The 109665-nt window shown below is 72.9% G+C and carries 111 protein-coding genes and 5 pseudogenes (1 of these 116 only partly in view); 59 read left to right on the top strand and 57 right to left on the bottom strand.

Annotated elements, in window-relative coordinates:
* Positions 1-121: 121 nt before the first annotated feature.
* Together ACZ6Z8_RS04675 and def are read right to left on the bottom strand one after the other, a co-directional pair.
* On the bottom strand, positions 122-640 hold the full coding sequence (locus tag ACZ6Z8_RS04675) for a hypothetical protein (RefSeq protein ID WP_465606352.1): 519 nt from the start codon (positions 638-640) through the stop codon (positions 122-124).
* A gap of 131 nt (positions 641-771) precedes the next feature.
* Positions 772-1356, bottom strand: coding sequence for a peptide deformylase (gene def, locus ACZ6Z8_RS04680; RefSeq protein ID WP_465606354.1), 585 nt, complete (start codon positions 1354-1356; stop codon positions 772-774).
* Between the two features lie 89 nt (positions 1357-1445).
* Between def and ACZ6Z8_RS04685 the strand changes: the two genes are divergently transcribed.
* Positions 1446-1964, top strand: coding sequence for a winged helix-turn-helix domain-containing protein (locus ACZ6Z8_RS04685; RefSeq protein WP_465606356.1), 519 nt, complete (start codon positions 1446-1448; stop codon positions 1962-1964).
* Here ACZ6Z8_RS04685 and ACZ6Z8_RS04690 read toward each other — a convergent pair whose 3' ends face one another.
* The 5 genes from ACZ6Z8_RS04690 to ACZ6Z8_RS04710 form a co-directional block, all read right to left on the bottom strand.
* On the bottom strand, positions 1965-2510 hold the full coding sequence (locus ACZ6Z8_RS04690; RefSeq protein ID WP_465606358.1) for a hypothetical protein: 546 nt from the start codon (positions 2508-2510) through the stop codon (positions 1965-1967).
* Positions 2511-2569: 59 nt separating this feature from the next.
* Positions 2570-4435 (bottom strand): serine/threonine protein kinase, encoded by a 1866-nt coding sequence (locus ACZ6Z8_RS04695; RefSeq protein WP_465606360.1) that lies wholly within the window; start codon positions 4433-4435, stop codon positions 2570-2572.
* Between the two features lie 162 nt (positions 4436-4597).
* Entirely contained in the window at positions 4598-5533 is a 936-nt protein-coding gene (gene hemC, locus ACZ6Z8_RS04700; protein ID WP_465606361.1) for a hydroxymethylbilane synthase, read from the bottom strand.
* A 106-nt stretch (positions 5534-5639) separates the two neighbouring features.
* Positions 5640-7949 carry an ABC transporter permease gene (locus ACZ6Z8_RS04705; RefSeq protein WP_465606363.1) on the bottom strand — a complete coding sequence of 770 codons (2310 nt, stop codon included), beginning with the start codon at positions 7947-7949 and terminating at the stop codon, positions 5640-5642.
* Positions 7950-8022: 73 nt separating this feature from the next.
* Positions 8023-8748 (bottom strand): ABC transporter ATP-binding protein, encoded by a 726-nt coding sequence (locus tag ACZ6Z8_RS04710; RefSeq protein WP_465606365.1) that lies wholly within the window; start codon positions 8746-8748, stop codon positions 8023-8025.
* Between the two features lie 139 nt (positions 8749-8887).
* Here ACZ6Z8_RS04710 and ACZ6Z8_RS04715 point away from each other — a divergent pair, with 139 nt between their 5' ends.
* The 6 genes from ACZ6Z8_RS04715 to ACZ6Z8_RS04740 all read left to right on the top strand — a co-directional run bounded on the left by ACZ6Z8_RS04715 (position 8888) and on the right by ACZ6Z8_RS04740 (position 14175).
* Positions 8888-9724, top strand: coding sequence for a sensor histidine kinase (locus ACZ6Z8_RS04715; RefSeq protein WP_465606367.1), 837 nt, complete (start codon positions 8888-8890; stop codon positions 9722-9724).
* Positions 9725-9735: 11 nt separating this feature from the next.
* Entirely contained in the window at positions 9736-10437 is a 702-nt protein-coding gene (locus ACZ6Z8_RS04720; RefSeq protein ID WP_465606368.1) for a response regulator, read from the top strand.
* A 187-nt stretch (positions 10438-10624) separates the two neighbouring features.
* The gene (locus ACZ6Z8_RS04725; protein ID WP_465606370.1) at positions 10625-11833 is read left to right on the top strand and encodes a cytochrome P450; all 1209 of its coding nucleotides are present in this window, start codon (positions 10625-10627) and stop codon (positions 11831-11833) included.
* A 45-nt stretch (positions 11834-11878) separates the two neighbouring features.
* Positions 11879-13036: a type III polyketide synthase gene (locus ACZ6Z8_RS04730; protein WP_465606372.1), complete on the top strand. Its 1158-nt coding sequence runs from the start codon at positions 11879-11881 to the stop codon at positions 13034-13036.
* Positions 13033-13617, top strand: a complete 585-nt coding sequence (locus tag ACZ6Z8_RS04735; protein WP_465606374.1) for an NUDIX hydrolase — start codon at positions 13033-13035, stop codon at positions 13615-13617. Before ACZ6Z8_RS04730 ends, ACZ6Z8_RS04735 begins: the two co-directional genes overlap by 4 nt.
* A gap of 87 nt (positions 13618-13704) precedes the next feature.
* Entirely contained in the window at positions 13705-14175 is a 471-nt protein-coding gene (locus tag ACZ6Z8_RS04740; protein ID WP_465606376.1) for an SHOCT domain-containing protein, read from the top strand.
* A 76-nt stretch (positions 14176-14251) separates the two neighbouring features.
* Here the strand turns inward: ACZ6Z8_RS04740 and ACZ6Z8_RS04745 are convergent, their stop codons facing one another.
* Entirely contained in the window at positions 14252-16747 is a 2496-nt protein-coding gene (locus ACZ6Z8_RS04745) for a Tex family protein (RefSeq protein WP_465606378.1), read from the bottom strand.
* Positions 16748-17001: 254 nt separating this feature from the next.
* Here ACZ6Z8_RS04745 and ACZ6Z8_RS04750 point away from each other — a divergent pair, with 254 nt between their 5' ends.
* Entirely contained in the window at positions 17002-17901 is a 900-nt protein-coding gene (locus tag ACZ6Z8_RS04750; RefSeq protein ID WP_465606379.1) for an aminoglycoside phosphotransferase family protein, read from the top strand.
* Here ACZ6Z8_RS04750 and ACZ6Z8_RS04755 read toward each other — a convergent pair.
* The gene (locus tag ACZ6Z8_RS04755; protein ID WP_465606381.1) at positions 17898-18791 is read right to left on the bottom strand and encodes a LysR family transcriptional regulator; all 894 of its coding nucleotides are present in this window, start codon (positions 18789-18791) and stop codon (positions 17898-17900) included. The genes ACZ6Z8_RS04750 and ACZ6Z8_RS04755 overlap by 4 nt on opposite strands.
* A gap of 72 nt (positions 18792-18863) precedes the next feature.
* Between ACZ6Z8_RS04755 and ACZ6Z8_RS04760 the strand changes: the two genes are divergently transcribed.
* From ACZ6Z8_RS04760 to ACZ6Z8_RS04780, 5 genes are all read left to right on the top strand, one after another.
* Positions 18864-19265 (top strand): RidA family protein, encoded by a 402-nt coding sequence (locus ACZ6Z8_RS04760; RefSeq protein WP_465606383.1) that lies wholly within the window; start codon positions 18864-18866, stop codon positions 19263-19265.
* A 73-nt stretch (positions 19266-19338) separates the two neighbouring features.
* Positions 19339-19851 (top strand): DUF6232 family protein, encoded by a 513-nt coding sequence (locus tag ACZ6Z8_RS04765; RefSeq protein ID WP_465606384.1) that lies wholly within the window; start codon positions 19339-19341, stop codon positions 19849-19851.
* Positions 19848-20171, top strand: a complete 324-nt coding sequence (locus tag ACZ6Z8_RS04770) for a hypothetical protein (RefSeq protein WP_465606386.1) — start codon at positions 19848-19850, stop codon at positions 20169-20171. Before ACZ6Z8_RS04765 ends, ACZ6Z8_RS04770 begins: the two co-directional genes overlap by 4 nt.
* Before the next feature lie 134 nt (positions 20172-20305).
* Positions 20306-20947: a TetR/AcrR family transcriptional regulator gene (locus ACZ6Z8_RS04775; RefSeq protein WP_465606388.1), complete on the top strand. Its 642-nt coding sequence runs from the start codon at positions 20306-20308 to the stop codon at positions 20945-20947.
* A 10-nt stretch (positions 20948-20957) separates the two neighbouring features.
* A complete protein-coding gene (locus tag ACZ6Z8_RS04780; protein ID WP_465606390.1) occupies positions 20958-21689 on the top strand; it encodes a tyrosine-protein phosphatase in 732 nt (243 codons plus the stop codon).
* 107 nt (positions 21690-21796) lie between these two features.
* Here ACZ6Z8_RS04780 and ACZ6Z8_RS04785 read toward each other — a convergent pair whose 3' ends face one another.
* Positions 21797-22729, bottom strand: a complete 933-nt coding sequence (locus ACZ6Z8_RS04785; RefSeq protein WP_465606392.1) for a pentapeptide repeat-containing protein — start codon at positions 22727-22729, stop codon at positions 21797-21799.
* Between the two features lie 114 nt (positions 22730-22843).
* Between ACZ6Z8_RS04785 and ACZ6Z8_RS04790 the strand changes: the two genes are divergently transcribed.
* Positions 22844-23512 (top strand): GNAT family N-acetyltransferase, encoded by a 669-nt coding sequence (locus ACZ6Z8_RS04790; protein WP_465606394.1) that lies wholly within the window; start codon positions 22844-22846, stop codon positions 23510-23512.
* Between the two features lie 57 nt (positions 23513-23569).
* Here the strand turns inward: ACZ6Z8_RS04790 and ACZ6Z8_RS04795 are convergent, their stop codons facing one another.
* Both ACZ6Z8_RS04795 and ACZ6Z8_RS04800 read right to left on the bottom strand, forming a co-directional pair.
* Positions 23570-24352: an SGNH/GDSL hydrolase family protein gene (locus tag ACZ6Z8_RS04795; RefSeq protein WP_465606396.1), complete on the bottom strand. Its 783-nt coding sequence runs from the start codon at positions 24350-24352 to the stop codon at positions 23570-23572.
* A 270-nt stretch (positions 24353-24622) separates the two neighbouring features.
* Positions 24623-24985, bottom strand: a pseudogene (locus tag ACZ6Z8_RS04800) (winged helix-turn-helix transcriptional regulator); the annotation flags it as partial.
* 97 nt (positions 24986-25082) lie between these two features.
* On the opposite strand from ACZ6Z8_RS04800, the gene ACZ6Z8_RS04805 reads away from it, so the two are divergent.
* Positions 25083-26297 carry a pyridoxal phosphate-dependent aminotransferase gene (locus tag ACZ6Z8_RS04805; protein ID WP_465606398.1) on the top strand — a complete coding sequence of 405 codons (1215 nt, stop codon included), beginning with the start codon at positions 25083-25085 and terminating at the stop codon, positions 26295-26297.
* Positions 26298-26340: 43 nt separating this feature from the next.
* Complete coding sequence (locus ACZ6Z8_RS04810; RefSeq protein ID WP_465606399.1) at positions 26341-26673, top strand: YnfA family protein; 333 nt, start codon at positions 26341-26343, stop codon at positions 26671-26673.
* 36 nt (positions 26674-26709) lie between these two features.
* On the opposite strand, the gene ACZ6Z8_RS04815 is transcribed toward ACZ6Z8_RS04810, so the two are convergent.
* The 3 genes from ACZ6Z8_RS04815 to ACZ6Z8_RS04825 all read right to left on the bottom strand — a co-directional run bounded on the left by ACZ6Z8_RS04815 (position 26710) and on the right by ACZ6Z8_RS04825 (position 29382).
* Positions 26710-28377, bottom strand: a complete 1668-nt coding sequence (locus ACZ6Z8_RS04815) for a purple acid phosphatase family protein (protein WP_465606401.1) — start codon at positions 28375-28377, stop codon at positions 26710-26712.
* A 171-nt stretch (positions 28378-28548) separates the two neighbouring features.
* Complete coding sequence (locus ACZ6Z8_RS04820) at positions 28549-28803, bottom strand: hypothetical protein (RefSeq protein ID WP_465606402.1); 255 nt, start codon at positions 28801-28803, stop codon at positions 28549-28551.
* 126 nt (positions 28804-28929) lie between these two features.
* Positions 28930-29382: a (2Fe-2S) ferredoxin domain-containing protein gene (locus tag ACZ6Z8_RS04825; RefSeq protein ID WP_465606404.1), complete on the bottom strand. Its 453-nt coding sequence runs from the start codon at positions 29380-29382 to the stop codon at positions 28930-28932.
* A gap of 167 nt (positions 29383-29549) precedes the next feature.
* Here ACZ6Z8_RS04825 and lepB point away from each other — a divergent pair, with 167 nt between their 5' ends.
* Positions 29550-30221 carry a signal peptidase I gene (gene lepB, locus ACZ6Z8_RS04830; protein WP_465606406.1) on the top strand — a complete coding sequence of 224 codons (672 nt, stop codon included), beginning with the start codon at positions 29550-29552 and terminating at the stop codon, positions 30219-30221.
* Between the two features lie 244 nt (positions 30222-30465).
* A complete protein-coding gene (locus ACZ6Z8_RS04835; protein WP_465606407.1) occupies positions 30466-31404 on the top strand; it encodes an SGNH/GDSL hydrolase family protein in 939 nt (312 codons plus the stop codon).
* 190 nt (positions 31405-31594) lie between these two features.
* Here the strand turns inward: ACZ6Z8_RS04835 and nicT are convergent, their stop codons facing one another.
* Entirely contained in the window at positions 31595-32731 is a 1137-nt protein-coding gene (gene nicT, locus ACZ6Z8_RS04840) for a Nickel transporter NicT (RefSeq protein ID WP_465606408.1), read from the bottom strand.
* Between the two features lie 239 nt (positions 32732-32970).
* On the opposite strand from nicT, the gene ACZ6Z8_RS04845 reads away from it, so the two are divergent.
* Together ACZ6Z8_RS04845 and ACZ6Z8_RS04850 are read left to right on the top strand one after the other, a co-directional pair.
* Entirely contained in the window at positions 32971-34821 is a 1851-nt protein-coding gene (locus tag ACZ6Z8_RS04845) for a CocE/NonD family hydrolase (protein ID WP_465606410.1), read from the top strand.
* 105 nt (positions 34822-34926) lie between these two features.
* Positions 34927-35622, top strand: a complete 696-nt coding sequence (locus ACZ6Z8_RS04850) for an aspartate/glutamate racemase family protein (RefSeq protein ID WP_465606412.1) — start codon at positions 34927-34929, stop codon at positions 35620-35622.
* A 1-nt stretch (position 35623) separates the two neighbouring features.
* On the opposite strand, the gene ACZ6Z8_RS04855 is transcribed toward ACZ6Z8_RS04850, so the two are convergent.
* Positions 35624-36265: an SMI1/KNR4 family protein gene (locus ACZ6Z8_RS04855; RefSeq protein ID WP_465606414.1), complete on the bottom strand. Its 642-nt coding sequence runs from the start codon at positions 36263-36265 to the stop codon at positions 35624-35626.
* On the opposite strand from ACZ6Z8_RS04855, the gene ACZ6Z8_RS04860 reads away from it, so the two are divergent.
* Positions 36254-36847 carry a class I SAM-dependent methyltransferase gene (locus ACZ6Z8_RS04860; RefSeq protein ID WP_465606415.1) on the top strand — a complete coding sequence of 198 codons (594 nt, stop codon included), beginning with the start codon at positions 36254-36256 and terminating at the stop codon, positions 36845-36847. The two genes, ACZ6Z8_RS04855 and ACZ6Z8_RS04860, sit on opposite strands and share 12 nt — an antisense overlap.
* Positions 36848-36934: 87 nt before the next feature.
* Here ACZ6Z8_RS04860 and ACZ6Z8_RS04865 read toward each other — a convergent pair whose 3' ends face one another.
* The 4 genes from ACZ6Z8_RS04865 to ACZ6Z8_RS04880 all read right to left on the bottom strand — a co-directional run bounded on the left by ACZ6Z8_RS04865 (position 36935) and on the right by ACZ6Z8_RS04880 (position 40184).
* Positions 36935-37504 (bottom strand): hypothetical protein, encoded by a 570-nt coding sequence (locus ACZ6Z8_RS04865; protein WP_465606416.1) that lies wholly within the window; start codon positions 37502-37504, stop codon positions 36935-36937.
* A 53-nt stretch (positions 37505-37557) separates the two neighbouring features.
* Entirely contained in the window at positions 37558-38700 is a 1143-nt protein-coding gene (locus ACZ6Z8_RS04870) for a hypothetical protein (RefSeq protein ID WP_465606418.1), read from the bottom strand.
* A gap of 178 nt (positions 38701-38878) precedes the next feature.
* A complete protein-coding gene (locus tag ACZ6Z8_RS04875) occupies positions 38879-39382 on the bottom strand; it encodes a hypothetical protein (RefSeq protein ID WP_465606419.1) in 504 nt (167 codons plus the stop codon).
* Between the two features lie 100 nt (positions 39383-39482).
* Positions 39483-40184, bottom strand: a complete 702-nt coding sequence (locus ACZ6Z8_RS04880) for a DUF4328 domain-containing protein (protein ID WP_465606421.1) — start codon at positions 40182-40184, stop codon at positions 39483-39485.
* A gap of 249 nt (positions 40185-40433) precedes the next feature.
* On the opposite strand from ACZ6Z8_RS04880, the gene ACZ6Z8_RS04885 reads away from it, so the two are divergent.
* Positions 40434-40862, top strand: a complete 429-nt coding sequence (locus tag ACZ6Z8_RS04885; protein WP_465606422.1) for a DUF6210 family protein — start codon at positions 40434-40436, stop codon at positions 40860-40862.
* A 131-nt stretch (positions 40863-40993) separates the two neighbouring features.
* On the opposite strand, the gene ACZ6Z8_RS04890 is transcribed toward ACZ6Z8_RS04885, so the two are convergent.
* From ACZ6Z8_RS04890 to ACZ6Z8_RS04925, 8 genes are all read right to left on the bottom strand, one after another.
* Complete coding sequence (locus tag ACZ6Z8_RS04890) at positions 40994-42247, bottom strand: tetratricopeptide repeat protein (protein ID WP_465606424.1); 1254 nt, start codon at positions 42245-42247, stop codon at positions 40994-40996.
* A 31-nt stretch (positions 42248-42278) separates the two neighbouring features.
* Positions 42279-43205, bottom strand: a complete 927-nt coding sequence (locus ACZ6Z8_RS04895; RefSeq protein ID WP_465606426.1) for a hypothetical protein — start codon at positions 43203-43205, stop codon at positions 42279-42281.
* Positions 43206-43320: 115 nt separating this feature from the next.
* The gene (locus ACZ6Z8_RS04900) at positions 43321-43497 is read right to left on the bottom strand and encodes a hypothetical protein (protein ID WP_465606427.1); all 177 of its coding nucleotides are present in this window, start codon (positions 43495-43497) and stop codon (positions 43321-43323) included.
* Between the two features lie 139 nt (positions 43498-43636).
* Positions 43637-43783 carry a hypothetical protein gene (locus ACZ6Z8_RS04905; RefSeq protein ID WP_465606429.1) on the bottom strand — a complete coding sequence of 49 codons (147 nt, stop codon included), beginning with the start codon at positions 43781-43783 and terminating at the stop codon, positions 43637-43639.
* A gap of 7 nt (positions 43784-43790) precedes the next feature.
* Positions 43791-43994 (bottom strand): hypothetical protein, encoded by a 204-nt coding sequence (locus ACZ6Z8_RS04910; RefSeq protein ID WP_465606431.1) that lies wholly within the window; start codon positions 43992-43994, stop codon positions 43791-43793.
* Positions 43995-44081: 87 nt separating this feature from the next.
* A complete protein-coding gene (locus ACZ6Z8_RS04915; RefSeq protein WP_465606433.1) occupies positions 44082-44240 on the bottom strand; it encodes a hypothetical protein in 159 nt (52 codons plus the stop codon).
* Entirely contained in the window at positions 44228-44524 is a 297-nt protein-coding gene (locus ACZ6Z8_RS04920) for a hypothetical protein (protein WP_465606435.1), read from the bottom strand. Before ACZ6Z8_RS04920 ends, ACZ6Z8_RS04915 begins: the two co-directional genes overlap by 13 nt.
* Entirely contained in the window at positions 44521-44889 is a 369-nt protein-coding gene (locus ACZ6Z8_RS04925; RefSeq protein WP_465606437.1) for an ATP-binding protein, read from the bottom strand. Before ACZ6Z8_RS04925 ends, ACZ6Z8_RS04920 begins: the two co-directional genes overlap by 4 nt.
* A gap of 294 nt (positions 44890-45183) precedes the next feature.
* Here ACZ6Z8_RS04925 and ACZ6Z8_RS04930 point away from each other — a divergent pair, with 294 nt between their 5' ends.
* Together ACZ6Z8_RS04930 and ACZ6Z8_RS04935 are read left to right on the top strand one after the other, a co-directional pair.
* Entirely contained in the window at positions 45184-46047 is an 864-nt protein-coding gene (locus ACZ6Z8_RS04930) for a helix-turn-helix domain-containing protein (protein WP_465606438.1), read from the top strand.
* Complete coding sequence (locus ACZ6Z8_RS04935; protein ID WP_465606440.1) at positions 46044-46268, top strand: DUF397 domain-containing protein; 225 nt, start codon at positions 46044-46046, stop codon at positions 46266-46268. The genes ACZ6Z8_RS04930 and ACZ6Z8_RS04935 overlap by 4 nt, the downstream gene beginning before the upstream one ends.
* Positions 46269-46318: 50 nt before the next feature.
* Here the strand turns inward: ACZ6Z8_RS04935 and ACZ6Z8_RS04940 are convergent, their stop codons facing one another.
* On the bottom strand, positions 46319-46627 hold the full coding sequence (locus ACZ6Z8_RS04940) for a cupin domain-containing protein (RefSeq protein WP_465606442.1): 309 nt from the start codon (positions 46625-46627) through the stop codon (positions 46319-46321).
* 71 nt (positions 46628-46698) lie between these two features.
* On the opposite strand from ACZ6Z8_RS04940, the gene ACZ6Z8_RS04945 reads away from it, so the two are divergent.
* The 3 genes and pseudogenes from ACZ6Z8_RS04945 to ACZ6Z8_RS04955 form a co-directional block, all read left to right on the top strand.
* On the top strand, positions 46699-47535 hold the full coding sequence (locus ACZ6Z8_RS04945; protein ID WP_465606443.1) for a hypothetical protein: 837 nt from the start codon (positions 46699-46701) through the stop codon (positions 47533-47535).
* Between the two features lie 165 nt (positions 47536-47700).
* On the top strand, positions 47701-48891 hold the full coding sequence (locus ACZ6Z8_RS04950) for an alpha/beta hydrolase family protein (RefSeq protein WP_465606445.1): 1191 nt from the start codon (positions 47701-47703) through the stop codon (positions 48889-48891).
* A 3-nt stretch (positions 48892-48894) separates the two neighbouring features.
* Positions 48895-49317, top strand: a pseudogene (locus ACZ6Z8_RS04955) (transposase); the annotation flags it as partial.
* An 11-nt stretch (positions 49318-49328) separates the two neighbouring features.
* Here the strand turns inward: ACZ6Z8_RS04955 and ACZ6Z8_RS04960 are convergent.
* Complete coding sequence (locus tag ACZ6Z8_RS04960; protein ID WP_465606447.1) at positions 49329-49697, bottom strand: 5-carboxymethyl-2-hydroxymuconate Delta-isomerase; 369 nt, start codon at positions 49695-49697, stop codon at positions 49329-49331.
* A gap of 350 nt (positions 49698-50047) precedes the next feature.
* On the opposite strand from ACZ6Z8_RS04960, the gene ACZ6Z8_RS04965 reads away from it, so the two are divergent.
* Positions 50048-50284 (top strand): winged helix-turn-helix transcriptional regulator, encoded by a 237-nt coding sequence (locus ACZ6Z8_RS04965; RefSeq protein ID WP_465606448.1) that lies wholly within the window; start codon positions 50048-50050, stop codon positions 50282-50284.
* A 13-nt stretch (positions 50285-50297) separates the two neighbouring features.
* Here ACZ6Z8_RS04965 and ACZ6Z8_RS04970 read toward each other — a convergent pair.
* The 3 genes and pseudogenes from ACZ6Z8_RS04970 to ACZ6Z8_RS04980 form a co-directional block, all read right to left on the bottom strand.
* Positions 50298-50456, bottom strand: a pseudogene (locus tag ACZ6Z8_RS04970) (IS982 family transposase); the annotation flags it as partial.
* Positions 50457-50472: 16 nt separating this feature from the next.
* The gene (locus ACZ6Z8_RS04975) at positions 50473-51387 is read right to left on the bottom strand and encodes an aminoglycoside phosphotransferase family protein (RefSeq protein WP_465606450.1); all 915 of its coding nucleotides are present in this window, start codon (positions 51385-51387) and stop codon (positions 50473-50475) included.
* A 42-nt stretch (positions 51388-51429) separates the two neighbouring features.
* Entirely contained in the window at positions 51430-51585 is a 156-nt protein-coding gene (locus tag ACZ6Z8_RS04980; protein ID WP_465606452.1) for a hypothetical protein, read from the bottom strand.
* 179 nt (positions 51586-51764) lie between these two features.
* Between ACZ6Z8_RS04980 and ACZ6Z8_RS04985 the strand changes: the two genes are divergently transcribed.
* Entirely contained in the window at positions 51765-51950 is a 186-nt protein-coding gene (locus tag ACZ6Z8_RS04985; RefSeq protein ID WP_465606453.1) for a hypothetical protein, read from the top strand.
* On the opposite strand, the gene ACZ6Z8_RS04990 is transcribed toward ACZ6Z8_RS04985, so the two are convergent.
* Positions 51926-52780, bottom strand: a complete 855-nt coding sequence (locus ACZ6Z8_RS04990; RefSeq protein ID WP_465606455.1) for a helix-turn-helix transcriptional regulator — start codon at positions 52778-52780, stop codon at positions 51926-51928. The genes ACZ6Z8_RS04985 and ACZ6Z8_RS04990 overlap by 25 nt on opposite strands.
* Positions 52781-52884: 104 nt before the next feature.
* Here ACZ6Z8_RS04990 and ACZ6Z8_RS04995 point away from each other — a divergent pair, with 104 nt between their 5' ends.
* Complete coding sequence (locus ACZ6Z8_RS04995) at positions 52885-53676, top strand: SDR family oxidoreductase (RefSeq protein WP_465606457.1); 792 nt, start codon at positions 52885-52887, stop codon at positions 53674-53676.
* Here ACZ6Z8_RS04995 and ACZ6Z8_RS05000 read toward each other — a convergent pair.
* The 7 genes and pseudogenes from ACZ6Z8_RS05000 to ACZ6Z8_RS05030 all read right to left on the bottom strand — a co-directional run bounded on the left by ACZ6Z8_RS05000 (position 53664) and on the right by ACZ6Z8_RS05030 (position 60560).
* Positions 53664-54329: an HAD family hydrolase gene (locus ACZ6Z8_RS05000; protein WP_465606459.1), complete on the bottom strand. Its 666-nt coding sequence runs from the start codon at positions 54327-54329 to the stop codon at positions 53664-53666. The two genes, ACZ6Z8_RS04995 and ACZ6Z8_RS05000, sit on opposite strands and share 13 nt — an antisense overlap.
* Positions 54330-54358: 29 nt before the next feature.
* Positions 54359-55003 carry a hypothetical protein gene (locus ACZ6Z8_RS05005; RefSeq protein ID WP_465606461.1) on the bottom strand — a complete coding sequence of 215 codons (645 nt, stop codon included), beginning with the start codon at positions 55001-55003 and terminating at the stop codon, positions 54359-54361.
* Positions 54996-57242 (bottom strand): hypothetical protein, encoded by a 2247-nt coding sequence (locus tag ACZ6Z8_RS05010; protein WP_465606462.1) that lies wholly within the window; start codon positions 57240-57242, stop codon positions 54996-54998. Before ACZ6Z8_RS05010 ends, ACZ6Z8_RS05005 begins: the two co-directional genes overlap by 8 nt.
* Before the next feature lie 10 nt (positions 57243-57252).
* On the bottom strand, positions 57253-57717 hold the full coding sequence (locus ACZ6Z8_RS05015) for a WXG100 family type VII secretion target (protein WP_465606464.1): 465 nt from the start codon (positions 57715-57717) through the stop codon (positions 57253-57255).
* 182 nt (positions 57718-57899) lie between these two features.
* A pseudogene (locus tag ACZ6Z8_RS05020) lies at positions 57900-58613 on the bottom strand (Ig domain-containing protein); the annotation flags it as partial.
* Between the two features lie 216 nt (positions 58614-58829).
* A pseudogene (locus ACZ6Z8_RS05025) lies at positions 58830-59447 on the bottom strand (trypsin-like peptidase domain-containing protein); the annotation flags it as partial.
* Positions 59448-59633: 186 nt separating this feature from the next.
* On the bottom strand, positions 59634-60560 hold the full coding sequence (locus tag ACZ6Z8_RS05030) for a hypothetical protein (protein ID WP_465606465.1): 927 nt from the start codon (positions 60558-60560) through the stop codon (positions 59634-59636).
* A gap of 146 nt (positions 60561-60706) precedes the next feature.
* Between ACZ6Z8_RS05030 and ACZ6Z8_RS05035 the strand changes: the two genes are divergently transcribed.
* Positions 60707-61828, top strand: a complete 1122-nt coding sequence (locus ACZ6Z8_RS05035; RefSeq protein ID WP_465606467.1) for an alpha/beta hydrolase — start codon at positions 60707-60709, stop codon at positions 61826-61828.
* 70 nt (positions 61829-61898) lie between these two features.
* Positions 61899-64274 (top strand): glycosyltransferase family 39 protein, encoded by a 2376-nt coding sequence (locus ACZ6Z8_RS05040; protein WP_465606469.1) that lies wholly within the window; start codon positions 61899-61901, stop codon positions 64272-64274.
* Between the two features lie 176 nt (positions 64275-64450).
* Here the strand turns inward: ACZ6Z8_RS05040 and ACZ6Z8_RS05045 are convergent, their stop codons facing one another.
* Both ACZ6Z8_RS05045 and moaA read right to left on the bottom strand, forming a co-directional pair.
* On the bottom strand, positions 64451-66052 hold the full coding sequence (locus tag ACZ6Z8_RS05045) for an alpha/beta hydrolase (protein WP_465606471.1): 1602 nt from the start codon (positions 66050-66052) through the stop codon (positions 64451-64453).
* A gap of 193 nt (positions 66053-66245) precedes the next feature.
* Positions 66246-67241, bottom strand: coding sequence for a GTP 3',8-cyclase MoaA (gene moaA, locus ACZ6Z8_RS05050; RefSeq protein WP_465606473.1), 996 nt, complete (start codon positions 67239-67241; stop codon positions 66246-66248).
* Positions 67242-67382: 141 nt separating this feature from the next.
* Here moaA and ACZ6Z8_RS05055 point away from each other — a divergent pair, with 141 nt between their 5' ends.
* From ACZ6Z8_RS05055 to ACZ6Z8_RS05075, 5 genes are all read left to right on the top strand, one after another.
* The gene (locus ACZ6Z8_RS05055; protein ID WP_465606475.1) at positions 67383-67988 is read left to right on the top strand and encodes a nucleotidyltransferase family protein; all 606 of its coding nucleotides are present in this window, start codon (positions 67383-67385) and stop codon (positions 67986-67988) included.
* Positions 67989-68150: 162 nt separating this feature from the next.
* On the top strand, positions 68151-69011 hold the full coding sequence (locus ACZ6Z8_RS05060; RefSeq protein ID WP_402822557.1) for a hypothetical protein: 861 nt from the start codon (positions 68151-68153) through the stop codon (positions 69009-69011).
* A gap of 202 nt (positions 69012-69213) precedes the next feature.
* Positions 69214-70071, top strand: coding sequence for a hypothetical protein (locus ACZ6Z8_RS05065; protein ID WP_465606477.1), 858 nt, complete (start codon positions 69214-69216; stop codon positions 70069-70071).
* Positions 70072-70227: 156 nt separating this feature from the next.
* A complete protein-coding gene (locus tag ACZ6Z8_RS05070; RefSeq protein ID WP_465606479.1) occupies positions 70228-71154 on the top strand; it encodes a (2Fe-2S)-binding protein in 927 nt (308 codons plus the stop codon).
* Positions 71155-71391: 237 nt separating this feature from the next.
* Positions 71392-72465 (top strand): DUF2637 domain-containing protein, encoded by a 1074-nt coding sequence (locus tag ACZ6Z8_RS05075; RefSeq protein WP_465606481.1) that lies wholly within the window; start codon positions 71392-71394, stop codon positions 72463-72465.
* A 51-nt stretch (positions 72466-72516) separates the two neighbouring features.
* On the opposite strand, the gene ACZ6Z8_RS05080 is transcribed toward ACZ6Z8_RS05075, so the two are convergent.
* The gene (locus ACZ6Z8_RS05080) at positions 72517-74769 is read right to left on the bottom strand and encodes a SpoIIE family protein phosphatase (protein WP_465606482.1); all 2253 of its coding nucleotides are present in this window, start codon (positions 74767-74769) and stop codon (positions 72517-72519) included.
* A 379-nt stretch (positions 74770-75148) separates the two neighbouring features.
* Positions 75149-75706: an ATP-binding protein gene (locus tag ACZ6Z8_RS05085; protein ID WP_465606484.1), complete on the bottom strand. Its 558-nt coding sequence runs from the start codon at positions 75704-75706 to the stop codon at positions 75149-75151.
* 502 nt (positions 75707-76208) lie between these two features.
* On the opposite strand from ACZ6Z8_RS05085, the gene ACZ6Z8_RS05090 reads away from it, so the two are divergent.
* The 4 genes from ACZ6Z8_RS05090 (at position 76209) to ACZ6Z8_RS05105 (ending at position 80406) form a co-directional block, all read left to right on the top strand.
* A complete protein-coding gene (locus tag ACZ6Z8_RS05090) occupies positions 76209-76919 on the top strand; it encodes an urease subunit gamma (protein ID WP_465606486.1) in 711 nt (236 codons plus the stop codon).
* Positions 76916-78637 (top strand): urease subunit alpha, encoded by a 1722-nt coding sequence (locus ACZ6Z8_RS05095; protein ID WP_465606488.1) that lies wholly within the window; start codon positions 76916-76918, stop codon positions 78635-78637. Before ACZ6Z8_RS05090 ends, ACZ6Z8_RS05095 begins: the two co-directional genes overlap by 4 nt.
* 40 nt (positions 78638-78677) lie before the next feature.
* A complete protein-coding gene (locus tag ACZ6Z8_RS05100; RefSeq protein ID WP_465606490.1) occupies positions 78678-79721 on the top strand; it encodes an agmatine deiminase family protein in 1044 nt (347 codons plus the stop codon).
* An 85-nt stretch (positions 79722-79806) separates the two neighbouring features.
* Positions 79807-80406, top strand: a complete 600-nt coding sequence (locus ACZ6Z8_RS05105; RefSeq protein ID WP_465606492.1) for a TetR/AcrR family transcriptional regulator — start codon at positions 79807-79809, stop codon at positions 80404-80406.
* A gap of 487 nt (positions 80407-80893) precedes the next feature.
* On the opposite strand, the gene ACZ6Z8_RS05110 is transcribed toward ACZ6Z8_RS05105, so the two are convergent.
* The gene (locus tag ACZ6Z8_RS05110) at positions 80894-82540 is read right to left on the bottom strand and encodes a PP2C family serine/threonine-protein phosphatase (RefSeq protein WP_465606493.1); all 1647 of its coding nucleotides are present in this window, start codon (positions 82538-82540) and stop codon (positions 80894-80896) included.
* A 328-nt stretch (positions 82541-82868) separates the two neighbouring features.
* On the opposite strand from ACZ6Z8_RS05110, the gene ACZ6Z8_RS05115 reads away from it, so the two are divergent.
* The 4 genes from ACZ6Z8_RS05115 to pth all read left to right on the top strand — a co-directional run bounded on the left by ACZ6Z8_RS05115 (position 82869) and on the right by pth (position 85628).
* Positions 82869-83387 carry a hypothetical protein gene (locus ACZ6Z8_RS05115; RefSeq protein WP_465606495.1) on the top strand — a complete coding sequence of 173 codons (519 nt, stop codon included), beginning with the start codon at positions 82869-82871 and terminating at the stop codon, positions 83385-83387.
* A gap of 103 nt (positions 83388-83490) precedes the next feature.
* Positions 83491-84153: a DUF3105 domain-containing protein gene (locus ACZ6Z8_RS05120; protein WP_465606497.1), complete on the top strand. Its 663-nt coding sequence runs from the start codon at positions 83491-83493 to the stop codon at positions 84151-84153.
* Positions 84154-84236: 83 nt separating this feature from the next.
* Positions 84237-84869 carry a DUF305 domain-containing protein gene (locus tag ACZ6Z8_RS05125; RefSeq protein WP_465607463.1) on the top strand — a complete coding sequence of 211 codons (633 nt, stop codon included), beginning with the start codon at positions 84237-84239 and terminating at the stop codon, positions 84867-84869.
* A gap of 174 nt (positions 84870-85043) precedes the next feature.
* Positions 85044-85628: an aminoacyl-tRNA hydrolase gene (pth, locus tag ACZ6Z8_RS05130; RefSeq protein WP_465606498.1), complete on the top strand. Its 585-nt coding sequence runs from the start codon at positions 85044-85046 to the stop codon at positions 85626-85628.
* Here pth and ACZ6Z8_RS05135 read toward each other — a convergent pair.
* Complete coding sequence (locus ACZ6Z8_RS05135; RefSeq protein ID WP_465606500.1) at positions 85618-87075, bottom strand: MFS transporter; 1458 nt, start codon at positions 87073-87075, stop codon at positions 85618-85620. The genes pth and ACZ6Z8_RS05135 overlap by 11 nt on opposite strands.
* A 144-nt stretch (positions 87076-87219) precedes the next feature.
* Between ACZ6Z8_RS05135 and ACZ6Z8_RS05140 the strand changes: the two genes are divergently transcribed.
* Both ACZ6Z8_RS05140 and ACZ6Z8_RS05145 read left to right on the top strand, forming a co-directional pair.
* Positions 87220-87735, top strand: a complete 516-nt coding sequence (locus tag ACZ6Z8_RS05140) for a MarR family winged helix-turn-helix transcriptional regulator (protein ID WP_465606502.1) — start codon at positions 87220-87222, stop codon at positions 87733-87735.
* Between the two features lie 136 nt (positions 87736-87871).
* Positions 87872-88381, top strand: a complete 510-nt coding sequence (locus ACZ6Z8_RS05145; RefSeq protein WP_465606504.1) for a GNAT family N-acetyltransferase — start codon at positions 87872-87874, stop codon at positions 88379-88381.
* A gap of 25 nt (positions 88382-88406) precedes the next feature.
* Here ACZ6Z8_RS05145 and ACZ6Z8_RS05150 read toward each other — a convergent pair whose 3' ends face one another.
* From ACZ6Z8_RS05150 to ACZ6Z8_RS05165, 4 genes are all read right to left on the bottom strand, one after another.
* Positions 88407-88916, bottom strand: coding sequence for a methylated-DNA--[protein]-cysteine S-methyltransferase (locus tag ACZ6Z8_RS05150; RefSeq protein WP_465606506.1), 510 nt, complete (start codon positions 88914-88916; stop codon positions 88407-88409).
* The gene (locus ACZ6Z8_RS05155; RefSeq protein ID WP_465606508.1) at positions 88913-90559 is read right to left on the bottom strand and encodes a DNA-3-methyladenine glycosylase 2 family protein; all 1647 of its coding nucleotides are present in this window, start codon (positions 90557-90559) and stop codon (positions 88913-88915) included. Before ACZ6Z8_RS05155 ends, ACZ6Z8_RS05150 begins: the two co-directional genes overlap by 4 nt.
* 440 nt (positions 90560-90999) lie before the next feature.
* Positions 91000-92163 carry a ribosome small subunit-dependent GTPase A gene (rsgA, locus tag ACZ6Z8_RS05160; protein ID WP_465606509.1) on the bottom strand — a complete coding sequence of 388 codons (1164 nt, stop codon included), beginning with the start codon at positions 92161-92163 and terminating at the stop codon, positions 91000-91002.
* Positions 92164-92426: 263 nt separating this feature from the next.
* Positions 92427-93482: a cytochrome c oxidase assembly protein gene (locus tag ACZ6Z8_RS05165; RefSeq protein ID WP_465606511.1), complete on the bottom strand. Its 1056-nt coding sequence runs from the start codon at positions 93480-93482 to the stop codon at positions 92427-92429.
* 301 nt (positions 93483-93783) lie between these two features.
* On the opposite strand from ACZ6Z8_RS05165, the gene ACZ6Z8_RS05170 reads away from it, so the two are divergent.
* Positions 93784-95610 (top strand): FtsW/RodA/SpoVE family cell cycle protein, encoded by a 1827-nt coding sequence (locus ACZ6Z8_RS05170; protein ID WP_465606513.1) that lies wholly within the window; start codon positions 93784-93786, stop codon positions 95608-95610.
* 153 nt (positions 95611-95763) lie between these two features.
* On the opposite strand, the gene ACZ6Z8_RS05175 is transcribed toward ACZ6Z8_RS05170, so the two are convergent.
* Positions 95764-97125, bottom strand: a complete 1362-nt coding sequence (locus tag ACZ6Z8_RS05175; RefSeq protein ID WP_465606515.1) for a YihY/virulence factor BrkB family protein — start codon at positions 97123-97125, stop codon at positions 95764-95766.
* A 189-nt stretch (positions 97126-97314) separates the two neighbouring features.
* Between ACZ6Z8_RS05175 and ACZ6Z8_RS05180 the strand changes: the two genes are divergently transcribed.
* From ACZ6Z8_RS05180 to ACZ6Z8_RS05230, 11 genes are all read left to right on the top strand, one after another.
* The gene (locus ACZ6Z8_RS05180; protein ID WP_310593185.1) at positions 97315-97398 is read left to right on the top strand and encodes a putative leader peptide; all 84 of its coding nucleotides are present in this window, start codon (positions 97315-97317) and stop codon (positions 97396-97398) included.
* A 200-nt stretch (positions 97399-97598) separates the two neighbouring features.
* Positions 97599-99323 (top strand): nitrite/sulfite reductase, encoded by a 1725-nt coding sequence (locus ACZ6Z8_RS05185; RefSeq protein ID WP_465606517.1) that lies wholly within the window; start codon positions 97599-97601, stop codon positions 99321-99323.
* 88 nt (positions 99324-99411) lie between these two features.
* Positions 99412-99591 carry a hypothetical protein gene (locus ACZ6Z8_RS05190; RefSeq protein WP_030281704.1) on the top strand — a complete coding sequence of 60 codons (180 nt, stop codon included), beginning with the start codon at positions 99412-99414 and terminating at the stop codon, positions 99589-99591.
* On the top strand, positions 99572-100273 hold the full coding sequence (locus tag ACZ6Z8_RS05195; RefSeq protein WP_465606519.1) for a phosphoadenylyl-sulfate reductase: 702 nt from the start codon (positions 99572-99574) through the stop codon (positions 100271-100273). The genes ACZ6Z8_RS05190 and ACZ6Z8_RS05195 overlap by 20 nt, the downstream gene beginning before the upstream one ends.
* A 47-nt stretch (positions 100274-100320) precedes the next feature.
* Positions 100321-100902 carry an adenylyl-sulfate kinase gene (gene cysC / locus ACZ6Z8_RS05200; RefSeq protein ID WP_465607465.1) on the top strand — a complete coding sequence of 194 codons (582 nt, stop codon included), beginning with the start codon at positions 100321-100323 and terminating at the stop codon, positions 100900-100902.
* The gene (gene cysD / locus ACZ6Z8_RS05205; RefSeq protein ID WP_465606521.1) at positions 100899-101855 is read left to right on the top strand and encodes a sulfate adenylyltransferase subunit CysD; all 957 of its coding nucleotides are present in this window, start codon (positions 100899-100901) and stop codon (positions 101853-101855) included. The genes cysC and cysD overlap by 4 nt, the downstream gene beginning before the upstream one ends.
* On the top strand, positions 101855-103183 hold the full coding sequence (locus ACZ6Z8_RS05210; protein ID WP_465606523.1) for a sulfate adenylyltransferase subunit 1: 1329 nt from the start codon (positions 101855-101857) through the stop codon (positions 103181-103183). Before cysD ends, ACZ6Z8_RS05210 begins: the two co-directional genes overlap by 1 nt.
* A gap of 246 nt (positions 103184-103429) precedes the next feature.
* The gene (locus ACZ6Z8_RS05215; protein ID WP_465606524.1) at positions 103430-104593 is read left to right on the top strand and encodes an aliphatic sulfonate ABC transporter substrate-binding protein; all 1164 of its coding nucleotides are present in this window, start codon (positions 103430-103432) and stop codon (positions 104591-104593) included.
* A gap of 223 nt (positions 104594-104816) precedes the next feature.
* The gene (locus ACZ6Z8_RS05220; RefSeq protein ID WP_465607467.1) at positions 104817-105620 is read left to right on the top strand and encodes an ABC transporter ATP-binding protein; all 804 of its coding nucleotides are present in this window, start codon (positions 104817-104819) and stop codon (positions 105618-105620) included.
* Complete coding sequence (locus tag ACZ6Z8_RS05225; protein ID WP_465606526.1) at positions 105607-106500, top strand: ABC transporter permease; 894 nt, start codon at positions 105607-105609, stop codon at positions 106498-106500. Before ACZ6Z8_RS05220 ends, ACZ6Z8_RS05225 begins: the two co-directional genes overlap by 14 nt.
* A gap of 7 nt (positions 106501-106507) precedes the next feature.
* Positions 106508-107248: a sirohydrochlorin chelatase gene (locus ACZ6Z8_RS05230; protein ID WP_465606528.1), complete on the top strand. Its 741-nt coding sequence runs from the start codon at positions 106508-106510 to the stop codon at positions 107246-107248.
* Positions 107249-107252: 4 nt separating this feature from the next.
* On the opposite strand, the gene ACZ6Z8_RS05235 is transcribed toward ACZ6Z8_RS05230, so the two are convergent.
* The 4 genes from ACZ6Z8_RS05235 to ACZ6Z8_RS05250 form a co-directional block, all read right to left on the bottom strand.
* Positions 107253-107663, bottom strand: coding sequence for a PIN domain-containing protein (locus ACZ6Z8_RS05235; RefSeq protein WP_465606530.1), 411 nt, complete (start codon positions 107661-107663; stop codon positions 107253-107255).
* Positions 107660-107881 (bottom strand): type II toxin-antitoxin system VapB family antitoxin, encoded by a 222-nt coding sequence (locus tag ACZ6Z8_RS05240; protein ID WP_465606532.1) that lies wholly within the window; start codon positions 107879-107881, stop codon positions 107660-107662. Before ACZ6Z8_RS05240 ends, ACZ6Z8_RS05235 begins: the two co-directional genes overlap by 4 nt.
* Positions 107882-108036: 155 nt before the next feature.
* A complete protein-coding gene (locus ACZ6Z8_RS05245; protein WP_465606534.1) occupies positions 108037-108795 on the bottom strand; it encodes a ricin-type beta-trefoil lectin domain protein in 759 nt (252 codons plus the stop codon).
* Positions 108796-109040: 245 nt separating this feature from the next.
* On the bottom strand, positions 109041-109665 hold the 3' portion of the coding sequence (locus tag ACZ6Z8_RS05250) for a hypothetical protein (protein ID WP_465606536.1). Its footprint extends 392 nt past the window's final position; 625 of the gene's 1017 nt are visible here — the last part of the coding sequence; its start codon lies beyond the right edge, outside the window — the gene reads right to left on this strand; it ends in the stop codon at positions 109041-109043.

Raw genomic sequence — 109665 nt, forward strand, 5'->3', positions numbered from 1 at the left:
CACAACCAACCCCCACAGACAGCCAACCCACCCAAACCAGCGGGCACTTACTGTCCCACAACCACCCCAACCGACTTCGCCAGCAGAGTCGCCGGACCGACTTCCTGCGCAGCGACCGGGTTCACGCGGTGCGGCGCCGGTAGTAGGCGATGCCGAGGGCGATGGTGATCGGACCCCAGAGCGCCGCGGGGCCGATGCACACCCGGGCCAGCGCCTCCCACCACCCGTTGCTGAAGCCCACCTCGTCCAGCACCCCGATCCAGGCGAGCGGCTGGAGCCCGAACAGTCCGAACAGCACCAGCCCGCCCAGCAGCGTCGCGACGAGCGGCCCGAGCGGCGGCACCCGGCGCCCGTGCAGCAACGGCACCCAGCGCGGGAACGCCTCGCCCCACCCGCTGACCAGCCCCAGGGTGAGCAGCGCCAGCCCCTCGGTGACGAGGCTCAGCGCGAAGACGTACGGGGTGGCCCACCAGGTGAGGGGCGGCCGGCCCGGCTCGACCGTGCCCATCGTGAAGTCGAAGGCGAACGGCAGCCGCCACAGACAGTGCGGCAGCAGGACGAACGGTAGGGCCTTGGCGAGGCGCAACGCCCAACGGGGGACGGGGCGTTCGGTGTCACCGACCGGGATGTTCTTCAACATGCCTCCACCCTCGCCGCGACCGCCCCGCCCCCACCTCGACCGCAGGGCCGAACCGCCTCCCCCGGCAGAGCCAGTCAGGCATGCGCCGGCAGGCTTACGTGCCCCCGCCCGGTCACCGCGTCATCCGGACGTCATCCGACCGTCTTCGCGGCCCGGGCGGCGCGCTCGGCGAACACCTGCTCGCGGCGGTCGGCGGTCTGCTTCATCATCCGCTTGCGGTCGCGGGCGGAGAGCCGGTCGATGTAGAGGCCCCCGTTCAGGTGGTCGGTCTCGTGCTGGAGGCAGCGGGCGAAGTAGCCGGTGCCCTCGATCGTCACGGGCTCGCCGTGCTGGTCGACACCGCGCACCACCGCGCGGGCCGGGCGGGCGAGCCGGGTGTTGGCTCCGGGTACGGACAGGCAGCCCTCGACGTCCTCGATCAGCGGGCGGCCGGGGTCCTGCTCCTCGACCACCGGGTTGAGCACGTGCCCGACGTGCCGGACGCCGTCGTCGTCGGGGCAGTCGTAGACGAACAGGCGCAGGTCCACGTCGACCTGGTTGGCGGCGAGTCCGCAGCCGTCGGCGACGTACATGGTGGCGAACATGTCGTCGATCAGCCGGGCCAGGCGATCGCTGCCGAAGTCCTCCTCGGTCGCCGTGCGGCAGGTGCGGCGGAGGATCTCCTCCCCCACCTCGGTGATCCGTAGGACGGTCGTACGTTCGCGCGACTCGGACACTGTCGCTCCCCCTCATCTCGATGGCCTTGCTCGACGGACTTTGCTCGCTGGACTTGCTGTCGACTTTGCAAAGTAGCAGACTTTGCAAAGTGACCGAAGACATCGTCAGAACCGGCGCCCTCCGCGAGCACGCCGTCCGCACCGCGCTGCTGGACCTGCTCGCCGAACGCGGCACCCTCACCTCCACCGAGGCCGCCGCCCGACTCGGGTACAGCTCCGGCCTGTGCTCCTTCCACCTGCGACAGCTCGCCCGGTACGGAGTGATCGAGGAGGCCCCGGCCACCGACGGCCGCGCCCGGCCGTGGCAACTGGCCCAGGCCCAACCGCCTGCGGCCGGCGACGAGTTCGGCGAGCTGGCCCGCGGCCTGGAGGACGAGAGCTACCGGCACTGGCTCGCCCGGCGCGCCGAAGCCCCGGCCGAGTGGCAGCAGGACGAGGCGTTCAGCGCCGTCGTCCACCTCACCCCCGAGGAGCTGACCGCCGTCGCGGACGCCGTGCGGCAGCTGCTCGCCCGCTACCGCGACCGGGACGCCGACCCGGGCGCGCGGCCCGCCGGGGCCCGTCCGGTCGCCGCCGTGGCCCGCCTGTTCCCCCTGCTCGACCGGTAGTCAGACCACCCGCGCCCTGGCCACCGCCCGGGCCGCCGGTCCCACCACCAGGCCCAGCGCCGCCCCCAGCACGACGCCCTGCACGCCGTCCCAGACGTCCTGCACGTCACAGGCCCGCCCGAGCGCCGGCACCGCGTACTGCAGCCCCGACACCGCGAACGGCAGCATCGCCGTACCCAGCAGCGCCACCGCCGCCCGCCGCCGGGTCCCGGCCAGGGCGGCCGCGAAGCCCACCGGCGCGTAGGTCGCCAGCTTGAGCTCGATGTGCCGCACGTGCAGCAGCTCGTACGGCGAACGCGGCCGGGCGCCCGCCACCGAGCAGTGCCGCGCGGCCTCCGCCGCGTGCCGGAGCACCGACGGCCGGAACGCCTCCGGCAGCAGCGTCGCCACGACCACCCCGCCGAGCCCGAGCAGCAGCAGGAAGCCCACCGCCCAGTGGGCCCGCAGCAGCCGCCCCACCGGCCGGTTGAGCAGGGCCGCCGGCACCAGCGAGAGCAGCAGCCCGGGCCAGAAGTTCGGCATCCCGCCGAGCACCGCACTGATCACGCCTCAACGGACGCCCCGAGCACCCGGTCGGTTCTACCCGACCGGAACGGGCGCCGGGTTCACTGGACGATCAGGTACCGCTGCTCGCTCCCCCCGCTCACGCAGGCCCCGGTGATCTGCGGCCCGCCGGAGCAGTCCCCCGGTCCCGAGGTGAAGACGGTCCAGATGTAGATGCCCGGCGTCTTCGGCGTGTAGGTCAGGTCCAGCCCGGCCTGCCAGGGGAGGTAGTCCCAGGTCGTGGCACCCGGGGCCAGCACGTTCACCGAGGAGTTGGTGCCGGCGCTCGCCCAGCTGAAGCTGACCGGCTGCCCGGCCCGGACCACCTGCTGGTCCTTCGGGAAGACCGGGATCGGGGCCGAGGGCGCGGACCTGACCGGGTTGACGCCCTGCTTGTCGTCGGCCTGGACGTTCAGGTAGCGGGTGGCGCTCCAGCCGCTGCCGATGCCGCCGTTGGAGGTGTTGGCGCCGACCACCGCCCACTGGTAGACCCCGGCCTCGGTCGGCTTGAAGGTGCAGTCGGCGGAGGTGAGCCAGCCGGAGGCCTGCCAGGGCTCGTTGCCGCGCTTGGTGAAGACCTTGGTCACCGCGCCGGTCCTGTCCCAGCTGAGCACCAGCGACCGGCCCAGCGTCAGGGTGTCCTTGTCGGCCGGGGTGAGCAGGCCGGGCGGGTGCGGGGTGCCGCCGGGTACGGCCGGTGGCGGGCCCTCGGTCGGGCCGGTGGCGGCGGCACCCGCACCGCCGGAGCCGCCCGCCGACCCGCCGGTCACGCAGTCCGGCGGGCTGCCGTCGTCCTTGGCGACCACGAAGCCGCCGGTGTCCAGTCCGGTGCTGCCGCCCCGGTCGCGCAGCAGGTACACCGGCACCATGACCGCCCCCGCGACCAGCGCCAGGGTGCTGGGCAGCAGCACCCACAGCCGTCGCGTCCGGCGCCGCCGGGCCGCCGCCCCCGCGGGTTCGGTCCGTGCCCAGCCGTCGGCCCCGTACGGACCGGCGCCCAGCAGGGTCGGCACCCGGGTGGAGGGGACGCGGCCGGGTGCCGCCGGCCCGGCCGCCGTCAGCAGCGGCGCCTCCGGCACCGCGGGCTTCACCCGCAGCGGCTCCGGCAGCCACGAGCCGGTCGGCCCGTCGTACCCGGGCGGCCCGAGCCGTTCCAGCAGCTGGGCGGGCGTGGGCCGGTCCTCGGGGCGGCGGGCCAGGCAGGCGGCGACGAGCGGGCGCAGCCCCTCGGGCACGCCGGTGAGGTCCGGCTCGGTGTGCATGATCCGGTAGAGCAGCACCTGCGGGTTGCCGCCGCCCCCGTAGGGGTCGGTTCCGGCGGCGTGGCAGAGCACCCGGCCCAGGCTGAACACGTCGCAGGCCGGACTGAGCGGTTCGCCGGCGATCTGTTCGGGGGCCATGTAACCGGGGGTGCCGATGACGGTCTGGGTGCGGGTGATCGAGGCGCCGTCGAGGGCGCGGGCGATGCCGAAGTCGATGACCCGCGGGCCGTCGTCGCCGAGCAGGACGTTGGAGGGCTTGAGGTCCCGGTGGACCAGCCCGACGGCGTGGATCGCCGCCAGGGCCTCGGCCAGCCCGGCGCCGAGCACCCGCAGCACCGGTTCGGGCAGCGGGCCGTGGGCGGCGACGGCCGCGTGCAGGGACGGGCCGGGGATGTAGGCGGTGACCAGCCAGGGCGGGTCGCCGTCCGGGTCGGCGTCGACCACCTGGGCGGTGTGGAAGCCGCCGACCCGCCGGGCGGCCTCCAGTTCCCGGGTGAAGCGCAGCCGGAACTCCGCGTCGGTGGCGAGGTCCCAGTGCACGCACTTGACCGCGACCAGCCGCCCGCCCGGCGAGCGCCCCAGGTACACGACCCCCATCCCACCGCTGCCGAGCCGGGCCAGCAGCCGGTAGCGGCCGCCGATCGTCGTCGGATCGGTGGGTCTCAACGCCTCCACGTCCACCCCCGGCGTGCGCGTTCCACGTTCCGCGGGGCACCCTCGTCGACCGACTGGGCGTCAACTGACCCGCCCCGCAGCCGGAATCATCTCAGCTGCGGGCGCGGCGGACCAGTTCACGAAGGCAAAAAGATCAGCGGGCCGTGGTCAACCTCAGTGCGGGATCGAGGAGATCAGCTCCTGGGCCCCCTGCCGCTTGAGCGCCAGGGCGACCGAGGTGCCGAGGTCCTCCGGGCTGAGCACGCCCGCCCACTCGTGGGCGTCCAGCACCCGCTTGCCGTCCGGGGTGAAGACCCGGCCGCGCAGCGAGAGCCGGCCGTCCGCCTCGGCCTTGGCGTAGCCGGAGATCGGGCTGTTGCAGTGGCCCTGCAGCACGTGCAGGAACATCCGCTCGGCCGCCGCCTCCCGCCAGGTGTCGTGGTGGCCGAGCCCGGTGACGGCCTCGATGGTGGCGGTGTCGTCCTCGCGGCACTGCAGGACGAGGATGCCGGCGCCGATCGGCGGGCACATCTCCTCGACGCCGAGGACCTCGGTGATCCGGGCCTGCTCGCCGATCCGCTCCAGGCCGGAGACGGCGAGCAGCAGCGCGTCGACGTCCCCGGCCGCCAGCTTGGCGAGCCGGCTGTTGGCGTTGCCGCGGATCGGGACGCACTCCAGCTGCGGGTGGGAGGCGGCGAGTTGGGCGACGCGGCGGACGGAGGAGGTGCCGATCCGGGTGCCGGGCGGGAGTTCGGCCAGGGTCAGGCCGCCGGGGTGGACGAGCGCGTCGCGGATGTCGTCGCGGCGCAGGTAGGCGGCGAAGACGGTGCCGGCGGGCAGCGGGCGGTCGGCGGGCACGTCCTTGAGGCAGTGCACGGCGACGTCGGCCTCCCCGGCGAGCAGCGCGGCGTCGACCTCCTTGGTGAACGCGCCCTTGCCGCCCAGCTGGGCGAGGTCGCCGGTCCAGCGGTCGCCCGAGGTGGTGACCGGCACCACCTCGGTGCGCAACCCCGGGTGCAGGGCGGCGAGTTCGGCGCGGACCCGGTCGACCTGGGCGAGCGCCATGGGTGACGAGCGGGAGACGATGCGGATCAGCTCAGCGGTGGCCATGGCGCGATGATAGGCGCTCGAACACCGGCGGTTGGCGGTGCGTCAGCCATGCGGCGGACGGCCGGGTGGCGAACCACCCGGCCGTCCCCGTCCTCCCGTGGCCGTCTCACTCGTTGTGCAGCACCTCGGCGATCGGCAGCCGGGCCGCCGAACGGGCCGGGACGAGCGCGCCGAGGACGGCGATCGCCACGCCGGCGAGGGCGAGTCCGGCGAGCAGCGGGGCGCCCCAGACGTCGATCATCGAGTCCGTGAAGGCGATGATCCGGACGTGCTCGACGATCAGCCGGTGCACCAGGATGCCGATCGGAATGCCGATGATCCCGCTGGCCGCGCCCTGCCAGGCCACCGAGGTGATCGTCATCGTGACGACCTGCCGGGGCGTCATCCCGATCGACTTCAGCATGCCGAGGTCGCGGCGGCGCTCCCGGACCGTGAGCAGCAGGGTGTTGAAGACGCCGAGCGCGGCGACCACGGAGAGCAGGACGGTGAAGGTCGTGCTGAAGGTCTTGATCGCGACGACGGGCCCTTCCGTGTCCGGCACCACCACCGAGGCCGACAGGCTGGGGTCGGCGTCCGTGACGGCCTTCCGGTAGGCCGCGGCATCGGCGCCCGCGGCGAGCTTCACGTCGTACTCGACCACGTGCGGATCGGGGGTGAGCAGGGCCCGGGTGGCGTCGTTGGAGGTGATCGCGTTGGCGTTGCCCTGGATCTCCTTGCCGACGATGGTGACGGTGGTCTGCCGCCCCTCCAGCACCAGGGTGACCCGGTCGCCGAGCTTGAGCCCGTGCTGGTCCAGGAAGGCCGGCCCGGCCTCGATCTCGTTCAGCCCGGTCGCCGGGCGGCCCTCGACCACGTTGAGCCGCCGGTGGTCGACCATGGCGTCGCCGCCGTAGAAGTCCGCGAAGACGAGTTGGGGCTGGCCGAGGATGCCGACCCGGACCAGGCCGCGGACGGACACCTGCTCGGCGCCGGGGGTGGTGTGCAGCATCGCCGTGGTCTGCTCCGGGGTCAGCCGGGGGGCGATCTTGTGATCCGAGAAGGCGCTGGTCTGCACGTCGATGTGGGTGCCGCGGTCGGGCGCGGCCATGGACTTGGCCAGGGTGCTGCTCACCCCGGTGGTCACGGTCACGGTGACCACGCCGAGCACGATCGCCGCCATGGTCAGCGCGGTGCGGGCCGGGCGGGCGAAGGGCTGGCCGAGGCCGAGGCTGACGGCGCGCGGCAGCCGGGTGCCGCTCAGCCGGCGCTGGATCTTGAGGCCACGCCCGGCGCGCGGGGCGCTGCCCGCCGAGATGGCCTGGGAGGCGGAGAGCCGGTGGGCGCGCGAGGCGGGGACGAGTGCGGCGAGGGCGACCAGCAGCGGGACGCTGACCAGGGTGGCCACGGGCAGCCAGCCCGCCGGTTCGATCACGGCGGTGCCGGTCGAGATGCCGGAGAACGCGGTTCGGAGGATCGGGGTCGCCGCCACCCAGCCGGCCGCCGTACCGAGGACGGTGCCGACGACCGCGGGCACCGACACCATGGTCAGGTAGACCGTGACCACCTGGCGAGGCGTGAAGCCGATCGACTTGAGCACCCCGATGTGCCGGTAGCCGGAGACCACCGCGCCGCTCACCACGTTGCCGACGATCAGCGCGGCGACGATCAGGCCGAGCACGCCGAAGACCGTCATCAGCGGCAAATAGGCGTCGGCGCCCGCCGAGAACGCCTGCTTGAGCACCAGGTAGGACTGCCCGCTCTCGACGGCGTCCTCGGGCAGGCCCTCGGTGGCGTGGGCGAGCGAGGCGGTGAGCTGCTGCTCCGTGGCCGCGTCGGTGAAGCGGTAGAGCATCTGCCGCCCGGTGGGATGCAGGGCGGCCGCCTGCTCGGGGGTGACCCAGCCGCCGGAGGACTGGCTCATGTCGGTCGCGAAGCCGACGACGGTGAGCTTCACCCCGGTGCTGGTGGTGAGCGGCGTGCCGACGAACCGGCTCGCGGCGCCGCCGCCCGGGTTGTCGATGACCACCTCGCCTGGCGCGGCGGCCCAGCGGCCGGCGAGGAGCCGCACCCGGTCCACCGGTCCGGCCGGGTCTGCCCGGCCGACCAGGGTCAGCGGGCCCGGCGGGCGGCCGATCCAGTCGGCGGGGATGGTCACCACGGCCTGGTCGAAGGGCCCGGCGGCCGCTTCCACGCCCGGCCGGTGGGCGGTGGCGGCCAGTTGCTCCGCCGAGGCCCTGGCCGGGTCGAACAGGGCGGTGATGTGCGCGCCGCGCTCGGCCTCGAAGGCGTCGTCGAACGGGGCCCGGGCGGCGCTGATCACCGCGAGGGCGAGCAGCACGGTCGCGGTGGAGCAGAAGACGACCAGGCCGATCACGATGGTCTGCACCCGGCGGCGCTTCACGGCCGCCCGCGAGGCCCGCCACACGGCACCGCTCATGCGCCCACCTCGCCGCGCTCGGCGGGCGCTGCGCGCAACCCGCACCTCTCGATGGTTCGCTCACTCCGCTCGCTCACGACGAGGCCTCCAGCATCCGCTCGCGCGCCACCCTGCCGTCCGCGACCTCGACCAGCCGGCTGGCGCAGCGGGTGGCCAGGTCGGGGTCGTGGGTGACGATCAGCAGGGTCTGCCCGATCTGGTTGAGGTCGATCAGCAGGTCCATCACCTGCTCGCCCGAGCGGCTGTCCAGCGCGCCGGTCGGCTCGTCGGCGAGCAGCAGCGCCGGGCGGTTCATCAGGGCGCGGGCCACCGCGACCCGCTGACGCTCGCCGCCGCTGAGCGTGGCCGGGTAGACGTCCTTGCGGTGTGCGACGCCGAGTTCGTCCAGCAGCTCCAGCGCCCGGCGGCGGGCCTGCTTGGCCGTGGTGCCGGTCAGCTGGGCCGCGAGGGCGACGTTGTCGAGGGCCGGGAGGTCGTCGATCAGGTTGAAGAACTGGAAGATCATGCCGATGTTGCGGCGGCGGAAGAGCGCCAGCCCGTTCTCGTTCAGCCCGCCGAGGTCCTGCCCCTGCACCCGGACGGTGCCGGAGGTGGGCCGGTCCAGCCCGGCCACCATGTTCAGCAGGGTGGACTTGCCGCACCCCGAGGGGCCCATCACGGCGACCGCCTCGCCCGCCCTGATCCGCAGGTCGACGCCGTCGAGCGCCTTGGCGTCGCCGAACTCCTTGTGCACCCCGGACAGCTCGACGACGAAGGGCGCGTCGTCGGGCCGGGTGGTCCCGTCGTGGTCGTTGCTCATGGTCGACGACGGTAGGCGCGCCGGCCGGGGCCGGTCGTCCCACCCGGGGTGTAACCGCAGGTCGCCGTAGTACCGGGGATGTACGGAGGCGGCACCCCCGGATGATGTCGATCAAGCTCCCGCCTGGGAAGCTGGCGCCGTGTGGGGAACAGGGACGGACTGGATCGCGGTGGCGGTGGCGGTGGCGGGCACGGCCTGCGCCGGCGCCGGCTGGCTGGGCGTCGCGCTGGTGCGGGCGCGCCGGCTGTACCGGGCGGCCATCGGCGAGCGCGGCTGGCTGCTGGAACGCGAGCGGGAGAGCGCCGCGAGCGCCGCCGTGGACGCCGAACGGGCGCGGATCGCCTCGGAGTTGCACGACATCGTGAGCCACAACGTGAGCCTGATGGTGGTGCAGGCCGGGGCCGCCCGCGAGGTGCTGGCCACCATGCCGGAGGAGGCGGCGGCCGCGATGGGCGCGGTCGAGGCGGCCGGGCGGGACGCGATGACCGAACTGCGGCACCTGCTCGGCCTGCTGGCCCCGGCGGCGGACGGCGGCGAGGAGCCGGAGCCGGAGGGCTTCGCCCCGCAGCCGAGCCTGAGCCGGCTGAGCCCGCTGATCGACCGCTTCGCCTTCGCCGGGCTGCCGGTGGAGGTGCGGATCTCCGGGGAGCCGCGGCCGTTGCCCGGCGGGATCGACGTGACGGCGTACCGGATCGTCCAGGAGGCGCTGACCAACGCCCTCAAGCACGGCGACGGGGTGACGGCGGAGGTGACGGTGCGGTACGCGGACCGCTCCCTGCGGGTGGAGGTGCTGAACAGCGGCCCCAGCGTGCTCTCCGGCTCGTCCGCCCCCGCGTCGAAGCAGGCGGACGGCGCCGGGCGCGGGCTGCTCGGCCTGCGCGAGCGGGTCGCGGTGTACGGCGGGGACTTCGACGCCCGGCGCCGGCTCGGCGGCGGCTACCGGGTGCGCGCCCGCATCCCGCTGGACCGACCGTGACGGAGGGGACCGTGGAAGAGACCGAACAGCGCCGCCCCCGGGTGGTGATCGCCGACGACCAGGAGCTGGTCCGCACCGGCTTCCGGATGATCCTCACCGCCCGCGGCATCGACGTGGTCGCCGAGGCGTCGGACGGCGCCGAGGCGGTGGCCGCCGCCGTCCTGCACCGGCCCGACGTGGCCCTGCTGGACATCCGGATGCCGACCATGGACGGCCTGGAGGCCGCCCGCCGGATCCTGGCCCAGGTGCCCGACTGCCGGGTGATCATGCTGACCACCTTCGACCTGGACCACTACGTGTACGCGGCCCTGTCCGCCGGGGCCAGTGGCTTCCTGCTCAAGGACGTCACCTCGGCCCACCTCGCCGCCGCCGTACGGCTGGTGGACACCGGTGACGCCCTGCTCGCCCCGTCGATCACCCGCCGGCTCGTCGAGCGCTTCGCGACCGGCGCCCCGCACCCGGCCGCCCGCCGCGCCGACTCGCCGCGGCTGCACCGGGACCTCGCCCCGCTCACCCCGCGCGAGGTGGAGGTGCTCGGACTGCTCGGACGGGGGCTCTCCAACACCGAGTTGGCGGTCGAACTGACTCTCAGCGAGTCGACGGTGAAGACCCACGTGGCCCGGATCTTCGCCAAGTTGAACCTGCGCGACCGGGCCCAGGCGGTGGTGCTCGCCTACGAGACGGGCCTGGTCGCACCGGGCGCCAACGGTTGACCGTCAACTTCGTGCACTGTCCAGTGAATTCAGCTGACAATCGCACCTCTCACTCGTTAGGGGGAAGCACTGCCGGACTTCACATTTTTGCCAGTTCATGGGGCAACATCTGGATGTCCTCGCCCGGACCACCGGATACCGGTTCGGGCGGCATCACCCCGCATGACGAAGACCATTGGACAGGCCCGTGACCACCACCGCCCCCGTGTGGGAGTGCCCCTTCCACCACACCGACGGCCTGGAGTTCGACCCCCTCCTCAAGCGGCTGCTCACGGAGGCCCCGATCGCCAGGATCCGACTGCCGTACGGCGAGGGCGAAGCCTGGCTGGCCACCCGCTACGAGGACGTCAAGCTGGTCACCACCGACCGCCGGTTCAGCCGCGCCGCCGGCATCGGCCGCGACCTGCCCCGGATGACGCCCGCCACCATCGCCCAGGCGGAGTCGATCAACCTGATGGACCCGCCCGAGCACAACCGGCTGCGCCGCCTGGTCGCCCAGGGCTTCACCAACCGCCAGGTCGAGCGGATGCGCCCGGCCACCCAGCGGATCGTGGACGGCTACTTCGACGAGATGGAGGAGCACGGCGCCCCGGCCGACCTGGCGCGGTTCCTCTCCGCCCGGCTCCCGCTCACCACCATCTGCGAGGTGCTGGAGATCCCCGAGCCGGACCGCGACCGGCTGCGCGGCTGGGCCGTCGCGATGATGCGGATGGGCCCGGGCAGCCGCGAGGGCCAGGAGGAGGCCAAGGCCGGGCTGCGCGCCTACTTCACCGCGCTCACCGCCGAACGCCGCGCCCACCCCGGCGAGGACCTGATCAGCGCGCTGGCCACCGCCCGCGACGGCGACGACCTGCTGGACGCCGACGAGCTCGCCGTGATGGCGATGGTCCTGCTGGTCACCGGCCACGACACCAGCACCTACCAGCTCAGCAACATCGCCTACACCCTGCTCACCCACCCCGAACAGCTCGCGAAGCTGCGCGCCCGGCCGGAGACGCTGCCGCAGGCCCTGGAGGAGCTGCTGCGCTTCATCCCGTTCCGCCAGGGCCCCGGCATCGCCCGGGTCGCCACCGAGGACGTCGAACTGGGCGGGGTGCTGATCCGGGCCGGCGACGCCGTGCACGTCTCCTACCTGACCGCCAACCGGGACCCAGCGGCCTACGAGCGCCCCGACGAGCTGGACCTCGACCGCGCCGCCGGGCCCGTCAACATGACCTTCGGCCACGGCCAGCACCGCTGCCTCGGCTCGCACCTCGCGCTGATGGAACTCCAGGTCGCCATCGGCACCCTGCTGCGGCGCTTCCCCCGACTGCGGCTCGCCGTCGACCCGTCCGAACTCGACTGGAACTCCGGCTCGATCTGGCGCTTCCCGCGCACCCTGCCGGTCGCCTGGTAGCCACTCCCCTCGACACACCGTTCCCGCACCGGGGAGACCCACGCCATGGCCACACTCTGCCGCCCCGCGATCGCCGTACCCGAGCACGTCATCACCCTCGACGAGACCCTCGAACTGGCTCGCACCCTGCACGCCGGACACCCACAACTCGGCCTGGCCCTGCGGCTGATCGAGAACACCGGGGTGCGGACCCGGCACCTGGTCCAGCCGATCGAGCAGACCCTCACCCACCCGGGCTTCACCGTCCGCAACCAGGTGTACGAGCGGGAGGCCAAGCTCCGCGTCCCCGAGGTGGTCGAACGCGCCCTCGCCCATGCCGACTTGGGCGCCCCGGACATCGACCTGATCATCTACGTGTCCTGCACCGGCTTCATGATGCCGTCGATGACCGCCTGGCTGATCAACACCATGGGCTTCCGCTCCGACACCCGCCAGGTGCCGATCGCCCAGCTCGGCTGCGCCGCCGGCGGCGCCGCCGTCAACCGCGCCCACGACTTCTGCCGCGCCTACCCGGGCGCCAACGTGCTGATCGTCGCCTGCGAGTTCTGCTCCCTCTGCTACCAGCCGACCGACCTCGAAGTCGGCTCGCTGCTCTCCAACGGCCTGTTCGGTGACGCCGTCGCCGCCGTGGTGATGCGCGGGCACGGCGGCAGCGGGGTGCACATCGAACGCAACGGCTCGCACCTCGTCCCGGACACCGAGGGCTGGATCTCGTACGGGGTCAAGGACACCGGCTTCCACTTCCAGCTGGACAAACGGGTGCCCGGCACCATGGAGATGCTCGCCCCCGCGCTGCGCACCCTGGCCCAGCAGCACGGCTGGGACGTCTCCGGGCTGGGCTTCTACATCGTGCACGCCGGCGGCCCGCGCATCCTGGACGACCTCTGCCGCTTCCTCAACCTGGAACCGGAGAAGTTCCGTTACAGCCGGGCCACCCTGACCGAGCGGGGCAACATCGCCAGCGCCGTCGTCTTCGACGCCCTCGCCCGGCTGTTCGCCGACGGCGGCGCCCCCGAGGGCACCCCAGGCCTGATCGCCGGCTTCGGACCGGGAATCACCGCCGAGATCTCCCTGGGCAGTTGGGTCGACGCCGCCCCCGACCCGGCGCTCCGGCGCCCGCGCTCCGTCTCCACCTCCGACATCGCCCTCGTCAACCAGGGCGTCCCCCACCGTTTCCCGGCCGGCACTACGATCACCGAATGACCGACACCACGGACCGTACCGACCCCTCGGCCAGAGCCGCCGAACTCGCCGTTCTGTTCCCGGCCTTGCACGCGCCGCAGTACTGGGCCTGGGGGCGCTACGACGCCCTGTTCTCCACCGAGCTGCCGCCGGACGAGCTGGTCACCAACATCCACCTGGTCGGGTTCGCGGACGGCGACGTGGTGCTGTGCCGCGACGACCGGGACCACTGGTTCCTGCCCGGCGGCACCCGGGAGCGGGACGAGTCCGTCGCGGCCTGCCTGGAGCGCGAGCTGCGGGAGGAGGCCGGCGCCCGGCTGCTCGGCGAGCCCGGCTGGCTCGGCGCGCACCGCTGCCACACCGAGGACGCGGTGCCGTACCGGCCGTGGCAGCCGCACCCGGACAAGGCCTGGCTGTGGGGCTGGGGCGAGGTCGAGCTGGACTCGACGCCGACCAACCCGGCGGACGGCGAGCAGGTGGTCGAGGTCCGGGCCGTCCCGGCGGCCGAGGCGCAGCGGCTGCTGCTCACCGGGCACGACGCCTGGTGGGGCGAGCTGATCGGGCTGGCGGTGGAGCTGCGGCGGCGGGCCGGGCTGGGGTAGTCCCGCGTATTCCGGCAGCCGCCAAAGATCACTGGAACGGCGGAACACCGAGGCGCATTGTCCGTTTTGCGGTGGTAGCACGGAACCATGAACCCCAAGCTGCTGGCCGTGGACTACCCGGTGCTCAACATCTTCTGGACGATGCTGGAGCTGTTCCTCTGGATCCTCTGGTTCTTCCTGCTCTTCAAGATCATCACGGACATCTTCCGCAGCCACGACCTGAGTGGCTGGGGCAAGGCCGGCTGGCTGGTCCTGGTGATCATCCTGCCGCTGATCGGTGTCCTCGCCTACCTCATCGCCCGCGGTCAGGGCATGGGCAAACGGGACCTCGAACAGGCCCGACAGGCCGACGAGGCGCTCCGGGCGTACATCCGGGACGCCGCCGGCCCGGCCGAGGGCGGTGGCGGGGGTGGTGGTGTCGCCGGAACCGGCAGTGGCGTCGGTGGCGTCGGTGGCCGCAGCCACGTCGAGGACCTGGCGAAACTGGCGGACCTGCGGGACCGGGGCGCCATCTCCGACGAGGAGTACCAGAAGGCCAAGGACCGACTGCTGGTGTGACCGGGCGGTACGGCACGGCCGGGGCCGGTGGGCAGCGCGCCCACCGGCCCCGGCCGTGCCGGTTCGGTCCGTCCGCTCAGCGGCGTCCGGAGCGCCGGTCCTTCGAGCCGCCGGAGCCGCCGCCGGCCAGGCCGGCCCGGCGCAGCGCGTCCGCCATGGCGCTGTTCGCCGGGGCGCCGCCGCCGAAGCCGACCCGGTCGCCGCGGTCGCCACCGCCACGCCGGTCCTCGCCGCCCTGGCCGCCCTGGCCGCCCTGGCCGCGGTCGCGCCGGTCCTGGCCGCCGCCGCGCCGCTCCTGGCGCGGCGGGCGGGCCTGCCGGTCCCCGCCACGGTCTCCCCCACGGTCGCCGCGCTCGCGGCCGACCTCGTCGTCCAGCCGCAGGGTGAGCCCGATCCGCTTGCGCGGCACGTCCACCGAGACCACCCGCACCTTGACGATGTCGCCGGGCTTGACCACCTCGCGCGGGTCCTTGACGAAGTTCCGCGACAGCGCCGAGACGTGCACCAGCCCGTCCTGGTGGACGCCCACGTCGACGAAGGCGCCGAACGCGGCGACGTTGGTGACCACGCCCTCCAGCACCATGCCGACCTCCAGGTCGCCGATCTTGTCGACGCCCTCCTTGAAGACGGCGGTGCGGAAGGCCGGGCGCGGGTCCCGGCCCGGCTTGTCGAGCTCGCCGAGGATGTCGGTGACGGTCGGGATGCCGAAGGTGTCGTCGGCGAAGTCGGCCGGGCGCAGCGCCCGCAGCCGCTCGCCGTTGCCGATCAGCTCGCGCAGCTCCCCGCCGGTCGAGGCGAGGATGCGGCGCACCACCGGGTAGGCCTCGGGGTGCACGCTGGAGGCGTCCAGCGGGTCGTCGCCGCCGGGGATGCGCAGGAAGCCGGCGCACTGCTCGAAGGCCTTCGGGCCGAGCCGGGAGACGTCCTTGAGCTGCTTGCGGGTGCGGAACGGGCCGTTGGCGTCGCGGTGGGCGACGATGTTGTCGGCCAGCGTCGCGGTGATGCCGGAGACCCGGGTAAGCAGCGGCGCCGAGGCGGTGTTGACGTCCACGCCGACGGCGTTGACGCAGTCCTCGACCACGGCGTCCAGCGAGCGGGAGAGCTTCACCTCGCTCAGGTCGTGCTGGTACTGGCCGACGCCGATCGACTTGGGGTCGATCTTGACGAGCTCGGCCAGCGGGTCCTGGAGGCGGCGGGCGATCGAGACCGCGCCGCGGATCGACACGTCCAGGTCCGGCAGTTCCTGCGAGGCGAACGCGGAGGCCGAGTAGACCGAGGCGCCGGCCTCGCTGACCATCGCCTTGGTGAGCTTCAGCTCGGGGTGGCGCTTGAGCAGGTCCTCGGCGAGCTTGTCGGTCTCCCGGGAGGCGGTGCCGTTGCCGATCGCCACCAGGTCGACGTCGTGCTTCTTCGCCAGCGCGGCCAGGGTGGCCAGGGCGGCGTCCCACTTGTTGGCGGGCTGGTGCGGGTAGATGGTCTCGTGCGCGACGACCTTGCCGGTGGCGTCGACCACGGCGACCTTCACCCCGGTGCGGAAGCCCGGGTCCAGGCCCATGGTGGCGCGGGTGCCGGCCGGGGCGGCGAGCAGCAGGTCGCGCAAATTGGCGGCGAAGACGCGCACCGCCTCGTCCTCGGCCTCGGCGCGCAGCCGGGCACGCAGGTCGATGCCGAGGCGCACCAGGATGCGGGTGCGCCAGGCCCAGCGGACGGTGTCGCCGAGCCACTTGTCGGCCGGGCGGCCGCGGTCGGCGATGCCGAAGCGGGCGGCGATGCGCTGCTCGTAGTCGTTCTCGCCGGGCAGGTCGCCCTCGGACTCACCGTCGTAGGGCGACAGTTCGAGGTCGAGCACCTCCTCCTTCTCGCCGCGCAGCATGGCCAGGATGCGGTGCGAGGGGAGCTTGGTGTACGGCTCGGCGAAGTCGAAGTAGTCGGCGAACTTGGCGCCGTCGCCCTCCTTGCCGTCGCGGACCTTCGCGACCAGGCGGCCGCGGGTCCACATCCGCTCGCGCAGCGAGCCGACCAGGTCGGCGTCCTCGCCGAAGCGCTCGACCAGGATCGCCCGGGCGCCCTCCAGGGCCGCCGCGCCGTCCGCGACCGACTCGTTGAGGTACCGGGCGGCGAGTGCGGCCGGGTCCTGGGTCGGGTCGGCGAGCAGGGTGTCGGCCAGCGGCTCCAGCCCGGCCTCGCGGGCGATCTGCGCCTTGGTGCGGCGCTTGGGCTTGAAGGGGAGGTAGATGTCCTCCAGCCGGGCCTTGGAGTCGGCGGCCAGCACCTGGGCGCGCAGCGCGTCGTCCAGCTTGCCCTGGGACTCGATCGACTCCAGGACGGCCGCCCGCCGTTCCTCCAGCTCGCGCAGGTAGCGCAGCCGCTCCTCCAGGGTGCGCAGCTGGGCGTCGTCCAGCGAGCCCGTGACCTCCTTGCGGTAGCGGGCCACGAACGGCACGGTCGAGCCGCCGTCGAGCAGTTCGACCGCAGCCTTCACCTGCCCCTCGCGGACGCCCAGTTCCTCGGCGATCTTGCGCTCGATCGCCTGCTGGGCCTGCCGGGCCACCTGTTCGACTGGCGTGGTCACGAAGCCGGTCACCTTCTCCTTCAGTGCTTTCGCCGTACGCCCTGCATTCTGGCAGGTGCCGGTGACGCCCACCGGTCGCACCCGGGGCGGCGGGCGTGGCGTGCTCTCCCCCGCCGACGACCGACGGGTGACGGGCGGGTGGCGCCGTGGTGGCCGGCGGCTGGAGCTCGGCCGGACCCCGTACCGATCGAAGTCGTGTGCGCAGTTCGCGAATCCGGGTGATCCCCGGCGATCCGCGCTGTACGCTGCCGGGCATGTGCGCTGCCGCCCGGATGCACCCCGATGAACCGGTCGTCGACGCGGCCCTGGTACGGCGGTTGATCTCCGCCCAGTTCCCGCAGTGGGTGGGCCTTCCGGTCACGCCCGTCGGGTCCGCCGGGACGGACAACGCGATGTTCCGGCTGGGGCCCGAACTCGCCGTCCGGCTGCCCCGGGTGGAGTGGGCCGCCGGGGACGTCCGCCGCGAACACCAGTGGCTGCCCCGGCTGGCACCGCGGTTGCCGCTGCCCGTGCCCGCCCCGCTGGCCGTCGGCCGCCCCGCCGCGAACTACCCGTGGGAGTGGTCGGTGGTGCGCTGGCTCGACGGCGTCAATCCGGCGGTCGGGGTGCTCGCCGCACCCGAGGCGCTGGCCCGCGACCTGGCCGGCTTCGTCAACGCCCTGCGCGCCCTCAACCCCGCCGGTGCCCCGGCCGGCCACCGCAGCGTGCCGCTCGCCTCCCGGGACGGCGCGACCCGCGCGGCGATCGCCCAGCTCGCCGGCACGATCGACACCGCGGCCGCAACCGCCCTGTGGGACAAGGCGCTCCGCCTCCCCGAGTACTCCGGGCCGCCGGTCTGGATGCACGGCGACCTCACCCCGGGCAACGTGCTGCTCAACAGATCCGGCCGGCTCGCCGCCGTCATCGACTTCGCCCTGATGGGCGTCGGCGACCCCACCGCCGACCTGATCCCCGCCTGGAACCTGCTCCCCGCCTCCGCCCGCCCCGCCTTCCGGGCCGCCCTGCGCGCCGACGACGCCATGTGGGCCCGTGGCCGGGCCTGGGCCTTCTCCATGGCCCTGGTGACGATCCCGTACTACCGCCACACCGACCCGGCGCTGACCGCCAACGCCCGCCACGTCGTCCGCGAGGTGCTCGCCGACCGCAGCGTCTAGGACGCCACCGCCAGCGCCAGCAGGTGGCCCACCAGGGGGCTCCGGTCGTCGGCGCGCCAGGCGAGGGCGGAGTGGGTGCGGGCGCTGCCGGGATCGACCGGGCGGAAGGCGACGCCCCGCAGCCGGATCCGGCGGATGCTCGCCGGGGCCAGCGAGACCCCGAGGCCGGCCCGGACCAGGGCGCACACCGTCTGCCACTCCACCGCGTGCTGCCCGATCCGCGGGGTGAAGCCCGCCCAGGCGCACAGGCCGGTGATCCGGTCGTACAGCGGCGGCCCCTCCTCCCGGGGCAGCAGCACGAACGGCTCGTCCGCCAACTGCCCCAGCCGGACGGTCCGTTGCGCCGCCAGCTGGTGGTGCGCGGGGAGGACGGCGACGAAGGGCTCGCTGAGCACCGTCCGGAAGCGCAACTCCGGCGCGTCGGCGGGCGGTTCGCGCAGCAGGCCGACGTCGATGCGGCCCTCGCGCAGGGCGGCGAGCTGCGGGGCGCCGGTCATCTCCCGTACGTCCAGCCGCACACCGGGGTGGCGGTCCCGGAAGCCGCGCAGCAGCCCGGGCAGGACGGTGAGGGCCAGCGAGGCGGAGAACCCGATCCGCAGCCGGCCCGCCTCGCCGCTGCCGACGGCCCGGGCCGCGGCCAGCCCCTCCGCGAGCTCCCCCAGGGCCCGGCGCGCGGCGGGTAGGAGTTCGCGCCCGGCCGGGGTCAGGGTGACGCCGCCGGGCGCCCGGCGGAACAGCGGGTGGCCGATCTTCTCCTCCAGCCGGCGGATCTGCTGGCTCAGCGGCGGCTGGGCGACGCCGAGGCGGGCGGCGGCCCGACCGAAGTGCAGCTCCTCGGCGAGCACGACGAAGGCGTGCAGCTGCGGCAGGGGGAGTTCGGGGCGTTCCATACCGCCAGGGATATCAGACGGGCGCCGAAGGAGTATTGGACGTATCCCCGCAGGCCACCTAGCGTTCGGCGCATGACGGAGCGACGCGCGGTACTCAGCGGTTCCACCTTCGAGGAGCAGATCGGCTACGCCCGTGCCGTGGTCGACGGCGACTGGGTGCACGTGTCCGGCACGACCGGCTTCGACTACACCACCATGACCATCGCCGAGGACGTGGTGGAGCAGGCCGAGCAGTGCCTGCGCAACATCGGGTCCGCACTGGCCGAGGCCGGCAGCGGCTTCGCCGACGTGGTGCGGGTGCGCTACCTGCTGCCCGAGCGCGCGGACTTCGAGCCCTGCTGGCCGGTCCTGCGCCGCTGCTTCGGCGACGTCCGCCCGGCCGCGACGATGCAGGTGTGCGGCCTCGCCGACCCCCGGATGCGGATCGAGATCGAGGTCACCGCCCGGCGTCCGGCGCCGGGGGATCCCAGCTGATCCACCGCCACCGAACCCGCCGTCCGCGCTCGTTGCTATGGTTCTCCCCGCCACTACGGGCAGGGGAGCGGACTTGGCACGGAGCGTCATCGACGTCAGGGTGAGCCGGCGGGTGCTGTGGATCGGCGGGGACGCGTACCCGCTGCAGCACATCGCCCGGGCGCGGCAGTTGGTGTGGTGGCCGCCCAAACGCTCGCGGACGGTCATCAGGTTCGTCCGTCAGGTGTTCGGGCTGCTGTTCGCCGTCAGCCTCCTCGGCGCGCTCACCCACAACTCGACGGACCAGGCACAGGCGGCCGCCGTCCCGGGCGTGCTGCTGCTGGCCGGCTTCGCGTTCTGCCTCTACCGGCTCGTCACCCGGCTGCGGCAGAAAGCGGTGTACAAGCTGGTCATCGAGACCTCGAACGCCGCGACGACCGCCGTGGTGAGCCACAACTCCTGGCAGATCACCAACCTGATCCAGCTGATCATGGAGGCGATCGACAACCCCCAGGCGGAGTTCGCGCTCCAGGTCGAGAACCTCCACGTCGGCGACAAGATCACCCAGTACGGCGACCACAACACCGGAAAGCGGGTCGGACTGTGAGCAACTCCTTCCACTTCGGCGACTCGGTCACCCAGCACGGCGACCACAACATCGGCATCATCAAGAACCAGGGCCCAGTCGACCCGAAGGCCGCCCTGGGCGAACTCGTCACCGCCGTCCGACAGTTGCGCGAGCAGGTCCCGGCCGAGGACCGGGAGGTGCTGGACGAGTCGCTGGAGGCCATCGGCGACGGCTCCGAAGCCTCGCCGTCCACCCTGCGGCGGGCGCTGCGCAACATCTCCGGGGTGGCCTCGCTGGTCCGGGCGGGCGCGCCGGTGGTGGAGTCGGTCCGGCGGATCCTGGACTCGCTCAACTCCTGATATTCATACCGGGTCAGAAACCTGGCCTGGTCAAGACCGGCTGTTAGCCTGGCGCCCATGAGCGAGCGAAGCGAGCGAATCAAGAGAAGGTGCGTGTCCCGCTCATCGGCTGCCGAGCACAGCGAGGCGGGCGCATGAGCGGTCTGCGGGAGCGCAAGAAGGAACGGACGCGACGGGCCATCTCCGAGGCGGCCATCGCGCTCTTCCTGGAGCACGGGTTCGACCAGGTCCCGGTGGCGGACGTCGCGGCCGCCGCCGAGGTCTCCAAGCCGACCCTGTTCAGCTACTTCGCCAGCAAGGAGGACCTGGTCGTCCACCGCTTCGCCGACCACCAGGAGCAGGCGGCGGACGTGGTCCGGAGCCGGGCCGACGGCGAGACGGCGCTCGACGCGCTGCGCCGGGACTTCCTGGACGGCCTCGCCCGGCACGACCCGGTCACCGGCCTCAACGACCACCCCCAGGTCCTGGCCTTCACCGCCCTGGTCCACGGCACCCCCAGCCTGACGGCCAGGGTCAGCGCCTACGTGGCCCGCGCCGAACAGTCCCTCGCCGACGCCCTGCGCGAGGCCGGCGACCTCACCCCGCCGCACGAGCTCACCGCCCAGCTGCTGGCCGCCCAGGTCACCGCCACCCAACGCGTCCTCGCCCTGCACAACTGGCGCCGCATCCACGAGGGCGGCCGCACCGCCGACGAGCTCCATCCCGAGGCCGCCGCCGAGGCCGACCGCGCTTTCGAGCTCCTCGCCCGGGGATACACGCCCGACGCCGGTGGCTAGAGTGCCGCACATGTCAACGCGTCACATCGAGTTCGAGGCCCTGCACAACTTCCGCGACCTGGGCGGCTGTTCGGCCGCCGACGGACGGACCGTCCGCCGGGGCCTGCTCTACCGCTCCGACTCGCTCGGCAAGTCCTCCCCCGCCGACCTGGAGAAGCTCCGGGCCCTCGGCGTGCGGACCGTGATCGACCTGCGCTACGACTGGGAGATCGCCGCCAAGGGCCGGGTCCCCGACTTCGAAGGGCTGGACTTCCACAACCTCTCGATCGAGCACCGCCCGTACGACCAGGCCTCGATCGACCCGGAGCTCGACCCCTGGCGCTACCTCGCCGACCGCTTCGCCGAGGTCGCCGAGGACGGTGTGAAGGAGATCCGGCAGACCCTGGAGGTGATCACCGACGCGAAGGCCCCGGTGGTCTTCCACTGCATGTCCGGCAAGGACCGCACCGGCCTGATCGCCGCCCTGGTGCTCACCCTGCTCGGCGTCGCCGAGGACGACATCGCCGCCGACTTCGCCCTCACCGAGCACGCCACCCCGCACCTCGTCGCCGACTGGCACGCCGCCCACCCCGGCCGGACCCTCCGCTGGCCCGGCTACGGCCGCGCGCCGGAAACCGTCATCCGCCTCGCCCTCGCCGACCTCGCCGCCCGCTACGGCTCCGTCGAGGCCTACCTCACCCGCACCGTGGGCTTCGACCGCACCCGGATCGACGCCCTGCGGTCACGGTTGCTGACCGACTGACCACGTGTGGCGGGTTGTCGGGGCCGGGCCCACGGCCCGGCAGCCGCGGCGCGCTCCTGCCGGCAGCGCGTTCCTACCGGCGGCGCCTTCCTGCCAACAGCGCGTTCCTACCGGCGGCGGGGGCGGCCGGGGCGGTTGCCGTCCTGCGGGCGGCGGGGGCCGCTGCGGGGCTTGCGCTCGCCGGCGGTGGCAGCCGGGGCGGATTCGGGCCAGTGGGCGGGGCGGGTGAGGCCGGCCGGGAGCCGGGTGGTGGCGTCGCCGCGGGCGGCGTCGAGCTGGGCCTGGGTGAGGAAGAGGGCTGTGGTGAGGTCGGCGCCGGCGAGGTCGGCGTCGCGCAGGTCGGCGCCGATGAGGTCGGCGAGGCGCAGGTCGGCGCCGGAGAGGTCGGCGGCGACGAGGAGGGCGCCGCGCAGGTTGGCGCCCTGGAGGTCGGCTCCGCGCAGGCGGGCGCCGAAGAGGTCGGCGCCGCGGTGTTCGCGGCGGCGGGGGACGGCGGCCCGGACGAGTTCACCGGCGCGCAGCAGCAGTTCGCTGATCCGCCGGCGGTGGGCCGCGACGTCGACGGCGAGGATCTCCTCGGGGGTGCCGCCGGCGAGGCGGTCGGTCTCCGCCAGGGCCTGCCGCAGCTCGGCGTGGACGGGGGCGGCGGGGGCGAAGGTGAGCGCCTCGGTGAGGTACCGGAGCAGTTCGTGGAGCTGCCGCACGATCGGGAACACGTCGAACATCGGCTTGGCGCTGTCGGGTTCCTCGCGCCAGCTGACCCCGCCGAAGGTGACCTGGGAGACCCGCTGTCCGGCGCCGAAGCAGTCGTAGACGGTGCAGCCCTGGAAGCCGCTGTCGCGCAGCCGGGCGTGGATGCCGCAGCTGAAGTCCGTCCGCAGGTTGCGGCAGGGGCTGCCGGCGGCCTTGTTGACGGCGAAGTCGGTGCCCGCGGCGAAGGGCAGGGCGACACAGCAGAGACCGAAGCAGTTGCCGCAGTCGGACCGGAGCGGGGTCGGCTCGGCCGCCGTGGGGTCCTGCGGCGGCACGGTCTCGCTCACGGTCCGGGTCCTCTCACCTGCTGGCTGCCTTGAACCGGAAATCCTACTGGGCAGGGCCACCCTCCCGCCGGTAAGGTCTGAACTGCAGAGGAGACCATTACTTACGGGGGTACCATGCCGCAGTCGAACGTCACCGAGCTGGTCCTGATGTGGATCAGCGGCTGGGTCGCCTCCCGGGGCGCCGCGGATCCGGTGGAGCGGCCCTGGGGCTGGACCATCGACGTCGGCGCGCCGGCCGGGGAGGTGGGGCGGCACGTGCTGCCCGAGCCGACCGAGGCCGAGGTCCGCAAGCTCGCCGAGGCGACCACCGCGCCGGCCACCTGGCTGAAGCTGTTCGCCGAGGACGACACCGTACGGCGCTGGCTGGGCCCGCAGTGGCGGCTGGACCAGCCGGGCTTCCTGATGACCGCCCCGCTCACCCCCGAACGGCCCGCCGTACCGGACGGCTACACCCTGACCACCTGGGCCCGCGGCGGCGTCCTGCGCGCCCTGGTGCGCGACGAGGAGGGGCGCCTCGCCGCCCGCGGCCAGGCCGGCCTGGCCGGCGCGGTGGCCGTGCCGGACCAGATCGTCACCGCGCCCGACCACCGCCGCCGGGGCCTGGGCTCGGTGGTGATGCGGGCCCTCCAGTCCGGCGCGCACGAGGCGGGCGCCCGCACCGGGGTGCTGGTCGGCACGGCGGCCGGCCAGGCGCTCTACACGGCGCTCGGCTGGACCACCCGCGCCCCGATGGCCAGTCTGGTCCTCGAAGCGGGGAACCCCGGGCAGAACTCCCTGGACTAGGGCCTGCCCGGCGGAACTCGGCGCGCCCGGCAAGAACCGCCGGACAGGCCGTACGGCCTACGGGTACGGCAGCAGTTCCGGCCGCTTCGGCGGGCGGCCGTCGCCGGAGGAGCGGCCGGTGAGGCGGCGGCCGATCCACGGGCCGAGGTGGGCACCCAGCCAGCGGGCGTCCGAGCGCAGCTTCTCGGCGCGGCCGGGCGGGGCGGCGGCGGGCAGCGGGGCGCGCCAGTCGGTGGCGGCGGGGCGGCCGAGTGCCTCCAGCACGCCCTCGGCGACCCGGCGGTGGCCCTCGGGCGACAGGTGCAGCCGATCCTCGGCCCAGAGCCGGCGGTCGTCGAAGCAGGGTGCGGAGAAGAGGTCGACGACGGCGAAGCCGTCCTGCTGCCCGAGTTCCTGCACGAAGGCCTTCATCCGCAGGATGGCGGGCAGCAGCCGGGCACTGCCGGCCAGCCGGCGGGTGGGGTCGGTGCTGGTGAACATCACGACGGTGGCGCCGGTGGCGCGCAGCTCGGCGGCGCAGCGGCCGAGCAGCCGCTCGACCCGGTCGACGTCGCAGCCGGGGCGCAGCACGTCGTTGAAGCCGCCGGCCAGGGTGACGAGTTCGGCGCCCATCCCGACGGCGGTGGGGAGCTGTTCGTCGTGGATCTGGCCGATGAGCTTGCCCCGGACGGCGAGGTTGGCGTACCGGAAGTCCGCAGCGCCTTCGGCCGCGAGCGCGGCGGCGACCCGGTCGGCCCAGCCCCGGTAGTGGCCGTCGGGATGGAGGTCGTCGCACATGCCCTCGGTGAAGGAGTCCCCGACGGCGACGTAGCTGGCGTAGCTGCGGCTGGTGGTGGGCACGGGCTGCCTCCGCTTTCCTGAGATGGCTCCGCGATCCGACGATCGTACGTGTGCACTTACCAACCAGTGCCGCGGGGGTCCGGTCGCTCATTCGCCGTCCACCGGACGTTTATCGGTCCGCGCCATCCTGGGACCACGGGGCGGCGGCCGGCGACGGGGGCCTTGCCGCCGCCCCACCACCGCCTTGCCGCGGCCCCACCACCGACCTGCCGCGGCCCCATCACCGCCTTCCGGCGGCTCCCGGAGGACTCAGCCCGGGACCACGGCCTTCGGCGCCGTGAACCAGTGCTCGCGCACCGCGTCGGTGGGCCGCTGCTCGCCCAGGGCGCCCAGCCCCCACTCCCCCAGCGCCTCGATCACCGGCCGCAGTTCGCGTCCGCGCTCGGTCAGCTCGTACACCGTCGCGTTGGCCGGCCGTTCCAGCCGCCGCCGCTCCGCCAGCCCTTCGCCCTCCAGCTGCTTGAGCCGGGCGGCGAGGATGTCGGTGGAGACGCCGGGCAGGTCGGCGTGCAGGTCGGTGTAGCGGCGCGGGCCGCCCAGGAGTTCACGGACGATCAGGAGGCTCCAGCGCTCCCCCACCGCGTCCAGGGCGCGGGCGACGGCGCAGTACTGGTCGTAGCTTCGGCGTGACATGGGGAACAGCATAGCCAAGAGGTTGGACTTTCCAAGTGCCAGCTTGGTAGAACAAAGCAGAAGCAACGGAGCGGTGGTGACGGTCGGGAGGCCGCAGATGGAGTTTCGGCAGTCCAGCAAGCTGAATGACGTGTGCTACGAGATCCGGGGCCCGGTGGTCGACCAGGCCAACGCCCTGGAGGAGGCCGGGCACAGCGTGCTGCGCCTGAACACCGGCAACCCGGCTCCGTTCGGCTTCGAGGCGCCCGAGGAGATCATCCAGGACATCATCCGCAACCTGCCCTCGGCGCACGGCTACAGCGACTCCCGGGGCATCCTGCCGGCCCGGCGCGCGGTGGTGCAGTACTACCAGCAGCGCGGGGTCCAGGGCGTCGGCGTCAACGACGTCTACCTCGGCAACGGCGTCTCCGAGCTGATCCAGATGGCGGTCACCGCGCTGGTCGACGACGGCGACGAGGTGCTCGTCCCGATGCCGGACTACCCGCTGTGGACGGCGTCCGTCCGGCTGGCCGGCGGCAAGGCCGTGCACTACCTGTGCGACGAAGGGGCCGAGTGGTACCCGGACCTGGACGACATCGCCGCCAAGATCACCGCCCGCACCAAGGCGATCGTCGTCATCAACCCCAACAACCCCACCGGCGCGGTCTACCCGAAGGAGCTCCTGGAGGGCATCCTCGACCTGGCCCGCCGCCACCAGCTGATGGTGCTGGCCGACGAGATCTACGACAAGATCCTCTACGACGGCACCGAGCACCACTGCCTGGCCGCCCTCGCCGACGACGTGCTCACCCTCACCTTCAACGGCCTCTCCAAGGCCTACCGGGTGGCCGGCTTCCGCAGCGGCTGGCTGGTGGTCTCCGGCCCCAAGCAGCACGCCACCGACTACCTGGAGGGCCTGACCATGCTCTCCGGCATGCGGCTGTGCCCCAACGTGCCCGCGCAGTACGCGGTGCAGGCCGCGCTCGGCGGCCACCAGTCCATCAACGACCTGGTCCTGCCCGGCGGCCGGCTCACCGAGCAGCGGGACATCGCGGTCAAGGCGCTCAACGAGATCCCCGGCGTCAGCTGCGTCAAGCCCAAGGGCGCCCTGTACGCCTTCGCCCGGCTCGACCCGGCCGTGCACCGGATCGTCGACGACGAGCGCTTCGTCCTGGACCTGCTGCTGCGCGAGAAGATCCACGTCGTCCAGGGCACCGGCTTCAACTGGCCCCGCCCGGACCACTTCCGCTTCGTCACCCTCCCGCGCGCCGACGACCTGGAGACGGCGATCAACCGGATCGGACGCTTCCTGGCGACGTACCGGCAGGGCTGAGCGCCTGGGGCCTGTCCGCCGGGCAGGCCCTAACCTGCACGTCATGACCGTGCTCCGTTCCGTCGCCCTGTTCGCCCTCGCCGCGCTCGCCGAGATCGGCGGCTGCTGGCTGGTCTGGCAGAGCGTGAAGGAGCAACGGCCCTGGTGGCTGGCGGGGTTGGGCGTGGTGGCGCTCGGCGCGTACGGCTTCGTGGCGGCGCTGCAGCCGGATGCGCACTTCGGCCGGGTACTGGCCGCCTACGGCGGGGTGTTCGTGGCCGGGTCGCTGCTGTGGGGCGTGGTCGTGGACGGCTTCCGGCCGACCCGCTACGACCTGCTCGGCGCGCTGATCTGCCTGGCCGGGGTCGGTGTGATCATGTACGGGCCCCGGCGCTGAACCTCCCGCGCCGGGGCCGCACCGGGCCGATCGGGGCTACCAGCCCCAGCCGCCGCCCTGCCCGTCGTCGTCGCCGTTGGAGTCCCAGCCCTCGCCGACCTCGCGCAGGATCGTGTAGTTGTCGATCTGCGTGCCGTTCTCGGCCAGCGCGGTGACCTTCATGACCGACTTCTGGCCCCGGTGGGCCGGGGTGATGTCGACCTTGATGAAGGAGTAGCCGGTGTAGCGCACCCGCGACCACTGGATGGTCTCGGGGACCTTCACCCTGCCCTTGCCCCAGTAGTAGGTCTTCACCTCGTCCTGGTGGTTCTCGTGCCCCTCGTAGGTGTCCGGCACGTCGAACTTGTACAGGCTGCGGCCGGCCGCGCCCGCGGTCACGTAGACCACGCCGTCCTTGGCGGGCTCGATGGTGGCGCCGCTCGGTACCTGCTTGGCGACCTTGTTGCCGAGGATGGCGTCGGTGCGCTCGTAGATGTGGTTGTGGCCGTTGATGACCAGGTCCACCCGGTACTTCTCGAACAGCGGCACCCAGGCCTCGCGGACGCCGCCCTCGGAGGCGTGGGCGACGGTGGTGGAGAAGGCGCAGTGGTGGAAGAAGACCACGATGAAGTCGACGGTCTCGTCGCCGCGCAGGTCCTTGAGGGTGCGCTCCAGCCACTTGGTCTGCTTGCCCGCCGAGAGGCCCAGGTTGGCCGGGATCTCGTAGGACACGTCGTTGGCGTCCAGCGAGACGACGCCGACGTTCTTGTAGCGGAAGGTGTAGACGCCGGGGACCTGGCGCGGGTCCGGGCCGTTGTCCGGCAGGAAGAAGCGGCTGTTCTCGCCGCCGTAGCCGTTGGGCGAGTACCAGGCCTCGACGTCGTGGTTGCCGTACGCGACCATCCACGGGATGTCGGCGGCGACCGTCTCGGTCTGGACCAGGAAGTCGTCCCAGGTCCGCGCGTTGAAGACGGACTTGTCCGGGTCGGTGCCCGAACCGGCCGGGTCGGCGTAGCAGATGTCGCCGGCGTGCAGGTGGAAGGCCGGCTTCTGGGCCTTGATGATGTTGTCGTTGCCGGCCGCGTGGGCGCTGACACCCTGGTCGCCGAAGGCGGTGAAGGTGAACGGCTCGTACACCTTGCCCCAGCGGTGGTCGCGGGACGGCGCGGTGCGGAAGGTGTGCAGGGTGGAGATCTGCTGCTGCGAGGCGGGGTCGAAGCCCTCGTGGCCGACGCCGTAGTAGTAGGTGGTGTCGGGGTGGAGGTCCTCCAGCGCCACGTGCAGGTAGTACTGGTCCACCGGCTGGCCGTTCGGGGTCAGCGCCGGGGTGTGCAGGGCGCGGACCTCGGCCTCGATCTTGTGGCTGAGCTCCCACGGGTGCTTGCCGAAGCGCAGGAACGGCTTCTTGACCGGCGCCGGGACCTGCCAGGAGATGCGGAACTGGGTGTCCGGCTCGGCGCCGAACTGGAGGTGACGGCCGATCGGCGCGACCAGCGCGCCGTCGATGCCGGCCGTCGTGGCACCGGTCAGCAGCTGCGGACCGGCCGGGGCGGCGAAGGCCGGTGCACTGCCCAGGGCACCGCCGACGGCCACGGCGCCCACGGTCACCGCGCCGGCGCGCAGCATCCGACGGCGGGAGAAACGGGCCCGCAGGTACTCGTGCTGCTCGGCCATGCTCATGCGGTCGGCAAGCTTGGCCGGCACGCCCATGTTGGGGATATCCATGCGCGGGACTCTGTCAGCGGTGCGTTGACCGCACGCGGACTCCCGGTGAACGGGCGTCAGCGCCTCCCCCACTCGAACACCAACGCTGGGTCACGATCCGGTAAAGAACACGTCCGTACCGGAGGGCATGGCGGGGCCGGGCCTCCGCTCCCGGGTGCGCCGGAGGGGGAGTCAGGCGGACGGTTCGTCCCAGAGGTTCGCGGTGCGGCTGCCGGTGCCGTCGCAGGTGCGGCAGATCTCGTCCCGGTAGGCCTGCTTGGCGCCCGTCGCGTCCACCCGGTAGCGGACGTACACCCCGGTGCCGTCGCAGAGGAAGCAGTTGCCGCCCCCGCCGCCCACCTCGGTGGTCCCGGTGCCCTGGCAGGTGCGGCAGTTGAGGCCGGCGGTGCGGCCGGTGCCCGCGCAGATGCGGCAGACCGTCGTCATCGTCTTCCTCCCGTTGCGCGGAACCGCTCGATGCCACCGGTCATGGTAGTGGGCCGACCTCGAAGCCGTCCCGGGGCGTGCATCTGACGTGACGTCACCATGGTCGGGATCGTCAGACCTGGCGGGTCACTCCGGGAGGCCCTCGCGGACCCGCCGGGAGACCGAGATCAGCTGGAGGTCGAGCAGCCCGGGCGGGTCGGCGAGGCCCGGGCCGCCCGCGTGCACCCAGGCGGCTATGTCGTCGATCATCTCGTCCATCAGCACGAAGCCGAGCCAGACCGGGCGGCCGCCGGCCGCCCGCCCCTCGCTGGACGGGCCGACCACCACCACGTTGGACTGGGTGCACACGTCCAGGCAGGTGACGGCCCGGACCCGGCCCGCCGAGCCGACGGCCGTCCGCAGCCGTTCGTACTGCCCGGCGTGGTCCACCCCCGGGTGCTTCGCCTCGGTGCCGCAGCAGCAGCCCCGGCACACGGTGACGGTCACCGGGGAGCCGGCGCCCCGCTTCCGGTCGCGGCCGTTCCCGCCGTCACGGTCGGCCCTGCCCTCACGGTCGCGGTCACGGTCTCGGCGGCTCATCCGCTCTGGTCCCCCTCCTGGGTCGGCGGCCCCGGGTCGTCGACGGCACGCTCTGCACCGGAACTGTACCTGTCAGGGCACCGGCCCCCGAGGGGCACCCGATCGGCCTGGAATAGGATCCGACCGACGAGCGGCCGGGGAAGGGCCGGGGAGAGGGGAACGGGCGGATGCCGAAGCGGAGGGCCCGGGGCCTGTGGTTCGCGGTGGCCGTGGCGGTGGCCGGGATCCTGTGCGGGGCGCTCGGACTCTCGGTGGTCCTCACCGGCGGCTACTCCCTCCACCGCATGGACGGCACGGCGATGGAGCCGGCGCTCCGGCCGGGCGACCGGATGCTGGCCGACCGGGTCACGTCCGCGGACGTCCGGCGCGGCGAGATCTACATCGCCGACTCCCCCTGGGGCCTCCACGGTTCCCCCGTGTTCCGGGTGATGGCCCTCGGCGGCCAGCGGATCGTCTGCGCCGACGGTCGGCTCAGCCTCGACGGGCAGCCGCTGGACGAACCGGCCGACCGGCAGGCCGACAGCTGCCGACGCGACTTCGACGTCACCGTCCCGCCCGGGCGGGCCTTCCTGATGGGCGACCGGAGGACCACCGCGACCGACTCCCGGCTCCACCTCGACGACGGCCACCAGGGCACCGTCGAACTCGCCGCGTTGACCGGCGACCGGGTGGTCTGGCACTCCGGCAGCGACTCCCCCGCCCTGCCCGGCAAGCTGATCGGCGCGGCGCTGCTGATGGTGCTCGGCGCCCTGCTCACGGTCTTCGGGGTGCTCGCCGCGGTGGTCATCGCCTCCTTCGCCGCCGCCCGGCGCCGCGCCCCGGCCGAGCCCCTCGACTGACGGCGGGTCGGCCCCTCGGCCGTCGCCGCGGAGTGCTCGAATTCCGCTCCACCGCGTATCGGAGTTGTTTTCGAAACACGGTGGAGCGGAATTCGAAATGTCACCCAGTGCCAACTGACGGGGTTTCCGGAATTTCCGTCGAAAGCATGGACGCCGACGAAACCTGGAAGTAACTTACCTGCGAGTAGCTGTGGCCCGGCTCGGCACGACCCCCACCCGTCGTTTCTCTCCCCCAGGAGGAACCGTGCTCCGCCCTGCCCGGAATTCCCGGCGACTCCGCAATTCGAGCCTGCTCGCCGCCGTCGCCGTCGGCGCCGCCCTCGCACTCACCTCCACCACGGCCCAGGCCGCCACCCCCGCCCCGAAGCACTACGTGGCCCTCGGCGACTCCTACGCCGCCGGCGCCGGCGTGCCCGGCCAGTCGGCCGGCCTGTGTCTGCGCTCCGACCACAACTACGGCCACCTGCTCGCCGCCTCGCTCAAGGCCGGCGCCTACACCGACGCCACCTGCTCGGCCGCCAAGGTCAAGGCCATGACGCAGCCGCAGTACGACGCCTTCATCCGGGTCAACGACCCGCAGCTGGACTCGGTGACCGCCGACACCGACCTGGTCACCCTCGGGATCGGCGGCAACGACCTCGCCACCAGCGACCTCGGCCTCGGCGAACTGGTCGCGACCTGCATCGCCGGCGCAGTCGTCAACCCGCTCGGCACGCCGTGCAAGGACGTCTACCACCACGGCTACTGGGACTGGAACACCTGGTCCTGGCAGTACGGCAACGACGACCTGGCCGAGCGGATCACCACCACCATCGCCCCGCAGATCGCCACCACCCTCCAGCAGATCCACGCCAAGGCCCCCAAGGCCCGGGTGCTGCTGGTCGGTTACCCGTCCGTGCTGCCCGCCGACGGCTCGACCTGCGTCCTGCGCCAGCCGGTGACGCCGGGCGACGTCGAGTACATGTACGGGGTGCTCAACAAGCTGAACGCCGCCCTGAAGTCCACCGCGGCCGCCAACGGCGCGACGTACGTGGACACCGCGACGCCGACCCGCGGGCACGACGTCTGCTCCGACGACCGCTGGATCGAGGGCGCGCTGCCCGGCTCGCCCGCCGTACCGTTCCACCCGAACGCGACCGGCGAGCAGGTGATGGCGAACGCGGTGCTCGCCGCGCTGAAGTAACCGCGGCGGCAACGGCCTTCGGAAAGTCCCGAACGGCGAAGTCCCGAACGGCGACTGCGCAGGGGACTCCGGAAAGCCCCGAGGGGCCGGTGACCAGACCCCGGTCACCGGCCCCTCGGTTGCGTTCGTCCCCGTTCCGGAGTTACTCCGCTTCGGGGCTACTCGGCTTCGGGGCTACTCAGCTTCGGGGCTACTCAGCTTCGGCCGGGGAAGCGGCAGCCAGTCCGGCCGACCACTTCTCCTCGACCTTGCCGAACTTCCAGAACGCGATCGCCCCGATCCAGGTCAGCACGAACAGGCCGACGATCGCGTAGCCGACGAAGTTGAGGTCCAGATCGCCGATCCAGGCGATCGGCCCGCTGGTGATGTCCAGCTTCTCCCCGAGCAGGCCGATCAGCTCGATCAGGCCGATGACCAGCGCGACCAGCACCGACAGGCCGGTGACGGTCAGGTTGTAGTAGATCTTCCGGACCGGCTTGGAGAACGCCCACTCGTAGGCGAAGTTCATGAACGAGCCGTCGATGGTGTCCAGCAGGCTCATCCCCGCCGCGAACAGGATCGGCAGGGTCAGCAGCGCGTACCAGGGCAGCGAGAAGGCCGCCGCGCCGCCCGCCAGCACCAGCAGGGACACCTCGGTCGCGGTGTCGAAGCCCAGGCCGAACAGCAGGCCCACCGGGTACATGTGCCAGGACTTGGTCACCGCCCGGGTGACCTTGCCGAGGATCCGGTTCATCAGCCCGCGCCGCTCCAACTGGCGCTCCAGCTCGGCCTCGTCGTACTCGCCCAGGCGCATCCGGCGGAACACCCGGAGGATGCCGTTGAAGGCGCCCAGGTTGATCAGGCCGAGCAGCAGCAGGAACGAGCCGGAGACGGTGGTGCCGATCAGGCCGGTCATCCGGTGCAGGGTCGAGTCGTCCGCCTCCACCTGGTCGGCGAGCGTGCGGATGCCGAAGGCCAGCAGCGCGCACAGGCCGAAGACGATCGAGGAGTGCCCGAGCGAGAACCAGAAGCCCACCGACAGCGGCCGCTTGCCCTGGCCCATCAGCTTGCGGGTGGTGTTGTCGATGGCCGCGATGTGGTCCGCATCGAAGGCGTGCCGCATCCCGAGGGTGTAGGCGGTCAGGCCCATGCCCGCGCCGAACACCTGGCCGCCGACGTCGTAGTGCTCCGGCGCGACCAGGACGAGCAGCGTGAACCAGCCGATGACGTGCAGCGCGAGGATGAAGCCGCCCATTCCGGCCAGCCGGATCCACTCCTCACGGGTGAGCCGGTCGCGCCATCTGACAGGTGGGGCGCCTGCCGGGGCACCTGGGGCGGTGCTGGGCATCCTGTGGTCCTTTCGGGTGATCCGGGCGGAGCTGGGCCATCTTTCCCCCCTCGGGCGAGCAGTTGCAAGTCATGCGCAATTACGGTCCGGTTTCCGGGCGGCTCGAACCCCCGCCGAAGATCGTCATGCGCCGCCCAGGCCCCTCCCCTAGGGTCGGAATGCCGACGCCCGCGGCGCGGTCCCCGTCCGCGCCGCGGGCCGCTCGGCGCTCACCGGCCCGGTACCCGATGGGAGCGGCCATGCCGTCGTACCCGTTCCACACCACCCGCGAGGACATCCGCATCCCGCTGCCCGACGGCACGGAGCTCGCCGCCCGCGTGTGGCGCCCGGTCGCCGACGAGCCCGTCCCCGCCCTGCTGGAGTACTCGGCCGACCGCCTGAGCGACCGCACCGCCGCCCAGGACGCCCGCCGCCACCCCTGGTACGCCGGCCACGGCTACGCCGCCGTCCGGGTCGACACCCGCGGCCACGGCGACTCCGGCGGCCTGCCCGGGGAGCCCGGCGACGAACAGGAGCTCGCCGACGGCACCGCCGTCATCGACTGGATCGCCCGCCGTCCCTGGTGCAGCGGGCGCCTCGGCCTGCTCGGGTCCGGCGCCGCCGGGACCACCGCGCTGCGGCTCGCCGCCCGGGCGCCGGACACCGTCGGCGCCGCGGTCACCGCCTGCCCCCAGGGCGGCCACCGCCTCGGCGGCGCCGTCCTGGCCGCCGACCTGCACACCCGGCTCACCGCACTGGTCGCCGACGCCGCCCTGCCCCCGGACCCGCGCCGGCTCGGCGACGCCTGGCGGCCCGGCTGGCTGGCCCGGCTCGAATCGCTGGAACCCCCCGTCGACACCTGGCTCGCCGCCGGGGACACCACCGTGCCGGTGTCCGTCCCCGTCCTCGCGGTGGCCGGCTGGGGCGACCCGTCCTGCTCCTTCGTGCTGCGGCTGCTCGCCGAATCCCCCACCGCCCGCGCCCTGATCGGCCCCTGGCCGCACGGTCTGCCCGAGGCCGCCCTGCCCGAGACCCTGCGCTGGTGGGACCACTGGCTGCGCGGCGTCGACACCGGCGCCGCCAAGGAACCGGCCCTGCGCAGCTGGATCAGCACCCGCTGGACCGGCGACGAGGCCTGGCCCTCCCCGGACGTCCGGGAGATCCACTGGGACCTCGACGGGCAGCTGCGCACCGCCGGCACCGCCTCCGACGACCGGTACGTCCACGTCCGCTCGCCCCAGCACACCGGCCTCAACGCCGGCGCGTACGTCTCGCACGGCCGCCCCGCCGACCAGCCGCCGGACCAGCGCGAGGAGGACGGGCGCTCGGTCTGCTTCGACTCCCAGCCGCTGCCCGAGCCCGTCGAACTGCTCGGCATCCCCGTCGCGCGGGTGCGGCTGCGCTCCGACAGCGGGCCCGCCCAGGTGGTGGCGCGACTGTGCGCGGTCGACCCCGACGGCACCTCCACGCTGCTCACCCGCGGCGTGCTGACCGCCGCCGGCCCGGACGCCGAGGTCGAGCTCGCCGCCTGCGCCGCGACCGTCCCGGCCGGGCACCGGCTGCGGCTCGCGTTCTCCTCCGTCTACTGGCCCTGGGTGTGGCCGCCCGCCGACGACACCGGGTACGCCCTCGACCCGTCCCACTCCACCCTCAGCCTGCCGGTCCGCCACCTGGCGGCCGACGTCGGCGCCGCGCCCGTCACCTTCGAGGTGCCCTCGCTGCCCGAGCCGCTCGCCGTCCACGTCACCGAACCGCTCACCGTCCGGCCCGAGCACCTCACCGTGCACGACATCGGCCGCCACGAATGGCGCGCCGAACTCTCCCCCGCCACCGACGGCACCCGCACCCACCCCGACGGCCTGGTGCGCGACGAGCACACCGTCACCGCCTACCGCATCCTCAGCGGCGCCCCGCTCAGCGCCCAGGCCCGTACGGACCACACGGTACGGCTGGAGCGGCCCGACCTCGGCTGGGACGTGACCGTCCAGACCCGCACCCAACTGCGCTGCGACGCCGGGCACTTCATCAGCGTGGTGCAGCTGCGGGCGCTGGAGGCGGGGTCGGTGGTGTTCACCCGGGAATGGCAGCACCGGGTGGCCCGGGGGAACTGAGGGGGCTGAGGGCAACTGAGGGGAACTGACGGGGAGCCGGGGAGCCGATCAAAGCAATTCTTATACACTTGCTTTGCTTTTGACTCTCGGCTTATAAATGCCCGCATGAAGACCCTCGGGCTGATCGGCGGCATGAGCTGGGAATCCACCGCCGAGTACTACCGCACCCTGAACGAACTCACCCGCGACCGCCTCGGCGGCCTGCACTCCGCCCGGCTCGTACTCCATTCGGTCGACTTCGCCGACATCGAGCGGTTCCAGGCGGCCGGGCAGTGGGAGGAGGCCGGTGCCGTCCTCGCGGACGCGGCCCGCTCGCTGGAGGCCGCGGGCGCCGAGCTGCTGCTGATCTGCACCAACACCATGCACAAGGTCGCCGACCAGGTCGCGGCGGCGGTGACCGTCCCACTGCTGCACCTGGCCGACGCCACGGCGGACGCGGTCCGGGCGGCGGGCCTGCGGCGGGTCGGGCTGCTGGGCACGGCGTTCACCATGGAACAGGACTTCTACCGGGGCCGGTTGGCCTCCGGCGGCCTGGACGTCCTGGTCCCCGACGCCGAATCCCGCGCCCTGGTGCACCGGGTGATCTACGAGGAACTGTGCGTCGGGGTGGTCCGCGAGGAGTCGCGGGCGGCGTACCGGCGGGTCATCGAGCAGTTGGTCGCGGCGGGAGCCGAGGGCATCGTCCTGGGCTGCACCGAGATCGAACTGCTGGTCGGGCCGGAGGACAGCCCCGTCCCGGTGTTCCCCACCGCCCGCCTCCACGCCGAGGCCGCCGTGACGGCCGCCCTGGCTGACGACTGAACTACCCGACGAGGAGCGACACTTCCTCCTCCAGCCAGTTCAGGTACCAGGCCCGGAAGTCCGGCCCGGGGTTCAGGCCTTCGCCGTACGCGAGGTCGTCCGACCACACCTGGCCACGGGCCTCACCCGTCACCACCAGCCGCAGGAACCCGCCGCACCCCAGCTCGGCCAGCGCCATCGAACCGGTGAACCAGCAGGGGTCGAAGGACTCGTCGTCCGGAGTGTGCCGGGCGCAGATCTCCAACTCGGGCCAGGGCTGGAACCGTTCGGTGTGCGGGAAGGGGACGGCGAAGTGATCGGCCCAGTCGGGGCCCAGGTAGGTCTGCAGCCGAGCCCAGCTGGTGCTGCCCCAGCGGTACAACCCGTACTCCGGGCCTGCACCGCCGCTTCCGACCGTGGTGATGAACGCCCGGTAGGACGAGGGGAGTTCGAAACCGTGCGCCGCCTCGAAGCGGGCGATCTCCGACTCCGGCACCGGCGGGTCCAAGCGGTAGCGGTGCCGGTCCGCGCCGAAGCGCCGACACTGCCCGTCCGCCCGTGCCAGCTCCCGCAGTCGTGCCTCTACGGCCTCGACGTCCCACATGCCGCCCATCTTCGCACGGCGGGGCTCGTCGACCCCTACGGTGAGCAGATGCGCGAGCAACGGCCGTACTGGAACACCAATGTGGCGCGGCACGCCGGGATCCTCCGGGCCGTGCCGCCGGGATGCGGGTCGGCGCTGGACGTGGGGTGCGGGGACGGGCTGTTGGCGGCGAAGCTGGCGCGGCGGTGCGCCCGGGTGGTCGGGGTGGACAGCTCGGCCGGGATGGTCGCCCGAGCGCGGGCGCTGCACGCCGAACCCGCCTTCCTGGAAGGGAACTTCCTGACGGTCGACCTACCCGTCGAGGGCTTCGACTTCGTCTGCTCGGTCACGGCCGTCCACCACATGGACTTCCCGGCCGCGCTCACCCGGATGCGCGAACTGCTACGCCCCGGCGGCGTGTTGGTGGTGGTCGGCCTGGCGCGGGAGGAGACGGCGGCGGACTGGACCCGGCGGGTGGCGGCCGCGCCGCTGGTGCGGGCCGTGAAGGTGCTGCGGCGGGCCGGGGGCCCGGCGGGGATGCCGGAGGCCGCGCCGGCGATGAGCTACCGGGAGGTGCGGGAGGCCGCCGAGCAGGTCCTGCCCGGCGTGCGCTACCGGTGGCACCTGCTGCGGCGCTACTCGCTGACCTGGCAGAAGCCCTGAACACCCCCGGCGTTGCCCGTGCTCGGCCCGTGCAGCTGCCCCCCGGATCCCGCGCCACGTGGCACGGCCGCTGCTGAGAGCGGCCGTTCAGCGCTGGGCGACGGCCGCGGCCAGCAGCATTCCGGCCGGAAGCAGGCCGATGAACACGAAGAGCAGCCCGAGCAGGCGACCACCCGCCGAGTACCACCGGGTGGGCTTGAGGCCCAACAGGCCCAGGGCCCACGGGGAGACGTAGCCCGCGCCGTGCCTGCGCACCGCGTCGGCGATCAGCCGGCGGCGCCCCTGGTCGGCGAACAGGACCACCCAGCCGCCGGAGCGGTCCGCCAGCGAGACGAAGGTGTGCGCGCCGTCCCTCGAAATCCCCTCCCAGGCACGGACGATGGCGAGGTCCCGCAGGTCCACCTCCCGCTCGCCCGACCAGGTGCGCGCCCGCACCAGCCCGCCGGCCACCCGCACGCTCCTGCGCCGCGCCGTCGCGGCCTCCAGCAGAACGGCGGGCCCGAGCGCGGCCACCAGCCCGGACGCGATCAGCGCCCCCGAACGCGCGAACGCCGGCCCGACCACCAACGGCGGCACCACGACCGCCGCCAGGAGGACGGCCCAGCCGACGGAGAAGAACACGCGCCGTCGTCGTACGGCGCCAGTCGAAGCACTCACCGCGCCAACGTAGACCCACCAACCACCGCAGCACCATGGGTTCGTGGGCCTCCTCACGGCGGCGAGGCGCCCCCGTCGGCCGGACCTGCCGGACCTGCCTGCTCTGCCTGCTCCGCCTGCCCGGCCGCCGGCCGTTCGGCCGTCGCCGTCGGCTCCACGGGGTTCTCCCCCCGCACCGTGCGCAGAACCTGGACGAGGCGCAGCGCCTCGACCAGCCCGAAGCGGTACGCCAGCAGCAGGAAGGTGAGCAGCGGGACGGTGATCGCCGCCAGGGGCGCGGTGACGAAGGCGGGGAGGCCGAGCATCCCGGTCGTGACGGCCAGCGAGACGGTCAGCAGCAACGCCGTCACCGCCGCGACGGCCAGCCTGCGCCCGTCGGCACGGTCCGGTGACTCCGGGGCGCTCGTCGGCAGGTCCGGGGGCTGTCCCATCGCGCCCAGGAGGTCGGTGAACCGCCCGTCGGCGGTCTGTTCGGCGATCGCCCCGGCGAGCTCGGCCAGTTCCCGGGTGGCGCGTTCCCGGTGCGGCAGCAGTTCGTCGGCGGTGCGCTCCAGGAGCGCCGCGACCTGCCGGGCATGGTCGAGCAGACGCTTTCGGGTGCTCGCCCGCGAGCCGTAGTCGCTGGCGACCCGTCCCGCCGCATCGATCAGCGCCTGCCCCAGGGCCTGCGCCTTCACACTCAGCTGGGCCGCCTCCGCGTGCCCCGCCCCGGGTTCGTGCAGCCGGGCACAGGCCCTCAGGACGGCCAGCGCCGGGAACACCGGCTCCTGGGCGGGCCGCACGGCGGTGGCCCGCACCGCGCTGCGCACGGCTGCGGTCACGACGAACGCGGCCGCCCAGCAGCCGACGATCTCCGCGACGTTCACCTTGTCCTGGTGCGTCGGGCAGGGGCCGACCTCACCACCGGACGCGGGGAGGTATCCCCCGGGCGTGCAGTTCCCCTTCATGCCCGTTATGAGGAACCCGGCCACCACCATTGCCAGGAACCCGGTCGCGATGAGCCGGGGCACGAGGACCCCGTCGGCCTGGCAGGCCAGCGCACGACGCAGCAGAGCGACATCGAGCCGCTTCCCCACAACCGCCCGGAGGTCCCTCGCCGCCGCGGCCGTGCGCCGATCCACCGTCCGGTGGTGCAGCCGCCGGAGCGGCCGCCACAGCGGCGGTGCCACGGGCGCCAGGGGTTGAGCAAGCGTCATGCGGAGGAGTCTGCCCTTCGCCTGTGACAACCGGCCGCCGGGTCGACGCAGGAAGTCGGACGGGCCGACTTCCTGCGCGCGCGTCCCGCCAGCGGGACGGGGACAGCCACGGACATCACCTCGCCCACCACCGGGACAGCGAATGCGGCAACGGCTCAGGGCCGTCCGCGAGGACCGGTCAACGGTCCGGGAGCGGCATGACGTGATCCATCACCTGCAGCAACCTCCGTGCAGCTGCGGCCTCCTCCGGCCGTAGCGAGGACGCCACGCCTTCGATGACGGACCGGCCCGCGTGGACTGCCGCCCTCGCGGCCGCCTCCCAGCCGCGTTGCAGCCGATAGCTCACGCCGCGCTTGTCACCGCTGGCGGCCGCTGCGGCGGAGTGCCACTGGTCGGCCTTGCAGATGTTCCCCAGCAGGTCCGCCAACTCCGCCTTGCACGCCACGCGTGGGGTCCCGGTCAGCTCGACCAGGAAGGGGACCACGGCGGCGGTCGCCTCGACGACGACGAACCCCAGCGCACAGACGGCATCACCCAGTTCTTCGACCGCAGCGCGGGCCGTGTCCCCATCCCCGTACGCGATCCGGGAGAGCAGCCCTGGAATGCCGCCCGCCGGAGCCCCCGTCGCATCGCGAAAGTCGGCCCAACGGACGCCGGAGACACGCTTCAACAGACTCTCCACGCCCTGCTCCTCAGCAGATCCTCGCCCCGGATCCGCCGGGTCGACGCAGGAAGTCGGACGGGCCGACTTCCTGCGCGCGACGTCCCTGAGCGGAGCGGGGTCAGCTCTCGACGGCCGAGACGTGGACCCCGTAGGCCCGGGCGGCGGACTCGGCGAAGCGCTCCTCCTGCATGGCCGTCAGCTTCCGCACCACCAGGACGGCGAAGACCGCGGCGGCCACTTCGAGCACATCGGAGGCGATCAGCCAGACGACGCCCTGCTGGTAGTCGTCCGGGTAGCGCGCGGCATCGGTGAACTTGCTGCCCATCCGGTTGAGCGCGTTGCCCACGACGAAGGTGCCCCACCACAGGTTGAGCAGCGTCTGGGAGAGCGGCGGCCGCACACCGGTTTCGTCGGGCCGGGCGCCGGCCTGCCAGATGTCACCGGCTATCTGCCGGGGGAACCAGAGATTCACCAGGGGCGTGAACCATCCGCCGATCGCCCAGCCGCGCCGGAACCGGTGCCCGTGCGGGTACAGCACCTCGGCGTTCACCCGCACTCGGTAGAACCAGGTGAGGAAGGCGGCCGCCGTGGCGATCAGGGCCAGGAGGTTCACCGAGAGGGCGGTGTCGTTGAGGTTGTCCGCGTCGGTGAGCGTGGTGCCGTCGACGTTGGCGGCACCGGTCATGAGGTCACCGACCAGGCCGTACAGGTGGACGTCGACCGCGAGGCGGAAGAGTGCCACCGCACCGCTCACGGAGAGAAGGACGGTGGCGGCGGTGGCGGCCGCTCTCGGTGAGCGGAACACGGCGGGCGAGGGCATGGGGGAAGGACTCCAGGTTCGGATCAGGGGGTGACGGGCCGCTACCTTAGGGCCGATCAGCTTCGTGCACCAGCGTTTTCGTGGATACATCGCGGACGGGGCGCACACCCCGGGCACGAACACCCCATCGCTGGAGCACATCCTGCCCCACGCCTGTGACCACTGGCCACCGGACCGCAGGAAGTCGGCCGGGCGGACGTCCGGGGAAACGCTGTTGAGCTCGTGACAGCAGCTCAGGAGACTGCGGTCATGAGCTCTCGACGCTTCGTGGCCCTCGATCCCGACGGCATCAGTGCCGGTGGCTGGATGTATGCGCTGGTCGAAGCGAGGACAGCTGTCTTCTATCAGCACCAGTACGGCGGTACCGCGTGTCGGCAGGGGCAGGTTGAGGGCTTCCTCGTGCCACTGTTCGGCCCTGCCGCGCTGGATGCGTTGCGCGAGTTGTTCGAGAGGGACTACCGCGGCGCCGGCATCTGGGACTACCCGTGGCCGGATGACGAGCGGGACAGGCTCCGCGAGATCGTCGGAGCCGTCCGCTACTGGGCATGCGACGGAATCACGGACGAGCCGCACCCGCTGCGGCTCGACGAGAGCCGGATCCGCGAGGTCGACGAGGCCTGGGTGCCGGTGGTCACGCCGGACGGCCCCGCCGTGCTGGTGTGGTCCAACTCGGACTGAACGGCGGGAATCAGCTGTCCGTCCCGAACCGGGGAACCCCGCCCCGTCGCCAACCTGCGGGGACGACCGAGGTGCTCCGGTTGTGCGGGTAGGGGATGAGACAGGATCCCGGACCGGTCGGGCGGCGGCCACTACTGCGGGGCCGAAGGAAGGCCAGTGACCGTGCGCCGAGCCTGGTCACGGGCGCGGAAGCCGAAGCTGATGAGGGTGACGCGCTCTCCAGCGCACAGCGGCGTCCGGCCGTGCGGTGTAAGTGCGCCGTCGAACACGACGCAGTCGCCCGCAGCGAGATCGTGTTCGAGGTAGCCGTCGGCGCTGATGAACACGGTGGTGCTCATGCTGGGCGCGGCGTCGAGGCGTTCGTGCTTGAGGCAGAGGATCATGTTGGCCTCGCCGAAGCCGAACTCGTCCAGGTGGAAGTCCAGATGCTGTCCTTCGTCCACGTAGGCGATGTAGACGGCAGTGTGCGGCCGCTCAACCGCCAGGCCGGTCGAGCGGGCCACGACTGCGGCTAGATCGACATGTTCGGCAAAGTGGTTGGCGGCGTCGCCAACGGCGGCGTTCCACTTGCCGTTGTGGAGGTAGCCGTCGACCGCGATGGCCTTCTCAGCTTCCCCCGCCATCGCCACGATCAGTTCGGCCGGGAACGACTGGTCGCGAAGGTGGCGCAGATGACGCGGCTGTACACGCTGGTACGCGGTGAGTCCGCCTACAGCATGCCGGAGGGAGGGGAAGTCAGCCGTCCATCGGGCCGGCGTCTTGGTCGTGGTGTGGGACTGGAGCCATGAGGTCCACTCGCCGCTCCACTGGGGCGGCGGCACGACACCTGCGGCGCACGCGGCGGCCTGGGCGGTCAGCAGCTTCACCCTGTCGAGCGCGGCCTGTGTGGACTCGACGAGCTCGGCATCGCCCTTGGCGATCCGCAGACGCAGCGCCTCTTGCAGGTAGGTCTGTGCCCCCGTGAGGTCGCCGCGTTCCATCAGCGCCTTGCCGGTGTGCTGGAGCGCGTAGTCAACGAGTTCCGGGTGGTGGCTCCGCGCGGTGTCCAGCGCGCTGCGGTAGAGCGCGTCCGCGGCCTGCACCTCGCCGGAGTAGCGGTGAGCATCAGCGAGGTTGAGTTCGGTGGCAACGAGGGCGTGGGTGTTGCCGATTACTGCGGCGAGATCGAGCGACTGCCGGAGGAAGTTACGGGCCTCCTCCTGGTTGCCCAGGCAGAGTTGCCCGATGCCGATCCAGCGGGTCAGGACCCGCGTACGAGCGGGGTCGGCCCCCTCGGGAAGGTTCCTCAGTTCGTCCCGAAGCTGGCCCACGGCGATGGCCAGCTCAGTCCGATCGGTGGGCACCATTCGCAGGTTGTCGTCGTGGGTGATGAGGTGGTCCAGCACGCGACTCTCCGTCTTCGGTTCTGCTCGGCCGCTACAGCTGGTCGGTCCGCTGGCGCAGGTCGGCCAACAGCTCCACACCGTGCGGGGTGAAGTGCTCGGTGAGGAGTTCCAGTTCGCGCATGAGGTAGCGCACGGCCGGCAGTCCCTCGTCGTAGGCGCTCTGGAAGTTCGCACGCTCGTCGGGGGTGAGGTCGTCGCGGCGCAGTTCGGTCTGGCGGAACCGGAGCAGCTGGTTGTAGACGCAGGTCGCGTGGAAGGCCCTGTCGATCTCCCAGTACTGGTTGCGGTCCTCGCCCTGCCCGGCCCGCCACCTGATCTTGATCTTGGGGGAGGTCTGGGAGGAGTATCCGTCGGCGAAGACCTGGTGCTGGAGGACGTGGAAGCTGATCGACTGGTGGGTGCCTTCGTGCATCAGGTTCTCGGCCAGGTAGATGTGAGACGGCTGCTCGCTGACGGTGTTCGGCGGGATGTGGCGCGACGCCTTGTCCGAGAACACGATGACGTACGGGAGCGCGGGGTCACTGGAGCTGGTCAGCGAGGATACGTGCACACCGGGCTTGAGCCCCACCCACAGCAGTCCCCGGACGAACTCGCGTACCCGATCGAACCCGTCCGGGTGGACCAGCGACAGGCGATCCAGGGCCTGGGTCAGCGCCGTGCGACGCTCGCCGGTGTGCTCGGCGATCTCGTAGTTCGTCAGGTTGATCTCGTCGGCGATCTCGACGGGCAGCTCGGCGTCGAACCAGTCGAACATCGCACCGGCCACGGTCACGGGCTCGCTGCGCAAAGAACGGGCGTGCGCGGCGTAGGGGATGCCCGTCTTCACCAGGCGCTCCATCAAGGCGAAGGGGAGAGCCAGCTCGGCGCCCTGCTCGCGGAGCCGGATCAGGTCCGGGTCCCTCCTGTCGAGGTCGAAGAAGGAGCCGGCGGGGACGCGGGTGGCGATGGCGGTCTTCAATGCGGACTCTCCTTGATGGTGATGTGTGCGACGCCGGGTGGCGGGTTGGTCCGGACGGTCACGCCCGGGCCAACCCGCCTGTGCCGTCAACTAACCGGCATCAGTGGAACTGCGATCAGGCTTCGGTACCCACCGGGGCGAAGTCGCCGTCCGGGACGCTGTGGTCCAGGCGACGGGTCAGGGAGTCGACGCCCGTCCGGGGGGCGAAGTCGCCGTCCGGGACGCTGTGGTCCAGGCGACGGGTCAGGTTGGTGACCTCCGGGTCACCGGGCTTGATCGTGGCGGTGCTCATGTGCCTCTCCAATCGGGGTTGGCTTCTGCCCGCCCGGGTGCGGGCGGACAGTCGTGCGGGTGGTGCGGCCCGGCCGGTCCGAAGAGACCCTTTCCGACGAGCCGGGGGCTTGTGGGCGCCCTGGGGCGCGGGGTGCCGGCTAGAAGCGGCCGGAGGCGATCAGCGCCGTGGCCAGCGCTATTAGCGCAAGCAGCGAGAGCGTGTAGGCGACGGCGACGGGCCTGGGGGTAGGGAGACCGCGAGCGGCGCGCTCGGCCAACTGGCGGTAGTAATCCTGGTCGTCCACGCCGTTCCTACGCCGGGCGCTGGTCGAGGGCGGCCCGCAGCGCGGCGCGGCGGTGCGGCCGGCGGGCGCGGGCGATGCAGTCGTCACAGATCGGGTGACAGGTGCCCTGGCTCTCGCCGGGAGCCTGGCGCGTGCTGCCCGCGCAGACCAACGCGTCCCGCTGGCATACCCAGCAGGTCCCATCGCGGTAGCCGTCGGGGCGGTCGACCACCGCACCTTCGCACGCTCGGCGTCGGACAGTCCGCCCCTCAGCAGCCGCCCGGTGGATCCGGCCGGGCGGCGTGGGAGGGGTGAGGGGTCAGGCCACCGGTTGGCGGTCGCGGGCGGGGGCGAGGGTGGTCGCGGTGGCGTCGTCCGGGCGGTGGGGCATCCGCAGGACGGCGATCGCGCCGAGGCCGACGACGGCGATGGCGAGGATCAGGAGGGACAGGAGGGCGAGGCCGATCAGGAGTCGCACGGGGTGTCGTCCTCGGTCTTGTCGTGGTCGTGGGAGCGGAGGAGGGTGAGGAGGTTGAGCACGGTGCTGGCCGGGGCGTGGCCGAAGCGGACGAGGACGCGGCCGTCCACGACGCTGTCGGTGGCGGCGGAGGGCCAGAGGAGGCCGAACCGGCGGCCGCGCTCGGCGAGTTCGGCGAGCAGGTAGGCGACTTCGATCTCGGTGTAGGTGCGCATCAGCGGGTCGTCCGGCTGGATCGGGCGGCTGCCGCGGTCGTCGGCGGCTGAGGCGGAGGGGGTGCTCACGCGGCGGCGTCCAGCTCGAACCAGACGGACTTGCCGGTCTTGCGGGGCTCCGTGCCGAAGCGGTGGGTGAGCGAGCGGACGAGGTGCAGGCCGCGGCCGGAGACGGCGTAGGGGTCGGGGTCGTCGCGCTGGGTGGGGAACAGCGGGTTCTGGTCGCTCACGGAGACGCGGAGGACGCTGTCGAGGAGGACCACGACCACGATGGGCGCCGCACTGCCGCCGTGGCGCCAGGCGTTGACGAAGAGTTCAAGGAGCGCGACCTCGGCGTCGGCGACCAGGTCGGGCTTCCACCCGGCGCGCGAGGTGGCCTCGCGCAACTCCTCGCGCGGGGCCGACCAGTCAGGGGGGAGGGAGAGGGAGAACACGAAGGAACCTCCGTGGGAGTCGAGAGACGCCTCGCAGCGATTGATGGTCACTCAGGAGAGACCGCTTGAAGCGTGATCGTGATGCGAGCGCACAGCGAGACACCTGGCGATTGCCGTCTGTGTGCGGCTCGTCACAGTCAGCATGGGGCCAAGAGCTTGCTCTTGGCAACTCGTCTCAGAATTTTGGATATATCCAAATCGAACGCCAACCCCGGCTCCTAGAGTGGGGGTTGCCGGTGGCGAACGTGACCGCCGGGAAGGCAGACTGGTCGGCGAGGCTCAGGAAGGGCGGGGATGGCCGGAACAACGGGTCCAACGGTTCGACGGAGGCAACTCGGAGCCGAGCTGCGCCGCAGGAGAGAGGAAGCCGGCCTCTCGCACGAGGAAGTCGGCGAAGCTCTGAGCGGCATGAGCCAGCCGAAGCTGTCCCGCATCGAGAACGGCCGTGGTGCCACCAAGGTCGACGATGTCCGACGGCTCCTTGCGCTGTACAAGTGCGAGGACACCGATCTGATTTCAGCCCTGGTCGACATGGCGAAGAACGGTTCTCAACGCGGCATGTGGTGGCAGAGTTACGGCGCGCACATCAGCCCGGAGCTCGGCGATCTGATCACCCTTGAGGCCAGCGCCTCATCCGTCCGCACCTACGAAGGCGCTTTCATCCCCGGACTACTGCAGACTCCCGCATACGCGCGCGAGATCATCCGGAAGATCAGCATGCGACCCGATGTCAACGTCGAGGCTTTGGTCGACGTGCGCATGGCCCGGCAAGGTGCGCTCACCCGATCCGAGCCCCTTACGCTCTGGGCGGTCATCCACGAGGCAGCCATCCGATCTGGCGTCGGCGGATCTGCCGTCATGGCCGAACAGCTGTCCCGCCTGATCGATCGAGCCACCCAGTCGAACATCAACATCCAGGTCATGCCGATCGGCGCGCCGGCTCACCACGGAATGGGTGGTGCCTTCACCATCCTCGGCTTCCCACAGCGCCAGGACCTCGATGTCGTCATGGTGGACGGCACATTGAGCAACCTCTGGGTCGAAGAGGTCACCGACGTAGAAATCTACGGGGCGAAGTTCGACGCGATCAGGGCCGACGCCCTCGGTTTCGACGACTCGCTCGCCATCATCACTGACCAGAGAGACAAGCTCACATGACGTTCCACCCCAACGCTTCTGTCCTGAATCTCACTTGGAGCAAGTCCTCACACAGCAACGACTCTGGGAACTGCATCGAGATCGCGCGCCAAGGCGGATCAGTCGCCCTCATCCGCGACTCGAAGGACCCATCCGGTCCAGCGCTGGCCTTCGATCGCGCGGCCCACACTGCTTTTGTCAACGCCGTCGCCGATGGGGAGTTCGACTTCGGTCTCGTCTGACTACCATTTCGCGGCGCCTCACCCGGTTCCGGGCGAGGCGCCGCCGTCCGTCACTCCCCCTCGGGGACCTCCACGATCAGCAGCGTTCCACGGCTTCCCGCCCGAACCGCGTGGCGCTTGCCCGCCGGTACCCGGCACAGCTCGCCGGTGCCGACCGTCAGGGCCTCCCCCTCCAGCTCCAGTTCCAGAACACCGTCGGCGACGAACAGCACCTCGGCCGTCCCGTGCACCTCCTGCTCCAGCTCCCGGCCGTCCATCCGCAGCACTTTCACCGCCGCCGCCCCGACCTGCCCCAGCACCACCGAACGCCACGCATCGGGCAGTTGGGCCGCTTCGTTCCTCACATCCACCAAGCTCATGACCAGGCACGCTATCCGGGCCGACCATCAAATCGGTCGACCGTTTGGCAAAACCTGCCAGGATCTCCAGGGTGAACGCTCGCGCGCTGTACGAGGCGCTACTCGACACCGACGGCCCCTACGAGGACGTCATCGCCCCCTGGCTCGCCCAGGCCGCCACCGACGACTACCGGGCCCGTCTCCAGACGGCCGCCTTCCCTCACGACCACTGGTGGGCCAACGACGGAGACCTTCTCAAAGAGCTCTACGCCCTCAGCCGCGTCAGCGACTACCTCCTCCTCGACCCCCAACTCCAGCCCTATCTGCACCTCTTCACCGCCCTCGGCATGACCCCCTTCGACACCAGCTCCCCATTCGACCCGTTCCTGCACGAGATCACCGAGGTCGAACAGGCCGACGACCCCGACTCCCCCATCGAGATCCTCGACGTCCGGTGGCCCGGCCTGATGCTCGGCGAGCTCCTGTTCAGCCGTGCCGGCGTACGGGTCCGGGCCGGCGCCGACCACGCCGAACGCGGAGTTGCCGACCGCTGGCCGCTCTACTGGACCCACCGCCGCGCCCACCGCCCCACCTGCGACCTCTCCCAGGGCTGGGGCAACAACTCCCAGTGGCGCACCGACTTCCGCCTCGACTACCGCACCCCCGACGGCGACCTGCTCAACGTCGCGGAGGAGGCCCCGATCGACGGCCGTCCCGACCTCGACCCCGACGACTACGGAAACCTCGGCCCCGACGAGCGCCTCCTCACCCCCGCCGAACGCCGCGAACTCCTCCGCCACCGCACCTTCCTGCGCGCCCCCGCCGCCTCCTCCGACCCCGCCTGGGCCGCAGACCTCTTCCCCTGGGAGTGGCGCCTGCCCGCCGACCCTGTCGACGAGGTCGGCCCTGCCCAGTGCAACGCCGAGTAGGCCACGACGAAGGTGGCGCTCGACGATGCCGACGATGGGAACCCCTCGCCGCACGACATACTCCCGGCGGATTACTCCGGTACCTCCCGGGGCTATGAGCGACACCAGCTTGTTTACATCGGTGGGCCGATTCGACACGGAGCCACGGAACCTAGCGTCGACCCCATGAAACGCAATCGCCGAATCAGCGCCGTCGCGGCGCTGGCGCTCGCCGCCCTCGTCACCGGAACCGGCACCGGGCTCGCCGCCACGACCACACCGTCGGCCCCACCGGTGGCCACGCACGCGTTCGACACCGCACCGGCCACTGCCACGGCCACCGCGCCCACTCGGTCCTTCCACGGCACGCTCCCCGCGCCGACCGGCCCCTACGCCGCCGGCGAGGACGTCATCCACCTCACCGACGAGAGCCGTCCCGACCCGTGGGTGCCGTCATCCGGCCCCCGCCAACTGACCGTCACGATGGTCTACCCGGCCGTCCCCGGGACCGGGACTCCGGCCCCTTACATGACGCTCGCCGAGGCAGCCGGAGCCATCCAGCGCCGGGGGTTGCCGGCGAGCTCCGGCGTCACCCCGCAGAGCCTTGCCGGCGTCACCACTCACGCCTTCGACAGCGCGCAGCCGCAGCACGGCAAGCATCCACTGGTGGTCCTCTCGCCCTCGTACGAGAACCCGCGCTGGACGCTCACCTCGCTCGCGACCGACCTGGCCAGTCACGGCTACGTCGTCGCGCTCGTCGGCCACACCCACGAGGACAGCGGCGAGACGCTGGCGAACGGCCAGACGCCGCCGTGCGCGATCTGCGACGACCCGGAGCTCGACTTCGACTCCGTCGCCGCCAGCCGCGCGCGGGACGTGTCCTTCGTGATCGACCAGTTGACGCACGGCAATACCGCGTGGCGCCTGGCACACCTCATCGACAAGCACGAGATCGGCATGGCCGGACACTCCCTCGGCGGAGCGGCGGCCGCCGCCACGATGATCGCCGACCCGCGAGTACGGGCCGGAGTGAACCTGGACGGCTCCTTCCACCCGGACCCGATGCCCGGCCAGATCGACCGGCCGTTCCTCATGCTGGGTACGGCCGCCAACACCGATTGGGAGCACCCCTGGGCCGCCCTCGGCGGCTACAAGAAGTGGCTGACGGTCGCCGACGCCGACCACTTCAGCTTCAGCGACCTGGACCTGCTTCTGAAGGAGGCCGGGTTCCCGGCGCCGCCCCTGTCCCCGGAACGCGGGGTGGCGATCACCCGCGAGTACGTGACAGCGTTCTTCGACCAGACGCTGAGGGGGATCCACAGTCCGCTGCTGGACGGCCCCTCGCCGAACAATCCGGAAGTGCTCTTCCAGCACTAGACGCCGATCCTGTGGGCGCTGGCCAACCCGAAGATCGGCGAACGCGAGGTCCTGGCGGCGATGCTCGAAGTCGACGCCGACCTGGTCGCCGAGCGTGAGGACATCCTGCTCATCACGGACAAGGGCTTTGCCTCCAAGCCGTTCGAGAAGGACCTCGCCGAGCAGGGCATCGAGCTCCTGCGGCCCTCGCTCAAGCGTGAGAAGAAGCGGTACGGCGAGCCGATGCTCAAGAAGGTCCGCCAGCTGATCGAGTCGGTCAACGACACCCTCAAAGGGCAGCTTGACCTGGAACGACACGGCGAGCGGACCTTCGAGGGCGTGGCCGTCCGGGTAATCCAGCGGATCCTCGCGATGGCCGTCGGCATCTGGCACAACAACCTGATCGGCGCACCGGTCACCCGCTCGCTGATCGCCTACGACCACTGATCACATCGGCTCTACCGGTCGAGGCCAATAACGTGCTTGCAGTACGCCTTCCCGAGCTCGCTCACGTCCACAGACGCGTGCACCATCACGCCGGGCGCGGGCGCAACATGCTTCCGTATCAACTCGAGTGCGGCGTGACTCAGCTCCGCCTTGACCGTCTCAGCACGGCCCTGCAGGATCACGAACTCGACGTGTATCACGGCGTGCGCGGGCGCTCCGTCGGCCACGAACGTCTCTTCGACGCGCCGGAAGCGTGTCTTGCAGTTGTCGACAGTGTCCTTGATGACCTCGGCTGTGAGCGGATGCAATTCGAGCGCGAAGCTGCGGCGATCGAAGGCGGCGGACAGGGAATCGGAGTAGTCGACAGTGATGTGCGGCATCAGGCGCTCCAGGTTCGGGCTTCGTAGTTCTGGCCATCCTCGCAGTGAGGAGCGCCCGATACCGGGCGGTCCTCGCCACTGCGCACAATTACCGTAAGTCAGCTCCACGCGACTCAGGTGCCCGTCCGACTACCCAAGTTCGCGACCTCGCCAGACATCGGACTCATTCGTCTAGCGTCCGGGATCCTCGGCGGTCTTGGTCCAGGTGAACGGCTTGGGGTTCTCGCGAGGACCTCGTCCGCACCCAGCCCGCGCACGAAGGAGTGATTGGCGGTCCCTGTACGTCCTCGCCGCCCTGCGCCGCTCCCCCGGACCAGCGATTCAGCCAGCTGCGTCGCCTGCTCGACGGCGTGACGCAGAAGATGCTCACCCAGACCCTGCGCGCTCTCGAACGCGACGGCCTCGTCGCCCGCACGGTCCACCCCGCCGTGCCCCCGCGCGTCGAGTACTCCCTCACCGATCTCGGACACGCCGCCGGCGAGCTCACCACCGCCATCGCCGACCGGGCCGTCGACCACGCCTCCCGCGTCCACGCGGCCCGCGCCGCATTCGACGCACGCCCCGAGGAGCCCGATCCTGTCCAGTGAATGATGCGAAGGGTCAGTGGTCGTAGGCGGTCAGCGAGCGCACGACGGGTCGGCCGGTGTGGTCCTTGTGCCGGATCGCGCTGGTCAGGGCGAGGACGCGTCGCAGGACGCGGACCATCACTGCGCCCCGGGTGCGGCCCTGGTGGCGTTCGAGGTCGAGCTGGGCCTTGAAGGGCGAGCCCTTGACATCAATCGTCCAGGACACCGGGGCCCGCTACGTGATCGGCGAGCAGCTCGCCGATCACGTAGCGGGCGGTGCGGGCCATCCGGGGGTTGGTCTCGCGGTAGTAGCTCAGCTCCATCAGCGCCACGGACAGCGCCCAACCCCTCCCCCGCGCCCACTGCGCGTCGTCGGCGCCGACGGCCGTCCGGAAGGCGCCGCGGACGGGCGCGGGGAGCACGTACCAGGCGGGGATCAGGTCCACGGCCGGGTCACCGAGGCCCGCGCAGCCGAAGTCGATGACGGCGCTCAACCGGCCGCGCCCGTCGACCAGCAGGTTGCCGGGCTGGAGGTCGGCGTGGATCCAGACCGGCGGGCCGGGGGGCGCCGGCGCCGCAAGTGCGGTCTCCCACACCATGGTTACCGTGTCCGCGTCCACCGCATCACCCAGCGCCGCGACCGCCCGCCGGACCGCCGCGTCCCGCTCCGAGAGCGTCTCACTGCGGTAGGAGGCCGGACCGCCGGCCGGGTCGACCCGGTGCATCGCGGTCACGAACACCGCCAAGTCCCGTGCCATCCGGCCGGGTTGGGGAACATGCCCGGCGACCGGATTGGCTCCCTCCAGCCAGCGCAGCACCGACCACGGCCACGGGCACCCGTCCACCGGTTCGCCGAGCTCCACCGGCGCCGGTACGGCGAGCGGCAGTTCGGGCGCCAGACGGCGCAGCCAGGTGTACTCCTTGGCGATGTCCTCGGCCGCCCCCGGGATGCGCGGGATCCGCACCACCAGGTCCGTGCCCAGCCGGTACATGGCGTTGCTGGTCCCGGCGGAGTCGATCAGTTCCACCGGCAGCCCCTTCCATCGGGGGAACTGCGCGGCCACCATCCGGCGCACCAGGGCTTCGTCCGTCTCCAGCTCGTCCGCGTGCATTCTCCGGGGCATGGCGCCCGACCCTGCCAGCACCGGCTACTCCCGGCAAACGAATTACCAGGGCACGAGCTGCCCCAGGTGGTCCACGAAGTGCAGGCCGCCCTTGCCGCGGTACCGCTCGATCGTCTCCGCCACTCCGGGAACGCTCTCCTCCACGCTCAGTTCGGCCCCGGGCCCGCCGAGTTCGGTGCGCACCCAGCCCGGGTCCATCAGCAGCAGCGTCCGCGCGCCGTCCGCCTACACGGCCGGTTCGGCCGGGCGGCGGAGGCGTTGTTCATCGCCCAGCCGGTTGCTCAGCCGACAGATCCGGGCGTTCGAGCAGGAGTTGGGCTGCGCCCAGTTCCACCCGTACCACCCGCAGCGTCGAACTGACCGACGCCGGGCGGCAGTTGTACGAGAAGGCGCGGCGGATCACCGCGACCGTGGACACCGCGGCGGAGCGGGTGCGCGAGGCCGTCGAAACCTGCCTGGCCGTCCCGGAGGACGGTGACCGCCCGGGCCCCGTAAGCGAGTTCCTCGAACTGGCCGTCCCCGCCCTGCGGTCGGCGGCTCAGGGCCGAGCCGCGAGGTCCTGACTCCCCACCACCTTGAGCAGCCGCAGGGCGGAGTGCGAGGAGGTGCCGGGCGCCGCCGTGTAGAAAATCGTCCACTGGTCCCGGTGCGGGTCGTGCAGGGCCTCGCAGTCGAGGTCGAGCGGGCCGACCACCGGGTGCACGATGCGCTTGGTGGTCGAGCGGCGCACTTCGACGTCCTGCCGGGCCCACAGGTCGCGGAACTCGGCGCTGCCCGCGAGCAGCCGGTCGACCAGGCGGCGCAGGTCGCTGTCCGCGGGGTAGCGGGCGGCGGCGGAGCGAAGGTCGGCGACCGCGCGGCGGGCGAAGTCGGCCTGCCCGGCGGGGTCGTGGAGGGCGCGGGCGTCCGGGTCGGTGAAGAAGCGCCCGATCAGGTTGCGCTCGCCGGGCGGCAGGGCGGAGAAGTCACCGAGCAGGGCGGCCGCCATGGCGTTCCAGGCGAGGACGTCGCGGGCGGCGCTGCAGACCATGGCCGGGGTGTCGTCCAGCCGGTCGAGCAGGTGCAGGATGCCGGGCCTTACGTCGCGGGGCATGGCGCTCGGGGGCAGCGGCGGCTCGCCGACCAGGTGGTGCAGGTGGGCGGTCTCGTCCTCGGACAGCCGCAGGGCCCGGCTGATCGCCCCGATCATCTGCCGGGACGGGCGCGGGCCGCGGCCCTGTTCGAGCCGGATGTAGTACTCCACCGACATCCCGGCGAGCTGCGCGACCTCCTGGCGGCGCAGGCCCGGGGTACGGCGCCGGCCCCCGGCCGGCAGGCCGACGTCGGCGGGCTGGATGCGGGCCCGCCAGCGCCGCAGGAAGGCGGCCAGCTCCGCCCGGTCCACGTGTTCCACACCCCCAAGTGTGGCCCGGCCGCCGCGCGCCGACCATGGGACCGCCGGTACCACCCTCGGCAGTGCTCTCCCGCGCTTCGTACGGCCCGGCCAGGGTGGTTCGCATGAACGACAACCACGACAACCACGGCAACCACGGCAACCACGGCAACCACGGCAACCACGGCAACCACCGCATCGTCCTGATCACCGGCGCCAACAAGGGCATCGGCCTGGCCACCGCCGGCGAACTCGCCCGCGCCGGACACACCGTGCTGATCGGCGCCCGCGACCCCGGGCGCGGCGCCGCGGCCGCCACCGGGCTGGCCGAGCAGGGCCTGGACGCCCGCTTCGTCCGCCTGGACGTGACCGACCCGGCAACCATCGCCGCCGCGGCCGAACTGATCGCCGCCGAGTACGGCCGCCTGGACACCCTGGTCAACAACGCGGGCATCACCCGGGACTTCGGCACCACCCCGGACCAGCTGACCTTCGAGGCCCTGCGCGAGACCTACGAGACCAACGTGTTCGGCGTCGTCGCCGTCACCAACGCCATGCTGCCGCTGCTGCGTAGGTCCCGGGCCGGCCTGATCGGCAACGTCTCCAGCGGCCTCGGCAGCTCCGCCGTCCTCACCGACCTCGACCACCCGGCCGGGGAGCACACCATGCTGCTCGGCTACAACACCTCCAAGGCCGCGCTCAACGCCGTCACCCTGGTCTACGCCCGCAGTCTGCGGGACGCCGGCATCAAGGTCAGCTCGCTGGAGCCGGGCCACTGCGCGACCGACCTCAACCACCACTCCGGGCCGTCCAGCGTCGAGGAGGGCGGCCGCCGGATCGCCCGCCAGCTCGGCGAGGCGCTGGCGGGGCCGAGCGGCCAGTTCTTCCACCCGGAGGGCGGCCACTACCCCTGGTAGGCGGCGATGAGGCCCGGCAGCCCGCGCATGTCGTCGAACACGACCGTGCCCGGCCCGGCCAGCCGCTCCGCCGCCGTCACGCCGCCCGCGTAACCGAGGGCGCGCATCCCGGCAGCGCGGGCGGCCTGCACGCCGGGCCCGCTGTCCTCGACCACCAGGCAGCGGGCCGGGTCGACGCCCATGCTGCGGGCGGCGTGCAGGAAGAGGTCCGGCGCGGGCTTGCCGCGCCCGACCTCGGTGGCACTGAAGATCCGGCCCTCGAAGCGGCCGTACAGCCCGGTGCGGCCCAGGGTGTGGCGCATCTTCTCGTGGGTGCCGCTGGACGCCACACAGGTGGGCAGCCCGAGCGCCTCCAGCGCGTCCAGCGCCTCCGGCAGGCCGGGCACCGGCGTCAGCCCGGCGTCCACAGCCTCGGCGTGCAGCTCCCGGAACCGCTTGTCGAACAGGGTGGCGGCCTCCTCGCCGAGGCGCTCGGCGACCATCGCGTGGTTGGCGGCCTCGGACCGGCCGACGAAGCGCTCGATCGCCTCCGCCTCGGTCAGCGGCCAGCCGAACTCCTCCCCCAGCTGCACCAGGACGCGGACGGCGATCACCTCGCTGTCCACCAGGACGCCGTCGCAGTCGAATATCACCAGGTCTATCGGCTCGCTCATCCGATGAGCATATGGTGAGCCCTATCCGGTCAGGGCCCCGGCGGCGGGAAGTTCGTCGCCGACTCAGGAACACTGTCTGGCAACCGCACCGAGTTCGAGCAAGGGAAGTCCGCCACGACGGCCTTGGCGGTCTTCAACGCGATGTCCATGACCGCCCGGTGCATACTGTCCGACTGCGGACGGGTGAACGCGAGGACCTGGACCCCCACGTACGGCCGGCCCATACGCGTGTTCTCCGGGTTGTCGCACCGGAGCGCGAGGCCCACGTCATCCTGCTCGACCCATCCCTGCACGTCCGCACCGAAATCGAGCCGGCTCCTGGGCACCTTCGAGTCAGCGCCGTAGACGAGCTTCATGAGGGACTCGTCCATCGACCGCACCGTGATGCTCAAGATGGAGGGCCCCGTGTTCCGAGTCACCTCGCACTTCTGGCCATCCGCGGTCGGGTGGAGCTGCCCGCCTTCCAGCTCATAGTGCTCGACGAACGTCCCGTGCGCGTCACCCGCCAGGGGCTTGAGGTCAGCCCGGGTGAGCACCGACCAGCAGGCGCTGGCAGGCAACTCCGCCGGTGCGTGGGCCGACCGCCACCACCACCCGAACCCGGCCCCGGTGAGGACCACCGCCGCGACCCCGGCGGCGAGCCACCGCCGCAGGCGCCGCCTGTCCTCAGCCATTGACGGCCCGGCCGAAGCGACCCGCGGCGTAGGTACCGCCGGTCAGCACGCCCTTCGCGGCCCCCCCGGCCAGCGCCTCGATCTGCTTCGGATTCAACCCTGTTCCCTGCGCTGCCTGTTCCACCGTCTTCTTGGCAGATGCGGCAGCCGCGTTGAAGCCCGCGTCGTCCGCACGCGTGGCCTGGTCCGCGGTGTTCGGGTCGATGTAGTAGCTCGACGCCATCTGGTCGATGAGGTAGTTCACCGGCAGTGACATGCCCTTGCCGACGACGGGAAGATCCCCTGCCACCCTGCCGCCGGTCGCGGCCCAGACCGCCTTCCCCCACATGGCGTTCTGGCTGATGGAGTCGTTGTACGCCTTGGCCTGGCCCTTCATCTCGTCCACCAACCCGGCCGTCCGGCCTGCGGTGAGATACCCGGCCACCTCGCCGCCGGAGTGCGCCGCGTTGGTCACGGCCAGGTCGAACTCGGGACCGTAGGTGTCCCGGTGCAGCATCACGTCCTGGATGCGCGCCGTCGTGTAGGCCTGCTGGGCCTGGGCGATGGCGCCGAAGGCGTCGGGGTTGCGGCCCAGGGCCCCCAACAGCTTTTCGGTGTTCCCCTGGTTGAGCTTCGCCGGCGCGCCGTATGTCGTCAGGGCGCTGTCCTCCGGATTCAGCGCCACGTGCACGTCACCCATGTAGGCCGCGGTCAGATGGCCCAGGCTGGGCGCCAGGCCCGCGAAGTCGGCTCCATTGCGGAGCAGCTTGGGACCGTCGTCGCTCCCGAAGCGATCGACCACCTGCTGCATCACCTTCGCCATCTCCGGCGTGTGCTGCGGCAGGGGGGTGCCCTCAGGTGCGTCGTAGGAGCGCCCGGTGGTGGCCGCCTCCAACGCATGGCCCAGGGCCAGCACCTCAGGCGACTCCGCGTGGCCGCTGGCGAAGTAGTCGTTCCCCTTCCAGATGTCCTGGAGCGGCGAGCGGTCACCTCCCACGGTCAGCGCCCGGAGGTAGTTGTTGTCCTGGTTGAAGGCCTTGACCGATCCGTCGAGGTTGTACTCCGTCTTCGGATCGTGGAAGAACTGAGTCGCGGCCTGGGGATTGTGTGCGAGCGCGTCCAGCACTCCGGTCATCGGATTGAAGCCGCCCCCCTGGGCGCCCTGCGTGTAGCCCAGCAACTTCATCTGGTCCAGGTCACTGGGAAGCCACGGCGTCGACGTCCAGAAGCCGGGCATCTCACTGAGCTGGGTGGCGTGTTCGGCGACCGGGTTGAGGAAGTGCGGGTCGTATTTTCCGGTCCGCAGGATGTTCGCCAGAATCTGGTAGCCGTACGGCTGAACGCTGCCACTGACCCGGTTGCTGCCGCGCGGCAGGATCTCCACCCGAGTGGCTCCGGCCCGGCGCAGGCCCGCCTCCCACTCGTCGGACAGATGCGGGAAGTTGTGACTGTCGGTGGCAGTGGCCAGTGCCGTGCCGAGGTTCTTCTGGAGGTCGGCGATGGCCGTCGAGCGGTTGCCCTTGTCCGCCGATGCCACGGCCAGCTGACCGTAGTACTTGAGGAAGCCGTCCGGCCCGAGCCGCCCGTAGAAGGCGGTGGTGAACTGCGGGTTGTTGGCGTTGGCCTTCAGGGTCTTGTTGAGCTCGTCGAGTTGGGCGTCGGAGAGGTTCCCGGCCAGCTTGAGGAGGTCCGCCGCCCTCTCGCCCTGCTCCTCCGGGCCCCTCGACGGCTGGAATGCGGTCTTGCTCTTCCCGGTCGCGCCGCCGAGCGCTGCGGCGGCCGCGGTGTCAGCCGCCTTCGCACGGGCCACGGCCTTCGCGATGTCCTGGCCCACCGACTCGGCAAGTTCCTTGTACGTGGTGGTGTAGGTCGGGTCGTGCTTGTCGGCGTCGCTCGTCGGCGCGGGCCAGCTGATGTTGACGCCGTCCGCGTCCACCGTCAGGGAGTGGTCGGCGGCCCTCTTCAACGCCGCGTCCAGGTCCGCTCGGGCGGCGGCGAGTTCGGTGTGTGCGTCCCTCAGGGCCTTGCCGATCGCGGTGGCCTCCTCGAAGGCCGCATCCAGCTCATTACGGGTCTTGGTGATGGTTGCGGCGGCCCGCTCGGCCGCGTCACCCCGCCAGTTCGATCCCTGGAGCGGTGTGAGGATGTCGCCGGTGAACTCGGAGGAGAGCTTCCAGTTGCGCGTCAGCGACTCGAAGGCCGAGGCCAGGGCCTCGATGCCCTTGAACGTCTCCTGGCGCAGGTCGGAGAAGGTACTCATGTCGCCGGCCTCAGTTCGTCTGCAGGTTCTGCGCGTTCACCTGATCGGCGCGCGCGTACTGGTCGGCATTGCTGATCAGGCCGGTGGAGATGTCCGCGATCGCCTGGCTGGTCGCCTGCGCCTGCGCCTCCCACATCTCGTGCGCGGCCTGGACCGCCCCCACGATCGCCCAGTCCTTGGACATGCCCTGGAGGCTGCTCTGGAGGTCCTTCCACACACCCTTGGCGGCCGTGTCGAAGTCGGTGTGCAGGGTGCCCGCGTTGGTCCCCGCCTTGCGCAGCGCCTCCGGGCTCACCTTCACCGTCGGCCCACTGGGGGCCTCCACGGACACCGGTGGCGGCGCCCACCCCGGGGCCGCCGCACCGGCGGCGGCAGCGGCGAGGTCCGGGAACTGCTTCTTCGCCGCCTCCGTCAGGTTCCCGGAGCTGTCGAAGAGCCACGGATTCATCTTGCGCTCGAAATCCAGATCAGTCACTCGTTCCCGCCCCCAAAAACCGTGTGGCCCCCGCCAACGGATCGCCCATTCGTTCGACTCAATGGGCAGCCTAACCATTGGCCGTTGTTGCGTAAAAATTTGAGCGAAATCTGAGCGCGCGGCCGACGCCAAACCGGAAAGGCCCGGCGGCCGAAGCCGCCGGGCCCTCTGCCGATCGGGCGTCAGCTGGTCTGGATCGAGGTGTCGTCGATCACGAAGCTGGTCTGCAGCGAGGAGTCCTCGGTGCCGGTGAACTTCACGGTGACGCTCTTGCCCGCGTAGGCGGACAGGTCGAAGGTGCGCTGCTGGTAGCCGGTGGCGGCGTCCACGTTGGAGTAGGTCTTCAGCGTGGTGCCGTTCACCGAGACGGTCAGCTTGTCGTACGCGGTCGAGCCGGTCTCGGCGGTGTCGATGTGCAGCCAGAAGCTCAGCGTCGCCTTGCAGCCCGCTGGGATGGTGACCGTCTGGGACAGCGTGTCGGTGTGGCTGCTGCCGTAGCCGTTCAGGTAGGCCTTCCAGCTGCCGCCGTGGGCCGCTTCGGAGGAACTGTTGTCGACCACGCCGCTCGAAGCCGTCCACGGCGCGGCCGAGCCGGTCTCGAAGCCCGGGTTGCCGAGCAGCTGGGCCGGGGTGCAGGAACCGCCGCCGCTGCCCGCGACCGTCCAACCGAAGCTGGTGGTGGCCGACTTGCCGGCCGCGTCGGTGACGGTGACGGTGACGCTGGAGCTGCCGGCGGTGGAGACGGTGCCGGAGATCAGGCCGGTCGAGGAGTTGATCGACAGCCCGGCGGGCAGGCCGGTCGCGCTGTAGGACAGCGGGGCGGTGCCGCCGGAGGCGTTGATCTGGAGGTTCACCGCGCCGCCGACCGTGCTGGACTGGTCACCGGGGCTGGCCACCGACACGGCGGCGCCGGCCGGCTTGGTGAGCAGGCAGCCGGGCACGGTGAGGTCGATGGCGCGGCTGGAGTTCAGGCAGGTGGTGAACCAGTAGGTCTCCTCGCCGTAGCTCTGGCCCTTGGTGGCCGTGGTGGAGCCGTCGGCGGCGACCTCGCAGGGGTTGTTGAGGGTGCACATCTGGCCGTCGTCGTTGCCGGTGTTGTTGATGCCGACGATCCGCCCGCTCGCGGAGTCGATGATCGGCGAACCGGACGTGCCGTGCGTGGTGTTGCAGCCGGAGCTGTAGCGCAGCGAGTCGTGCCAGGTCCACTGGTCCTCGCGCAGGGTGGGCACGAACCCGTTGACGGAGCAGTTCCAGACCTGCTTCCAGTACGAGGACGGGATGTACATCGAGGCGCCGTCGGTGGGGTGGGCGTCGTTGACGGTCAGCGCGGTGGCGCCGTACTTGGAGCTGATCGAGGAGTAGGTGTCGGTGAGTTCGTAGAGCGCGACGTCGGTGCCGGTCATCGTCGCGTAGATCACCTTGTCGGCCTGGACGGTGCCGAGGCTGTTGCCGGCACCGTCCAGCAGGGTGCCGCTGCGGCTGGCGCCGACGTTCTGGATGACCTGGCCGGACGAGGGCATGGTGGGCAGGCAGTGCCCGTTGGTGAGCATCATGGCCCGGTCGCCGGCCACCGAGGCGGGGAACCGGACCAGCGAGGCCGAGCAGTCGTCCAGCGCGATGGTGGACGTCAGGTCGGCCGCCTGGACGGCGTGCGCGGGGACGGCCGCGAAGGCCAGCCCGCCCGCGACGACGGCGCTCGTACCGGCCACCGCGACAAGTCTCTTGAACATGGCTCTCCTTGTGGGGGATCGCGGGGCTCCCGGCTGGTCGCCGAGGCCCGCGCCCGCACGAAAGTGCCATGGCCACTTCAAGCGGTCAACAGTTCCCGCACAACTCGCCACTGCACAGGCCGGGTTGTGCCATCGATTGGCAACAACCCGTCCTGGTATGCCCGTTAAGGGCAGCGGCCGTGAACGCTACGGCTGCGGGAAGGAGTTCGCATCCACGTCGTTGGTCTTGGCGTTGCCGTCGGCCACCGGCTGCAGGGTGATCTCCCAGGAGGTCGCGGTGCTGCCGGTCTCGTACGGGAAGTTGTCCTCGAACTTGGTGAAGGCGCAGTTCTGCGTGAAGGCCTTGGCCTCGGAGTCCCAGTCCGCACCCTCGGAGACGTAGACGTCGTAGGTCCCGTCCTCCACGCCCTCGATGCTGGCCTTCTGTCCCTTGCCCACGAACATCGAGTGCACCGTCTTGCCGTTCAGCACGAGCGAGACGACGGCGTCCTTCTTGGTCCCGTTGTCCACCTTGAACACGCCCTCGCCGCGCAGCTTGCCCTTGCTGACCATCGTGCCGTTGTCCAGCGAGCGGGACTGCTGCTTCGGCAGCTGCGGGACGGCGAAGGTGGTCGAGTAGCCGGCATCCGCCATCTTGCTCAGGGCCGCCGACACCCCCGCCAGCCCCTGCGAGGCGCCGAGCTCGGCCTCGGCCGAGTCCAGGGCGCAGACGCTGTGGGACTTGATGTCACCGCGGACCGTGGTCGCGTCCTTGGCGAGCAGCTGCAGCGCAAGCACCAGCACCGTCTTTTCCTTGGAGACCGCGGCCGGCCGGTCCGCCTTGCCCAGGCTGTCGGCGGCCGTCTGCGCGCTGGTGGAGACGGTGGTGAGCACGGTGCCGAGGTCGGCGAGGTTCTTGGCCCCCGACACCTGGCCGAGCGCGGCGTTGAGCGGGTCGATGCTCGCGCTGAGCACCGGGCCGTACGGCGTCGGCGTCGGCGTGGCCTGAGGAACGGTCAGGCCCGTCGCCGCACCGGTGGACGAGGAGCGGGTGCCACCACCCCCACCGCCGGAGCAGGCCGCGAGCAGCAGCGCCGTACCGACGGCCAGACCGGCCTTCCCGAAGGACCTCATGACCCCACCCCACTGACACCCGGCGCGCACAGCACGCGACACCCCGTGACATGCTGCCGAGCACGGACCTCCCGGTCAACAGATTTCAACAGATCACCCGAAGGGGCCGTCCGGCCCACCCATCCGGGTCAACTACGATCGGGCCCGTGCTCAGTCTCACCGGACTCCCCCTCCAGATCATCGCCTCGGTCCTCGCGATCGTCGTCTTCGCCGCCACCATGTGGCTCTGGCCGAAGTTCGGCGGGAAGGGCTGGAAGTCCTGGCTGGGCCGGATCGGAACGTTCCTGGCCACCCAGCTCTCGGTGCTGGCCGCCATGGGCCTGATCGCGAACAGCTACTTCGGCTTCTACAGCTCCTGGACCGACCTGCTCGGCACCAGCGGCGGGCTCGGCACGGTGGTCGACCACCAGCCGAACGCCTCCGGGGTGTCCGTCACCGGTGAGCAGAAGTTCTACTCGGCCCAGGGTTCGGAGCCCGACCGCTCCGGGCTGATCCAGAAGGTCGACGTCAAAGGAGCCGGCAGCGGCCTGAGCACCGAGGCCTACGTCTACCTCCCGCCGCAGTACTTCCAGCCGGGCTTCGCCAAGCAGCGCTTCCCGATGGCCGTGGTGCTCACCGGCTACCCGGGCACCCCGGAGAAGCTGATCTCGCTGATGCAGTACCCGGCGTCCACCCTCGACGCCATCGAGCAGAAGAAGCTGCCGCCGACCATCCTGGTGATGACCCGGCCCACCCTGGTCGGCGACCGGGACACCGAGTGCGTCGACGTGCCGAACGGCCCCCAGGTCGAGACCTTCTTCACCGCCGACCTGCCCAAGGCCCTCGCCACCACCTACCGGATCGGCACCGACCCGGCCAACCGGGCCGTGATCGGCAACTCCACCGGCGGCTACTGCGCGCTCAAGTTCGCGCTGCGCAAGCCCGACTCCTACCCGGCGGCGGTCGCGCTCTCCGGCTACTACAGCGCCGCCCACGACCCGACCACCGGTGACCTGTTCGGCGGCAACGACAAGCTCAAGCAGGAGAACGACCTGCTGTGGCGGCTGAAGAACCAGCCCGCCGCCCCCGTCTCGCTGCTGCTGACCACCGCGTACGACGAGAACAACTACGACGAGACCAAGGCCATGGTCGCCGCCTTCAAGGCCCCCACCAAGATGTCGACCATCACCCTGGACACCGCCGGCCACAACTTCCACACCTGGACCCGCGAGATCCCCCCGGCCCTGGAGTGGCTGGGCAAGCACATCACCATGCCGCCCGCCGCATAGCCGACAGATCACACCCGGCTCACAGCCTCGTCTCACGGTTCTCTCAGCCTCGCCACGCACGGTATGGCGCATGACCACGAGCAGCTACTCCCCTCCGGCCGGCGATCCGTGGCCCGAGGCCGCGAACTACCCGCCACCGGAGATGCCGCAGCCGGACGCCGGCGGCCGGCCGGACCCGGCGCCGCTCTTCCCCGAGCAGGCCCTGCCGCCCGTCGGCCCCAAGGGCCCCGCCTCCTGGTCCGGACGGCTGCGCACCCTCCCGGCCCGCGCCTGGCGCGGCCGCGCGGACGACCCTCGCTGGGTGCGCCCGGCCCTGCTGGCGCTGATGGCCGCGACCGTCGTCCTCTACCTGTGGGGCCTCGGCGCCTCCGGGTGGGCCAACGCCTTCTACTCGGCCGCCGTCCAGGCCGGCAGCCAGAGCTGGAAGGCCTTCTTCTTCGGCTCCTCCGACGCCGGCAACTTCATCACCGTCGACAAGCCCCCGGCCTCGCTGTGGCCGATGGCGCTGTCGGTGCGGATCTTCGGGCTCTCCTCGTGGTCGATCCTCGCCCCGCAGGCGCTGATGGGCGCCGCCACCGTGGGCGTGCTGTACGCCACGGTGCGCCGCCGCTTCTCCCCCCTGGGCGGCCTGCTGGCCGGCGCCGCGCTGGCGCTCACCCCGGTCGCGACGCTGATGTTCCGCTTCAACAACCCGGACGCCCTGCTGGTGCTGCTGCTCACCCTGGCCGCGTACGGGATGGTGCGCGCGATCGAGACGGCGAGCACCCGGTGGCTGCTGTTCACCGGCGCGATGTTCGGCTTCGCCTTCCTCACCAAGACGCTGGCGGCGTTCCTGATCCTGCCCGCCTTCGCGGTGATCTACCTGGTCGTGGCCCCGACCGGCTTCTGGCGGCGGCTGCGGCAGACCCTGCTCGCGGGCCTGGCCCTGGTGGTCTCGGCCGGCTGGTGGGTGGCGATCGTGGAGCTGCTGCCCGCCTCGGCCCGCCCGTACGTCGGCGGCTCGCAGGACGACAGCTTCCTCTCGCTGACCTTCGGCTACAACGGCCTCGGCCGGGTCGACGGCAACGAGCGCGGCAGCGTGGGCGGCGGCGGCCACCTCCCGGCCGGGCTCGACCTGCCGGCCGGCGCGACGCACAACCGGGGCTGGGGCCAGACCGGCATCACCCGGCTGTTCGGCAGCGACATCGGCGGGCAGATCGCCTGGCTGATGCCGGCCGCGCTGATCCTGCTGGTGGTCGGCCTGTGGGCGACCCGCCGCTACGCCCGTCCGGACACCGCCCGGGCGGCGTTCCTGGTCTGGGGCGGCTGGCTGATCTCCACCGCGCTGATCTTCAGCTTCATGTCCGGGATCTTCCACCAGTACTACACGGTGGCGCTGGCCCCGGCCGTCGCGGCCCTGGTCGGCATGGGCGTGGACGGGCTCTGGCGGGCACGGCACCGGCTGCCGTACGCGCTGCTGCTGGCGGGCGTGCTCGCCGTGACGGCGGTGTGGGCGTTCGTCCTGCTCGGCCGCAGCTCCGACTTCCTGCCCTGGCTGCGCTGGGCGGTGCTGGCCGGCGGGCTGGCGGCGGCGGTCGCGCTGGTCGCCGGGCAGTACGTCGGCGGGGTCTCCGGGCGGACGGGCGCGCGGATCGCCTCGGTGGCGGGCCTGGTGGGTCTGGCGGCGGCGCTCGGCGGGCCGGCCGCGTACGCGGTGGACACCGCGGGCACCGCGCACAACGGCTCGATCGTCACCGCCGGGCCGTCCGTGAAGGGAGCGTTCGGGCCCGGGGCCTTCGGCCGCAAGGGCGGCAAGGGCGCGATGGGCAACGGCCGGATGTTCGGCCAGGGCGGACAGGGTGGTCAGAACGGTCAGGGCGCCCGAGGCCAGGGCGGCTTCCCCGGCGGCGGCCGCGGTGCCGGCGGCGGCACCGCCCCCGGCGGCCACCACGAGCGCGGCGTCGGCGGCAACAGCGGTGCCGGCGGTTTCGGGGGCGGCTTCCCCGGCGGCCAGGACCCCGAGGGTGCGAACACCCCCGGCGGCCCCGGCGGTCCCGGCGGCCCCGGCGGCGGCATGGGCGGCCTGCTCGGCGGCACCAAGGTGAGCGACGAGGCCGCGGCACTGCTCTCGCAGGACGCCGGCCACTACACCTGGGCGGCCGCCACCACCGGTTCGCAGAACGCGGCGAGCTACCAACTCGCCACCGGCAAGCCGGTGATGGCCCTCGGCGGCTTCAACGGCACGGACCCCTCGCTCAGCCTGGAGGGCTTCCAGAAGTACGTCCAGCAGGGCAAGGTGCACTGGTTCATCGCCGGTGGCTCGCACCGCGGCTTCGGCGGCGGCGAGAGCGGCGAAGACGGTCAGCAGACCGAGGCCGCCCAGATCGAGGCCTGGGTGACCAGCCACTTCACCGCCAGGACGGTCGGCGGCGCCACCTTCTACGACCTCACGGCGCCCACGTCCTGACCGGGCCGACGTCGGGCCGACGTCCTGACGAGGCCGAGGCCCTGACGGAGCCGAGGCCCTGACGGAGCCGGCTTCCCGAGCCGGGAGTTCGGGCCCCGGGACCCTGACCCGGGGCCCGAACTCCCCAGGGGGCGTGCCGCGTTCGCGCGGCGCGCTCCCTCTTCGCGTTCCCCGGCTCAGTCCGAGGCGCAGTGCGTCCCGGCGGCCGGCAGCACCCCGTCCACCAGGAACGCCGCGACGGCGTCGCGCACGCACCCGCTGCGGTCCCAGGACATGTGCCCGTCGCCGTCGCGGGTGAGCAGCACCCCGTGCTGCAGCCCGGCCGCCATCCGCTGCGCCCATGCGTACGGCGTGACCGGGTCGTCCGTCCCGCCGATCACCAGGATCGGGGCGCTGCCGACGGCGGTGACGGTGTGGGGCTGCTCGGTGGAGCGGTACGGCCAGCGGCGGCAGTCGGGGTCGAGCAGGGTGATCCGGGTGTCGTGCCGGCTGGTGAGCGGGGCCCGGGCGGCGAGGTCGGCGAGGGCGGCGCGCAGGTCCGCGTCGGTGGGGGCGAGCGGGGCGTCGGCGCAGTGGATGGCCGCGTAGCCGTCGGCGGCGGTGTCGTAGTGGCCGTCCTCGTCGCGGCCGGTGGTGCCGTCGGCGAGCCTGAGCAGTTCGTCGGCCTCGCCGTGGGCGAGGGCCGGGTCGAGGGCGGCGCGCAGCCGGGGCCAGTTGCGGCGGCCGTCGTCGAGGGCGTCGAGGACGCCGGTCCAGGCGAGGGCCGCGGTGAGGGGGCGGCCGTCGCTGGCGGGCAGCGGGTGGTCCTTGAGGCCGTCGAGGAAGTCGGCGAGGCGCTGGGGGGCGGTGGCCGGGTCGCTGCCGAGCGGGCAGCTGTCGCCGTCGGCGGCGCAGCCGGTGGCGTAGGCGCGGAAGGCGGCCTCGGTGGCGGCGGCCTGTTCGCCGTTGAGGTGCATCAGGTCGGTGCTGCGTTCGACGGCGCCGTCGAGGACGAGCCGGCCGGTGCGGTCGGGGAACTCCTCGGCGTAGAGGGCGCCGAGGTAGGTGCCGTAGGAGAGGCCGAAGAAGTCGAGTTTGCGTTCGCCGAGGGCGCCGCGCAGCACGTCCATGTCGCGGGCGGTGTTGCGGGTGCCGAGGTGGGGGAGCACGTCGGCGTACTTGGCGCGGCAGGCGTCGGCGAGGACCTGGCCGTGGTCGTAGGCCGGGTCGTCGGTGCCGGTCCAGCGGTCGCGGGTGCGGTCGTCCAGGCAGTGGACGGGGAGGGTGCCGCCGGCGGCGCGCGGGTCGAAGCCGACCAGGTCGAAGTGGTCGCGCAGCGGGCCCTGGCTGCCCTTCCAGCGCCGGGCCAGGCTGACGCCGGAGATGCCGGGCCCGCCGGGGTTGAGCAGCAGGGCGCCGGTGCGGTGGCCGGGGTCGGCGGCGGGCACCCGGGCGACCGGGACGTCGGTGGTGCGGCCGCCGGGATCGGCGTAGTCCAGCGGGACCTTGAGGGTGGTGCACTGCAGGACGGGTTCGTCCTGGCCGTCGGGGTCAGCGTCGGCGTCACAGGGGGCCCAGTCGAGCCGCTGGTCGTAGAAGGCCCGCAGGGCCGGGGAGGTGTCGGCGGCGACCCGCTCGGCGAGGGGTGGGCGGCTCGCCGGGGCGCCCGCGTCGCGTGCGTCGCCGCTGCCGCTGCCGATGCCGGTGCCGGTGCCGGAGCAGCCGACGGGCAGGGCGAGGAGAAGGGCGGCGAGGGCGGCGACGGCGGGCAGGGCGCGCCGCGGGAGGCGGGGGGTCATCGGGGACACCGCCCACGAATACCACCCGGCGCGCTCCGGGGGCACGTCGCCCTCCCCGTCCCGTCGCGGTCCTGTCGCGGCTTTGACGCCGCGGAAGTGAAACGATTCGTCAGCCGCCGCACCGCTGCAGCACGGCCTTCCTGTCGGCCCCCGTCCCTCCGGCGCCCCCCGTTCCCCGCCGGGCCCGCCGCGCTCAGCCGCCGATCGCCGACATCGGCCGCTCGGGCCGGACGAAGTCGGCGCTGCCGATGGCGTGGCCGGGCCCCTTCCCGGCCACCGAGGCCCGCCAGGCCGCCTCGATCCGCCCGTCGTCCGCGCCGCCGCGCAGCAGGGCGCGCAGGTCGGACTCCTCGGTGGCGAACAGGCAGTTGCGCAGCTGCCCGTCGGCGGTCAGCCGGACCCGGTCGCAGCCGCCGCAGAACGGCCGGGTGACGGAGGCGATGACCCCGATCACCGTGTCCGTCCCGGCGATCCGCCACTCCTCCGCCGGGGCGTTGCCGCTGCGCCCGACCGGGACGAGGTCGAAGCGCTCGCCCAGCCGGGCCAGGACCTCGTCGGCCGTCACCATCGCGGCCCGGTCCCAACTCCCCTGTGCGTCCAGCGGCATGGACTCGATGAAGCGCATCCGGTAGCCGTGCTCCGCGGCGAAGGACGCCAGTTCCGCGATCTCGTCCTCGTTGACCCCGCGCACCGGCACGGCGTTCACCTTCACCGGGTCCAGCCCGGCCGCCTTCGCCGCCGCCAGTCCGGCGAACACGTCGCCGATCCGGTCCCGCCGGGTGAGCGCCGCGAACCGGTCCGCGCGCAGCGTGTCCAGGCTGACGTTCACCCGGCCCAGCCCCGCCTCCCGGAGCTGCACCGCCGTACGCGCCAGGCCGATCCCGTTGGTGGTCAGCGACAGCTCCACCCCCAGCTCCGCCAGCCGTCCGACCAGCCCGGGCAGCCCCCGGCGCAGCAGCGGCTCCCCGCCGGTCAGCCGCACCGAGCGCACCCCCAGCCGGTGCGCCGCGATCCGCACCAGGCGCACCACCTCGTCGTCGTCGAGCACCTCCGCGCGGGGCAGCCAGTCCAGCCCCTCCGCCGGCATGCAGTAGGTGCAGCGCAGGTTGCAGCGGTCGGTCAGCGAGACCCGCAGATCGGTGTGGACCCGACCGAAGCGGTCCACCAGCGGGCGCGGTGCGGTGTTCATCGCCCCAGTACAGGGGCAAGCGCGCCGCCGGACCAGCGGCCGAACCACCGGGGAGCGCCCCCGACCTGCGCCTTCGCCTTGTGGATTCGTACAAGCCGCGAACCGCTGCGCGGGCGCCCCCGGAGCGGGCAGGCTGGGCGCATGCAGAACACACCGCCCGCCGCAGTCCCGGCCCTCGTCCTCGCCGCCGGGGGCGGGCGCCGGCTCGGCGGGCGGCCCAAGGCGCTGATCCGGTACGCGGGCCGGCCGCTGGTGGAGCACGCGGTGGCCACCGTACGGGCCGGCGGCTGCCCGGACGTCACGGTGGTGCTGGGGGCGGAGCGCGGCCGGGTCCGCTCCACCGCGCACCTGCCGGGCTGCCGGCTGGTGGCCAACCCGGACTGGACTCAGGGCATGGGCTCCTCGCTGCGGGCCGGGCTGGCCGCGCTGGCGCCGGACGCCCCGGCGGTGCTGGTGATGCTGGTCGACACCCCGGGCGTCACCCCGGCCGCGGTGGCCCGGCTGCTGGCCGCGCACCGGGCCGGCGCCGACCTGGCCGCCGCGGCGTACGGCGGGCGGCGCGGGCACCCGGTGCTGATCGGCGCGCGGCACTTCGCCGAGGCGGCCGAGGGCGCCGCCGGCGACGCCGGAGCCCGCGCCCTGCTGGCGGCGCACGCCGCGGAGCTCGTCCTGGTCGAGTGCGCGGACGTCGCCGTCCCGGACGACCTCGACACCCCCGCCGACCTGGCCCGCTGGTCCGCCCGCTGACCTCCCGCCGTACGCCGCCGCCCCCTCCTCCCTGCGAAGGGTCCCACCGAGCCGACTGCCCTGATCTGTCCCTGAGGATTGCCCCATTCCGCGCCCAGGACGGGAGGTTTCGGGGAGCATGGGAGCCATCCACCCACCCGACCCCGACGGACGGAGCCCGCGATGGCAGGACTGCCCGACGACTTCACCGGACACGACCCCGCGCGGCCAGGAGCCGGGGCGGGCGGTGCCGCCCGGGCGATCCGCTGCCCCGCCTGCCGCCGCGAGCACCTGTACGAGCCGCCGTCGCTGCCCTGCCCCTGCGGCGCCTCGCTGAAGGTGCCGCTGCTGCGCGGCGGGGTGCCGGTGCAGGTGCGGTTCCGCTCCTGGGAGGACTCCTGGCTGAGCATGCGCTGCCCGCACTGCGGCCGCTCCGACCAGTGGCCGCAGCCCGAGTTCACCTGCAACTGCGGTGCCACCGTACGGCTCCCGGTGGACCGCACCACCCGGCTGGGCAGCGGCACGGCCGGCCCGCTCGCCGCCCCCGGCCCGCAGGCCTCCCGCCCGTACCCGGCGCACCCGGTGAACACCCCGGTGCCCGCCCCGCCCGCGGCCCCCGGCGGCTCGGCCGGCCGCTCCCGCCCGTTCCGCCACCGCGCCCCGTTCCGGCCCCACCCGGTGCGCACCTCGCAGGACGCGGTGTTCACCGCCGCCCGCTACCTGGAGTGGCTCGGCTTCGACGACCTGGAGCTGACCGAGGCCCAGGAGCGCGACGGGGTCACCCTGCTGGGCAGCCGGATGGTCGCCCAGGTCGACACCTGGACCGAGCCCGCCGACGTGAAGTCGGTCGAGTGCCTGTGGCTGCAGACCCTGCACGCGGAGGAGATGGCCGCCGCCATGTTCACCCTGGCCGGGTACTCCCACCAGGCCACCGTGCGCGGCGAACAACTGCTGGTCGCCCTGTTCAGCCTGGACCTGGCCGGGGTGCCGCAGCCCGCCAACGGCGCCGCCGAGGCCCTGATGGAGACCGGCTGGACCTCCTGACCCGACCGCCCGCCCCTCTAGATCATTTGCCCGGCAAAAGCAACAACCTCCGCTCGTGATCTGGTGCACAAGCTCGCCCCCGTGTTGAATTGCCGCCACAGCGCGGGCCTTTCGCCCTGCCGTCGCCATGCGCACGGTCGCGGCGGCAGGGCCCCAGGGGCAGGTCCGTGCCCTGCTGGATGGCGCACACAAGGAGGTGGCGTTGTCGGAGCACGGATGGAGCCCGAGCGGCCCGGACGGGCGGGGGCGGGCGGCAGCGGAGGAACCGGGCGACACCGTGTGGCGGCTGCGGTCCCGGGGGTGCTGGCAGGAGGCCGCCGAACTGCTGCGCCCGGCCGCCGAACACGACCCGACCGTCGCCCTCGCACGGGCCGAACTCCTCATCGAACAGTGCCTGTTCACCGCCTCGCAGTGGGCCCAGGCGGAACAGGCGTTACGACTCGCCGAGGCCCTGGCGGAGGGCACCGAACAGCGCGCGGCCGCCGCCTGCGCCCGCGGCTTCCTCGCCTACCTGGCCAGCGTCCTCGGCCCGCGCGACCGCCTCGACGAGGCACAGGCCGCGCTCGGCCGCACCTCGGCCCTGCTGCCGCCGGACGCCCCGGGCCGCCCACTGCTGGACTTCCGCCGCGGACTGGTCGCCGAGAACCTGCTGCGCGACCGCAGCGCCGCCTGGATCGCCTACCGCCGGGCGCACGAGGGCGCGGGTGAGCGCGGGGACGAACTGCTGCGCTCCTACACCTGGCGGCACCTCGCCGCCCTGGCGCTCTCGCGCGGGGAGCGCGGCAACGCCCGGGAGGGCTTCGACGCCTCCCTGCGGCTGCGCGAGCAACTCGGCTTCACGGTGGGGGTGGCGCCGGCGCTCGCCGCGCTCGCCGAGGTGTCCGAGCCCCCCGAGGCCGCACGGCTGCGCGCCGAGGCCACCCGCCTGGTGCACGCACTGGGCGGGGTGCCGGTCTGGCTCGCACGCCAGCTGTCCAACACGCCCCCGGGCTCCGTGCGCGCGCCGGGGCCTCCCCCGGACGGGCCCATCGCCAGCGAGACCTGGGGAACAATCAGCTAAGGTGAGCCTAACCTGTCCGGGGAGAGCAGTGCCCCGGACGGGTCGCCTTGCCGTTCCCCGGGACCGCCGCGCCCCGGTCCGGCCGGGCCCGGAGCATCGCGGCCGGGGCCGCCGGTCGACCCACCAGCGGCCCCGGTCGACCCGATGGGGGCCGCCATGACCGCGAGCAGCACCCGGCCCGGCCCCGTGCCGTACGCCCCCCGCACCACCGAGGCGCACACCCCGGCCCACGCGCCGGACACCCCCACCCCCTGCGCGCCCTCGTACCACCGGCTGACCGCGTCGACCCCGATCCTGGACGTGCGCTGCGCCCCGCCCCGCCGGGGTGGCGGCTGGCTGCCCCTCGCCGACCTCACCGCCGACCCGGCCGCCGTGCGCGCACTGGTCGCCCACGACGCCCGGCAGGGCCTCGCCCGCTACGGGCGGCCGCTGCGCCCGGACGTGGCGGCCGGTTTCGGGCTGCACCGCCTGGTCTGGTCGGTCTCGCTGCTGTTCACCGTGCCGTGGTTCCTGGAGCGGCGCGTCCCGCTGCTCGTCCCCGACGACGTCTCGCTGCGCCGCGGCCCCGCCTCGGCGGAGCTGACGGTGCGCCCGGAGTCCTTCGTCTGCCTGCCGGACGACCCGGCGGCCGGCTCCCCCGGGGCCCGTACGGCGCCGGACGAGGACGCGCTGGCCGCCCAACTGCGCTGCTCGCTGGGCGAGTTCCTCGCCCCGGTGCTGACCGCCTTCGGCCCGCGGGTGCGGCGCGGGCCGCGGGTGCTGTGGGCGATGGCCACCGACGCGGTGGTGGAGGGGCTCTGGTACGCGGGCGGACTCCTCGGGGAGCGGGAGCGGGCGCGCGCCGAACTGTCCGCGCTGCTGGCGCCCGGAGGACCGTCCGCCGGACCGGCGTGCGCGCCCGGCGCGGGCCCGGCCCACGCCCCCTCCCCCGCCCCCTTCACCCCGGGCGCCGGTTTCGCGCCCACCGCGCCCGGCCGCACCGGCGCTTCGGGTACGGACCGGGTCCGGGCCAGCTGTTGCCTCGTCTACACCGCGGAACCCGGGGAGATGTGCGGCGGCTGCCCCCGCGTCACGCGACGTTGACGGAAATCCGTCCGATTCAGGATTCGAAAAGCCCGTCATTCCGGGACCCTCGTACGGCGAATTCATATGACAGTGCGATAGGCGACGGGTCAGAAATCCCTCTCCCCAGCGCATTGACGGCGAATCCGCCTTTCGTCCGCCGGGCATCCGTCATGATGGTCCCCGCCGCGCTGCTGGAACGCAGTGGGCGGCGCAGGAACACGACGCGCGACGCAGAAAGCGAGGCTGGTTCCGGCGATGAAATTGTCCGACATACCGCTCGGCTGGGCCGTCACCGGGGTAGCGGGGCTGCTGGTCAGCGCCCTCCTGGTGGCCCTGGTCCGAAGCCGGGGATCCGCCGCCGGCGGGGATTCCTGGGAGCGATCCGAGGAACGGCGCCGCAACAAGGAATCCCTGTACGGCGCCGCCTCCTACACGCTGCTGTTCTGCTGCGCCGGGGTCGCGGCCGCGCTCTCCTTCCACGGACTGGTCGGCTTCGGCGTGCAGAACCTCGGCCTCTCCGGCGGCTGGGAGTACCTCGTACCGTTCGGGCTCGACGGCGCCGCGATGTTCTGCTCGGTGCTCGCCGTCCGCGAGGCCAGCCACGGCGACGCGGCGCTCGGCTCCCGGCTGCTGGTCTGGCTCTTCGCCGGCGCCTCGGCCTGGTTCAACTGGGTGCACGCCCCGCGCGGCTTCGGCCACGCCGGCGCCCCGCAGTTCTTCTCCGGCATGTCGCTGTCCGCCGCGATCCTCTTCGACCGGGCGCTCAAGCAGACCCGCCGGGCCGCACTGCGCGAGCAGGGCCTGGTGCCCCGCCCGCTGCCGCAGATCCGCATCGTCCGCTGGCTGCGCGCCCCGCGCGAAACCTACGCGGCCTGGTCGCTGATGCTCCTGGAGGGCGTACGCAGCCTGGACGAGGCGGTGGACGAGGTCCGCGACGACAGGCGGGAACGCGCCCTGGAGAAGGAGCGCCGCAAGCTGGCCGGCCGCCGGGAGCGGGCCGAGATCCGGGCGATCAACCGGAGCAGCAGCCACTGGCGTGGACGCGGCGGCGCCGCACGGCAGTTGGAGTCGGCCGGCTCGGAGTCCGCGATAACCGGCGGGCCCGGGGCGGAGCGTCCGGCGGGCGCGCGGGAGGTCGGGGCCCCGGCCGCTCCCGAGCCCGGCGCGCGCGAGGTCGAGGCGGCCGAGGGCACCGTCGTCCAGCCCGGCCTGCCGGCCCGTCCGGAGCGGCGCACCATCGACCTCACCGTCGACGAGGACACCGTCACCCTGCCCCGGCTGGACTCGCTGGAGCGCAAACTGAAGGACTTGGAGCAGCAGTTCGGCTGATCCGGTCAGGGCCGGCCCCGGCCCTGACCGGTCAGGCCGCGTCCGGAACGCTCAGGCCGCGTTCGCGACGCTGAGTTCGAACCACATCCGTTTCCCCGACCCGCGCGGCTCCACGCCCCACGAGTCCGCCAGCGCCTCGACCAGCATCAGCCCGCGCCCGGAGGAGGCCTGCTCCCCCGGCGTCCGGCGGGTCGGCCACAGGTCCGACTCGTCCTCCACCTCGACCCGCAGCCGGGCCCGGCCGCCGTCCGAGACCGACTCCCGGTAGAGCCGGGCGGTGAACATGGCGTCCCGGTCGGTGTGCCGGATCGCATTGGTGACCAGCTCGGAGGAGAGCAGTTCGGCGGTGTCGATGAACTCGGCCACGCCCCAGCGGCGCAGCGCGTCGCGCAGTTCGGCACGGACCTCGGCCACCCGCGCCAGGTCGGCCTGGCCGATCCGGCGGCGCAGCTGCTGGGCGGCGAGCCCGCCCGCCGGGCCGTCCCAGCGCAGGAGCAGCAGCGCTATGTCGTCCTCGCGCTCGCTGGAGTCGGCGGCCTGGGAGGCGATCCGGTCGGCCAGCTCCTCCAGCGGGTCGCGGGCCGACTCGTCGGCGACCGGCAGCGGGCGGGCCAGGGTGCCGGTCAGCCGTCCGATGCCCTCGTCCAGGTCCATGCCGCGCGCCTCCACCAGTCCGTCGGTGCACAGCAGCACCGTCTCGCCCGGGTCGAGGCTGAACCGGGTGACCCGGTACTCCTGGTCCGGGTCGATGCCCAGCGGCAGCCCGCCGGCCACCGGCACCACGGCGGCGGTGTCGTCCGCGCGGCGCACCACCGGGTCGAGGTGACCGGCCCGGACCGCGTAGACCACGCCGTAGTCCACGTTGACCTCGGCGTAGGTACAGGTCGCGAAGTGGTCGGTGTCCAGGTCGGCGAGGAAGCGGGAGGCCCGGGCCATCACCGCGGCGGGCGGGTGGCCCTCGGCGGCGTAGGCGCGCAGCGCGATCCGCAGCTGGCCCATGATCCCGGCGGCGTGCACGTCGTGGCCCTGGACGTCGCCGATCACCAGGCCGACGTGCCCGCCGGGCAGCGGCACCACGTCGTACCAGTCGCCGCCGATCTGCAGCCCGGAGCCGGCCGCGAGGTAGCGCACCGCGGTGGTCACGCCGGAGATGGACGGGACGGTGCGCGGCAGCATCACCCGTTGCAGACCGGCCGCCAGCTCGTGCTCGGCGTCGTGCAGCCGCGCCCGGGCCAGCGACTGGGCGACCAGCCCGCCCAGGGTGGACAGCAGGGTGCGCTCGTCGGCGTCCAGCTCGCGCTCGTCGTCGAAGCTGACCACGCAGACGCCGATCGCCCGGCCGCTGGCCACCAGCGGCAGGTACGCCCAGGAGCCGCGGCCGGTGCGGCTGGTCTGCTCCCAGACGTCGGGGTGGCGGTCGCGGAAATCCTCGCGGCTGGAGATGAAGACCGGGGCGCGGTGCCTGAGCGCCTCGGCGGCCGGGTGGCCGGCCGGAAGCACGGTGCGGTCCCAGACGGCGAGCGCCTGGGAGCGGTAGCCGGAGGCGCCGAGGATCCGGGCCCGTCCGGCCTCGAAGGAGGCGAGCACCAGGCCGTCCGGCGGCAGGCCGGGCAGCGGCAGCTCGGTGAACACCCGGGCCACGTCACGGACGGTGACCGCTTCGGAGAGGGCGCGGGCGGCTTCCTTGATGAACCGGGAGCGCTCCTCGCGCAGCTGGGCGAGCCGGTCGGCCCGGTCGCGCTTGTGCAGCTCGACGGTGGCGTCCCAGACGAAGCCCACCATCCGGGAGGCGCGGCCGAAGGCGTCCGCGAGCACCCGGCCGCGGAAGCGCACCGCCCGCATCGTCCCGTTCGGCCCGACGGTGCGGTAGTAGGCGCCGCACTGGCCCAGCTCGGCGACGGCCCGCTCGACCCGGCGGCGCACCACGGGCGCGTCCTCGGGGTGCAGCAGGGACAGGAAGGAGGCGGCGGTCCGGTCGAAGCGTTCCCGCTCGACGGAGTCCAGGCCGAGGATCGTGCAGGCCCGCTGATCGCCCTCCAGGACGTCGCGTCGGATGTCCCAGTCGAAGGAGCCGATGCCGTTGGCGGCCATCGCGGGCTCCAGCCAGTCCGGCATGGAGTCGCCCGAGGAGGGCGGCAGTCCGCCGGACAGCACCGGGGCCAACCGCCCGGCGGTGAGCGCGGGGGACGTGCGCACGGAGTTCCGGCGGGTGGCCTGGGCGGGCGGGCGGACGGCTGGCGGCGGCTCCACGGCGGACGCGCCGGGAGGAAGGGCCGGCCCCGGCGACTCGGACTCAGTGGGCATGCTGCTCCTGCCGCTGCCGTGGCGGACCGCGCCGACCGTCCGGACGGGCCGCGTGGCGGTGTGATGGGTCGTGCTGGATCGGACGGTGCCGACGGACGGTGGTCAGTCGAGGTTCGGTCTCCCCGCTGCTTCCCGCACGTGGACACACATTCCCACCATCCTGGCCAATGTTCGGCCGAGCGGCAATGGCAACGGGCCGGAAATCTTGCGCTCCGCCTTGTGTTCGCGGCTTGCTCCGTGAACGGATCGATCGGCGGCGAACGACCCTTCGGGCGCGGGACGCGGGGTGCGCAGTTCCGGGCGTGGGGTGTTGGGTGCGCGGTTCCGGGGTGCGCGGCTCCGGGGTGCGCGGCTCCGGGGCGCGTGGTCCGGACCGCGCCTACGGGAGGGCGAGCTCGAACCAGGTGACCTTGCCGTCGCCCCGCAGCTGCACGCCCCAGGAGTCCGCGAGTGCCTCCACCAGCAGCAGCCCCCGGCCCGAGGTCGCGTACTCGGGCTCCGGATCGCGCCGACGCCCGGGCAGCCGGCTCGTGCCGTCCTCGACCTCGACCCGCAGCCGGCTGTCCGAGCCCAGCACCGCGTCGAAGACCGCGCCCTGGGTGGTGTGCAGCAGCGCGTTGGTGACCAGCTCGGAGGTGAGCAGCTCGGCGGTGTCGGACAGCTCCGGCACCCCCCAGTGGCTCAGCGCCGCGCGCAGCCGGTGCCGCACCGCGCCCACCGAGACCAGGTCGGCCGGGTCGAGCGTCAGGTGCAGCCGGCGGTGCAGCGAGCACCCCGGGGTCGGCGCCCCCGGCAGGGTCGTCCCGGTTCCGGTGCCGGCGCCGGTCCCTACTCCGGCGCCGGGGCCGTTGCCGTTGACCGGGCCCTGGGCCGGCCCGGACCGGTAGGCGTCGCCCGAACTCGTCCGCTGCCGCGGGAATCGCGACTGACCGTCCATCACCACATGCCCCCGCCCTCGAATCCGGGCCCCCGCCTCCGGATCCCCCTGCCGGCCGGGTGGCCCCCTCGTTCTGACCACCATCCTCATGCCCAGTTGACGACGTTTGCAACAGTGTGCGTCCGATCACGTGGGGTGAAAGGGGCACGGAGAGGTTCACGTGATCCAACTGCCCGCGCCGGACAGGTTTGCGAAGCGCAGAGGCTCTTTTCGAGCCCGCCCCCACCCGATCCCGCGCACACCCGGCGCCCGTACGGACCGTGCGCGGGCCGCGCGCCCCGTCTCCTCCACCACGGCGCGCCACCGCCCGCGCGCTCCCCTTTTCCGCACCCTCACCCCCCCGCACGCCCGACAAGCCGAACCCCGGCGGAGCGGCAAGGCTGGACACGACGCCCCCGTGCGGGTTCAATGACCCGAGATGTTTGAACGACGTTCTAACATCACCCCCGGAAGCCCCGGCCCCCGAGCCGACCCCCTCCCCGGCGACCGCGAGCGAGGAACCGTGCGACTGACCCCCACCGAGCGGGACCGACTGCTGATCTTCACAGCAGCCGAACTGGCCCGCGCCCGCCGAGCCCGGGGCGTACGCCTCAACATCCCCGAGGCCACCGCCCTGATCGCGGACACCGTCTGCGAGGCCGCCCGCGACGGCCGGCGCCTGGCCGAGGCCATCGAGGCCGGCCGCTCCGTGCTGACCGCCGACGACGTGCTGCCCGGCGTGCCGGACGTGGTCACCGTCGTCCAGGTCGAGGCCGTCTTCGACGACGGCACCCGTCTCGCCGTCGTCAACGACCCCTTCAAGGGCGCCGGCTCGCTCGGCGACGAGGCCCCCGGCGGCGCGCTGGCCGGCGACGGCGCCGGCTACGACCCGGTCGAGGAGACGCTGCTCATCCCCGTCCACAACACGTCCGCGGTGCCGATCTCGGTCACCTCGCACTTCCACTTCTTCGAGGCCAACCCGCGCCTGGCCTTCGACCGCGCCGCCGCCTACGGCACCCACCTGGCCGTCCCGGCCGGCTCCTCGGTGCGCTTCGACCCCGGCGCCACCGTCGAGGTCGGCCTGGTCCCGATCGGCGGCGACCGGGTCGCGATCGGCTTCGCCGGGCTCGTGGACGGCCCCCTGGACGCGCCCGGCGCGAAGGAGGCCGCCCTGGAGAAGGCCCGCGCGACCGGCTACCTGACCCGCTTCGACGACTCGGAGGTGCCCTCGTGAGCTCCATCTCCCCCCACGACTACATCTCCGTCCACGGCCCGCGCGCCGGCGACCGGGTCCGCCTCGGCGACAGCGGACTGATCGTCCGCGTCGAGTCCGACTCCCAGGCGCCCGGCGACGAGTTCCTGGCCGGCTTCGGCAAGACCGCCCGCGACGGCCTCCACCTCAAGCCCGCCGCCGTCCGCGACACCTGCGACGTGGTGATCAGCAACGTCCTGGTGATCGACGCGATCCAGGGCATCCGCAAGACGTCCATCGGCCTGATCGGCGGCCGGATCGCCTCGATCGGGCGGGCCGGTAACCCGGACACCCTGGACGGCGTGGACGTGGTCGTCGGCACCGGCACCACGATCGTCTCCGGCGAGGGCCTGATCGCCACCGCCGGCGCCGTCGACACCCACGTCCACCTGCTCTCGCCGCGGATCATGGAGGCCTCGCTCGCCTCCGGCGTCACCACGATCATCGGCCAGGAGTTCGGCCCGGTCTGGGGCGTCGGCGTCAACTCGCCCTGGGCGCTGCGCCACGCCTTCAACGCCTTCGACGCCTGGCCCGTCAACATCGGCTTCCTGGGGCGCGGTTCGTCCTCCGACGAGGCCCCGCTGATCGAGGCGCTGGCCGAGGGCGGCGCCTCCGGCTTCAAGGTGCACGAGGACATGGGCGCCCACACCCGCGCGCTGGACACCGCGCTGCGGGTCGCCGAGGAGTACGACGTCCAGGTCGCCCTGCACACCGACGGGTTGAACGAGTGCCTGTCGGTCGAGGACACCCTCAAGGTGCTGGAGGGCCGGACCATCCACGCCTTCCACATCGAGGGCTGCGGCGGCGGACACGTCCCCAACGTCCTCAAGATGGCCGGCGTGCCGAACGTCATCGGCTCCTCCACCAACCCCACCCTGCCGTTCGGCCGCGACGCCCTCGGCGAGCACTTCGGCATGATCGTCTCCGCGCACGACCTCAAGGTCGACCTGCCCGGCGACGCCGCCATGGCCCGCGACCGCATCCGGGCCGGGACGATGGGCGCCGAGGACGTCCTGCACGACCTCGGGGTCATCGGCATCACCTCCTCCGACGCCCAGGGCATGGGCCGCGCCGGCGAGACCGTGCGCCGCACCTTCGCCATGGCCGGCAAGATGAAGGCCGAACTCGGCCCGCTCGACGGCACCGGCTCGTACGGGACCACCGAGAGCGGCGACGACAACGAGCGCGTGCTGCGCTACATCGCCAAGCTCACCATCAACCCGGCCATCGCCCACGGCCTCTCCCACGAGGTCGGCTCGATCGAGGTCGGCAAGCTCGCCGACATCGTGCTGTGGCGCGCGGACCACTTCGGCGCCAAGCCGCAGCTCGTCCTCAAGTCCGGCTTCCCCGCCTACGGCGTGGTCGGCGACCCCAACGCCTCCACCGACCGCTGCGAACCGCTCGTCCTCGGCCCGCAGTTCGGCGCCCACGGCGCGACCGCCGCGGACATCTCGGTGGCCTTCGTCGCCCAGGCCGCCGCCGACGGCGCCTACCTCGACCGCCCCGCCGACGGCCTCCCCACCCGCCGCCGCCGCGTCGGCGTCCGCGGCACCCGCGGCATCGGGCCGCGCGACATGGTGCGCAACGCCCGGGTCGGCCACGTCGACGTCACCGAGACCGGGCTGGTCTCGCTCGACGGCTCACCGCTGCGCTCCGAACCCGCCGACAGCGTCTCCCTCAGCCGCCTCTACTTCCTCTGACCGCCGGCTCCCGCCGCCCCCACCCTCCTAGGACTGCGCGATGACCACCCCCACGCCCGCCTCCCTCGGCTACCGGATGCCCGCCGAATGGCACCCCCACGACCGCACCTGGATGGCCTTCCCCACCACCAACCCCACCTTCGACGGTCCCGAGCAGCTGCACGCCGCCCGCCAGGCCTGGGCCGCCGTCGCCGACACCATCGTCCGGTACGAGCCGGTCACGCTGATCGTCAACACCGGTGAGACCGCCGAGGCCCGCAAGTACGTCTCCGAGCAGGTCGAGATCGTCGAGCGCCCGCTCAACGACGCCTGGATGCGCGACATCGGGCCGTCCTTCCTGATCGACGGCAAGGGCTCGCTCGCCGCCGCCGACTGGATCTTCAACGGCTGGGGCGCCCAGTCCTGGGCCCGCTGGGACAAGGACCAGCACATCGCCGAGCACATCAGCGAGCTGACGGACGTCCAGCGCTTCGCCTCCCGGCTGATCAACGAGGGCGGCGGCATCCACGTCGACGGCGAGGGCACCGTGCTCGTCACCGAGACCGTCCAGCTCGGCGAGGGCCGCAACGCCGACTGGACCAAGGAGGAGGTCGAGGCCGAACTCCACGCCTTCCTCGGCACCACCAAGGCCGTCTGGCTGCCGCGCGGACTCACCCGCGACTACGACGAGTTCGGCACCCGCGGCCACATCGACATCGTCGCCTCCTTCGTCCGCCCCGGCGTCGTCGTCGCCCACGTCCAGCCCGACCCCTCCCACCCGGACCACGCCGTCTGCCAGGAGCTGGTCGCCGTCCTGCGTGCCTCCACCGACGCCCGGGGGCGGCAGCTGGAGGTCATCGAACTGCCCGCCCCCACCGTCCTGTTCGACGAGGACGGCGAGCCGGTCGACTACTCCTACATCAACCACTACGTCGCCAACGGCGCCGTCGTGCTGTGCGCCTTCGACGACCCCCGCGACCAGCAGGCCGCCGACATCCTCGCCGCGGCCTACCCCGGCCGCACCGTCGAACTCGTCGACGCCCGCGAGATCTTCGCCAACGGCGGCGGCATCCACTGCATCACCCAGCAGCAGCCCAAGGCCTGACGCCCGTCGGCTACCGGGGTGGGGGCGGCCGCCCCCACCCCGGTAGCCTTCGCTCCTCCCCTCTCCTCCAGGAAGCAGCCCCACCATGGCCGACCCCCGCCCGCGCCGACCGGCGCGCCCCCGCGAGGAGGTCTTCGCCACCGCCCGGGCCGCCATCGCCGAACACGGGCTCGCCAAACTCACCATGGCCGGCCTCGGCAAACAGCTCCAGATGAGCGCCGGACACCTGCTCTACTACTTCGGCAGCAAGGACCAGCTCCTGCTGGAAACCCTCCGCTGGAGCGAGGACCAACTCGGCACCCGCCGCCGCGAGGCCCTCACCGACCCCGCCCTCGACCCCTGGCAGCGGCTCGACGCCTACCTGCGCCTCTACCTGCCCGAGGGCCCCGGCGACCCGCGCTGGATCCTCTGGGTCGAGGTCTGGGGCCGCTCCCCCGCCAGCGCCGAACTCCGCCGGGGCCAACAGGAGATCGAAGCCCCCTGGCAGGCCGACCTGGTCACCCTCATCGAACAGGGCACCACCACCGGCCACTTCACCCCCGGCCCCGCCCCCGCCCGCGCCGCCCAGCTCCGCGCGCTCCTCGACGGCCTCGCCGTCCCCATCGCCATCGGCCTCCCCGACACCCACGCCCCCACCGCCCTCACCCACGCCACCACCGTCGCCACCGTCCTCCTCCGCAGCTGAGCGCCCGCCCGAGGAAGGCCGGGCCCGCGCCGGAAGTCGACCAGGCCGACCTCTCGTGCAGCGGCCCGAGGTTGCTGCCCCGGCGGCACCGGTGAGCTGGTTCGGCGGATGAGGCGGTCGATCTGCAAGCTGCTCGCCTCCCGGCGGGAGGTCCGACCTGCCGACCCCGGGGCGGCAGCCCCTACCAACCGCGTCCTGACCACCGGACTGCTCGTCCGGATCCTCCCGTCGCACCAGCACCCCCGCTGCCACCAGGTGAAGAAGCACCTCGTGCAGCGCGTCACCCAACGGACTGTCGGTCCAGAAAACCGACTTGGCCTGCGAAAACGTCACCGACTCGTCAAAGAGGCCCAACGAGCGGCCCACCACGAACGCAGCACCGTCCCAGTCGGTCCAGCCCGCCAAGCCCTCGGAGAGATTCACGAACCGATCGTGCCGGCCCACGGCCGAACCCGGTGGACGGATGGCGGGGTGGGCCGGGGGGCGGTCACTCGGTCCAGATGGCGGCGGCGGTGCGGTCGTCGGCGTAGCCCTTGGCGCGGACCTGGACCTGGCGGAGGAAGTCGACGGTGCCCGGGGGGTGGGGGTGGACCCAGTGGGTGGAGAGGAAGTGGGCGACGGCGGGTTCGTCGGCGATCGGGTGGGACAGGCCGGGGGTGCAGAGCAGCAGGATGTCGCCCGGGGTGGCCGGGACGAGGCGGAAGCGGAACGGGCGCGGGTCCGGTACCGGGGCTTCCGGGACGGGCGGCTGGCCGTCCGGGTGGTGGAGCAGCCGGGCCGCGTAGGCGTCGATCCAGTGGCCGGAGCGCAGCAGGTAGAGCCCGCCCGGGCCGACGCCGAAGGCGGCGCGGTAGCCCGCCGCCGGGTCCAGCGACAGCAGCAGGCAGTGCAGTGAGGCCGGGGACGGGGTGTCGTCGCCCTCCTGCCGGGGTGTCAGCGCGCGCAGCGGGGCAGCGGCCGCGATGGCCAGGCGCTGGAGGCCGTAGCGCAGGCGGTCCCGGGCACCGTCGCGCAGGTCGGCGGCCAGGCCGGCCCGGCTGCGGCCGATGGCGGCGGCGAGTTGGCGGCAGGCCTCGCCGGTTCCGGCGGCGACGGCCTGTGCGGTGAGCGACTCGTCCTCGGCGCCGCCGGTGCGGTCGTAGCCCGCGAGGACGGCGAGCAGCAGCCCGTCGGGGCCGTCGCCGAACCTGGTCACCAGCAGGCTGTCCCGGCGCGGCTCGCCCCGGTAGCGGGCGGAGTCGCCCCGGACGGAGACGGCGCGCAGCACGGTCGTTCCGTACTGGGCGCCCTCCAGCGCGGTGTCCGGTACGACGGTGTCGAGGGTGCCCGGGTCGGCCTCGGGGACGGCGGTCGGCTCGGGACCGTAGGTCGGGGGGCGCTCGCCGACGTGCGGGACCGCGGGGCCGCTGCCGGTGAGCGGGGCGCGGATGGCCAGGCGCGGGTCGGGGACGGGGGCGGGGGCGGGGGCGGAGGCGGAGGGCTCGGGGTCGGGCTGCGGTGCGTGGTCGGGTTCGGGTTCGGGGGCCGGTTCCTTGACGGCGACGGGTTCGGGGCTGGGGGCCGAGACGGGGGCGGCCCCGGGTTCGGGTTCGGGTTCGGGTTCCGGTGCGGGTGCGGGTTCGGATTCGGGTTCCGGCTCCGGCTCCGGCTCCGGCTCCGGCTCCACGGAAGGCTGGGGGTCGGGCTTCTCCAGGGAGACGGGGGTGGCAAGCACCTCCGTGGCGGGTTCCGGCTCCGGCTCGGGTTCCGGCTCCGGTTCCGGCTCGGGAGCCTCCGCCCGGGGAGCCTCGGCGGCGGTCCCGGTCGAGCCGCGCTGGCGTCCGATGCCGCCGCCGGTCCCCTCGATCACGCCGACCGCGGTGTCGAACCAGTCGTCGATGCTGTCCCGCGCCACCGCCGCTTCCGTGACCGGTTCCACCACCGGTTCCGCGACCGGTTCCGCAGCCGGCTCCGGCTCCGCCGTCCGCTGCTGCCCGATCAGCCCCGCCGCCGTGTCGAACCAGTCGTCGACGCTGCCGTCGCCGGGGTCGGCGTGCGGGGTGTCGGGGAGGGTGCCCGCCGGCCCGTCGTAGACGGTGTCCCACCAGCCGTCGTCGGGCCGGGGCGGCTGTGCGGGTGCACCCTGCTTGCTCATCTGGCGGCTCCTGGTCGGTCCGTGGTCGCGCCGCCCCCGCAGGGGGCCGGACTGGCGTCATTGTCTCCAAGTGCAACGACCCTGTCCGGGTTTCGGCGACAACCGGTCACCGACCGGATCATCCCGGCCACCGCGTTCACCTGGAGCTTCGCGGGCGGCGGGGCGGCGGAGCGGTACGGCCGTCACCACGGCGTTCGTATCCGTTCCGTCCGTGCTTGCCGGATGTGCCCCGATCAGGGCGTTTCCTGGTCATTGCGGGGTCTCGGCGGCCGAAAATGAGGGCCGATGAGGGGCATCGCTTCACCCGTTCGGCTGATTAAATGTGCGCATGACCGCGTCGGCCCCGAGCTCACCCCGACCGGGGAGGGCCGCATCGGCGGGCCGCCCGGCGGGTGCGCTGTTGGTCCTGCTGCTGGTCGCCCTGCTGACCGCGCTGCCGTGTACGGGCCTGGCGAAGGCGGACGCGTCCGCCCGTCCGGGACCGGCCCCGGTGGGCGCCGTCTCGGTGGTCAGTGCGGCGGAGGCCACCGCGCAGACCACGCTCGCCCGCGACACCGCGCGCGCCGCCACCCGGTCCTCCGACGGCCACCACCGCATCGCGGAGCAGCAGGACCACTGGATCCTGTGCACCGCCGACGGCCAGCCGCCGCACAACAACGGCTGCTCCAGCCATCCGTTCTGCCCGCAGGACGCCCAGCTGCCGAACCCGCCGCCGCATCCGCAGCCCGCCGCGTGGCCACTCGTCTCCCCGGCGCCCGAGGCGCTGCCCCGGGTGATGCCCGCGGGCCTGCTGGACGGCCCGCGCCCGGCCCCCGATCTGCACGAGCTCCAGGTCCACCGGTCCTGAGCGGAACCCACCGCCGACGCTCCCCGTCGGCGGGTCCGCCACTCCCCCCTCTTCAGCCGACCGCCGCCGCCAGCCGTGCGCGGCGGGGACAAGGACAACCATCATGGGTTCCGTCTCGAAGCAGTCCAACAAGCCCGGCGGCAAGCCCGGCGTCGACCGCCGCGCCCGGATAGCCGAGCTGCGCGCCGCCGAGCAGCGCCGCGACCGCCGCAACAAGGTGATCGCCTCGGTGGCCGCCGGTGTGCTGGTGATCGGCGCGATCGCCACCGGCACCTGGCTCGTCATGGACCAGAACCAGAAGAAGAAGGACCGCGAGGCCGCCGCCAACGCGGACATCCCGGGCGTGAAGACCTTCGGCGACCTGAGCCGCAACCACGTCAAGGAGAAGGTCAACTACCCGATGACCCCGCCGGTCGGCGGCGACCACAACGCGGTGTGGCTGGACTGCATGGGCCACGTCTACGACAAGCCCGTCGAGAACGAGCGCGCCGTCCACTCGCTGGAGCACGGCGCCGTCTGGGTGACGTACAACGGCAAGGCCACGGCGGACGACATCAAGCTCCTCTCCGACAAGGTCAAGGCCACCCCGTACTCGCTGATGAGCCCGTACCCGGACGAGCAGGGCACCATCACCCTGAACGCCTGGAGCACCCAGCTGATCGTGGACAGCGCCAGCGACCCGCGGGTCAACCAGTTCTTCACCAAGTACGTCCAGGGCAAGCAGACCCAGGAGCCGGGCGCCTCCTGCAGCATGGGGGAGATGTGACCGCCGACGGGACCCGTCCCGAGGAGTCCTCGGCGGCGGATGCGCCGGAGGAGCCGAGCACGGAGCGCCCCGGCCGCCGCCGGATGTGGTGGCCGGCCGCGCTGGCCGCCGTGGTCGCGCTGGCGCTCGGGGTTCCGGCCCTGGTCGCCGGCGGCACGTCCGCCTCGGGTTCGGCCTCGATCGCCGTCCCCGCGGACGACTCGCCCGAGGCCGGGTTCGCCCGCGACATGGCGACCCACCACCAGCAGGCCGTGGACCTGTCGTTCATCGTCCGGGACCGCACGAGCGACGAGCCGACCCGCACCCTCGCCTTCGACGTCATCAACACCCAGGCCAACCAGCGGGGGATGATGACGGGCTGGCTCGACCAGTGGGGGTTGTCGCAGCACTCGGCCGCCAAGCCGATGGCGTGGATGAAGATGGACCACGACTACCAGGCGCACGACGGTTCGCTGATGCCCGGCATGGCCATTAACGCCCAGATGGCGAAGCTGCGCGCGCTCAGCGGGCGGGAGGCCGAGGTGTACTACCTCCAGCTGATGATCGAGCACCACAAGGGCGGGGTCGAGATGGCCCAGGGCTACGTCGACCTGGCGAAGAACGACGTCGAGAAGCGGCTCGCCCAGTCGATGGTGGTCGCCCAGACGTCCGAGGTGGAGCTGATGACCGACATGCTCAAGGAGCGCGGTGCCGCTCCCGGCGTGCCCGCGTCCTGACCCCGAAGTCCCGTCCAGCAGTTCCCCGCTGTTCCCGCAGTTCCCGCAGTCCCATCAGTCCCATCAGTCCCCTCGTTCCCCCCGGACGGCCGGGGCGCGGTGAGCGGTCCCCCGACCGCCCGTACCGCGCCCCGGCCGTCCGCCGTCCGCACCCCCTTCCTGGAGCACTCCCGCATGAGCACCGACGCGCCCTGGCTGATCGCCGGACTCGGCAACCCCGGCCCCTGGTTCCGGCTGACCCGGCACAACGCCGGCTTCCTGACCGTGGACCGGCTGGCCGAGCGGCACGGCGCCCGGTTCCGCCGGCGCGGGATCGGCGCCGTGGTCGCGGAGATCGAGGTGGACGGCCGGCCGGTGCTGCTGGCCAAGCCGCTGTGGTGGTCCATCAACCTGTCCGGCCGCCCGGTGGCCGCCCTGCTGCGCCGCTACGGGGTGCCGGTCGAGCGCCTGGTGGTCGTCCAGGACGACCTGGACTTCGCCTACGGCACCGGCAAGCTGAAGCGCGGCGGCGGGCCGGGCGGGCACAACGGGGTGCGGTCGGTGGGCGAGGTGCTCGGCACCCGGGACTTCGTCCGGCTGCGCTTCGGCATCGGGCGTCCGCCGAAGGGGCAGAGCGTCGGCGACCACGTGCTGAAGAAGTTCTCGGACGAGGAACTGGCCGCGATGCCGGGAGTGACGGACCGCTGCGCGGACGCCCTGGAGACGCTGGTGCGGCTCGGGCTGAACCGGGCCCAGGACGCCCTGAACGTCAGCGCGTAGCCGCCGCCGGACGCGACCGGGCGGTGGCGGGCCGGGTCAGCGCGACAGCCGCCACCGCGACGGCCGCCAGCGCGACCAGCACCGTCCGCCCACCGGACGCTGCGCCCGCCAGGTGGACACCGAGCACGGACAGCGCCATGCCGAGCGCGGTGCCCAGGCTGCGCGCCATGTTCACCATGCCGCCGCCGACGGCCGAGCACTCCGCCGGGATCGCCCGCATCACCAGGGCGTTGTTGGCGGGCAGCAGCAGGCCCAGCCCGTACCCGGCGACCAGCAGCGGGACCGCCACGGCCGCGGCCGAGACCGGCAGCACGGCGAACAGCAGCAGTCCGGCGGCGGCCAGGCCCGCGCCGAAGCGGCACCGGGTGACGTCGGACCAGCCCCGGGGCAGCAGCCCGCCGCCGACCGTCGCGGCGACGGCGAACGCCGCGGGCAGCAGGGTGACCACCAACCCGGCCGCGGCCGTCGACACACCCGCCCCGGTGAGCAGTACCGGGCCGAGCACCAGGGGGCAGAACAGCAGCAGGTAGCCGATCAGCGCGACCACCAGCCCGGAGCGCACGCCCGGGGTGTTGACCAGCCCGGGCGCCAGGATCGGCCGGGCCGCCCGCCGCTCCTGGCGCACCAGGGCGACGGCGAGGACGGCGGCGGTCGGCAGCAGGACGGCGACGGCCCAGCCGGGCAGCGGCAGGCCCGAGGCGGTGGACAGGGCGAGCAGCAGAGCGGTGGTCGCGCCGGTGAGCAGCAGCATGCCGGGCAGGTCGAAGCGGGGCTCGCGCGGGCCCCGGCCGCGCGGCTCCGAAACCGGCGCGGGCGCACAGGTCCGGGTGCGGGGCAGCAGGTACCAGCCGGCCAGGATGCCGAACACGGCGATCGGCACGTTCACCCAGAACACCCACCGCCAGGAGGCGTGCTCCACCAGCAGCCCGCCGAGGCTGGGGCCGAGCGCCAGCCCGAGGCCCTGGGCGGCGGCCTGGATGCCGAGGGCGCGCCGCATCGCGTGCTCGGGGACTCCGCGCGCGACCAGGGCGACGCTGTTGGCCTGCATCATCGCGGCGCCGACGGCCTGCACGGCGCGGCAGCCGACCAGGATCCACAGGCTCTCGGCGAACCCGGCGCCGAGCGACGACAGGCCGAAGACGGCGAAGCCGCCGATGTACACGGTCTTGCGGCCCACCAGGTCGGACAGCCAGCCGATCGGGGCCAGCAGGGCGACCAGGACGAGCAGGTAGGCGAGGGCGACCCACTCGACAGCGGCGAAACCCGCGTCGAAGTGGCGGCCGAGGGCGGGGAAGACCAGAGCGATGACACTGGCGTCGAGCTGGCCGAGGAAGGCTCCGAGACAGACGGTGCCGACGGCCAGCCAGTGGGCGTGGCGCCAGCCGGCTATGCCGCGGGGCCGAGGCCGCTCGGTGAGCAGGCGCGCGGCAAGGGCGGTGGCGTTCATGTCACGAATATATCGGATGCAGATATGTTCTTTCTACGACTTGCTCGCGCCACGACACGAAGGATCTCGCGGTGCGCCCACCCCGCGTCCGAGGGGCGGACGGCCCCCCGGGAACGCCCCGTACCAGGCGATACGCTGTCCGCCATGCCGTCGTCACCACACGTTCCCGACCCCGCCGCCGGAAGCCCCGACCCGGCGGTCGAGCACGCCCGGCGGCTGACCGACACCGTCACCCGGCTGCGCCGCGCACTGCGCAGCAGCATCCGCACCGACTACCCGTGGGAGTCCCTGCCGATGGCGCAGGTCGAACTCCTCCAGACCCTCGCCGCGGCCCCGCTGCGGGTCGGCGAACTCGCCGCCCGCCAGCGGCTCGCCCCCAACACGGTCAGCGGACTGGTCGGCAAACTGCTGGAGGCCGGGTTCGTCGACCGGCAGGCCGACCCCGGCGACCGGCGCACCGCCCGGATCGCCCTCACCCCGGCCGGGCGCCGCCAGCTGGACGACTGGCAGCACGCCCACGAGCGCCGGATCGCCACCGCCCTCGGCACCCTCGACCCGGCCGACCGCGAGGCCGTCGTCCACGCGCTGCCCGCGCTCGAACAGCTCGCCCGGGCCCTCGCCCAGCCGGGAAGCCTCACCGAGGGGACGTCGGTCGGCTGAGTCGCCGGGCCTCTGCCGGTCGGCCGCGCCGAGGGGATGGCGGGCGGCCGAGCCGGGCGGACGTCGGTCGGCCGAGCCGGGTCGACCGGAACGAAATGGGTGGCTGCCGGGACGCGGTGGCCACTAGCGTCCCGGCATGACCGACATCGAGGTACAGATCGAGCCCTGGACGGACGCCGACCTCGCGCTGCTGCGCCGGGTCAACACCCCGGAGATGAAGAAGCACGTCGGCGGACCGGAGACGGAGGAGCAACTGCTCGTCCGGCACGGGCGCTACCTGGACTTCGTCCCGTCCGCCCTGGGCTGCATGTACCGGATCGTGCTGCTGCCCGAGGGCGAGGCCGTCGGCACGGTCGGCTACGGCACCCGCACCTGGGCGGGCGAGACCGTCCACGAGATGGGCTGGAACGTGCTGCCCGGGCACCAGGGGAAGGGCATCGCGGTGACCGCCACCCGGGCCGCCGTCGCGGCCGCCCGGCGTGAGGCCGCGCACCGCTTCCTGCACGCCTTCCCCTCGGTGGACAACCCCGCCTCCAACGCGGTGTGCGCGAAGGCCGGGTTCACCCTGCTCGGCGAGACGGAGTTCGAGTTCCCGCCCGGCCGGTTCATGCGCAGCAACAACTGGCGGGTGGACCTCCGGGGCTGACACCGTTCGCGCGCCCCGGTCCATGTCAGAAGAGCGTGCCGCTCTCCAGCTCCAGCAGCCAGCGCTTGCGGTCCACGCCCGCCGCGAAGCCGGTGAGCGAGCCGTTGGCGCCGAGCACCCGGTGGCAGGGGCGCACGATCAACAGCGGGTTGGCGCCCACCGCGCCGCCGACCGCGCGGACCATCCGCGGCGACTGGCCGGCCAGCTGGGCGAGTTGGCCGTAGGTGACGGTCGTGCCGTACGGGACCTCGTCCAGCGCGGCCCAGACCCGGCGGCGGAACTCGGTGCCCTCGGGGGCCAGCGGCAGGTCGAAGGTGGTGCGCTCGCCGCGGAAGTAGGCGGTCAGCTGGGCGACCGGCTCGGCGAGGGCCCCGGGGTCGAACTCCCAGCCGTCGGCGGGCTCGGCCAGGGCGTACTTCTGTCCGGGCGCGGTGACGGTGGCCAGGGCAGCCGGCCCGCCGTCCCCGGGCAGCACGCCGCTGAGCAGCAGGCGGCCGAATGGGCTCTCCATGGTGGTGAAGACGGTGGTGCTCATGCCGGGTCGTTCTCCGTTCCGGGGCTGGTGCTGAGGCTGAGGGGGGCGCTGGTCCCGGCGCTCGGGGTGGTGCCGGCTCCGGCGCTCGGGGCGGCGCTCGGGGCAGCGCTCGCGGGGCCGGCCCACAGCCGGTGGACGGCGTAGGAGCGCCACGGGGCCCAGGCCCCGGCGGCGAGTGCGGCGGACTTCGGGTCGCCGGGGGCGCCGAGCCGGATCAGGCCGTGCTTGACGCCGATGTCGCTCGGGAGGAACACATCGGGATCGGCGAGGGCGCGCATCCGCAGGTAGCCGACCGTCCACGGGCCGATGCCGGGCAGGGCCAGCAGCTGGGCGGCGGCCTCCTCCCGGTCCACCCCGCCGTCCAGCCGCACCACACCCTCGGCCAGCGCCGCGCACAGTCCGGTGAGCGCGCGGCGGCGGGCCGCGGGCATCGCGAAGTCCCCGGGGTCGGCGGTGGCCAGCGCCGCCGACGTGGGGAAGAGCAGCCGCAGGCCGCCGTTCGGCTCGGGCAGCGCGGTGCCGTACCTCTCGGCGAGCCGACCGGCCAGGGTACGGGCGGCGCCGACGGTGATCTGCTGGCCGAGCACGGCGCGGACGGCCAGCTCGTGCGGATCCACGTGTCCGGGCGAGCGCAGGCCGGGGCGCTCACGGACCAGTGGGCCGAGCACCGGGTCGGCGTCGAGCTGCTCGTCGACGGCGTCCGGGTCGGCGTCCAGGTCGAACAGGACGCGCAGCCGCTGGACGGCCGTCGGCAGGTCGCGCAGGTCGGCGAGCAGCAGACGGCAGTCGAGCCAGCCGCGGGTGAGCGGGTCCTCCGGCGCGAGGCCGTCCACCTCGGCGATGCCGTGCCCGTACGGGAGCGCGAGAGTGCGCCGGTAGGTGCGCACGCCGGGGCGCGCGCCGGGCACGACCTCCTCCACGCCGGGGACGGCGCGCAGTTCGAGGAAGTCGATCAGGTGGTCGCTGTCGATCGCGCCGCGGTAGGCCAGGCGCAGGGTGAGGCCGCCGGCCGGGGTCGCGGTGCGGCGGCCCGCCACGACCTCGGCGCGGAGACCGCTGGGGGTGCGGTCGTAGACCTCCCGGACGGTGTCGTTGAACTGGCGGACGGAGGCGAAGCCGGCCGCGAACGCGATGTCCGTGACGGGCAGCTCGGTGGTCTGCAGGAGCAGCCGGGCGGTCTGGGCACGGCGGGCGCGGGCCAGCGCGATCGGGCCGGCGCCGAGTTCGGCGATGAGCTGGCGCTGCAGCTGCCGGGCGCTGTAACCGAGCCGGCCCGCCAGGCCCGCGACGCCCTCGCGGTCCACCACGCCGTCGCCGATCAGGCGCATCGCGCGGCCGACCAGGTCGGCGCGGTGGTTCCACTCCGGGGAGCCGGGCACGGAGTCCGGGCGGCAGCGGCGGCAGGCCCGGAAGCCGGCGCCCTGGGCGGCCGCGGCGCTGGGGTAGAAGCGGCAGTTGGCGCGTTTGGGGGTCACGGCGGGGCAGCTCGGTCGGCAGTAGATGCCGGTCGAGGTGACGGCCGTGAAGAAGACCCCGTCGAAGCGGGAGTCCCGGCTGTCCACGGCTCGGTACCGGATGTCGTCGTCGATCACGCTGTCCAGTCTGCGGCACCGGGCGGGGGGCGACTGGCGGGAATCGGACATCACCGTTCGGGGCTTTCCGGTCGGCTGTTTCCCCGGCGCCGCTCCGGCACCGCCGGAGCGGCGCCGGAACCCTCGGGTGGGAACTGGCCACCGGTTCTCTGGGCCCCTCCCTCCCCCTCCCCCACCCACCCGCCGCCACCACCCACCACCACGCGCGCACCCACCACCACCCACCACCGCGCGCCCATCCACCACGCCCACCACACCCGCGCGCCCCAGCCCGTCCTGCTTTGGCCGGCCGCCGGCGGCCGGCCGAAGCAGGTGGCCACGACAGGTGGCCCCCACAGATGGGCCACTACAGGTAGCCGGCACAGGTGGCCACGTCCCGTAGCCACCACCGGGCCGCCGCTACAGACGGCCACCGCAGATGATCAGCACAGGTGTTCAGCCCCCAGCCGGGCCCGGCTGACGCCCGTCACCCGGGCCAGGGGCACATCCGCTCAACGCTTCACCGGACCTCCCGCCGCACGCATCGACTTGGTGATCGCCTTCCACTTGTTCAGCCGGGCCTTGGCCACCCGGGCGTCCGAACGGGAGGCGATCCACTCGTTCTCGCGCTGGAGCTTGAGGTAGCTGTCCATCCGACGCTGCGGCAGACTGCCGTCCTCCAGCGCCGCCCGCACCGCGCAGCCGGGCTCGGTGTGGTGGTTGCAGTCGTGGAAGCGGCACTCCTCGGCCAGCTCGGCTATGTCGGCGAAGGCCAGGTCCACCCCCTCGCCACCGTAGAGGCCGACCTCGCGCAGCCCGGGGGTGTCGATCAGCACGCCCCCGCCGGGCAGCGCCATCAGTTCGCGGGTGGTCGTCGTGTGGCGGCCCTTCTGGTCGACCTCACGGGCCCGCTGGACGGTCATCACCTCGGCGCCGACCAGCGCGTTGGTGAGGGTGGACTTGCCCACACCGGACTGGCCGATCAGCACGGCGGTGCCGGGCGCGCAGGCGCGGAGCACGTCGATGCCCTCTCCGGTCTCGGCGCTGACCACCAGCACGGTGACACCGGGCGCGACCGCTTCGACGTCGGCCCGGATGAAGTCGGCGTCGTCCACCAGATCGGCCTTGGTGAGGACGACCAGGGGCTCGGCGCCGGACTCCCAGGCCAGGGCGAGGAAGCGCTCGATCCGCCCGAGGTCGGGATCGGCCGCCAGCGAGGCGGCGATCAGGACGGTGTCGACGTTGGCCGCCAGCACCTGGCCGTCGGAACGCTTGCCCGCCACCTTGCGGATGATCGCGGTGGAGCGCGGCAGCAGCGCGGTGACGGCGGCCATCGGCTGGGCGTGCAGGTCGACGGCGGCCCAGTCGCCCGTGCACGGGCAGTTGATCATGTCGGCGTCGCCCACCCGCCGGGTGTCGAGCCGGACGGTGCGCAGCTCGCCCGTCTCCGGGTCGGCGAGGACGGCGTCGCACTGGCCGCGGTCGACCCGGAGGATCCGGGCCGGGAGCAGCCCGGCTTCGGCGAGCGGTGCGAAGAGCTCGTCGAGCTCGGGCGTCCAGCCGTAGCCGGCCAGCGGGGAACCCGCGGTGGAGCCGTCGGTGAGGCTGTCGCCGGAGAACGAAGAAGAAGACGAAGAAGAAGAGGAGAACGACGGAACGGAGGCAGCGTTGAACAACGCAGTGGCCCTTCGGGAGGAGATGGTCCCGGCGGGCTACGGCTGGCGCGGAGGGCTCAGCCGGCGGCCGGGAAGAGGAGGTGAACGCGAGCGCTGCCCAGGGCAGCTATCGGGGCGACAACGACCACGGGGTTCACCTCCTGCTCTCTACTCCTCGGGCGGCCCAATGGCCCCCGAACCTGACGCGTCACACGCTAGTGGAGCTCGGGGCGACGGCCAACCTATTTTTGACCTGCGGAAATGCCGTCCGGAAGAGGGCGGGGCTATCCGCCGTACCGGTGCTTGAGGTTCGGGTCGTCCAGCCACCAGGGCCGCATGCCCGTCTCCTCCTCCGGCAGCCCCTCCGCCCTGGCCCGGGCGGCCTGCTCCTCGAAGCGGGCGTCCAGCTCGGCGTCCACGGCCTTGATCTCCTCGCGCCCCTGCACCACCATCCGCCGCACCAGTGCGGCGAGGAACGGCAGCCCGACGAGGTCGCCCAGCACCCAGAAGGCGTTGCCGCCCCAGGTCTGGTCCTGGGCCGGGCTCGGCCCCCAGGGCCGCCCGAGCGCGACGTAGTAGTGCTCGGCGACGAGGTGGCCGCCGTAGATCAGCACGATCCCGAGCCCGGCGTCGAAGATCACCTCGGCGAAGGTGATGAACAGCCCGACCAGGTGCGGGTACTCGTGCCCGACCGGGTCGAGCTGCAGCCGCGGCCAGAAGTAGGCGAGTCCCAGCAGCACCAGCGCCAGGTGCAGCACCACGTTCCCGACCCCGCTGGAGAGCGACCACTCGTACCAGGGCGTGAAGTAGAGGAGCCACGGCGGCGCCATCAGCAGCGCCGTGGAGACCGCCGGGAACATCAGCACCTTGGACGGCCGGCTGCGCAGCACCCGCAGGATCCGCTCCCGCCGGTGCTCCGGCGAGGACTCGACCAGCAGCGAGACGGGTGCGCCGAGCGCGAGCAGCAGCGGGACGACCATGAGCAGCAGCACGACCTGCACGGCCCGGTCGGTGAACAGGATGCGCTCGTACACGCCGAGGCCGGAGCAGGTGCACCAGATCCACAGCAGCAGCCCGCCGAGGAAGGCCGCGGTGCGGGTGGCCTGCCAGCGTTCGCCGCCGCGGTGGACGGTGCGCACCGCGGCCAGGTACCAGCCGCCGAGGAGCAGCGACAGGGTGAGCACCAGCGGTTCGAGGGTCCAGGAGGTGGCCAGGTCGGACCACTGCCACGCGGGCGGCCCGCTGTACGCGAGCGCGTGGACCGCGCCCCCGTGGCCGAGCGCCCGGACCGCGGCCCCGTGGCCGAGCGCCTGGGCCGCGAGATCCACCGCGCCGTTCATCCGTCCGCCCACCTCGTCCGCACCGCCACCCGGGGTCGCCGGAGAGGCGCCGGGAGTCGCCGGGCAGGGGCCTCGGCGCCCGGCCATGATGGCGCTCCCGGCCCGGCCCGCCGCGGCCGGGGCCCGCCTCTATACCCGGGCCTGAACAAAGCTTTACCAAGGGCCGACAAAGCTTTGCCGAGGCAAAGTTCTGCCCTTGCCGGGCCCGGGGGCGCAACCGGCGGCGGGCCGCGTTCGTCTGGCAGGATGCACCGTCGGCGCGATACCGGCCACGTGGGTGACAACAAGGGGACGACAAGAGGTGCAAAGCACTGCACGCGGCGAGGGCCGACGGCTGGCCGCGCGCCACCGCAACATCGAGCTGGGCCTGTTGGCGCTCGCGGTGGCCGTCTGTCTGGCCGGACACATCGACGCCTCGCTGGCATTGACCGGCAAGCTGCCGTCCGGACTACTGGTCCACGGCCTGTCCCTGGGGGCGCTGGTCGCGGTGGCGCACCTGGCGGTGCGCCGGTTCGCACCGTACGCGGACCCGCTGATCCTGCCGCTGGGCGTCTTCCTGACCGGCTTCGGGCTGATGCTGCTGGACCGGCTGGACTTCAGCTACAAGGCGGCGCACCCCGGCAAGGGCGACTACCAGAAGCTCCCCGCCGCGCCCTCCCAGATGATGTGGGTGTTCATCTCGGTGGCGGCGGCGATCGCGCTGATCGTCTTCGTCAAGCACCACCGCTTCTTCCAGCGGTACGTCTACGTGATGATGGCGGGCGCACTGATCCTGCTGACGGCGCCGGTGTTCTCGCCGACGGACAGCTTCGGCGCCAAGCGGTGGATCAAGCTCCCCGGGCTGCCGTCCTTCGAGCCGGACGAGTTCGTGAAGGTCGCGATCACGATCTTCTTCGCGGGCTACCTGATGGCCAACCGGGACGCCCTGGCCCTGGCCGGGCGGAAGGTCTGGGGGATGACCCTGCCGCGCGGACGGCACGTCGGCCCGGTGCTCGCGATCTGGGCGGTCAGCCTGCTGGTGCTGATCTTCGAACGCGACCTCGGCACCTCGCTGATCTTCTTCGGCCTCTTCATCGTGATGCTGTACGTGGCGACCGAGCGCACCAGCTGGGTCGTCCTCGGCCTGCTCATGGCGGTCGGCGGTGCGACGGTGGTCGGCACCCTGGAGCCCCACGTGCACGGCCGCGTCGAGGCCTGGCTGCACCCGCTCGACTACTACAAGCCGGTGCACGACCCGGCGATCTCCGAGCAGCCCGCCGAGGCGCTGTTCAGCCTGGGCACCGGGCACCTGACCGGGACGGGCCTGGGCTCGGGCCGGCCGTGGCTGATCGGCTTCGCCGGGCGCAGCGACTTCATCTTCACCACCGTCGGCGAGGAGCTGGGCCTGGCCGGGGTGACCGCCCTCCTGCTGGTGTACGTGCTGCTGATCCAGCGCGGCCTGCGCACCGCGATCGGCCTGACCGACCCGTTCGGCAAGCTGCTCGCGGCCGGGCTGTCGGCGGCGCTCGCGCTGCAGATCTTCGTGGTGGTCGGCGGCGTGAGCGGGCTGGTCCCGCTGACCGGCAAGGCCCTGCCGTTCCTGGCGGCCGGTGGTTCCTCGCTGCTGGCGAACTGGCTGATGGTCGCGCTGCTGATCAAGCTCAGCGACTCCTCGGGACGCACCGCGCTGGACCCGGTCCAGCCGACTCCCGAGCCGCTCCCCGCCCAGGCCGGCCCGGGCAACCGCCCGGCCGCCACCGACCCCGCCCCGCCGAACCCGAGCCAGGGCCCCCACCAGGGCCCCAACCAGGGTCCCGACCAGGGCCCGAGCTCAAGCCGACACCAGGGCCCGAACCAGGGCCAGGACCCCGTCCCCAGCCCCGACCGGACCCCGGGCGGCGCGGGCCGGCCCCCGGCCCCGGGATCCGACCCGACCGCGCAGACCACCGCCGGCCCCGGCCTCACCGACCCGGGCGCCGCCACCGAGCTGCGCCCCGCCTTCGGCCAGGCCCCGGTCGCCCCGCACCCCGACGGGCCCCAGCCGCCCGCTCCCCAGGCCTCGTACGGCTACCCGCCGGTCAACGAGCAGCACGCCCAGGGCTACGGTCTGCCGCCGCGGTCCCCGTTCCCCTCGAACCCGCCCGCCTGAGGAACACCGAGAACACCCAGGGCCCCGGAAGCCCCCAAGGCCCCCAGGGCCCCAGAGCCCCCGGCCCTGGCCCCGACCCCGGCGCCGAACGCACAGGGCCTCCCCCGCGACCCGCGAGGGAGGCCCTGTCCGTACCCGTGCACGGAGAACCCGCTACCGCTGCTCCCACGGCGGCTGCGGCGGCCTGGGCGGGTAGCCCGGCCCCGACCCCGGCCGCTCCGGCGGCAACCCCGGTCCCGGTCCAGGCCCCTGCGCCCCCTGCCCCGGCCGCTCCGGCGGCGGCCCCAGCGGCCGGTCGCTGTCCGGCGGCGGCGGAGCGGGCCGGTGGTGCGGCCCCGGCCGGGCGGTGAGGCGCCCGCGCACGTTGTCGGCCGCCAGCACGTCGGCCCACCGCTCGGGGTACTCGGCGGGCGCGTCGACGTCGTCCGCCTCGTCCTCGCCCCACTCCTCCTCGGCCCCCTCGGCCAGTCCCAGCTCGCGGGCCCGCCGGGCCCGTTCGACGGCCCGCCGGGCGGCGACCTCGCGGACCACGGCGGCGGCCGCCTCCTCGTGGGCGCGCTCGTTCTCGGCGCGGGCGTCCGCGGTCTCCAGGGTGGGCCAGCGGCGGTCTATCGCGGCGTTCATGGCGGCGCCGATGAGCACCGCGAGGGCCACCACGAAGATCCACAGCAGCACGGCCACCGGCGCCGCCAGCGAGCCGTACACCGAGGGGCCCTCGACCGAGCTGACCAGGTAGATCCGCAGGCCGACGCTGCAGAAGACCAGCACCACCAGGGCGACCAGCGCACCGGGGATGTCCTCGCGCCAGGGCGTGGAGACCGGTACGGCCAGGTGGTAGAGAGTGGTGAGGGAGACGATCAGCAGCAGGATCGCGACCGGCCAGTAGGCGGCGCTGACCACCCCGGCGAGGCCCGAGACGGCGTTCTCGACCAGCCCGGGCCCCGCCATCATCAGCGGCAGCACCAGGGAGCCGATGACGAGGGCGCCGAGGTAGAGGCCGAGCGACATCAGCCGGGTCTTGACGATGCCCCGCTTGCCGTCCAGCCCGTACATCACGGTGATGGTGTCGATGAAGATGTAGAGCGCCCGGGATCCGGACCACAGCGACAGCAGGAAGCCGATCGAGATCAGGTCCGGCCGGACGTGGTCGAAGACCTGGCTGAGCAGTGGTTTGACGACCTCGTTGACGGAGGAGTCCGAGAGCACCGTCCCGGAGGCCGAGACGATGTCGTGCTTGAGCCGCTCGATGGTGCCGGCGCCGACGAACGCGTCGAGGTAGCCGAGGGTGGCCGCCAGGCCGAGCAGCAGCGGCGGGATCGACAGCAGGGTGAAGAAGGCCGCCTCCGCGGCGAGGCCGGTGACCCGGTACTCGACGCAGGTGTTGGTGGTGTCCTTCACCAAGTCCCACGCCGTATGGCGCCAGGTGGCCCGTTTGGCCGCGCGCCGGGAGCCCTTGCCCCGACGCCGGGACGGCCGCTCGGGGTTCGGCCTGCTCGTATCGCCTGCTGCTTGCACAGCGCTAACGGTATCGGGCCGGGACGCTCCGGTTGATCTCCCCCGGGGGTACGGGCGCGTGCGCACCGCGGCCGCGGACGCCCGGCGGGGAGCGGCGGGAACGGTCAGGCGTCCCGCATTTCGAAACCACAGCGTCCAGCATCCGGATGTTAGTGGACCGCGAGTCCCGGGCCGTGCGAATCTCTTGCCATGCCTAGCGCCGGAACCACCCTAGTAGGTCGACTGCACGTCGATCTCCTTCGCGTGTCCAGCGCCATCTGTCCGGTGACCTGAGCCCCCACCCCGCCGCACCACCGCACCCGGCGCCGATCCGACCGCCCATCCCCGCACCAGCGGATGCGCAGGCGCCCGCCCGGCCCGGCCAACTGCTCTCCCGGTCCTGAGAAACCCGCAGGTCACAGCAGCACCGCACGGCCGAGCACGCTCCGCGACCCACCCGGCGTCAGCGCCACCTGCCCCGAAGGACTTTCAGCATGGCCACCTCTCCCGAGACCGCCGAGCCCACGGCCGACCGCACCGCCGCGCGCCGCCCCGCAGCGGCTCGCAAGGTGACCCGCCACCGCGGCGAGGGGCAGTGGGGCATGGGCCACTACACCCCCCTGAACGCCAACGAGCAGTTCAAGAAGGACGACGACGGTCTCAATGTGCGGACGCGCATTGAGACGATCTACGCGCACCGGGGCTTCGACTCGATCGACCCCGCCGACCTGCGCGGCCGGATGCGCTGGTGGGGGCTCTACACCCAGCGCAAGGAGGGCATCGACGGCGGCAAGACCGCCATCCTGGACCCGCACGAGCTGGACGCCGAGTACTTCATGATGCGCGTGCGCATCGACGGCGGCCGGCTGACGGTCCCCCAGCTGCGGGCCGTCGCCGAGGTCTCCGAGCAGTACGCCCGGGGCACCGCCGACCTGACCGACCGGCAGAACATCCAGTTCCACTGGATCCGGATCGAGGACGTCCCGGCGATCTGGCGCAAGCTGGAGGCCGTCGGCCTGTCCACCACCGAGGCCTGCGGCGACACCCCGCGCGCCATCCTCGGCTCCCCGGTGGCCGGCGTCGCCCGGGACGAGATCATCGACGGCACCCCGGCGATCGAGGAGATCCAGCGCCGCTTCATCGGCAACCCGGAGTTCTCCAACCTGCCGCGCAAGTTCAAGGCCGCCATCTCCGGCTCCCCGCTGCTGGACGTCGCGCACGAGATCAACGACGTCTCCTTCGTCGGCGTGGTCCACCCCGAGCACGGCCCCGGCTTCGACCTGTGGGTCGGCGGCGGCCTGTCCACCAACCCCAAGCTGGGCGTGCGGCTGGGCGCCTGGGTCCCGCTGGAGCAGGTGCCGGACGTCTTCGGCGGCGTGATCAGCATCTTCCGCGACTTCGGCTACCGGCGCCTGCGCAACCGCGCCCGGCTGAAGTTCCTGGTCGCCGACTGGGGCGTGGAGAAGTTCCGCCGGGTGCTGGAGGACGAGTACCTGAAGGACCGCCTGATCGACGGCCCCGCGCCCACCGAGCCGGTCGCCCGCTGGCGCGACCACGTCGGTGTCCACCAGCAGCGGGACGGCCGCTACTACATCGGCTTCGCCCCGCGCGTCGGCCGGGTCGACGGCAAGCTGCTCGGCCGGATCGCCGACCTCGCCGCCGCTCACGGCAGCGACCGGGTGCGCACCACCACCGAGCAGAAGATGCTCATCCTCGACATCGCCGAGGAGCACGTCGAGTCGGTGGTGGCCGGACTGGAGGCGCTCGACCTGCGGGTCACCCCCTCGCCGTTCCGCCGCGGCACCATGGCCTGCACCGGCATCGAGTACTGCAAGCTCGCCATCGTCGAGACCAAGGAGCGCGGCCGCACCCTGATCGACGAACTCGAACAGCGCCTCCCGGACTTCGCCGAGCCGCTGACCATCAACATCAACGGCTGCCCGAACGCCTGCGCCCGCATCCAGGTCGCCGACATCGGCCTCAAGGGCCAGCTCGTCACCGACGAGAACGGCAACCAGGTCGAGGGCTACCAGGTGCACCTGGGCGGCGCGCTCGGCCTGGAGGCCGGCTTCGGCCGCAAGGTCCGCGGCCTCAAGGTCACCAGCGCCGGCCTGCCCGACTACGTCGAGCGCCTGCTGACCCGCTACCAGGCCGACCGCACCGAGGGCGAGCGCTTCGCCCAGTGGACGGCCCGCGCCACCGAGGAGCAGCTGTCATGAGCGAGCGGAGTGGGCGAACCGAATCGGCGGGGCGTGTTCGCGAAGCGAACGCCGAGCGCAGCGAACGCCGACCGCAGAGAGGTGGGCGATGAGTGAGCGAGCCGCACCGTTCTTCTGCCCGTACTGCGGGGACGAGGACCTGCGCCCGTCGGAGGCCGGCCACGGCGCCTGGGAGTGCCACGGGTGCCGCCGCGCCTTCCAGCTGAAGTTCCTCGGCCTGCTGTCACCGACCAACGGGGGTACGTCCCATGAGCAGCACCGCGACTGACCACGAGGAGATCGCCGTCCGGGCCGGCCGCGAGCTGGAAGAGGCCACGGCGCAGGAGGTCCTGCGCTGGGCCGCCGACACCTTCGGCAAGCGGTTCTGCGTGACCTCCTCGATGGAGGACGCGGTGGTCGCCCACCTCGCCGCCTCGGTGTTCCCCGGCGTGGACGTGGTGTTCCTGGACACCGGCTACCACTTCGCGGAGACCATCGGCACCCGGGACGCGGTGGCGGCGACCATGCCGGTCAACGTCATCACGCTCACCCCGCTGAAGACCGTGGCCGAGCAGGACGCCGAGTACGGGCCGAACCTGCACGACCGCGACCCGGACCTGTGCTGCTCGCTGCGCAAGGTCGAGCCGCTCAACCGCGGCCTCGGCGGCTACGACGCCTGGGCCACCGGGCTGCGCCGCGACGAGTCCCCGTCCCGGGCGAACACCCCGATGGTCTCCTGGGACCCGAAGCGCCGCAAGGTCAAGATCGCCCCGATCGCCCGGTGGACGCAGGAGGACGTGGACGCCTACGTGGCCGCCAACGGGGTGCTGCTCAACCCGCTGCTGTGGGAGGGCTACACCTCGATCGGCTGCTCGCCGCTGTCCTGCACCCGCAAGCCGGGGGAGGGCGAGGACGCCCGGGCCGGCCGCTGGTCCGGCTCCGGCAAGACCGAGTGCGGCATCCACCTCTGACCCCCCACCACTTCTCGCGTAAGGAAAGAACCGTGACAGCTGACACCCTGGCCGCTGACGGAGCCGCAGAGGCGGCCCCCGCGGCCGGCCCCTGCGAGCGCGGCGCCACCGTGTGGCTGACCGGGCTGCCGAGCGCGGGCAAGACCACCCTCGCCTTCGCGCTGGCCGGGCGGCTGCGCGCCGAGGGCCACAAGGTCGAGGTGCTGGACGGCGACGAGATCCGCGAGTTCCTCTCCAAGGGCCTCGGCTTCTCCCGCGAGGACCGGCACACCAACGTCACCCGGATCGGCTTCGTCGCCGAGAAGCTCGCCGCCAACGGCGTCAAGGTGCTGGCCCCGGTGATCGCCCCGTTCGCCGACTCCCGCACCGCGGTGCGCGAGCGGCACGCGGCGGCGGGCACCGAGTTCCTGGAGATCCACGTCGCCACCCCGGTCGAGCTGTGCGCCGAGCGGGACGTCAAGGGCCTGTACGCCAAGCAGGCGGCCGGCGAGATCTCCGGCCTGACCGGTGTCGACGACCCGTACGAGGCCCCGGAGAACCCGGAGCTGCGGATCCAGACGCAGGGCCGCGCGGTGGCCGACTCCGCCGCCGAGCTGCACGCCTTCCTGACCGAGAGGGGCCTGGCATGACCACCGCGACCGACAGTCCGGTCCGCACCGACGACCCCGACCGGAGTTCGGGGGCGCCCTTCGCGCTGTCCCACCTGGACGCGCTGGAGGCCGAGTCGGTGCACATCTTCCGCGAGGTCGCGGGGGAGTTCGAGCGCCCGGTGATCCTGTTCTCCGGCGGCAAGGACTCCATCCTCATGCTGCACCTGGCGCTCAAGGCCTTCGCGCCCGCCGCCGTCCCCTTCTCGCTGCTGCACGTCGACACCGGGCACAACTTCCCCGAGGTGCTGGCCTACCGCGACCGCGTCGTGGCCGAGCACAAGCTGCGCCTGCACGTCGCCCACGTCCAGGACTTCATCGACGACGGCCGGCTGCGCGAGCGCCCGGACGGCACCCGGAACCCGCTGCAGACCGTCCCGCTGCTCGACGCGATCGAGCGCAACCGCTTCGACGCGGTGTTCGGCGGCGGCCGCCGGGACGAGGAGAAGGCCCGCGCCAAGGAGCGCGTCTTCTCCCTGCGCGACGAGTTCGGCGCCTGGGACCCGCGCCGCCAGCGCCCCGAGCTGTGGTCGCTGTACAACGGCCGGCACGCGGTGGGCGAGCACGTGCGGGTCTTCCCGCTGTCCAACTGGACCGAGCTGGACGTCTGGCAGTACATCGAGCGTGAGGGCATCGAGCTGCCGGAGATCTACTACGCGCACGAGCGGGACGTCTTCGCCCGGGGCGGCATGTGGCTGACCGCCGGCGAGTGGGGCGGCCCCAAGGACGGCGAGCCGGTCGAGCGGCGGCTGGTCCGCTACCGCACCGTCGGCGACATGTCCTGCACCGGCGCGGTCGACTCCGACGCCACCACCATCGAGGCCGTGATCGCCGAGATCGCCGCCAGCCGCCTCACCGAGCGCGGCGCCACCCGCGCCGACGACAAGCTGTCCGAGGCCGCGATGGAAGACCGCAAGCGCGAGGGGTACTTCTAATGAGCACGACCGTCGAGACCAGCGCCACCTCCCTGCTGCGCTTCGCCACCGCCGGTTCCGTCGACGACGGCAAGTCCACCCTGGTCGGCCGGCTGCTGCACGACTCCAAGTCGGTGCTCGCCGACCAGCTGGAGGCCGTCGAGCGCGTCTCCCTGGGCCGCGGCCAGGAGGCGCCCGACCTCGCGCTGCTCACCGACGGCCTGCGGGCCGAGCGCGAGCAGGGCATCACCATCGACGTCGCCTACCGCTACTTCGCCACCCCCCGGCGGCGGTTCATCCTCGCCGACACTCCCGGGCACGTGCAGTACACCCGCAACATGGTGACCGGCGCCTCCACCGCCGAGCTCGCCGTCGTCCTGGTCGACGCCCGCAACGGCGTGGTCGAGCAGACCCGCCGGCACGCGGCCGTCGCCGCCCTGCTGCGGGTGCCGCACGTCGTGCTGGCCGTCAACAAGATGGACCTGGTCGACTACGCGGAGCCCGTCTTCGCCGCCATCGCCGAGGAGTTCGGCGCCTACGCCGCCTCCCTCGGCGTCAACGACGTGCTCGCCGTCCCGATCTCGGCCCTCGCCGGGGACAACGTCGTCGAGCCGTCCGCGCACATGGACTGGTACGGCGGCCCGACCCTGCTGGAGCACCTGGAGACCGTTCCGGTCGGCAGCGACCCGAGCCGGGAGCCGGTCCGCTTCCCGGTCCAGTACGTGATCCGCCCGCAGACCGAGGAGCACCCCGACTACCGCGGCTACGCGGGCCAGTTGGCCTCCGGGGTGCTGCGGGTCGGCGACGCCGTCACCGTGCTGCCCTCCGGCCTGACCACCACCGTCGCCGGGATCGACGCCCTCGGCCGCGAGAGCGATGTCGCCTGGGCGCCCCAGTCGGTCACCGTCCGGCTCGCCGACGACCTCGACATCTCCCGGGGCGACCTGATCGCCGCCGGGGCGGCGCCCGCCCCCACCAAGGACATCGAGGCCACGGTCAGCCACCTCAACGAGCGCCCGCTGCGCGCCGGGGACAAGGTGCTGCTCAAGCACACCACCCGCACCGTGCGCGCGCTGGTCAAGGAGATCTCCTACCGGATCGACATCGACACCCTCGAACGCCGTTCCGGCGCCGACGGGTTGAACGTCAACGACATCGGCCACGTGAAGCTGCGCACCGCCGAGCCGCTGGCCCTCGACGACTACACCGACAACCGCCGCACCGGCTCGTTCCTGCTGATCGACCCGGCCGACGGCACCACCCTCACCGCCGGCATGGCGGGCGAGGCCTTCGAGACCGTACGCGGCGACGACGCTCCCGACGCATCCCACGAGGAGGACTGGGTCTGATGCCCAGCGAGGCGTTCTCGGGCATGGACAAGGAAGGCGGCCGCATCGGCAGCGGCGTCCTCGGCAGCGGCCAGGGCGGCTTGACCCGATGTGTGGGCCGACGGGGCTGAGCACTGCCCCGTCACCGGGCCGCGTTCCCAGCCGCCGCCCGGCCTGCCCCGGCACCGACGTGCCGCGCGAACCACTTCCCACCGTCCGCCCCGGGACCGCTTCCTGACGGTCCGTCCGCGAACAGGACCCACCACCATGGCACCCAGCCCGGCCTCCTCCCATCCCTTCGTCCGCCCCAACGCCGGGCGGATCAGACGCTCCGCCGCGGCCGCCCTCGCCGGCCTGACCGCCGTCGCCCTGCTGTCGGCCTGCGGCTACGGCTCCAAGGCCGCCGACAGCGGCTCCGGCGGCTCCGCCGACACGGCCGCCGCGGCCGGGGCCTCGGGCGTCAAGCTGTCCTCCCCCACGGTGAAGATCGGCTACTTCGCCAACCTGACCCACGGCACCGCCCTGGTCGGCCTCCAGGAGGGCATCCTCCAGAAGGAGTTGGGCGCCACCCAGATCAAGACCCAGGTCTTCAACGCGGGTCCGGCCGAGATCGAGGCGCTCAACGCCGGCTCCATCGACATCGGCTGGATCGGCCCCTCCCCCGCGATCAACGGCTACACCAAGTCCGACGGCAAGTCCCTGAAGATCATCGGCGGTTCGGCCTCCGGCGGGGTCAAGCTGGTGGTCAACCCGGAGAAGATCTCCTCGCTGGACGACCTCAGGGGCAAGAAGATCGCCACCCCGCAGCTGGGCAACACCCAGGACGTGGCCCTGCTCAACTACCTGGCGGGCAAGGGCTACAAGGTGGACGCGGCGTCCGGCGCGGGCGACGTCTCGGTGGTGCGCACCGACAACAAGGTCACCCCCGACGCCTACCGGCAGGGCTCCATCGACGGCGCCTGGGTGCCCGAGCCCACCGCCTCCAAGCTGGTCACCCTCGGCGCGAAGGTCCTGCTCAACGAGAAGGACGTCTGGCCGGACAAGAAGTTCGTGATCACCAACATCATCGTCTCCCAGAAGTTCCTCAAGGAGCACCCGGACGTGGTGGAGGCCGTGCTGCGCGGCTCGGTGAACACCAACGCCTTCATCAAGGCCAACCCCGACAAGGCCAAGGCCGACGCCAACGAGGCGATCAAGAAGGAGGCCGGCAACGCCCTGGAGCCGGCCGTCCTCGACCCGGCCTGGGCCGACGTCGACTTCCTGGACGACCCGCTGGCCGGCACCCTGCAGGCCGAGGCCGACCACGCCGTGACCGCCGGGCTCCTCAAGAGGCCCAACCTCAACGGCATCTACGACCTCACCCTGCTGAACAAGGTCCTCGCGGCCAAGGGCCAGGCGCCCGTGGCGGACGCCGGGCTCGGCACCAAGTAGCGCCGATCGGCGGCCCGTGGCGCCGAGCAGCGCCGAGTACCGCCGGCCGTACGGAAGTCCGCCCCAGAATCCGCGGTCCGGCCCCCGCCCGCCTCCGGTCGATCCCCGATCGATGCCCACCGGGACGGGCCGGGGCCGGACCCCGGCCCCCGCTTCGCAGCCCTCTCCCTCCCGGCCCGCCGACGGCCGGGAGGGGCCCGTGACCACTCAGCAGGAGGTCCCGATGACCCCGGCACCGACCACCGAGGCCGACGCCCCCGCCCTCGCCCCCGACGGCGGCGCGCCCGCCGTCCGGATCTCGCACGTGCACAAGTCCTTCGGCCGCCCGGGCGCCCGGACCCACGTGCTGGACGACATCACCCTCGACGTCGCGCCCGGCGAGTTCGTCACCCTGCTCGGCGCCTCGGGCTGCGGCAAGTCCACCCTGCTCAACCTGGTCGCCGGCCTCGACAAGCCCAGCCGCGGCAGCATCGAGGTCCCCGGCGGCCGCCCCGCCCTGATGTTCCAGGAGCACGCCCTGTTCCCCTGGCTCACCGCCGGGAAGAACATCGAGCTGGCCCTCAAGCTGGCCGGCGTCCCCCGCCCCGAGCGCCGCGCCGAGGCCGAGCGCCTGCTCGAACTCGTCCGCCTGGGCGGCGCGTACGGCAAGCGGGTGCACGAGCTGTCCGGTGGCATGCGCCAGCGCGTGGCGATGGCCCGTGCCCTCGCCCAGGGCAGCACGGTGCTGCTGATGGACGAGCCGTTCGCCGCGCTCGACGCCATCACCCGCGACGTGCTGCACGACGAGATCACCCGGATCTGGGCCGAACGGCAGCTGTCCGTCCTGTTCGTCACCCACAACGTGCGCGAGGCCGTCCGCCTGGCCCAGCGCGTCGTGCTGCTCTCCTCCCGGCCCGGCCGGGTCGCCCGCGAGTGGCGGATCGACCTGCCGCAGCCCCGGCGCATCGAGTCCTCCGGCGTCGCCGACCTGTCCATCGAGATCACCGAAGAACTGCGTGGGGAGATCCGTCGCCATGTCCAGCACTGACACCGCCCCCGCCAGGAACGACGGCGACACCGCCGAGGTCGGGGCGGGCCTGGACGCCCTCGACTCCGTCGCCGCCCACCGCAGCTCGCTCGGCGAGGTGCTGCGCAGCAAGGCGCTGCCGCCGCTGATCGGCGTGCTGGTGGTGCTGGCGCTGTGGCAGGGCGCGTACAGCCTCCACCTGACCTCCTCGTACAAGCTGCCCAGCCCCGTCGACGTCTGGCACTCCCTCCAGGACCTCTGGTACCAGGGCACGCTGTTCTCGATCATCTGGACCAGCGTCTGGCGCGGCCTGTCCGGCTTCGTGCTCGCCGTCCTCATCGGCACCCCGATCGGCCTGGTCGTCGCCCAGGTCAAGCCGGTGCGCACCGCGATCGGCCCGGTGCTCCAGGGCCTCCAGTCGCTGCCCTCGGTCGCCTGGGTGCCGGCCGCCGTCATCTGGCTCGGCATCAACGACTCGATGATGTACGCGGTGATCCTGCTGGGCGCCGTCCCCTCCATCGCCAACGGGCTGGTGGCCGGCATCGACCAGGTGCCGCCGCTGTTCCTGCGGGCCGGGCGCACCATCGGCGCCACCGGCCTGGCCGGGGCCCGGCACGTGCTCATCCCCGCCGCGCTGCCCGGCTACCTGGCCGGACTCAAGCAGGGCTGGGCGTTCTCCTGGCGCTCGCTGATGGCGGCGGAACTCGTCGCCTCCTCCCCCGACCTCGGGCGGGGCCTCGGCCGGTTCCTGGAGGACCAGCGGGAGTTCTCCGACATGTCGGGGGTGCTGCTCGGCATCGTCCTCATCCTCTTCGTCGGCATCGCCATCGAGCTGCTGGTGTTCACCCCGGTCGAGCGCCGGGTGCTGCGCAACCGCGGCCTGCTGGCCTCCACCAAGTGAGACCCTGATGACGCCCGCCCTGCTGCTCATCGCCCACGGCAGCCGCGACCCGCGGCACGCCGCGACCGTCGCCGCCCTGGTCGAGCAGGTGCGGGCCCAGCGGCCGGCCCTGGAGGTCGCCACCGCCTACCTGGACCACTGCGCGCCGCGGATCCCCCAGGTGGTCGGCCGGCTGACGGACGCGGTGGCGGTGCCGCTGCTGCTGAACCGGGCCTTCCACGCCAAGCACGACATCCCGGCCGCGCTGCGCGCCGCGGGCGCCGGGCTGCCGGTCGCCGACGTGCTGGGGCCCTCCCCGAGGCTGCTCGCCGCCCTGGACCGCCGCCTCGCCGAGGCCGGACTCGCCGTCCACTCGGCCGACGTCCGCGCCCGTACGGGCGTGGTGCTGGCGGCGGCCGGCTCCTCCGACCCGGCCGCCGACGCCGCCACCCGCGCCGTCGCCGCCGAGTGGCGCCGCACCCGCGGCTGGGCCGCCGTCGAGGTCGCCTACGCCTCGGCCTCCGGGCCGCGCGTGCCGGACGCCCTCGCCGCCCTGCACGCCGCAGGTGCCGAGCGGACCGCCGTCGCCCCCTACCTGCTCGCCCCGGGCCTGCTCCCGGACCGCATCGCCGCGGCGGCCGCCGACGCCGACGTCCTGGCCGACCCCCTCGGCCCGGCACCCGAGCTGGCGGCGCTGCTGCTAGAGCGCTACGACCAGGGCCGCCTGGCGGCGGCGACGGTCCCGGCGCTCACAGCCTGGGTGTCATGACGCCTCAGGCGCAGTCCAGGATGCTGTGCTCGCTGAGATCAGGGGCATGACGCGCCACCGTGCGGTAGTCGGCATCGTCATGGAGGACCGTGAGTGCGTGATGTGCAGCCGTCGCCGCGATCATGAGGTCAACTGCGGAAGCACTGCGATGTTGCCCGGCGAGCGCCATCCGCCGTTGCACCGTGTCGATCCAGCGCCCTGCGTTCTTCGGCACTGAGACATCCGGGTAGAGGTCGGCGAACATTTCGGAGATCTCGTCGTACTCCCGACCGTCGCGCGCACTGTAGAGGAACTCGGCACGCTGCGGATAGCACGACGCGATCGACTCCGCGTCGATCGCGTCGTGCCAGGCCGCCTGAAGCTTCGGCTCGCGCAGCAGCCTCACCAGCGCGGAGGTGTCGAGCAGATAGATCACCGGACGTCCTTCTCGGCTCGGTGCAGCCGCTCGGCATCCTCGACTGCGCCCCAGTGCGAGGCGCGCTCGAAATGCCTGCTGATGCGGGCGGCTCGTTCCTGCTGCGCCGCGTAGAAGCGCAGCGCGAGGTTAACTGCCTCCTTCTTGGTCCGCACGCCGGCAAGGGCCATCGCTCGCTCCAGCGCCTCTTCGTCGATGTCGATCTGTGTTACGGACATCCAGCACCTCCGTCGACCGATGTTGCTGATGTACATAGAATTGTACATCGCCAACAAAGGCGGAGCGAGAGTACGGGCCGTCTGGGCTGCGGCGCGCGGAAGCACCGACGGCGCGCGCGGCCGGAGCCGTGCGCGCCGTAGCGGGCGGGTCCGGGTCAGGCCGGGAGGTTCCACTTCTGGTTGGCGGCGCCGTTGCAGTCCCAGATACCCAGCTGGTTGCCGTTGGTGGTGGAGAAGCCCAGGTCGTCCAGGCAGCGGCCGGACTGGGGGTTGAGCAGCGAGCCGTCGGGGCGGGGCTGCCACTGCTGGGCTCCGGTGCCGTTGCAGTCGTAGATCTGCACCCGGGTGGCGTTGCCCGTGTTGCCGCCCTGGACGTCCAGGCACCTGCCGAGGGCTCGGACGGTGCCGTCGGCGCCGATCTTCCACTGCTGGGAGGTGTTGCCGAGGCAGTCCCAGATCTGGACGGGGGTGCCGTTCGCGGCGCTGCCGTCGCGGACGTCCACGCACTTGTTCACGTAGCCGCTGATCTGGCCGACCGGGCCCGCCGGGACCGGGGAGCCGGACACGATCCAGCCGAAGGTCGGCATCGCCGGCCAGAAGCACCCCGCGCCGGCGCTGGTGTTGCCGGTGGCCCAGCCGCTGCTCATCCCGTAGTAGGTGGGGATCCCGTTGCTGCCGGTGCTCTGGCACTGGACCGCCACCCGCCAGGTCTGCATCGGGTCGATGCCCGAGCAGGTGCCGAGGAAACCGTTGCCGCTTCTGGTGACGGAACAGTTCCCTGCCGTCAGGGCCTGGGTGCTCGGCGCGGAGGAGGTGCCCTGGGCGGTGCTCTCGGCGGCACCGGCGGCCGGTGCGGTGAGTGCGGCGGCTCCCGCGAGCAGGGTGGTGGCGAACACGGCGGCGGTACGGCGCATGGGAAGGTCCTTCCGGGAGCGGTGAACCGGTCAACCCGCGTGTGGAGCATCCGTGATGACGGTGCGACATTTGTGCGGGACGCGTGAAGCCTCGGGCACGACGGGTCGGCGGTCAACGGGCAGGACGGAGATCACGCCACCGGTCCGTCCACGGAGCGCAGGTGTGCGCCACGGGACGGGAAGGGCCCCGGCAGGCCGGGCCGACCGCCGATCCGGCCGGATCGCGTACGGCCCGGCAGCCCCGGTCAGACCCGGCGCAGGGTGAAGGCGTCCCCCGGGTGGCCGGCGTTGGCGTCGGCGAGGCCGCCGGAGAGCTGGTAGAGGGCGCCGGCGGGGCCGGTGGTGACGGCCGTGGGGGTGGCGTCCGCGGAGGGGCGCACGGCGGTGAGCCGGGCCGTGCGCCAGTGGTCGTCGGAGCGCAGTTCGACCTCGGCGTCCCGGCCGGCGCCGAAGAAGGCGTTGGTGACGCCCGCGATGGTCCCGTCGGGGCGGGCGGCGATGCCGTCGAGGTGGAGCAGGGCGCCGCCGTCGGCGATCCGGACCGGGCGCAGCCCGGCCGGGTTCCGCAGGGGGAGCTGCCACAGAGTGCCGTCGTCCCACTTGCCGAGGATCAGGTGGCCCTCCCGGTAGACGATGCCGTTGAGCCCGTAGGTGCCGGGGGCGGGGGTGAGGCGGTCGTCGCGCAGCAGGACGGAGCCGGTGCCGTCCGGGTCGACCCGGTAGACGACGGGGGCGAAGGAGTCGGTGACGTAGGCGATGCCGTCGGGGGCGACGGCGATGTCGTTGGCGAGGTGGCTGCCGCCGTCGCCGGCGACGGCGGCGAGGTCGGTGTAGTAGAGGCGGCGGCCGGTGTCGAGGTCGTAGGCGGCG

This window comes from Kitasatospora sp. NPDC101108 (assembly GCF_055584725.1).

Bases quoted from the DNA above. Each gene is read 5' to 3' on its own strand.
- cysD (WP_465606521.1), top strand. From the start codon at position 100,899: ATGACCACCGCGACCGACAGTCCGGTCCGCACCGACGACCCCGACCGG.
- ACZ6Z8_RS05010 (WP_465606462.1), bottom strand. From the start codon at position 57,242: ATGAGTACCTTCTCCGACCTGCGCCAGGAGACGTTCAAGGGCATCGAG.
- ACZ6Z8_RS04705 (WP_465606363.1), bottom strand. From the start codon at position 7,949: ATGAGCGGTGCCGTGTGGCGGGCCTCGCGGGCGGCCGTGAAGCGCCGC.
- ACZ6Z8_RS04860 (WP_465606415.1), top strand. From the start codon at position 36,254: ATGCGCGAGCAACGGCCGTACTGGAACACCAATGTGGCGCGGCACGCC.
- ACZ6Z8_RS05055 (WP_465606475.1), top strand. From the start codon at position 67,383: ATGCAGAACACACCGCCCGCCGCAGTCCCGGCCCTCGTCCTCGCCGCC.
- ACZ6Z8_RS04935 (WP_465606440.1), top strand. From the start codon at position 46,044: ATGACGTTCCACCCCAACGCTTCTGTCCTGAATCTCACTTGGAGCAAG.
- lepB (WP_465606406.1), top strand. From the start codon at position 29,550: ATGCCGAAGCGGAGGGCCCGGGGCCTGTGGTTCGCGGTGGCCGTGGCG.
- ACZ6Z8_RS05005 (WP_465606461.1), bottom strand. From the start codon at position 55,003: ATGGCTGAGGACAGGCGGCGCCTGCGGCGGTGGCTCGCCGCCGGGGTC.
- ACZ6Z8_RS05225 (WP_465606526.1), top strand. From the start codon at position 105,607: ATGTCCAGCACTGACACCGCCCCCGCCAGGAACGACGGCGACACCGCC.
- ACZ6Z8_RS05150 (WP_465606506.1), bottom strand. From the start codon at position 88,916: ATGAGCACCACCGTCTTCACCACCATGGAGAGCCCATTCGGCCGCCTG.
- ACZ6Z8_RS05245 (WP_465606534.1), bottom strand. From the start codon at position 108,795: ATGCGCCGTACCGCCGCCGTGTTCGCCACCACCCTGCTCGCGGGAGCC.
- ACZ6Z8_RS04850 (WP_465606412.1), top strand. From the start codon at position 34,927: ATGAAGACCCTCGGGCTGATCGGCGGCATGAGCTGGGAATCCACCGCC.
- ACZ6Z8_RS05165 (WP_465606511.1), bottom strand. From the start codon at position 93,482: ATGAACGGCGCGGTGGATCTCGCGGCCCAGGCGCTCGGCCACGGGGCC.
- ACZ6Z8_RS04760 (WP_465606383.1), top strand. From the start codon at position 18,864: ATGACGGAGCGACGCGCGGTACTCAGCGGTTCCACCTTCGAGGAGCAG.
- ACZ6Z8_RS04805 (WP_465606398.1), top strand. From the start codon at position 25,083: ATGGAGTTTCGGCAGTCCAGCAAGCTGAATGACGTGTGCTACGAGATC.
- ACZ6Z8_RS04815 (WP_465606401.1), bottom strand. From the start codon at position 28,377: ATGGATATCCCCAACATGGGCGTGCCGGCCAAGCTTGCCGACCGCATG.
- ACZ6Z8_RS05185 (WP_465606517.1), top strand. From the start codon at position 97,599: ATGGCCACCTCTCCCGAGACCGCCGAGCCCACGGCCGACCGCACCGCC.
- ACZ6Z8_RS05230 (WP_465606528.1), top strand. From the start codon at position 106,508: ATGACGCCCGCCCTGCTGCTCATCGCCCACGGCAGCCGCGACCCGCGG.
- ACZ6Z8_RS04730 (WP_465606372.1), top strand. From the start codon at position 11,879: ATGGCCACACTCTGCCGCCCCGCGATCGCCGTACCCGAGCACGTCATC.
- ACZ6Z8_RS05140 (WP_465606502.1), top strand. From the start codon at position 87,220: ATGCCGTCGTCACCACACGTTCCCGACCCCGCCGCCGGAAGCCCCGAC.
- ACZ6Z8_RS05155 (WP_465606508.1), bottom strand. From the start codon at position 90,559: ATGTCCGATTCCCGCCAGTCGCCCCCCGCCCGGTGCCGCAGACTGGAC.
- ACZ6Z8_RS04790 (WP_465606394.1), top strand. From the start codon at position 22,844: ATGCCGCAGTCGAACGTCACCGAGCTGGTCCTGATGTGGATCAGCGGC.
- ACZ6Z8_RS05105 (WP_465606492.1), top strand. From the start codon at position 79,807: ATGGCCGACCCCCGCCCGCGCCGACCGGCGCGCCCCCGCGAGGAGGTC.
- ACZ6Z8_RS04885 (WP_465606422.1), top strand. From the start codon at position 40,434: ATGAGCTCTCGACGCTTCGTGGCCCTCGATCCCGACGGCATCAGTGCC.
- ACZ6Z8_RS04820 (WP_465606402.1), bottom strand. From the start codon at position 28,803: ATGACGACGGTCTGCCGCATCTGCGCGGGCACCGGCCGCACCGCCGGC.
- ACZ6Z8_RS05080 (WP_465606482.1), bottom strand. From the start codon at position 74,769: ATGCCCACTGAGTCCGAGTCGCCGGGGCCGGCCCTTCCTCCCGGCGCG.
- ACZ6Z8_RS04930 (WP_465606438.1), top strand. From the start codon at position 45,184: ATGGCCGGAACAACGGGTCCAACGGTTCGACGGAGGCAACTCGGAGCC.
- ACZ6Z8_RS04845 (WP_465606410.1), top strand. From the start codon at position 32,971: ATGCCGTCGTACCCGTTCCACACCACCCGCGAGGACATCCGCATCCCG.
- ACZ6Z8_RS04825 (WP_465606404.1), bottom strand. From the start codon at position 29,382: ATGAGCCGCCGAGACCGTGACCGCGACCGTGAGGGCAGGGCCGACCGT.
- ACZ6Z8_RS04900 (WP_465606427.1), bottom strand. From the start codon at position 43,497: ATGAGCACCGCCACGATCAAGCCCGGTGACCCGGAGGTCACCAACCTG.
- ACZ6Z8_RS05100 (WP_465606490.1), top strand. From the start codon at position 78,678: ATGACCACCCCCACGCCCGCCTCCCTCGGCTACCGGATGCCCGCCGAA.
- ACZ6Z8_RS05240 (WP_465606532.1), bottom strand. From the start codon at position 107,881: ATGTCCGTAACACAGATCGACATCGACGAAGAGGCGCTGGAGCGAGCG.
- ACZ6Z8_RS05115 (WP_465606495.1), top strand. From the start codon at position 82,869: ATGACCGCGTCGGCCCCGAGCTCACCCCGACCGGGGAGGGCCGCATCG.
- ACZ6Z8_RS04740 (WP_465606376.1), top strand. From the start codon at position 13,705: ATGAACCCCAAGCTGCTGGCCGTGGACTACCCGGTGCTCAACATCTTC.
- moaA (WP_465606473.1), bottom strand. From the start codon at position 67,241: ATGAACACCGCACCGCGCCCGCTGGTGGACCGCTTCGGTCGGGTCCAC.
- ACZ6Z8_RS05220 (WP_465607467.1), top strand. From the start codon at position 104,817: ATGACCCCGGCACCGACCACCGAGGCCGACGCCCCCGCCCTCGCCCCC.
- ACZ6Z8_RS05180 (WP_310593185.1), top strand. From the start codon at position 97,315: ATGCCTAGCGCCGGAACCACCCTAGTAGGTCGACTGCACGTCGATCTC.
- ACZ6Z8_RS05120 (WP_465606497.1), top strand. From the start codon at position 83,491: ATGGGTTCCGTCTCGAAGCAGTCCAACAAGCCCGGCGGCAAGCCCGGC.
- ACZ6Z8_RS04735 (WP_465606374.1), top strand. From the start codon at position 13,033: ATGACCGACACCACGGACCGTACCGACCCCTCGGCCAGAGCCGCCGAA.
- ACZ6Z8_RS05215 (WP_465606524.1), top strand. From the start codon at position 103,430: ATGGCACCCAGCCCGGCCTCCTCCCATCCCTTCGTCCGCCCCAACGCC.
- ACZ6Z8_RS04880 (WP_465606421.1), bottom strand. From the start codon at position 40,184: ATGCCCTCGCCCGCCGTGTTCCGCTCACCGAGAGCGGCCGCCACCGCC.
- ACZ6Z8_RS05060 (WP_402822557.1), top strand. From the start codon at position 68,151: ATGGCAGGACTGCCCGACGACTTCACCGGACACGACCCCGCGCGGCCA.
- ACZ6Z8_RS04775 (WP_465606388.1), top strand. From the start codon at position 20,306: ATGAGCGGTCTGCGGGAGCGCAAGAAGGAACGGACGCGACGGGCCATC.
- ACZ6Z8_RS05040 (WP_465606469.1), top strand. From the start codon at position 61,899: ATGACCACGAGCAGCTACTCCCCTCCGGCCGGCGATCCGTGGCCCGAG.
- ACZ6Z8_RS05125 (WP_465607463.1), top strand. From the start codon at position 84,237: ATGTGGTGGCCGGCCGCGCTGGCCGCCGTGGTCGCGCTGGCGCTCGGG.
- ACZ6Z8_RS04870 (WP_465606418.1), bottom strand. From the start codon at position 38,700: ATGACGCTTGCTCAACCCCTGGCGCCCGTGGCACCGCCGCTGTGGCGG.
- ACZ6Z8_RS05030 (WP_465606465.1), bottom strand. From the start codon at position 60,560: ATGAGGTCCTTCGGGAAGGCCGGTCTGGCCGTCGGTACGGCGCTGCTG.
- ACZ6Z8_RS04675 (WP_465606352.1), bottom strand. From the start codon at position 640: ATGTTGAAGAACATCCCGGTCGGTGACACCGAACGCCCCGTCCCCCGT.
- ACZ6Z8_RS04995 (WP_465606457.1), top strand. From the start codon at position 52,885: ATGAACGACAACCACGACAACCACGGCAACCACGGCAACCACGGCAAC.
- ACZ6Z8_RS04950 (WP_465606445.1), top strand. From the start codon at position 47,701: ATGAAACGCAATCGCCGAATCAGCGCCGTCGCGGCGCTGGCGCTCGCC.
- ACZ6Z8_RS04975 (WP_465606450.1), bottom strand. From the start codon at position 51,387: ATGCCCCGGAGAATGCACGCGGACGAGCTGGAGACGGACGAAGCCCTG.
- ACZ6Z8_RS05135 (WP_465606500.1), bottom strand. From the start codon at position 87,075: ATGAACGCCACCGCCCTTGCCGCGCGCCTGCTCACCGAGCGGCCTCGG.
- pth (WP_465606498.1), top strand. From the start codon at position 85,044: ATGAGCACCGACGCGCCCTGGCTGATCGCCGGACTCGGCAACCCCGGC.
- ACZ6Z8_RS05145 (WP_465606504.1), top strand. From the start codon at position 87,872: ATGACCGACATCGAGGTACAGATCGAGCCCTGGACGGACGCCGACCTC.
- ACZ6Z8_RS05000 (WP_465606459.1), bottom strand. From the start codon at position 54,329: ATGAGCGAGCCGATAGACCTGGTGATATTCGACTGCGACGGCGTCCTG.
- ACZ6Z8_RS04755 (WP_465606381.1), bottom strand. From the start codon at position 18,791: ATGGAACGCCCCGAACTCCCCCTGCCGCAGCTGCACGCCTTCGTCGTG.
- ACZ6Z8_RS05075 (WP_465606481.1), top strand. From the start codon at position 71,392: ATGAAATTGTCCGACATACCGCTCGGCTGGGCCGTCACCGGGGTAGCG.
- ACZ6Z8_RS05210 (WP_465606523.1), top strand. From the start codon at position 101,855: ATGAGCACGACCGTCGAGACCAGCGCCACCTCCCTGCTGCGCTTCGCC.
- hemC (WP_465606361.1), bottom strand. From the start codon at position 5,533: ATGGCCACCGCTGAGCTGATCCGCATCGTCTCCCGCTCGTCACCCATG.
- ACZ6Z8_RS04960 (WP_465606447.1), bottom strand. From the start codon at position 49,697: ATGCCGCACATCACTGTCGACTACTCCGATTCCCTGTCCGCCGCCTTC.
- nicT (WP_465606408.1), bottom strand. From the start codon at position 32,731: ATGCCCAGCACCGCCCCAGGTGCCCCGGCAGGCGCCCCACCTGTCAGA.
- ACZ6Z8_RS05190 (WP_030281704.1), top strand. From the start codon at position 99,412: ATGAGTGAGCGAGCCGCACCGTTCTTCTGCCCGTACTGCGGGGACGAG.
- ACZ6Z8_RS05110 (WP_465606493.1), bottom strand. From the start codon at position 82,540: ATGAGCAAGCAGGGTGCACCCGCACAGCCGCCCCGGCCCGACGACGGC.
- ACZ6Z8_RS05195 (WP_465606519.1), top strand. From the start codon at position 99,572: ATGAGCAGCACCGCGACTGACCACGAGGAGATCGCCGTCCGGGCCGGC.
- ACZ6Z8_RS04980 (WP_465606452.1), bottom strand. From the start codon at position 51,585: ATGGACCCGGGCTGGGTGCGCACCGAACTCGGCGGGCCCGGGGCCGAA.
- ACZ6Z8_RS05085 (WP_465606484.1), bottom strand. From the start codon at position 75,706: ATGGACGGTCAGTCGCGATTCCCGCGGCAGCGGACGAGTTCGGGCGAC.
- ACZ6Z8_RS05070 (WP_465606479.1), top strand. From the start codon at position 70,228: ATGACCGCGAGCAGCACCCGGCCCGGCCCCGTGCCGTACGCCCCCCGC.
- ACZ6Z8_RS04940 (WP_465606442.1), bottom strand. From the start codon at position 46,627: ATGAGCTTGGTGGATGTGAGGAACGAAGCGGCCCAACTGCCCGATGCG.
- ACZ6Z8_RS04750 (WP_465606379.1), top strand. From the start codon at position 17,002: ATGTGCGCTGCCGCCCGGATGCACCCCGATGAACCGGTCGTCGACGCG.
- ACZ6Z8_RS04780 (WP_465606390.1), top strand. From the start codon at position 20,958: ATGTCAACGCGTCACATCGAGTTCGAGGCCCTGCACAACTTCCGCGAC.
- ACZ6Z8_RS05045 (WP_465606471.1), bottom strand. From the start codon at position 66,052: ATGACCCCCCGCCTCCCGCGGCGCGCCCTGCCCGCCGTCGCCGCCCTC.
- ACZ6Z8_RS04810 (WP_465606399.1), top strand. From the start codon at position 26,341: ATGACCGTGCTCCGTTCCGTCGCCCTGTTCGCCCTCGCCGCGCTCGCC.
- ACZ6Z8_RS04710 (WP_465606365.1), bottom strand. From the start codon at position 8,748: ATGAGCAACGACCACGACGGGACCACCCGGCCCGACGACGCGCCCTTC.